Origin of the sequence: Mycobacterium sp. 141 (assembly GCF_000382405.1) — a bacterium.
Classification (GTDB): Bacteria; Actinomycetota; Actinomycetes; order Mycobacteriales; family Mycobacteriaceae; genus Mycobacterium.
On the sequence record NZ_KB908256.1, the window covers coordinates 345,223 to 460,565 of the forward strand.

At 65.5% G+C, this 115,343-nt stretch carries 98 protein-coding genes, 1 tRNA gene and 5 pseudogenes (2 of these 104 only partly in view); 65 read left to right on the forward strand and 39 right to left on the reverse strand.

Annotation, left to right across the window (positions count from 1 at the left end):
- Positions 1-774: the 3' portion of an alpha/beta fold hydrolase gene (locus H276_RS0104395; RefSeq protein WP_051111385.1), read on the forward strand. It extends 591 nt beyond the left edge of the window; 774 of the gene's 1,365 nt are visible here — the last part of the coding sequence; the start codon falls outside the window, past its left edge; the stop codon is at positions 772-774.
- Positions 775-810: 36 nt separating this feature from the next.
- On the opposite strand, the gene H276_RS0104400 is transcribed toward H276_RS0104395, so the two are convergent.
- Positions 811-2,124 (reverse strand): NAD(P)/FAD-dependent oxidoreductase, encoded by a 1,314-nt coding sequence (locus H276_RS0104400; RefSeq protein WP_036460607.1) that lies wholly within the window; start codon positions 2,122-2,124, stop codon positions 811-813.
- Between the two features lie 128 nt (positions 2,125-2,252).
- On the opposite strand from H276_RS0104400, the gene H276_RS0104405 reads away from it, so the two are divergent.
- The 5 genes from H276_RS0104405 (at position 2,253) to H276_RS22545 (ending at position 13,376) form a co-directional block, all read left to right on the forward strand.
- Positions 2,253-4,085, forward strand: a complete 1,833-nt coding sequence (locus H276_RS0104405) for a molybdopterin-dependent oxidoreductase (protein ID WP_019970098.1) — start codon at positions 2,253-2,255, stop codon at positions 4,083-4,085.
- A gap of 333 nt (positions 4,086-4,418) precedes the next feature.
- Complete coding sequence (gene mgtA, locus H276_RS0104410; RefSeq protein WP_019970099.1) at positions 4,419-7,067, forward strand: magnesium-translocating P-type ATPase; 2,649 nt, start codon at positions 4,419-4,421, stop codon at positions 7,065-7,067.
- Positions 7,068-7,156: 89 nt separating this feature from the next.
- Positions 7,157-8,899 carry an ABC transporter permease subunit gene (locus H276_RS0104415; protein ID WP_019970100.1) on the forward strand — a complete coding sequence of 581 codons (1,743 nt, stop codon included), beginning with the start codon at positions 7,157-7,159 and terminating at the stop codon, positions 8,897-8,899.
- Positions 8,900-8,929: 30 nt separating this feature from the next.
- Complete coding sequence (locus H276_RS0104420) at positions 8,930-10,246, forward strand: nitrate/sulfonate/bicarbonate ABC transporter ATP-binding protein (RefSeq protein WP_019970101.1); 1,317 nt, start codon at positions 8,930-8,932, stop codon at positions 10,244-10,246.
- A gap of 844 nt (positions 10,247-11,090) precedes the next feature.
- Positions 11,091-13,376 (forward strand): LuxR C-terminal-related transcriptional regulator, encoded by a 2,286-nt coding sequence (locus tag H276_RS22545; protein WP_155942945.1) that lies wholly within the window; start codon positions 11,091-11,093, stop codon positions 13,374-13,376.
- A 10-nt stretch (positions 13,377-13,386) separates the two neighbouring features.
- On the opposite strand, the gene H276_RS0104430 is transcribed toward H276_RS22545, so the two are convergent.
- The 8 genes from H276_RS0104430 to H276_RS0104470 all read right to left on the reverse strand — a co-directional run bounded on the left by H276_RS0104430 (position 13,387) and on the right by H276_RS0104470 (position 21,662).
- Positions 13,387-14,727, reverse strand: coding sequence for a DUF1254 domain-containing protein (locus H276_RS0104430; protein ID WP_231376597.1), 1,341 nt, complete (start codon positions 14,725-14,727; stop codon positions 13,387-13,389).
- 43 nt (positions 14,728-14,770) lie between these two features.
- The gene (locus H276_RS0104435) at positions 14,771-16,177 is read right to left on the reverse strand and encodes a DUF1254 domain-containing protein (RefSeq protein WP_231376598.1); all 1,407 of its coding nucleotides are present in this window, start codon (positions 16,175-16,177) and stop codon (positions 14,771-14,773) included.
- 219 nt (positions 16,178-16,396) lie between these two features.
- Positions 16,397-17,623: a type II toxin-antitoxin system HipA family toxin gene (locus H276_RS0104440; RefSeq protein ID WP_019970105.1), complete on the reverse strand. Its 1,227-nt coding sequence runs from the start codon at positions 17,621-17,623 to the stop codon at positions 16,397-16,399.
- The gene (locus H276_RS0104445) at positions 17,620-17,829 is read right to left on the reverse strand and encodes a helix-turn-helix domain-containing protein (protein WP_026356579.1); all 210 of its coding nucleotides are present in this window, start codon (positions 17,827-17,829) and stop codon (positions 17,620-17,622) included. The genes H276_RS0104440 and H276_RS0104445 overlap by 4 nt, the downstream gene beginning before the upstream one ends.
- A 426-nt stretch (positions 17,830-18,255) precedes the next feature.
- Entirely contained in the window at positions 18,256-19,275 is a 1,020-nt protein-coding gene (dmpG, locus tag H276_RS0104455) for a 4-hydroxy-2-oxovalerate aldolase (protein WP_019970108.1), read from the reverse strand.
- Position 19,276: 1 nt separating this feature from the next.
- Positions 19,277-20,221, reverse strand: a complete 945-nt coding sequence (locus H276_RS0104460; protein ID WP_019970109.1) for an acetaldehyde dehydrogenase (acetylating) — start codon at positions 20,219-20,221, stop codon at positions 19,277-19,279.
- A gap of 23 nt (positions 20,222-20,244) precedes the next feature.
- Complete coding sequence (locus tag H276_RS0104465) at positions 20,245-21,033, reverse strand: 2-keto-4-pentenoate hydratase (RefSeq protein WP_019970110.1); 789 nt, start codon at positions 21,031-21,033, stop codon at positions 20,245-20,247.
- Positions 21,030-21,662: a TetR/AcrR family transcriptional regulator gene (locus H276_RS0104470; RefSeq protein ID WP_019970111.1), complete on the reverse strand. Its 633-nt coding sequence runs from the start codon at positions 21,660-21,662 to the stop codon at positions 21,030-21,032. The genes H276_RS0104465 and H276_RS0104470 overlap by 4 nt, the downstream gene beginning before the upstream one ends.
- A gap of 88 nt (positions 21,663-21,750) precedes the next feature.
- On the opposite strand from H276_RS0104470, the gene H276_RS0104475 reads away from it, so the two are divergent.
- Genes H276_RS0104475 through H276_RS0104490 form a run of 4 tightly spaced genes read left to right on the forward strand, consistent with a single transcriptional unit; the run spans position 21,751 to position 26,290 of the window.
- Positions 21,751-23,340 carry a bifunctional 3-(3-hydroxy-phenyl)propionate/3-hydroxycinnamic acid hydroxylase gene (locus tag H276_RS0104475; protein ID WP_019970112.1) on the forward strand — a complete coding sequence of 530 codons (1,590 nt, stop codon included), beginning with the start codon at positions 21,751-21,753 and terminating at the stop codon, positions 23,338-23,340.
- The gene (locus H276_RS0104480; RefSeq protein WP_019970113.1) at positions 23,337-24,221 is read left to right on the forward strand and encodes an alpha/beta fold hydrolase; all 885 of its coding nucleotides are present in this window, start codon (positions 23,337-23,339) and stop codon (positions 24,219-24,221) included. Before H276_RS0104475 ends, H276_RS0104480 begins: the two co-directional genes overlap by 4 nt.
- A complete protein-coding gene (locus H276_RS0104485; RefSeq protein ID WP_019970114.1) occupies positions 24,218-25,222 on the forward strand; it encodes a VOC family protein in 1,005 nt (334 codons plus the stop codon). The genes H276_RS0104480 and H276_RS0104485 overlap by 4 nt, the downstream gene beginning before the upstream one ends.
- Positions 25,223-25,258: 36 nt before the next feature.
- A complete protein-coding gene (locus H276_RS0104490) occupies positions 25,259-26,290 on the forward strand; it encodes an amidohydrolase family protein (RefSeq protein WP_019970115.1) in 1,032 nt (343 codons plus the stop codon).
- Between the two features lie 272 nt (positions 26,291-26,562).
- Here the strand turns inward: H276_RS0104490 and H276_RS0104495 are convergent, their stop codons facing one another.
- Entirely contained in the window at positions 26,563-27,174 is a 612-nt protein-coding gene (locus H276_RS0104495) for a TetR/AcrR family transcriptional regulator (RefSeq protein WP_026356580.1), read from the reverse strand.
- 219 nt (positions 27,175-27,393) lie between these two features.
- Here H276_RS0104495 and H276_RS22550 point away from each other — a divergent pair, with 219 nt between their 5' ends.
- Positions 27,394-29,025 carry an FAD-dependent monooxygenase gene (locus H276_RS22550; protein WP_081625391.1) on the forward strand — a complete coding sequence of 544 codons (1,632 nt, stop codon included), beginning with the start codon at positions 27,394-27,396 and terminating at the stop codon, positions 29,023-29,025.
- Between the two features lie 56 nt (positions 29,026-29,081).
- Positions 29,082-29,222 (forward strand): MmpS family transport accessory protein, encoded by a 141-nt coding sequence (locus H276_RS23850; protein ID WP_081625400.1) that lies wholly within the window; start codon positions 29,082-29,084, stop codon positions 29,220-29,222.
- Here the strand turns inward: H276_RS23850 and H276_RS25605 are convergent.
- Positions 29,211-29,882, reverse strand: a pseudogene (locus H276_RS25605) (transposase); the annotation flags it as partial. The gene H276_RS23850 and the pseudogene H276_RS25605 sit on opposite strands and share 12 nt — an antisense overlap.
- Here H276_RS25605 and H276_RS23855 point away from each other — a divergent pair.
- Both H276_RS23855 and H276_RS0104515 read left to right on the forward strand, forming a co-directional pair.
- A pseudogene (locus tag H276_RS23855) lies at positions 29,879-29,968 on the forward strand (MmpS family transport accessory protein); the annotation flags it as partial. The pseudogenes H276_RS25605 and H276_RS23855 sit on opposite strands and share 4 nt — an antisense overlap.
- A 314-nt stretch (positions 29,969-30,282) precedes the next feature.
- The gene (locus H276_RS0104515) at positions 30,283-33,807 is read left to right on the forward strand and encodes a hypothetical protein (RefSeq protein WP_019970120.1); all 3,525 of its coding nucleotides are present in this window, start codon (positions 30,283-30,285) and stop codon (positions 33,805-33,807) included.
- Positions 33,808-33,887: 80 nt separating this feature from the next.
- Here H276_RS0104515 and H276_RS0104520 read toward each other — a convergent pair.
- From H276_RS0104520 to H276_RS0104540, 5 genes and pseudogenes are all read right to left on the reverse strand, one after another.
- Positions 33,888-34,067, reverse strand: a pseudogene (locus H276_RS0104520) (ATP-binding protein); the annotation flags it as partial.
- Between the two features lie 308 nt (positions 34,068-34,375).
- Entirely contained in the window at positions 34,376-36,469 is a 2,094-nt protein-coding gene (locus tag H276_RS22560) for a TOTE conflict system archaeo-eukaryotic primase domain-containing protein (RefSeq protein ID WP_231376599.1), read from the reverse strand.
- 327 nt (positions 36,470-36,796) lie between these two features.
- Positions 36,797-37,648, reverse strand: coding sequence for a nucleotidyl transferase AbiEii/AbiGii toxin family protein (locus tag H276_RS22565; RefSeq protein ID WP_019970122.1), 852 nt, complete (start codon positions 37,646-37,648; stop codon positions 36,797-36,799).
- Complete coding sequence (locus H276_RS0104535; RefSeq protein WP_019970123.1) at positions 37,645-38,202, reverse strand: type IV toxin-antitoxin system AbiEi family antitoxin domain-containing protein; 558 nt, start codon at positions 38,200-38,202, stop codon at positions 37,645-37,647. Before H276_RS0104535 ends, H276_RS22565 begins: the two co-directional genes overlap by 4 nt.
- Before the next feature lie 347 nt (positions 38,203-38,549).
- A tRNA-Leu gene (locus tag H276_RS0104540) sits at positions 38,550-38,635 on the reverse strand.
- 138 nt (positions 38,636-38,773) lie between these two features.
- Between H276_RS0104540 and H276_RS0104545 the strand changes: the two genes are divergently transcribed.
- Complete coding sequence (locus tag H276_RS0104545) at positions 38,774-40,108, forward strand: M20/M25/M40 family metallo-hydrolase (protein ID WP_026356581.1); 1,335 nt, start codon at positions 38,774-38,776, stop codon at positions 40,106-40,108.
- A gap of 9 nt (positions 40,109-40,117) precedes the next feature.
- The gene (locus H276_RS0104550; RefSeq protein ID WP_019970125.1) at positions 40,118-40,642 is read left to right on the forward strand and encodes a YbhB/YbcL family Raf kinase inhibitor-like protein; all 525 of its coding nucleotides are present in this window, start codon (positions 40,118-40,120) and stop codon (positions 40,640-40,642) included.
- Positions 40,643-40,674: 32 nt separating this feature from the next.
- On the opposite strand, the gene H276_RS0104555 is transcribed toward H276_RS0104550, so the two are convergent.
- Genes H276_RS0104555 through H276_RS0104565 form a run of 3 tightly spaced genes read right to left on the reverse strand, consistent with a single transcriptional unit; the run spans position 40,675 to position 42,991 of the window.
- The gene (locus H276_RS0104555; protein WP_019970126.1) at positions 40,675-41,748 is read right to left on the reverse strand and encodes a quinone-dependent dihydroorotate dehydrogenase; all 1,074 of its coding nucleotides are present in this window, start codon (positions 41,746-41,748) and stop codon (positions 40,675-40,677) included.
- Complete coding sequence (locus tag H276_RS0104560; RefSeq protein WP_018599580.1) at positions 41,748-41,984, reverse strand: DUF5703 family protein; 237 nt, start codon at positions 41,982-41,984, stop codon at positions 41,748-41,750. Before H276_RS0104560 ends, H276_RS0104555 begins: the two co-directional genes overlap by 1 nt.
- A gap of 20 nt (positions 41,985-42,004) precedes the next feature.
- Complete coding sequence (locus H276_RS0104565) at positions 42,005-42,991, reverse strand: hypothetical protein (protein ID WP_019970128.1); 987 nt, start codon at positions 42,989-42,991, stop codon at positions 42,005-42,007.
- A 152-nt stretch (positions 42,992-43,143) separates the two neighbouring features.
- Here H276_RS0104565 and H276_RS0104570 point away from each other — a divergent pair, with 152 nt between their 5' ends.
- Genes H276_RS0104570 through H276_RS0104590 form a run of 5 tightly spaced genes read left to right on the forward strand, consistent with a single transcriptional unit; the run spans position 43,144 to position 46,451 of the window.
- On the forward strand, positions 43,144-43,455 hold the full coding sequence (locus tag H276_RS0104570; RefSeq protein WP_026356583.1) for a hypothetical protein: 312 nt from the start codon (positions 43,144-43,146) through the stop codon (positions 43,453-43,455).
- A 45-nt stretch (positions 43,456-43,500) separates the two neighbouring features.
- Positions 43,501-44,331 (forward strand): undecaprenyl-diphosphate phosphatase, encoded by an 831-nt coding sequence (locus H276_RS0104575; RefSeq protein ID WP_026356584.1) that lies wholly within the window; start codon positions 43,501-43,503, stop codon positions 44,329-44,331.
- A gap of 14 nt (positions 44,332-44,345) precedes the next feature.
- A complete protein-coding gene (locus H276_RS0104580; RefSeq protein ID WP_019970131.1) occupies positions 44,346-45,017 on the forward strand; it encodes a histidine phosphatase family protein in 672 nt (223 codons plus the stop codon).
- A gap of 35 nt (positions 45,018-45,052) precedes the next feature.
- Positions 45,053-45,640 carry a DUF3090 domain-containing protein gene (locus H276_RS0104585; protein ID WP_019970132.1) on the forward strand — a complete coding sequence of 196 codons (588 nt, stop codon included), beginning with the start codon at positions 45,053-45,055 and terminating at the stop codon, positions 45,638-45,640.
- Positions 45,624-46,451 (forward strand): SCO1664 family protein, encoded by an 828-nt coding sequence (locus H276_RS0104590; protein WP_019970133.1) that lies wholly within the window; start codon positions 45,624-45,626, stop codon positions 46,449-46,451. Before H276_RS0104585 ends, H276_RS0104590 begins: the two co-directional genes overlap by 17 nt.
- 46 nt (positions 46,452-46,497) lie before the next feature.
- Here H276_RS0104590 and H276_RS0104595 read toward each other — a convergent pair whose 3' ends face one another.
- Entirely contained in the window at positions 46,498-46,893 is a 396-nt protein-coding gene (locus H276_RS0104595; RefSeq protein ID WP_036460615.1) for a DUF2628 domain-containing protein, read from the reverse strand.
- A gap of 106 nt (positions 46,894-46,999) precedes the next feature.
- On the opposite strand from H276_RS0104595, the gene H276_RS0104600 reads away from it, so the two are divergent.
- Both H276_RS0104600 and mshC read left to right on the forward strand, forming a co-directional pair.
- Complete coding sequence (locus tag H276_RS0104600; RefSeq protein ID WP_019970135.1) at positions 47,000-47,758, forward strand: 3'(2'),5'-bisphosphate nucleotidase CysQ; 759 nt, start codon at positions 47,000-47,002, stop codon at positions 47,756-47,758.
- Between the two features lie 119 nt (positions 47,759-47,877).
- Positions 47,878-49,116 carry a cysteine--1-D-myo-inosityl 2-amino-2-deoxy-alpha-D-glucopyranoside ligase gene (gene mshC, locus H276_RS0104605; RefSeq protein ID WP_026356586.1) on the forward strand — a complete coding sequence of 413 codons (1,239 nt, stop codon included), beginning with the start codon at positions 47,878-47,880 and terminating at the stop codon, positions 49,114-49,116.
- Positions 49,117-49,184: 68 nt separating this feature from the next.
- Here the strand turns inward: mshC and H276_RS0104610 are convergent, their stop codons facing one another.
- Entirely contained in the window at positions 49,185-50,063 is an 879-nt protein-coding gene (locus H276_RS0104610; protein WP_019970137.1) for a PAC2 family protein, read from the reverse strand.
- 460 nt (positions 50,064-50,523) lie between these two features.
- Between H276_RS0104610 and metH the strand changes: the two genes are divergently transcribed.
- The 7 genes and pseudogenes from metH (at position 50,524) to H276_RS22570 (ending at position 59,517) form a co-directional block, all read left to right on the forward strand.
- Positions 50,524-54,288, forward strand: a complete 3,765-nt coding sequence (gene metH / locus H276_RS0104620; RefSeq protein WP_155942959.1) for a methionine synthase — start codon at positions 50,524-50,526, stop codon at positions 54,286-54,288.
- A 101-nt stretch (positions 54,289-54,389) separates the two neighbouring features.
- Entirely contained in the window at positions 54,390-55,073 is a 684-nt protein-coding gene (locus tag H276_RS0104625) for an HAD family phosphatase (RefSeq protein ID WP_019970140.1), read from the forward strand.
- Positions 55,074-55,165: 92 nt separating this feature from the next.
- Positions 55,166-56,632: a sugar porter family MFS transporter gene (locus tag H276_RS0104630; RefSeq protein WP_026356588.1), complete on the forward strand. Its 1,467-nt coding sequence runs from the start codon at positions 55,166-55,168 to the stop codon at positions 56,630-56,632.
- A 100-nt stretch (positions 56,633-56,732) separates the two neighbouring features.
- Positions 56,733-57,014 carry a phosphoribosyl-ATP diphosphatase gene (locus H276_RS0104635; protein WP_018599594.1) on the forward strand — a complete coding sequence of 94 codons (282 nt, stop codon included), beginning with the start codon at positions 56,733-56,735 and terminating at the stop codon, positions 57,012-57,014.
- A 2-nt stretch (positions 57,015-57,016) separates the two neighbouring features.
- Positions 57,017-57,868 (forward strand): ATP phosphoribosyltransferase, encoded by an 852-nt coding sequence (hisG, locus tag H276_RS0104640; protein ID WP_026356589.1) that lies wholly within the window; start codon positions 57,017-57,019, stop codon positions 57,866-57,868.
- A 39-nt stretch (positions 57,869-57,907) separates the two neighbouring features.
- On the forward strand, positions 57,908-58,390 hold the full coding sequence (locus tag H276_RS0104645) for a DUF4126 family protein (RefSeq protein ID WP_019970143.1): 483 nt from the start codon (positions 57,908-57,910) through the stop codon (positions 58,388-58,390).
- 3 nt (positions 58,391-58,393) lie between these two features.
- A pseudogene (locus H276_RS22570) lies at positions 58,394-59,517 on the forward strand (mercuric reductase).
- Here H276_RS22570 and H276_RS0104655 read toward each other — a convergent pair.
- Genes H276_RS0104655 through H276_RS0104665 form a run of 3 tightly spaced genes read right to left on the reverse strand, consistent with a single transcriptional unit; the run spans position 59,468 to position 60,944 of the window.
- A complete protein-coding gene (locus H276_RS0104655; protein WP_019970144.1) occupies positions 59,468-60,115 on the reverse strand; it encodes a flavodoxin family protein in 648 nt (215 codons plus the stop codon). The pseudogene H276_RS22570 and the gene H276_RS0104655 sit on opposite strands and share 50 nt — an antisense overlap.
- 2 nt (positions 60,116-60,117) lie before the next feature.
- Entirely contained in the window at positions 60,118-60,630 is a 513-nt protein-coding gene (locus H276_RS0104660) for an SRPBCC family protein (protein WP_019970145.1), read from the reverse strand.
- Entirely contained in the window at positions 60,627-60,944 is a 318-nt protein-coding gene (locus tag H276_RS0104665) for a helix-turn-helix transcriptional regulator (protein ID WP_019970146.1), read from the reverse strand. Before H276_RS0104665 ends, H276_RS0104660 begins: the two co-directional genes overlap by 4 nt.
- 450 nt (positions 60,945-61,394) lie before the next feature.
- Here H276_RS0104665 and H276_RS0104670 point away from each other — a divergent pair, with 450 nt between their 5' ends.
- Positions 61,395-63,650, forward strand: coding sequence for a family 16 glycoside hydrolase (locus H276_RS0104670; protein WP_231376600.1), 2,256 nt, complete (start codon positions 61,395-61,397; stop codon positions 63,648-63,650).
- A gap of 73 nt (positions 63,651-63,723) precedes the next feature.
- On the opposite strand, the gene H276_RS0104675 is transcribed toward H276_RS0104670, so the two are convergent.
- Entirely contained in the window at positions 63,724-64,581 is an 858-nt protein-coding gene (locus tag H276_RS0104675; RefSeq protein ID WP_019970148.1) for a RecB family exonuclease, read from the reverse strand.
- 84 nt (positions 64,582-64,665) lie between these two features.
- Between H276_RS0104675 and H276_RS0104680 the strand changes: the two genes are divergently transcribed.
- Positions 64,666-65,505, forward strand: a complete 840-nt coding sequence (locus H276_RS0104680; protein ID WP_026356590.1) for a tRNA (adenine-N1)-methyltransferase — start codon at positions 64,666-64,668, stop codon at positions 65,503-65,505.
- 15 nt (positions 65,506-65,520) lie between these two features.
- Here H276_RS0104680 and H276_RS0104685 read toward each other — a convergent pair whose 3' ends face one another.
- The 3 genes from H276_RS0104685 to H276_RS0104695 are packed head-to-tail and all read right to left on the reverse strand — an operon-like array spanning position 65,521 to position 66,899.
- Positions 65,521-65,814 (reverse strand): DUF503 domain-containing protein, encoded by a 294-nt coding sequence (locus H276_RS0104685; protein ID WP_019970150.1) that lies wholly within the window; start codon positions 65,812-65,814, stop codon positions 65,521-65,523.
- Positions 65,815-65,821: 7 nt separating this feature from the next.
- Positions 65,822-66,346: a hypothetical protein gene (locus H276_RS0104690; protein ID WP_026356591.1), complete on the reverse strand. Its 525-nt coding sequence runs from the start codon at positions 66,344-66,346 to the stop codon at positions 65,822-65,824.
- 49 nt (positions 66,347-66,395) lie between these two features.
- A complete protein-coding gene (locus H276_RS0104695) occupies positions 66,396-66,899 on the reverse strand; it encodes a hypothetical protein (protein ID WP_019970152.1) in 504 nt (167 codons plus the stop codon).
- A 146-nt stretch (positions 66,900-67,045) separates the two neighbouring features.
- Between H276_RS0104695 and arc the strand changes: the two genes are divergently transcribed.
- The 9 genes from arc to prcA all read left to right on the forward strand — a co-directional run bounded on the left by arc (position 67,046) and on the right by prcA (position 75,694).
- Positions 67,046-68,887, forward strand: a complete 1,842-nt coding sequence (arc, locus tag H276_RS0104700; protein ID WP_019970153.1) for a proteasome ATPase — start codon at positions 67,046-67,048, stop codon at positions 68,885-68,887.
- Between the two features lie 230 nt (positions 68,888-69,117).
- Positions 69,118-69,714, forward strand: coding sequence for a diaminobutyrate acetyltransferase (gene ectA, locus H276_RS0104705; protein ID WP_019970154.1), 597 nt, complete (start codon positions 69,118-69,120; stop codon positions 69,712-69,714).
- A 45-nt stretch (positions 69,715-69,759) separates the two neighbouring features.
- A complete protein-coding gene (gene ectB / locus H276_RS0104710) occupies positions 69,760-71,049 on the forward strand; it encodes a diaminobutyrate--2-oxoglutarate transaminase (protein ID WP_019970155.1) in 1,290 nt (429 codons plus the stop codon).
- A gap of 13 nt (positions 71,050-71,062) precedes the next feature.
- Positions 71,063-71,455, forward strand: a complete 393-nt coding sequence (locus H276_RS0104715; RefSeq protein ID WP_019970156.1) for an ectoine synthase — start codon at positions 71,063-71,065, stop codon at positions 71,453-71,455.
- Entirely contained in the window at positions 71,452-72,324 is an 873-nt protein-coding gene (gene thpD, locus H276_RS0104720; protein ID WP_019970157.1) for an ectoine hydroxylase, read from the forward strand. The genes H276_RS0104715 and thpD overlap by 4 nt, the downstream gene beginning before the upstream one ends.
- A 9-nt stretch (positions 72,325-72,333) precedes the next feature.
- Positions 72,334-73,830, forward strand: coding sequence for a depupylase/deamidase Dop (gene dop, locus H276_RS0104725; protein ID WP_019970158.1), 1,497 nt, complete (start codon positions 72,334-72,336; stop codon positions 73,828-73,830).
- Positions 73,831-73,926: 96 nt separating this feature from the next.
- Positions 73,927-74,121, forward strand: coding sequence for a ubiquitin-like protein Pup (locus H276_RS0104730; RefSeq protein WP_019970159.1), 195 nt, complete (start codon positions 73,927-73,929; stop codon positions 74,119-74,121).
- Positions 74,118-74,966, forward strand: coding sequence for a proteasome subunit beta (gene prcB, locus H276_RS0104735; RefSeq protein ID WP_081625392.1), 849 nt, complete (start codon positions 74,118-74,120; stop codon positions 74,964-74,966). Before H276_RS0104730 ends, prcB begins: the two co-directional genes overlap by 4 nt.
- The gene (gene prcA, locus H276_RS0104740; protein ID WP_019970161.1) at positions 74,966-75,694 is read left to right on the forward strand and encodes a proteasome subunit alpha; all 729 of its coding nucleotides are present in this window, start codon (positions 74,966-74,968) and stop codon (positions 75,692-75,694) included. Before prcB ends, prcA begins: the two co-directional genes overlap by 1 nt.
- Positions 75,695-75,722: 28 nt before the next feature.
- Here the strand turns inward: prcA and H276_RS0104745 are convergent, their stop codons facing one another.
- Positions 75,723-76,592 (reverse strand): alpha/beta fold hydrolase, encoded by an 870-nt coding sequence (locus tag H276_RS0104745; protein ID WP_019970162.1) that lies wholly within the window; start codon positions 76,590-76,592, stop codon positions 75,723-75,725.
- A 59-nt stretch (positions 76,593-76,651) separates the two neighbouring features.
- Entirely contained in the window at positions 76,652-77,029 is a 378-nt protein-coding gene (locus tag H276_RS22575) for a hypothetical protein (RefSeq protein WP_019970163.1), read from the reverse strand.
- Between H276_RS22575 and H276_RS0104755 the strand changes: the two genes are divergently transcribed.
- The 8 genes from H276_RS0104755 (at position 77,001) to H276_RS0104790 (ending at position 85,842) form a co-directional block, all read left to right on the forward strand.
- On the forward strand, positions 77,001-77,444 hold the full coding sequence (locus tag H276_RS0104755; protein WP_231376601.1) for a hypothetical protein: 444 nt from the start codon (positions 77,001-77,003) through the stop codon (positions 77,442-77,444). The two genes, H276_RS22575 and H276_RS0104755, sit on opposite strands and share 29 nt — an antisense overlap.
- Positions 77,445-77,593: 149 nt before the next feature.
- On the forward strand, positions 77,594-78,952 hold the full coding sequence (pafA, locus tag H276_RS0104760) for a Pup--protein ligase (protein ID WP_026356594.1): 1,359 nt from the start codon (positions 77,594-77,596) through the stop codon (positions 78,950-78,952).
- A 43-nt stretch (positions 78,953-78,995) separates the two neighbouring features.
- On the forward strand, positions 78,996-79,985 hold the full coding sequence (locus H276_RS0104765; protein WP_019970166.1) for a YafY family protein: 990 nt from the start codon (positions 78,996-78,998) through the stop codon (positions 79,983-79,985).
- Entirely contained in the window at positions 79,982-80,938 is a 957-nt protein-coding gene (locus H276_RS0104770; protein WP_019970167.1) for a YafY family protein, read from the forward strand. Before H276_RS0104765 ends, H276_RS0104770 begins: the two co-directional genes overlap by 4 nt.
- Before the next feature lie 30 nt (positions 80,939-80,968).
- Positions 80,969-81,238 carry a Sec-independent protein translocase subunit TatA gene (tatA, locus tag H276_RS0104775; protein WP_019970168.1) on the forward strand — a complete coding sequence of 90 codons (270 nt, stop codon included), beginning with the start codon at positions 80,969-80,971 and terminating at the stop codon, positions 81,236-81,238.
- 70 nt (positions 81,239-81,308) lie between these two features.
- Entirely contained in the window at positions 81,309-82,295 is a 987-nt protein-coding gene (gene tatC, locus H276_RS0104780) for a twin-arginine translocase subunit TatC (RefSeq protein WP_019970169.1), read from the forward strand.
- A complete protein-coding gene (locus H276_RS0104785) occupies positions 82,279-85,023 on the forward strand; it encodes an RNA helicase (protein ID WP_019970170.1) in 2,745 nt (914 codons plus the stop codon). The genes tatC and H276_RS0104785 overlap by 17 nt, the downstream gene beginning before the upstream one ends.
- A gap of 36 nt (positions 85,024-85,059) precedes the next feature.
- Entirely contained in the window at positions 85,060-85,842 is a 783-nt protein-coding gene (locus H276_RS0104790) for a DUF4333 domain-containing protein (RefSeq protein WP_019970171.1), read from the forward strand.
- A 12-nt stretch (positions 85,843-85,854) separates the two neighbouring features.
- Here the strand turns inward: H276_RS0104790 and H276_RS0104795 are convergent, their stop codons facing one another.
- Positions 85,855-86,814, reverse strand: coding sequence for a 5'-3' exonuclease (locus H276_RS0104795; protein ID WP_019970172.1), 960 nt, complete (start codon positions 86,812-86,814; stop codon positions 85,855-85,857).
- Positions 86,815-86,900: 86 nt separating this feature from the next.
- On the opposite strand from H276_RS0104795, the gene H276_RS0104800 reads away from it, so the two are divergent.
- Positions 86,901-88,022, forward strand: coding sequence for a Xaa-Pro peptidase family protein (locus tag H276_RS0104800; protein WP_019970173.1), 1,122 nt, complete (start codon positions 86,901-86,903; stop codon positions 88,020-88,022).
- Between the two features lie 14 nt (positions 88,023-88,036).
- On the opposite strand, the gene H276_RS0104805 is transcribed toward H276_RS0104800, so the two are convergent.
- Positions 88,037-88,462: a F420-dependent biliverdin reductase gene (locus tag H276_RS0104805; RefSeq protein WP_018599625.1), complete on the reverse strand. Its 426-nt coding sequence runs from the start codon at positions 88,460-88,462 to the stop codon at positions 88,037-88,039.
- Positions 88,463-88,497: 35 nt separating this feature from the next.
- Between H276_RS0104805 and H276_RS0104810 the strand changes: the two genes are divergently transcribed.
- Genes H276_RS0104810 through H276_RS0104825 form a run of 4 tightly spaced genes read left to right on the forward strand, consistent with a single transcriptional unit; the run spans position 88,498 to position 91,990 of the window.
- Positions 88,498-89,256 (forward strand): SDR family NAD(P)-dependent oxidoreductase, encoded by a 759-nt coding sequence (locus tag H276_RS0104810; RefSeq protein WP_019970174.1) that lies wholly within the window; start codon positions 88,498-88,500, stop codon positions 89,254-89,256.
- 60 nt (positions 89,257-89,316) lie between these two features.
- Positions 89,317-90,504, forward strand: a complete 1,188-nt coding sequence (locus H276_RS0104815) for a bifunctional cobalt-precorrin-7 (C(5))-methyltransferase/cobalt-precorrin-6B (C(15))-methyltransferase (protein WP_019970175.1) — start codon at positions 89,317-89,319, stop codon at positions 90,502-90,504.
- The gene (cobM, locus tag H276_RS0104820) at positions 90,501-91,256 is read left to right on the forward strand and encodes a precorrin-4 C(11)-methyltransferase (RefSeq protein ID WP_019970176.1); all 756 of its coding nucleotides are present in this window, start codon (positions 90,501-90,503) and stop codon (positions 91,254-91,256) included. The genes H276_RS0104815 and cobM overlap by 4 nt, the downstream gene beginning before the upstream one ends.
- A complete protein-coding gene (locus tag H276_RS0104825) occupies positions 91,256-91,990 on the forward strand; it encodes a cobalt-precorrin-6A reductase (protein WP_019970177.1) in 735 nt (244 codons plus the stop codon). The genes cobM and H276_RS0104825 overlap by 1 nt, the downstream gene beginning before the upstream one ends.
- A 6-nt stretch (positions 91,991-91,996) precedes the next feature.
- Here H276_RS0104825 and H276_RS0104830 read toward each other — a convergent pair whose 3' ends face one another.
- Genes H276_RS0104830 through cobG form a run of 4 tightly spaced genes read right to left on the reverse strand, consistent with a single transcriptional unit; the run spans position 91,997 to position 97,203 of the window.
- Positions 91,997-93,871: a hypothetical protein gene (locus tag H276_RS0104830; RefSeq protein WP_019970178.1), complete on the reverse strand. Its 1,875-nt coding sequence runs from the start codon at positions 93,869-93,871 to the stop codon at positions 91,997-91,999.
- Between the two features lie 39 nt (positions 93,872-93,910).
- Entirely contained in the window at positions 93,911-95,398 is a 1,488-nt protein-coding gene (locus H276_RS0104835) for a precorrin-2 C(20)-methyltransferase (RefSeq protein ID WP_019970179.1), read from the reverse strand.
- Positions 95,395-96,021: a precorrin-8X methylmutase gene (locus tag H276_RS0104840; protein WP_019970180.1), complete on the reverse strand. Its 627-nt coding sequence runs from the start codon at positions 96,019-96,021 to the stop codon at positions 95,395-95,397. The genes H276_RS0104835 and H276_RS0104840 overlap by 4 nt, the downstream gene beginning before the upstream one ends.
- 9 nt (positions 96,022-96,030) lie before the next feature.
- On the reverse strand, positions 96,031-97,203 hold the full coding sequence (gene cobG / locus H276_RS0104845) for a precorrin-3B synthase (RefSeq protein ID WP_051111386.1): 1,173 nt from the start codon (positions 97,201-97,203) through the stop codon (positions 96,031-96,033).
- Positions 97,204-97,610: 407 nt separating this feature from the next.
- Between cobG and cobN the strand changes: the two genes are divergently transcribed.
- The 6 genes and pseudogenes from cobN to H276_RS0104875 form a co-directional block, all read left to right on the forward strand.
- Positions 97,611-101,225 carry a cobaltochelatase subunit CobN gene (gene cobN, locus H276_RS0104850; protein ID WP_196807840.1) on the forward strand — a complete coding sequence of 1,205 codons (3,615 nt, stop codon included), beginning with the start codon at positions 97,611-97,613 and terminating at the stop codon, positions 101,223-101,225.
- Between the two features lie 12 nt (positions 101,226-101,237).
- A complete protein-coding gene (locus tag H276_RS0104855) occupies positions 101,238-101,621 on the forward strand; it encodes a PPOX class F420-dependent oxidoreductase (RefSeq protein ID WP_019970183.1) in 384 nt (127 codons plus the stop codon).
- A gap of 40 nt (positions 101,622-101,661) precedes the next feature.
- Positions 101,662-102,189, forward strand: coding sequence for an FxsA family protein (locus H276_RS0104860; RefSeq protein WP_019970184.1), 528 nt, complete (start codon positions 101,662-101,664; stop codon positions 102,187-102,189).
- A gap of 6 nt (positions 102,190-102,195) precedes the next feature.
- On the forward strand, positions 102,196-103,803 hold the full coding sequence (locus H276_RS0104865) for an amidohydrolase (protein ID WP_019970185.1): 1,608 nt from the start codon (positions 102,196-102,198) through the stop codon (positions 103,801-103,803).
- Entirely contained in the window at positions 103,796-105,619 is a 1,824-nt protein-coding gene (lnt, locus tag H276_RS0104870) for an apolipoprotein N-acyltransferase (protein WP_019970186.1), read from the forward strand. Before H276_RS0104865 ends, lnt begins: the two co-directional genes overlap by 8 nt.
- Positions 105,620-105,675: 56 nt before the next feature.
- A pseudogene (locus H276_RS0104875) lies at positions 105,676-106,398 on the forward strand (polyprenol monophosphomannose synthase); the annotation flags it as partial.
- A gap of 75 nt (positions 106,399-106,473) precedes the next feature.
- Here H276_RS0104875 and rbpA read toward each other — a convergent pair.
- Complete coding sequence (gene rbpA, locus H276_RS0104880) at positions 106,474-106,812, reverse strand: RNA polymerase-binding protein RbpA (RefSeq protein ID WP_026356597.1); 339 nt, start codon at positions 106,810-106,812, stop codon at positions 106,474-106,476.
- A gap of 137 nt (positions 106,813-106,949) precedes the next feature.
- Here rbpA and H276_RS0104885 point away from each other — a divergent pair, with 137 nt between their 5' ends.
- On the forward strand, positions 106,950-107,279 hold the full coding sequence (locus tag H276_RS0104885) for a hypothetical protein (protein ID WP_026356598.1): 330 nt from the start codon (positions 106,950-106,952) through the stop codon (positions 107,277-107,279).
- Here H276_RS0104885 and H276_RS0104890 read toward each other — a convergent pair.
- Positions 107,276-107,974, reverse strand: coding sequence for a hypothetical protein (locus tag H276_RS0104890; protein ID WP_036460579.1), 699 nt, complete (start codon positions 107,972-107,974; stop codon positions 107,276-107,278). The genes H276_RS0104885 and H276_RS0104890 overlap by 4 nt on opposite strands.
- Before the next feature lie 319 nt (positions 107,975-108,293).
- Between H276_RS0104890 and polA the strand changes: the two genes are divergently transcribed.
- The 4 genes from polA to coaE all read left to right on the forward strand — a co-directional run bounded on the left by polA (position 108,294) and on the right by coaE (position 115,189).
- Positions 108,294-110,954, forward strand: a complete 2,661-nt coding sequence (gene polA, locus H276_RS0104895) for a DNA polymerase I (protein ID WP_196807841.1) — start codon at positions 108,294-108,296, stop codon at positions 110,952-110,954.
- Between the two features lie 8 nt (positions 110,955-110,962).
- Positions 110,963-112,249, forward strand: coding sequence for a threonine/serine exporter ThrE family protein (locus tag H276_RS22580; protein WP_019970193.1), 1,287 nt, complete (start codon positions 110,963-110,965; stop codon positions 112,247-112,249).
- 233 nt (positions 112,250-112,482) lie between these two features.
- Positions 112,483-113,922 (forward strand): 30S ribosomal protein S1, encoded by a 1,440-nt coding sequence (gene rpsA / locus H276_RS0104905; protein ID WP_019970194.1) that lies wholly within the window; start codon positions 112,483-112,485, stop codon positions 113,920-113,922.
- 82 nt (positions 113,923-114,004) lie between these two features.
- Entirely contained in the window at positions 114,005-115,189 is a 1,185-nt protein-coding gene (coaE, locus tag H276_RS0104910) for a dephospho-CoA kinase (protein ID WP_019970195.1), read from the forward strand.
- On the opposite strand, the gene H276_RS0104915 is transcribed toward coaE, so the two are convergent.
- Positions 115,186-115,343 carry the 3' end of a hypothetical protein gene (locus H276_RS0104915; protein ID WP_051111375.1) on the reverse strand. 382 nt of this gene lie beyond the right edge of the window, so 158 of the gene's 540 nt are visible here — the last part of the coding sequence; the start codon falls outside the window, past its right edge — the gene reads right to left on this strand; the stop codon is at positions 115,186-115,188. The genes coaE and H276_RS0104915 overlap by 4 nt on opposite strands.

The following is a 115,343-nucleotide window of genomic DNA, read 5'->3' on the forward strand; positions in this document are numbered from 1 at the left end:
GACCCCCAGCGCAATCCCGTCGACGTGTTCACCAAGTTCGGTGACCGGCTGGCTGACGCCGGAGCCACGTTCGGCGGTACCGGCGGCGGCGCGGCCGGCATCGGAGATCTCGGCCAGAAGGTGTGGCACGGCGCGAAGGAGGCACTACGGCAGCTCAGCTACTGGCAGATGAAGAACCGCGCCGGCGTGATCGGCCGCAACGGACTGGGCCCGGCCATCGACCGGTTGGCCGACGGGTATCCCGCGCTGCGGTTCCATCTCGTCGGCCACAGCTTCGGCGGCCGGCTGGTGTCCTACGCGCTGGCCGGATTGCGGGAGCGCAAGCCGTCACCGGTGAAGGCAGTGACGCTGCTGGAGGCGGCGTACTCACGGTTTGCCTTCGCCGACCGGCTGCCGTTCCGCCAGGCCTCCGGCGCGCTTGCCGGGTGCCAGAATCGCGTCGACGGGCCGGTGACGGTCTGCTTCTCCCGCTACGACCGTGCGTTGAGCACCTTCTACCCGCTGGCCTCGGCAGCCGCGGGTGACGATGCGGCCGAGCTCGACGACCCGCTGTTCCGGTGGCGGGCGATGGGCTCGCTGGGTGCCTATCGTGCGGTGACCCAGCCGCTCAACGACGAGGGTGTGCCGTACAAGTTCCAGCCGCGCCAGCTGTTCAACCTTGACGCGGCGGCAGTGGTGAAAGCCGACGTGGGCCCGTCGGGCGCGCACAGCGACATCTTCCACCCGGAACTGAGCTGGGTGACCGCATACGCGGGTGGCTTGAGCAAGCCGTGAGCCGTGATCGTTTGCGGGCCGCCCGCGGTCACCGGATCAATCGGTTTGCTGTGCTCGGTCGAGCGATATGTGGGGGCGCTCGCTTTCGTCGTGTGCCCAGACGATCCGCCGGGGCGCGGAGTAGAACTCCAGCATCGCCGAGTGGTCACGCTCGAAGTAATCCCACGCCCAGGTCAGGAAGGTATCGATCTTGGAGTGCACGCCGCTCACCAGCATCGCGTGTACCCCCAACCACGCGGCGAACGCAGCCGGACCCTCGACCTGGTGGCGGTGCTTGCCGACCTCGGCGATGGCAGCGTTGCGGCCGATCATCGCCATGATGCCCTTGTCCACATACCGGAAGGGCTTTCGTTGTTTGCCCTGTCGGTCGAGCACGATGTTGCGTGCCGCCCACGTCCCCGACTGCTGCGCTACCGAACCGAGCTGGGGCAGTGCGGCTCCGGTCGTACCGTCTCCGTCCGGCACGTTGGCGACATCCCCGACGGCGTACACACCGGTGAATCCTTCGACGGTCAGGTCCGGGCGGACGTCGATGCGACCGCCCCGCCCGGTGGCGGATCCGGCGTCGCTCGCGATCGATGCGGCGGACTCCCCGCCGGCCCAGATCACCGTCCGCGCGACGATGGCTGTCCCGTCGTTGAGGTCGACCCCGTCCTCCCGCACGCGGGTTACCCCTGTGCCGGAGTGGACGACGACGTTCTCTGCGGTCAGCTTCTTGCGGGCGTACTCATGCGCCTTGTCCGAGAACGGTGCAAGAAGAGCGGGGCCATGATCAACGATGTGCACGGACCCCCTGTCGGGCAACTGACCGGTCACCCGCAGGGCACGCCCGAGTTCGGCCAGCGCTCCGGCTGTCTCGACGCCGGTCGGCCCGCCGCCCACCACCACGATGTCGAGCGCCCCGTCCTCGTCGGGACGGTTGAACAGGGCTTGGGTGTGCAGCCGCAACCGCTCGGCGTCAGCTACCGAGTAGAGCGGGAACGAGTGCTCGGCGGCCCCGGGTACGCCGAAGAAATTCGGGCGGGCTCCAGCAGCGATCACCAGGTGATCGCCGGACATCGTTCGCCCGTCGCGCAGCGTCAGGGTTCGATCGGACAGGTTGGCGGACTCGACATCCGCCACGACGACATCGACGTTGGGCAGGTCAGCTGTGATCGCGCGCAGCGGCCGCGCGATGTCCTCTGCGGGCAGTTGTGAGGTCGCCACCTGGTACAGCAGCGGCTGAAACTGGTTGTAGTCGTTGCGGTCGACAAGTGTGACCGCAAGGCCCTGCTGGCCAAGGTGGCGCGCGCAGGCGACACCCGCAAGTCCGCCGCCGAGGATCAGTACGTCCGGCTCTTCTGCGGCCATATGGGTGATTCCTCCCTTGATGCGGTCGTCGGTGAGCAAGCTCAGGGCAACGCGGGCAATCCGATTGAGAGTAGAGGTTTGATCGATATACAGCCACCGGTGGGTGTGCACAGCAACATTTCCGTGAAATGGTCGAAGGCAAGTGTCAGGGGCAGGCGCCCGGCAAGATGACAGCTATGGAGTTTGACGGTCACGAAGGCACTGGCGTGTCAGATCGTGAACCGGTGTCTCGACGACCGAGTGTTGTCGATGAACGGGTTCGCCTTGGTGAATGGGCCGGCGGGATCGCCGACGAACCCGCCCGTATTCCGTCGATTCGGATTGGTCACCGCTGGATCAGCACGCTATGGCTGATTCCGTTCGGGGTGGCCGGGGTGCTCGTCGGTGTGGTCATCGCTCAGCAACTCCGGCAGTTCGACTGGATGCAGGAGTTCATCCAGCGCTATCCGGGGACTGCGGCCGCCCGCGGCCACATCGAGCCCGGAATTCCGGCGTGGCTGCGCTGGAGTCACCTGTTCAACATCGTGTTCATGATGTTCATCATCCGGGCGGGCCTGCAGATCCTGGCCGACCATCCTCGTTTGTATCTCAACGCGGGCAGCACACCGGGCACCGCCTGGCTCAGGTTGCGTGGGCCAATCCCGCCCGATCGACTGAGCCCTACTGAAGCCAGGCAAGTGTGGACCGCCAAGGACGACTCGGTGTCGCTGCCCACCTGGCTGGGCATCCCCGGTGTTCGCCACACCATCGGGCTTGCGCGGTGGTGGCACTTCACCTTCGACGCGCTCTGGCTGCTCAACGGGGCGATCTTTTACATTCTGTTGTTCGCTACCGGGCAGTGGCGCCGCATCGTTCCGCAGTCATGGGACGTGATCCCGAACGCTGCGTCCACGGCCGTGCAGTACCTGTCCCTGGACTTTCCGGCCAACGAAGGATTCGTCGCCTACAACGGACTGCAGTTGATCGCCTACTTCTTGACGGTGTGGGTGTTCGCGCCACTGGCGTTCATCACCGGGCTACTACAGGCCCCGGCGATTGCGGCGCGCTTCGGATTGGGCAAGGGGCCGACCAACCGGCAGATCGCACGGTCCATCCACTTCCTGATCCTGCTATGGATGGTGTTCTTCATCGCCATCCACACCGCGATGGTCTTCGTCACCGGGCTGGTGGGAAATCTGAACCACATTGTGTTCGGCACCAACACCGATTCCTACTGGGCGTTGGTCATCTACCTGGCGGCCATGGCCGTGATCGTCGTCTTGTGGCTTTTCGCGTCTCCCATCACGCTGCGACACCCACGGACGGTGCAGAAGGTCGGCCAGTCCTCGATCGGCTGGATCAAGGGACTCATGGAGTGGTTCCATCCCCGTGCTGACTACTCCGAAAAGGACATCTCGCCCTATTTCTGGTCCAACGGCACCCTGCCGACGTCGGGCGCGTATCGGCAGCTCCAGGCCGGGGACTGGTCGGAGTACACCCTGCACGTGGGGGGATTGGTCGAGAATCCGACCGATTTCAGCTATGCGGAGCTGTTGGCGATGGACAAGCACGAGCAGATCACCCAGCACTACTGCATTCAGGGATGGTCGGGCATCGCGAAATGGGGCGGTGTCCGGATGCCGGACGTCATGCGCATCGTTCGTCCCATGTCGTCGGCGCGGTGGGTGGTGTTCCGGTCGATGGCCGACGGTTCCGAACCCGGCGAAGGCCGCTACTACGACTGTCACAAGATCGATCACATGCGGGATCCGATGGCATTGCTGGCCTACGAGATGAACGGTGAACCGCTCACCGAATCTCACGGCGCTCCTTTACGACTGCGTAACGAGCGTGAGCTGGGCTTCAAACAGGTCAAGTGGATCGAGTCCATCGAGTTCGTCGACAGCTTCGACCACATCGGCAAGGGCCAGGGCGGTTACAACGAGGACCACGAGTACTTCGGGTACCGAATGCCGATCTGACTCATTGGCTGGGGCACACACGTTTCGCCGATGACGCTTTCCAGGCTGTCTCATTCTGAACACTTGTGCAATCGTTTGACTGTTTGGGCTGTTTCGGGTCTACTGGTGAGCGGACCCGGTGTGAGCTACGTCGCGTAGTGAACGCCTGCGGCGCGTGATGACGTGATGGGAGGAGGTGACCCGCCATGGCGGAGGGAAGTAGTAGCTGCCTCCACATCGCTGTGCGCGGCCGCCGATCCCGAGGGAGTCTGGACTAGCTGCAACAGTCGGGTGGAGGTCATCGCTTCAGAGATTCTCGACGATGCATGATTTCTCCGCGAGAAGGGCCCGACCATGACCCACCCCACGCCGCGGCTGAGGACCCGGCCGGATCTCGTTGTCGGCCAGGACTATCCGCTGACCGAGTTGGCCGACGCGCCCGTGTTCACCGTGTTTCAGCGAGTGGCGAGCTCCCCGCGCGGGTTGACCGAACAGCAAGCTGACGAACGGCTGCATCACTTCGGCGAAAACAAGTCAGCGCCGGCTACCGACGGCGGGCCAGTCACACGGGCGCTGGCTGCGGCCCGCAGCCCTTTCGTGGCATTGCTGGTGGGGTTGGGCGGGGTGTTCGTCGTGGTCGGTGACCTGCGCGGCGCGGTGACGGTCACGGTCATGGTGGCGCTGGCCGTCATCCTTCGATACTGGCAGCAGACCCGTTCGGTGCGGGCTATTCGCGCGTTGGGCGAGTTGGTGTCGACGACGGTGACGGTACGCCGGCGAGCCACCGACGACTGCGAACCGATGGAACGTGAACTGCCCCAGCAGGATCTGGTTCCGGGGGACATCGTGATACTGCGGGCCGGCGACGTGGTGGCCGCTGATCTGCGGCTGCTCTCGGCGACCGATCTGGTCGTCGATCAAGCGGTGCTCAGCGGTGAAGCGTTACCGGTGCCCAAGGCCGTCACCGCACCTGCAGGTAGACCGGATCGCGGGCTCTGCGAACCGGTCGCGGATACCACGACGTTGTGTTTCGCCGGGACCGCGGTGGTCGCGGGTACGGCGACCGGTGTCGTGGTTGCCACCGGCGCGAATACCTACGGTGGGTCGCTGGCCCGCACCGCCGCTGCGGCACGTCCGGAATCGAGTTTCGACCGCGGTGTACGCACCGTGGGCTGGACACTGGTTCGGTTCATGCTGGTGATGGCACCCATCGTTTTCGTCGTCAACGGTCTGGTCAACGGTGTGTGGGCACAAGCAGGGATGTTCGCGGTGGCGGTCGCGGTCGGACTCACCCCCGAAATGCTGCCGGTGATCGTGACCACCAATCTGGTGCGCGGCGCGACCCGACTTGCCCGCGAGCGGGTCGTGGTGCGCCGACTGGACGCGATTCAAGATCTCGGCGCCATGACTGTCTTGTGTGTCGACAAAACCGGTACCTTGACCGAAGATCGGATCGTTTACGCGCACAGCATCGACATCACCGGGCGCCCTGACGACAACACGGCCGAATTCGCCTATCTGGCAGTGTATTTCCTCGACGGTGTGCACACCCAACTCGACGACGCCATCATCGAACTCCTCGCCGACGACCGACATCTCGATGTCCTGGCGGAGGCCGCCTTCACCAAAATCGACGAGATCGGTTTCGACCACACTCGCCGGCGCAGCAGCGTGGTGATATCCCGCCAACGCGACGAGCACATCCTGATCTGCAAGGGCGATCCGGACCAGATTCTGCCTCGGTGCAGCCGGGTCCGCCTGGACGGCGCCATCACCGAGCTAGGCGATGACCTCGCCGTCGAAGCCGACGACCTTGTCGACGCCTATCGGCGCCAGGGCATGCGGGTGCTCGCCGTGGCAGTCGATTACCTGCCTGCCCGGTGGGATCCCTACGCAGATAGCGATGAAAACGGGCTAATCCTGGCCGGTTTCATCGGATTCGTCGACCCGGTGCGCGAGAGCGCAGGCACCGCGGCGGCCATGCTGGCCGACCACGGCGTCACGGTGAAAATGCTGACCGGCGACAGCAAGGTCGTCGCACGCCAAGTTGCCGGTCAGGTCGGACTTGATGTCGGCACGCCGATCGTCGGCAGGCACATCGACAGACTCGATGATCATCAACTCCAAATTTTGGCCGCCCGCGCGAGCGTGTTCGCCGAACTCAGCCCCACCCACAAGATGCGGATTGTGGCGGCGCTGCGGGCCGGCGGCCAAGCGGTCGGATTCCTCGGTGACGGCGTCAACGACGTCGCGGCGCTGCGCTTGGCTGATGCCGGAATCGCCACTGACACCGCGACCGACGCCGCCAAGCAGGCCGCCGACCTGGTACTGCTGGACAAGGATCTCGCCGTGGTCGCGCGCGGCGTGGTGGAGGGCCGTCGCACGCTGGCCAACACCATGAAGTATGTCAAGATCACCGCCAGCTCCAACTTCGGCAACGTGCTCTCGGTGCTGGCTGCAAGCGTGTTACTGCCTTTCCTGCCCATCCTGCCTATCCAGTTGATGGTGCAAAACCTGCTCTATGACACCGCACAGCTGGCCATCGCCTGGGACCGCGTCGACCGCGGCGATCTGCGGACCCCGCGCGGCTGGCAGTCCGAAGGGCTGGTCAGGTTCATGGTGGTCTTCGGCATGTTGAGCTCGATGTTCGACCTCGCCACATTCGCGTTGCTGTGGTGGGTATTTGACGCGGCCACCGCACCGACGACGTTTCAGACCGGCTGGTTCACCGAAGGACTCTGCACCCAGCTGCTGGTGGTGCTGATCTTGCGCACATCGGCGCTTCCCTGGCGCGCCAAACCGGCGCGAGCGGTGTCGGCCACAGCGATCGGCGCCGCCGCGATCGGATTGCTCCTACCGGTCAGCGCATTGGCGGGACCGCTGCGGTTGACTGCTCTGCCCGTTCCGATACTGGCCTGCCTTGCCGTCGTGATCGCGGCGTATGCAGTGACAGCGCAGCTCGTCAAGCAACGCTACCTGCGTCATCACCCGACCTGGCTCTGAACAACCGCCGCGACATACCGGCCACTGTGTTGCCGGCGTAGCCGGCATCCGCACTCACCGTCACGACGACACCTAAGACAGGTGAAACTATGTCTGCCCCAGGTACTTTCCCGACCCGCGGCGCGCTGGTGCGCCCGACCCGCGGCGTCGCGGCCGATGTGGTCGTCTTCCTCGCCGCGGCGGCGTTGCTATGGCTGATCGTGCGGGTTGCCCACGGCACCACTGTGGCGTGGACACCGCAGACCGCGCCGGCCAGAGTTTCCACCGATCCTGCCGAACTGCCGTATTACGCCGCCCGATCGCTACTGCGTATGTTCGCCGCACTGGCCCTGTCGCTGATCTTCACTTTCGTCTACGCCACCGCCGCCGCCCGACTGCGCCGTGCAGAGAAAGTGTTGATCCCGCTACTCGACGTCTTGCAATCGGTGCCGATCCTGGGCTTTCTGTCGGTGACCGTCACGGGATTCATCGCGTTGTTCCCCGGCTCGGAGCTGGGATTGGAGTGCGCGTCGATCTTCGCCATCTTCACCTCCCAAGCCTGGAATATGACCTTCGCGTTCTACCACTCACTGGTGTCACAGCCGCGGGAACTCGATGAAGCCTCCAGGTTGCTCAGATTGTCACGCTGGCAACGGTTTTGGCGTCTCGACGTGCCTAGCGGCATGATCCCGCTGGTCTGGAACGGCATGATGAGCTTCGGCGGCGGATGGTTTTTTCTCACCGCCTCGGAAGCACTCAGTGTCAACAACCAGCACTTCGCCCTGCCCGGCATCGGTGCCTACGTCGCCGCGGCCAGCGACGCCGGCGAACTCAACAAAGTACTGCTGGCGATCGTGGTCATGATCGCCATGGTCATCGGAGTCAACGTGCTGTTCTGGCGGCCCCTGACCGCATGGGCCGAACGCTTCCGTGTCGAAGACTCCGAGACAGCCGACCTACCCCGCAGCCTCACCCTGAACCTGCTGCGCTACTCGCACGCCTCCCGGATCATCGGCGGGCCCCTCGGGCGCCTCGTCCACCCGCTCGATCGGGTGATGGCAACCTTCGGTGTCGCCGAGCATCCCCTGCGCACCTCACCGACACGACGCCGCCTCGGCGACACGGTGTTCACCCTGACCGTAGCCGTGATCATGGCCTACGGCGGCTACCGGGTTATCGATTACATCGCCACCACCGCGGGCTTCAGCGAAATCGGCCACGCCCTTCTGCTCGGGTTGGTGACTTTCGGCCGGGTCATCGTGCTCGTGATCGCCGCCACTGTGATCTGGGTGCCGATCGGAGTGTGGATCGGGTTGAACCCCAAGGTCGCTCGCCTCGCTCAACCCGTCGTGCAAGTGCTCGCATCCTTCCCCGCCAACTTCCTCTTCCCGCTCATTGCCGCATTCCTGGTCGCAACCGGCATCAGCCTCGACATCGGCGGCATCCTGCTGATGGGCCTCGGAGCCCAGTGGTACATCCTGTTCAACGTCATCGCCGGAGCCAGCGCCATCCCCAACGATCTGCGTGAAGCCGCCACCAACCTACAGCTGCCCCGAAAGCTATTGTGGCGCAAGTTGATCCTTCCCGCCATCTTCCCCAGCTACGTCACCGGCGGCATCACCGCCGCCGGCGGCGCCTGGAACGCCTCCATCGTCGCCGAAGTCGTCAGCTACAACGGCACCACCCTGACCGCGACCGGGCTCGGGGCCTATATCACCGATGCCACCGCCACCGGCGACTCCAGCCACATCCTCATCGGCGTCATCGTCATGAGCTTCTACGTCGTGGCCACCAACCGGCTGTTCTGGCGACGCCTCTACGCGCTGTCGGAACGACGCTTCTCCCTGACCTAACACGTCACCACTACCCGACGGAGGTTCACCGTGACCGGCACCAACAACGTTCTCATCCACCTCGAACACGTCAGCAAGAGCTTCACCGGCGCCGCCGGTGACACCCTGCACGTCCTCGACGACATCACCCTCGACATCCGCGCCGGCGAAATCGTTGCTCTGCTCGGTCGATCCGGGTCCGGCAAATCCACCCTGCTGCGTACGATCGCCGGCCTCATCAGCCCCACCTGCGGTTCAGTGCAGTATCGCGGCACCGAACTCAACGGTGCCAACCCCGGCACGGCCATGGTGTTCCAAACCTTCGCCCTCATGCCCTGGCTCACCGTGCAAGACAACGTCGAACTCGGTCTCGTCGCCCGCGGCATCCACCCGGACCAACGACATGCGCAAGCACTCAAGGCCATCGACCTCATCGGTCTCGACGGATTCGAATCCGCCTATCCCAAGGAACTTTCCGGCGGTATGCGCCAACGTGTCGGATTCGCCCGCGCGCTGGTCCTCGAACCCGACCTGCTACTCATGGACGAACCCTTCTCTGCCCTCGACGTCCTCACCGCCGAAAACCTGCGCACAGAACTCATGTCTTTGTGGACGGGCCAAAACTTTCCCACCCAAGCCATCTGCCTGGTCACCCACAACATCGAAGAAGCTGTCCTGCTGGCCGACCGGGTGGTCGTTCTCGGCGCCAACCCCGGCCATATCCGCACCGAGATCCGCGTCGACCTGCCGCGGCCGCGGGACCGGCGCGCATCGGCTTTCACAGCGTTGGTCGACAGACTGTACGTGGTGCTCACCGGGACCGAACCCGGCATCAGCATTCCCGAACCCACCGCCGCCTCACCGACTGCCCGACCACTGCCCGACGCCACCGTCGGTGGTCTGGCCGGCCTGGTCGAAATCGTCTATGCCCGCGGCGGCCGCGCCGACCTTCCTGACATCGCCACCGAACTCAACTTTGAAATCGACGATCTGCTACCCATCGTCGATGCCGCAGCGCTACTCGACTTCCTGCACGTCACCGGTGGAGATCTCGAAATGACCCACACCGGAAAAGAATTCACCACGGCCAACATCCAAACCAGCAAACAGATCTTCGCCCATCAAGCACGTACCCGAGCACCGCTGGTACGCACCATCTGCAAGGCGCTGTCGGCCAGTGTCGACGGCAACCTCCGCGCAGGATTCTTTCTCGACCTGGTTAAACGCGGCTTCAGCATCGAAGACGCTCAGCACCAGCTAGATACCGCCATCGACTGGGGCCGATATGCGGAACTCTTCGACTATGACACCGACACCGACCAGATCACCGCAGATCCTGCCGCCGGAATCTTCGCGGCTCTCTCCTAGAGTGGGCGATTTCCGTTGCGGGGGAGCGCCAGCCCCTGGTCACGGGCATGGGCGATGAGGCCGAGCCCCATGGCCCTACCGAGCTGGCTCAGCGCCTGGGCGGCCCGTTCGTCGAGGTGCCAAGCGGGAACGGGAAGCGCGGCGGCGGTACTCGTCGTTGAACACGGAGCCTTGAGGAACCCAGGGGGACACCAGGATTGGCGGGACCCGGTAGCCGGATCGGTCGAACTTGACGCCCATTTCGCCGGCCGGAGCATTGGGGTCGGGCGGAAGGGCCGGGCCCGGCGAACTCTTCACCCGAGTCCGGGTTCGGCGCATCCATGTCGGTTGCGACCGTATAGGGCACCGCCTTGCGGTCGGCGCCGTGCTCCGCCCATTGCGGGATGGGGTTACTCAGGTCCTTTCCTCGACGGCGTCGGCGGACGGTAACCGTACCTCCGACACAACTGCGAGCCTTTGCCTTCGAGGATGAGTTTGCCAAATCTCCGCGAAGTAGGCTCAGCCCGTGGTGGGAGCAGATCGGTCGCGTAGGCCATCTTTGGTGTGGTTTCACGTTGATCGGCCGGAGATCGGCTCACAGATGGTTGCGCGTCCAGCAGTCGCAAAGGCTTTGGATGACACCGTTGCTGCGGTACCACTGACAGTGATAAGTGCGCCCACCGGTTTCGGTAAAACAGTCGCGGTCGCACAATGGGTTGAGAGTCGCCAGCTCAAGCGGCCAGGATCGGTCTCGTGGTTGGCATTTACTCATGCGGTCGCTGACCGATCAGACGTCCTTCAGGCGCTGCTGATAGCTGTTCAGCGGGCGGCGTATGCCCGCCACGACCAACAACTTACGGACGCCGTGGCTGAGGTGTTTGAATCGGCATCACTATCGGCGGCGTGGACAGGTCTGGCGGGCTTGCATTCCGCCGAGCCTCTCACGATCGTCATCGACGATTTCCAGTTCGCCCGTGGCGCGCTGGGTGATTCGGCACTCGAGTTGTTCGTCGACCACGCCATGCCCTGGTTGAAGGTCGTGGTGATCCTGACCGAAGCTGTTCCCCCGGCCTGGGCTCGGGCACGCGTGCACGGGCAATTGGCGGTGATCGACGCCTCTCTGCTGGCTTTCGATGCCGAGGAAGTACACGATGCGGCCACCCGGCTCGGTTGTGATCTCGATGACGATCAGGTGGCCCAGATCATGACCCGCACGGGTGGGTGGCCGAGTGCGGTCCGTTTGTCGATCGTGGGCGGCGCCGGGTCGGCACTCGTCGGCGACGATGCAGATCTGACCGACTACATCCGGTCGGCGGTGCTGGACCGACTGCCGCGCAGGCTGGCCGAATTCGTCTCCGCTGCCACTGTGGTCGACCGACTCGACGACGAGTTGGCCTGCGCATTGTCCAACTGTCCTGACGGCTCGAAATTGATCGCCGATTGCGTTGCGCACGCGTTGTTCATCACCCGCTTCGGTGACGGTGAACAGCTGTCGTACCGGTGGCATTCGCTGTTCGCCGAACACTGTCGACGCATCGTGCGCCAGGAAGACCCCGCCCGGTGGCGACATCTCAATGCCCTCGCAGCAACCCACTTGCGTACCCGGTACCCGCTGGAGGCCATCCGCCATGCCATCGAAGCTGTCGACGGCAGCCTGGCCGTGGACATCCTCGCGGACTATTGGCTCGAGCTGTTGCTGCAGTCCCGCGCCGGTGCTCTCGACAACGCTTGTCTGGCGGTGATCCAGTCGAGCGGCGAAAGCGCCGAATTACTGGCCATCAGAGCGGCATGCCGCGATCTTGCCGGTGATGCGGTCGACGCGCATCTGTTGTTCGCCCGCTCGCAAGACCTCTGCAAGACTGAAAATAATTCCGCACGAGCACTTTTCATCAGCGATTTGGTACGGATCCTGCTTTCCGCAGATCGCTTCGACATTCTTGCCGCGGCCGCCCGGGCGGAAGCGACCCTCAGCGACCACGATGTCGTGACTCCTTCGGCGTACGCATGCTCGCTGTTCCTGTTGGGCTGGGCGCATTCTCGGCTGCGCGAGGCGCAGCACGGAGCTGACCTGCTTCGCGCCGCGGTCTACGAGTGTCGGGCGCTGGGACTGAATGAACTCGCCGAACGCGCCCGACGCTCATTGGCTTTCACCATTGCGCAAACGGGCGACTTCACCGCAACGATGCGGGTGGTGGACGACGCAAGGAAAGACACGTCGGCTCTGCCCGAACTGTGGTTGTGGCACGACGGCGACGGTGCCGATGAACTTGCGCGCGGCTGGGTCAGGTTCTGGCAGGGTGAACCAGCGTCGGCGCTGGCCGACTTCCAGGCCGTGAGTACCGCCGCCGGAACGGGATATCCGGATGTCGCCAAACTGATGTTCGCCTACGCGGCGGCGACGCTGAACGACGCATCCTCACTGGGGCTGGCCGAGACGATGTTGGAACGGATACCCGATGTCGACAGCCACGGAGTGCCATGGACCGATTTCAAACTTGGCGGGCAGGCCCGATTGGCCGAGATCCGTGGCGAACCGGCCCTGGCCCTGGAACTGGCCGCCCAGATCACCGCCGGTCCGCACCTGCCCACCGTCACGGTGATCACCGCTGGCCTGTGCCGACGGCTCGGCGACGTCGACATGGCGCGCCGCTTCGGTGAGGTGGGCCGTGCCGTGGTCACCCAGCCCTACAGTCAGGCCTACGCGTTGTTGGTGCTGGCGTTGCTCGAGTGGGCCGACGGTGACAAGCCGGCCGCCCACCGCCTCCTGGAGCAGGCGCTGTCCCTGTGCGCCCCGCAGCGCGTGCTACTGCCCTTCCTGGACAACGCCGACGTGCAGTGCCGGGAGTTGCTGGCCGCCCACCTGGGGTTGACGGCCCATCACGCATTCCTTGCACAGTGCCGGGCAGTGACCGAGCGGGTAGCGGCTCGGCATGTTTCGAGCGCCGAACGGCTCACCCCTCGCGAAATCGAGGTGCTGGCGTGTCTGCGCACGCCGATGACGTTTGCCGAAATCGCCGAGCAGCTCGGCATTTCGGTCAACACCTTCAAGACCCATCAGCGCGCGATCTACCGCAAACTCGGCGCCGCCAACCGCCGCGACGCAATCCGGTTGGCGAATCTTCCTGCGCCGGAACGCGACACCGACGGCTGAGTGGCTTTACTTACGCAATCCTGATCTCGGGCGGCTGCCAGGTGCCGTCGAGAACGGATTCGTCGGGCCAGTATGCGCGAATGTAGAGGGAGAACGGGGCCACCGGCGCCGGCAACCAGTTCGATTCATGCTCTGCGCCAGGCGAATTGACACCCACGTAGATGGTCAACGAACCGTCGGGATTTCGGCTCAAGTTTTTGTTCTTGGTTCCCAGCGAGTAGCGCTTGAGATCGTTGGGGTGAAAGAAGTGGTGTTCGTTGTAGAGCGTCACCGACCAGAATCCGCGGACCGGAGGTTCCTGGCCGGCCGCAAATGTGACCCGATAGGAGCGGGCACCCTCCAGCGGCGCTCCGGCCGAATCGTTGTCGGTATAGAAATACTGCGTTTCGGTGGGGCGGTTTTCGAAAATGTTCGACTTGGCTGTACCGGTCCGATTGAAATAGTCGTAGCCCCACTGCGCACTGTTAATGGATCGGTTCCACCCGTTACCCGCCGGACGACCGTTGTGCACCCACCGCAGGAATGGGGTGATGACCGAGTTCTCGGTAGCCACCGCGGTGTCGAGCACGACTTTTTTGGTGTCGACGTTACGTTCGGCGGTGTCGAGTAGCACGCGGAACTGCCCGTACAGCGCCTCTTCGCCCGGGAGCGGGCCGACGGTGTCGAGAACCTCGCCGAACTGATCGATGAACCTTTCCGGCACCACCCATTTCGTTTCGCCTTGGCCTTCGGCGACCGGGCCTTCCAGCGTCGGCAACTTCGCCCATTCGGCGGTCTTGACCGTGCCGTCGAATTCGCGCAGCGGGTAGATGTTGACTCCATTGATCACCGGCTGAATTGCCGTGCGATCGGCGGCCGTGTCATCCATGAAAATGCGTGGGACCGCGTTGGCCAGAGCTGTCGGAGAGGTGATGACGGCCTCCACCCCGGCGGGCTTCTCGCCGCGCCAATTGGGGCCGACGATCAGATAGAATCCCGGCTTGGTGCCGTAGGGTTTGCCCAGCTCACCGAATTGGTCGGTGCGATTGTCGTAGAGCGCATATATCCAGAACCGATCCCCGAAGTCGGGTACCTGCGCGATCACCGGTTCCTCATCGAGGGAGAAGTTGGCCAGCCCGTACACCACATCCTGGTTGGGGCACGCGACAAAGGTCTGGCCGGGATCGACGTAATCCGACAGCATCGCCAGACGACCACGCGGTGCCACCGGCAGCACGCCATTGAGCAGGGCCTGTTTGGGTGCCTGGGTCATCGCGGCGCGGCGGTTGATCATGTTGATCATCGGCCAACCCCACGTGTAAGCCATCGACGCGATGGTCTGGGCATATCCGGGTTGCATGTTGAGCGGCAAGATGACTCTTTCGGTGGTTTGGCGGGCGCAGTGGTCGGCTCGATCAGGGGACTCTGACCACGGCCGGAGGTTTCCAGGTGCCGTCCAGGATGGCCTTTTCCGGGCCGTAGGTGCGAAGGACCACCCAGAACGGACCATCCGGCGCCGGAAGCCAGTTGGCACTACGCTCGCCGCCCGGATCGTCCTTGGCAAAGGTGATCGTCAGAGAGCCGTCGGGATTCTCGCGCAGCCCCGGAGTTCGATTCCCAATTGAATAGCGGTCGATGGAGTTGTTCACCAGGAAGCGACTCGGGAGGCTGTACATCGTCATCGACCAGAAGTACTTGGCCGGAGGCCGCTGACCGGCGGAGAATGTCAGCGTATAGCTGGCGTCGCTGCCGTCGAGTGGCTTGCCCTTATCGTCGGAGACCAGACTGAAGTACATCGCTTGTTCGGCGACGTTGCCGAAAATTCCTGCGTAGACCCCCAGCGCGCGGTTCAGGTAGTCGGTGCCCAACTGGGCCCGCGTACCGAACACGCCCACTGCGTTCTTCATGACTTCGCTGGCATGCTTGAGCGCGGCTTGACCGTCGGTGATGCCCTCGGTCAGCGCCGTGCGAACTTCGGGTGCCAGACTCCACGGATCCCAGGGCTGATCGGTTCCGAGCCCCAGCTTCGCGAGGGCGTCATACATGGGCTGGTCCACGGGATTGCGCGTGACGAACTGAAGCATGAACGCGACGTAGTCCCAGAATTCGAGTTTTTGCTCTGCTCCCTCTTTCCAGCTGGGCCAGTCGATCTGGGGCGCAGCGGGTGGTGCGCTGGTACCGAGGTAGGCGCTGAGCGGCTCGAGCCGGTATTCGTGCTGGATCTCTTCGACCCGGGGCATTCCACCCTGGGCAGCCAGGAACTGGGTACGGGTCAGCGTGCCCAGGATGTCGCTCTCACCTTTGACCACGCGGTCCAGTCCGGCCGGCAGGTCGCCGGTCCAGCCGGGGCCGGCCAGCAGCACCGAGACCCCACCGTTCCCGTCGAGCACCGAGCCAGGGTTGTCCAGGACATAGCCCCACAGATCGTCCCACTGGGAGGTGTAGTACCGGTCCGCCTCGATGAGGGGCATGGTCAGCACCCAGGGCTCGGCCCGCAGGTCTACCCAGGCATAGGAGTACGGAGTGTCGTTGTTGGGCGTGACGATGTCGGCGTCTTGCGGTGTGGCCAACCCCAGATTCAGCCACTTGCCGAATTCCGCGCCACCGGCAATCGCCTGGCGGTACATCGTGCGGTAATTCATCACCAGCGGATAGCTGAAAATGTATGCGTCGCGGGCCATTTCACGCAGTGAAGCCTCGTCAGCACGCGAACCGGAATTGCGACTCGAATGGGACCCGCCGGAGTTGCACGCCGTCAGCGTCAGCACTCCCACCACAGAGGCGAACCGCCACACACGTCGACGCCACACTTTGATCGGCAAGTTCCGCACCTTCGCATTCGAAAAGGGTCATTGGCCGCCGCCGACAAGCAGTCGCGCTCTGCGGTGGACCGACCATAGCGAATGCCAGGTGGCCAGGGACATCGCCCGATTCGGGCGAGCTCGCCACAGTTAGGAGCGCACCACAGTCGAACGACACCGCCGAAGGTTGGATCGGCGGGTGTACTGATTCGTGTCCCTTGATCGGTATGTGCTGTCAGATCACCTCAAACTGTCCAGCCTGGTGTTCAACATTTGCGCAAGGCGCTCTGTTTGCCGGTCGTCAAAACCTATCTCGCCACATCTATCCGGCCATGCAGTTGCCACGTCGATCATGGTGTCGATCATGTTTTTCGTAGCCCGTTCGCGTATTCCAAGTCGTTCGCCCGCCTCGATGAAGTTAGTGCGCGTGAGGAGGTTCGCTCGTCCGTACAGGTTGAGTGCCATAGGGTCGTTCCACCCGGCGTACGGCTGCGTGCAGAGCAGGTCGTAGGCGGGGGTGGGCTGCCACAATCCATCTGGGTTATAGATCGACATGTTCTTTCCGTGCAGGTCCCCGTTCCCGATCAGCCAGCTGAATACAACAACTTTCAGCAGTTCGGCGAGCGCTATCACTCGCGACCCGCCTCCGCGTCCGCAGGCCTCGGCGAGTTTTGTCAAAGCGGTTTCCGTCTTGATGCGGTACTTCGACGCCGGATACAGGCCGGCCACCTGGCACGCATCTTCTTGCGGAATCCGTTTTGGCCCAACCCGATCAAATCGATTTACCAATAGGGCGCTGCGCCCCTGCCCATCGTGTAGCAACGTTGTCTGAGCGGCTCGCAGTCCGCATGCTGATGCCATCCGCATGAAGAAGTGCTCGTTTTCGACGAGGAGCGGGAAGCCGGCAGGGTTCAGCTTGAGTATTGCGGGGCCTGCACGGGTTTGAGTCGGAGTCGACATCCTGCCAGCACTGACTTTGGGTTGGACCCCCGCCAAACCGACAGGGTCGGCCTCGACAGAACCCGTCAGCTTCGCAAAGACTGCGTGAAAGTCGTTGTCTCGCTCGGGTTCGAATAATGGCAGCGGCAGGAGGGGAGCTGCGCCGGCGGGGAACACTCGAATGTTGCCGACAGTGTCGGCGCCGATCGCGAGCAGCAATGTCAGATGGTCATCTGCCGAGGTCTTTGTTGATGAGGTGACGACGCCGAGTCGAATACCCTCTGGCAAGAGTCCGGCGAAAAAGGGCGGAACAACCCCTCCCGCGGTGATTACCGGATACTCGCCAGACCGCAGTAATGACCAGGAAACCGATCGATCTCGTACACGGCCTTCGCCAGGTTCTTCGGCCACATAATCGAAGCTGACGGTATCTCCACGTTCGCGGGTCAGGTGGGCGGCGAGTACCTCGTCGATGTATACGTCGGCTCTGGTGACCTCGCGAAGGTCGAGGTCAATTCGGTCCGTCATTCCGGCGCCGAACCCACATCGAGGCGCAGGCCAAGGATGTTGGCGATCTCGAGGACCGAACCGATCTTGGTTGCACCGGTCCCCGCTTCTAAGGTTTGGACGCTGTAGCGCGACACCCCGGCCAGGTCAGCCAGCGTCTCCTGGGTGAGCTGCAGTGCCAATCTTCGCTCGATGAAGGCTTGGCTTATGCCTGCTAATTCAGGCATTAAGCCCTCGCGTTGCGGATTTGTGCGCCTTGGGCGTGCCATGACCCTCCTTATGCCTGATAAATCATGCATAAGACAGAATGGCCCTTCAGCGGGGTGGCGTCAAGCTGTTATGCCTGATTTTTCATGCATAAGGGCTGCTCCTCACTCAAACTTCAGGGATCACCTACGTGTTCCGGTGGGAGGGTCGGCCCGCCCGTAGACCCACGCAAAGGTCAAATGTCGGGGTGCGGGGCCTATCGGCGTAGCTGCATTCGTTCGACGCTCGGATGAAGGGGTATCCGATGACCGAGTGGTGCAGCCGGCCGCTGGAGTCGGTGTATCCGGTGGTGTTCATCGACGCGATCCCTAGACCCCACCGGCCGCGCCCGCACTGAACGCGTTCGCAATCATCTTCAACGGCCGGATCAGGTTGGTCGATGTCGGTCACGATGGCGCCTGGGCCTGGGTGAGGTCGAGGGCGATGTCGACGAGCATGTCTTCCTGCCCGCCGACCATGCCGCGGCGTCCGGCCTCTTCGAGCAAGGTGCGGGCGTCGACGTCATAGCGGGCGGCGGTGGTCTCGGCGTGGCGCAGGAAACTGGAGTACACACCGGCGTAGCCGAGGGTCAGCGTTTCGCGGTCGACGCGCACGGGTCGATCCTGCAGCGGGCGCACCAGGTCGTCCGCAGCGTCCTCGAGTGCGTGCAGGTTGCAGCCATGACGCCAGCCGAGTTTGGTGGCCGCGGCGATGAAAACCTCCAGCGGCGCGTTGCCGGCACCGGCGCCCATTCCGGTCAGCGAGGCGTCGACGCGAGTGGCGCCGTGTTCGACCGCGATGATCGAGTTGGCCACCCCCAGCGTCAGGTTGTGGTGGGCGTGGATGCCGACTTCGGTTGCCGGATCGAGGGTTTGGCGTAGGGCGTCGACGCGTTTGGCGATATCGTTCATGGTCATCGCGCCGCCGGAGTCGACCACGTAAACGCAGGTGGCGCCGTAGCCTTCCATCAGCTGGGCCTGCTCGGACAGCGACATCGGGTCAGTCATGTGGCTCATCATGAGAAAGCCCACGGTGTCCATGCCGAGTTCACGTGCGGCGGCGATGTGTTGGGCGGAGATGTCGGCTTCGGTGCAGTGGGTGGCTACGCGCACGACCGTGGCGCCTGCGCGGTGGGCGTCCTTGAGGTTGTGCACGCTGCCGATGCCGGGTAGCAGCAGGGTGGCGACCTTGGCGTGGGTCACGGCTGCGGCGACGGCTTCGATCCATTCCAGGTCGGTATGGGCGCCGAAGCCGTAGCTGCAGCTCGACCCGGCCAGGCCGTCGCCGTGGGCGACTTCGATGGAGTCGACACCGGCGTCGTCAAGAGCGGCGGCGATGGCCACGGCCTGGGCGACGCTGTACTGGTGGCGGATGGCATGCATGCCGTCGCGCAGGGTGACGTCGCTGACGTAGAGGTCGTGGGTCATCTCATAGTCCTGTTGTGGCCGTGCTGGCGTGGGTGGCGATGCGTTCCGCGGTGGCCTTGGCCGCCGAGGTCATGATGTCGAGGTTTCCGGCGTAGGCGGGCAGGTAGTCCGCGGCGCCGGTGACTTCGAGCATCGCGGTGACGCGAGTGCCACTGAACTTGCCGGTTTCGGGGATGTGGAGCGGATTCTCGGCGGTGAACGTCTCGAATTGCACGCGTTGTTTGAGCCGGTAGCCGGGCACGTAGACGTTGACCTTGGCGACCATCTCGGTGACGGCGGATTCGATGGCGTCGTGGTCGGTGTCTCCGTCGACCAGGCAGTAGACGGTGTTACGCATCAGCATGGGCGGGTCGGCCGGGTTGAGGATCATCACGGCCTTGCCGCGTTGGGCGCCGCCGACGAACTGTATTGCCGCTGATGTCGTTTCGATGAAATCGTCGATGTTCGCACGGGTACCGGGTCCGGCGGACTTGGAGCTGATGGAGGAGACGATCTCGGCGTAGGACACAGCGCCTACTTCCGAGCCCACCGCGGAGCCTACCGCCGAGACGATGGGGACGGTGGCTTGTCCGCCGCAGGTCACCATGTTGAGGTTGGGGGCGTCGAGGTGGTCGTCGAGGTTGACCACCGGCACGCAGTAGGGGCCGATCGCTGCGGGGGTGAGGTCGAGCATCCGTACGCCGGCGGGTTCCAGGTGCTGCCAGTTGGCGCGGTGCGCTCCGGCTGACGTCGCGTCGAAGACGAGCTTGATGTCCTGGAAGTGGGGCATGTCCAGCAGTCCGTCGACGCCGTTGGCGGTGGTGGGTACCCCCAGGCTTTCGGCGCGGGCCAGGCCGTCGGAGTGCGGGTCGATGCCGACCATTGCCGCGGCGCGCAGCGGTCCGTTGCTGCGCAGGATCTTGATCATCAGGTCGGTGCCGATGTTGCCCGAGCCGATGATGGCCACGGGCCAATCATGTTCTGCCATGGTTAGTTTCCTCGTGTGGTGAAGGCCAGCGACACGGCACCCAGGCCGCTGATGGTGGCGGCGGCGACATCACCGGCATGGACGAACGCCGCGGTGGTGTAGGAGCCGGACATGACGAACTGTCCGGCGTGCAGTTCGGTTCGGTGCTCGGACAGGGCGTTGGCCAGCCAGGCGACGGCGGCTGCCGGGTCGCCCATCACCCCAGCGCCGGTGCCGGAGTCGATGTGCACGTCGTTGAGATACAGCGCTGCGGTGGTCCGGGGCAGCGCGAGGGCGTCGCTATAGGGCAGCCAGTCGCCGAGGATCACGGCACCGGAACTGGCGTTGTCGGCCACGGTGTCGGGCAAGGTGATTTTCCAGTCGGCGATGCGGCTGTCGACGATCTCCAGTGCTACGGCGACGGCCTCGGTGGCGTCGCGGACGTCGGCGGCGGTGACGCCAGGCCCACGCAGACCCGACCGCAGCAGGAATGCGACCTCGGGTTCGACTCGGGGAGCACAGAACTGGCTGATGTCCACGGCGTCGCCCTGGATCACCATGTCGTCGAGGATGTAGCCGTAGTCGGGCTCGTCCACACCGAGTAACTGCTGCATGGGCGTCGAGGTGAGCCCGATCTTGCGGCCCACCAGCGTGGCCCCGGCCGCTTGTCGGCGACGCTGGTTGATCTGCTGCACGGCGTACGCCTGGCCCACCGTCAGTCCTGGATGGCTGGCGGTCACCGGGGCGATGGGTGTGCGGTCGCGGTGCGCGGCCCACAGGTCGGCGGCGGCGTCGGTGATTACGTCGTTCACGAGGCGTTGTCCTCAAGCATCACAATCGCGGTGGCGTAGACCGCGCGGAGGTGCATTTCGAACAGTTCGACGAGGTCGATCGCGTCTCCGCCGATCTCCTTGGTGATGAACAGTCCGTCGGCGCCGGCGAGAGTGTAGGTGGCCAGTTGATGGATCTGGGCTTCGGTCAAACCCGGTGTCAGATCGCGGATTCCGGATCTCAACGCCTGGTAGGCCTGTGTGCGTACGTCGATGAACATGGCTCGCGCTCGCGGCTCGACGGGGCGTCGCTCCAGCGCGAGCATCAAGCCCAGGCGGATGAAATCCGGTGAATCCAGCAGCGCCTTGGCGGCCTGGGCGGCCACGGCCTCGATGCGTTCCGCCACCGAACCGTCGGCGGGTAGCTGCCATGCGGACAGCCAATTGCCGAAGCTCCGTTCGATGACCGCGGCCAGCAGGTCGTCCTTGTCTTTGAAGTGCCAGTAGATCGAACTGGCCGGCAAGCCGCACTTGGCGCTGACGGCGCCGATGCTGGTGCCCTCATAGCCGCGCTCCGAGGCGATTTCTGTTGCGGCGTCCAGGATTCGGGCGCGAGAGAGTTCACCGTCGGCGCGCCGCCGCCGCTTTCCGGGGGATTGTTTGTCAGCCACCGTCCGGCCTTCCTGTCGTTCTTGACTCTGTAGTGATCGCTACATTAGCGTAGCGATCACTACAGAACAAGTGGTGCGGGAGGCAGCAGTGAGTGAACTGACATATGACGTCGCGGTGATCGGCTACGGCCCCACCGGTGCCACGGCCGCGAACCTGCTCGGGCAGCTCGGCCTCAGCGTGGTCGTCATCGAACGCGATCCCGACATCTATTCCCGCGCACGTGCCATCTCCACCGACGAAGAGGTGCTGCGGGTATGGCAGTCGATCGGCCTGGCCGAGCGACTTCAACAGGACATGCTGCCCGATCGCCCGGTGGCCTTCGTCGACGCCGACGGCGTGCCGTTCATTGAGACGACCATCGCCGGCCGCGGCTGCGGCCACCCGCCGCAGCAGTTCATCTACCAGCCCGCCATCGATCAGGTGCTGCGGGAAGGTGTCGCCCGTTTCGCCAACGTGGAGGTGATCCTCGAAGCCGAATGCCTGCGCGCACTCAACAAGGGTGACCACGTCGAACTGCTGATCGGCGACCTGCGCGCCGACGCCCTTCGCCGGATCCGCGCGTCCTACGTCATCGCCGCCGACGGCGGGTCCTCACCGACACGGAGCCTGCTCGGCGTCGGCTATAGCGGGCGAACCTACGGGGAACGCTGGGTGGTCATCGACACCAAGGTGCTCAAGGAGTGGGACGCCCATGACCGGTTGCGCTTTCACTGCAACCCCGCCCGGCCCACGGTCGACTGCCCCACCCCGCTGGGACACCACCGCTGGGAGTATCCCGCCACCGCCGGTGAAGACGAGAAGAAGCTCGTCAGCGACGAATACGTGTGGCAGGTCCTGGGTGATCAGGGGATCACCGACGAGCACGTCGAGATCCTGCGCGCGGTGGTCTACTGCCACCACGTCCGCGTCGCCGACCGCTGGCGCGTCGGCCGAGTCTTCCTCGCCGGTGATGCCGCCCACGCCATGCCACCGTGGATCGGGCAGGGCATGTCCGCCGGCGTGCGCGACGCTGCCAACCTGTGCTGGAAGATCGCAGCGGTCTTGCGTGGGCAGGCCCCCGAGGCTCTGCTCGACTCGTACGAGACCGAACGCAAACCCCACGTCACCGAGGTCACCAAACGCGCCGTCTTCGTCGGCAAGGTCATCACCGAACGGCGCAAACACATGTGCGCACTGCGCAATCACGCTCTGCGCGCGGTCACCAAACTGCCCGGCGTGCTCACCGGCGGACAGAAGTTGTACTGGATCCCCAACGCCCGGTACGACGACGGGTTCTTCGCCACCGACCGGCATCCGGCGTCGGGATGGCAGCTTCCTCAGCCCTGGGTCACCGACCACACCGGCGCAACGGTGCGCCTCGACGACGTACTCGGCGGCCAGTGGGCTGTCCTGCACACCGGACCCGCCCCGGTCGGCGCAGCCGCCTGGGCGGCGATCGGTGCCCAGGTGATCGGCCTGGCCAGTGCCCTGGCGGCGCCGTCACCGGGAATCGTCATCGACCGCGATGACGAACTGCGTGCCTGGCTGGCCGCGAAGAACGCGACCACCGTCGTCGTTCGGCCCGACGGATTCGTCTACGCCGCAACGCGATCCGGGCAGCCAGTGGAACCGCCACCGGCCATCCTGACCGCTTCCTGCCACTTAGCCACCACCATCCAGGATGGAGTCACCGCATGACCACCGCCAACCTCACCGAACACACCGTCACCGTCAACATCGACGGCAAAGGCAAACCGATCTTCTACGCCGAGACCGGCACCGGGCCGGCAGTGGTCATGCTGCACGGCGGCGGCCCCGGCGCCTCGGGGGTGTCGAACTACTCCCGCAATATCGATGCTCTCGCTGCGCACTACCGCGTCATCGTGCCCGATATGCCCGGCTACGGCCGCTCGGTCAAGGGAGTCGACCAGTCCGACCCCTTCGGCTATCTCGCCGACATGATCCGCGGCCTGCTCGATCACCTCGGCATCGAAACCGCGCACCTCATCGGCAACTCCTACGGCGGTGCGGCCGCCCTGCGCCTGGCCCTGGACACCCCGCACCGGGTGGAGAAGCTGGTGCTGATGGGTCCCGGTGGTATCGGCACCACAAAAGGGCTTCCCACCGCCGGGCTGAACAGTCTGCTGGGGTATTACGGCGGCGACGGCCCCAGCCGCGACAAACTCGACGCATTCATCCGCACCTACCTCGTCTACGACGGCACCTCGGTGCCCGACGAGTTGATCGACCTGCGCTATGAAGCCTCCATCGACCCCGACGTGGTGGCCAACCCGCCGCTGCGCCGCCCGTCCGGGCCGTTCGCGCTGCGGACCTTGTGGCGCATGGATCTGACCCGTGACCCCCGGCTCAGGACGCTGCAAACCCCCACACTGGTGCTGTGGGGCCGCGACGACAAGGTCAACAAGCCTGCCGGTGGACCCATGCTTCTCGACGCGATGCCCCACGCCGAACTGGTCATGACCTCCGAAACCGGGCACTGGATGCAGTGGGAACGCGCCGAACTGTTCAACCAGATTGTCACCGACTTCCTCGCCTCGGCAAGGGTTTTCGCGCCATGATCGACCACAGCGTCTTCGGCAACGTGCACCTCGGCTACATCGTCGTGGAGACCGACCGCTTCGCCGACTGGCGCCGTTTCGGCCGCGACGCGATCGGCATGCACCTCGACGACACCGTGGGCGACGTCATGCGATTCCGACTCGACGATCACCAGTGCCGGTTCCTGCTGCAGCGCGGACCCGCCGAAGACGTCATCACCCTGGGCTGGCAACTCGACGACCACGACACCTTCGATGAGATCCTGCGCCGCGTCACCTGCCACGGCGTTCCGGTCACCGACGGCACCGCCGAGGAAGCTGCCCTGCGCGGGGTGCAACGCCTGGTGCGCATCCCCGGCCCCAACGGCCTGGCCCAGGAACTGTTCACCCGCGCCCACACCACCAACGACCCGCTGAACATGATCAGCCGCGGCTTCGTCACGGGTGACTCCGGCATGGGCCACGTTGCGGTCACGTCGAAGAAGCCTCACCAGATGCGCGGCTATTACGACACTCTGTTGGACGCGCGGCTCACCGACTACATCGATGAGACCATCAGCGGCGTCAAACTCAAGATCCGGTTCCTACGGGTCAACGAACGCCACCACTCCATCGCGATCGCCGCAGTGAACCGGTTGCCGCTCAACCCGATTCGCACCCGTGTACAGCACCTCAACATCCAAGCCGCCGACCTCGACGATGTGACCGCTGCCTATCAGCGCGTCAAGGACCTCGGCTTCGACATGGCGCTGTCGATGGGCCAGCACACCAACGACAGGGAACTGTCCTTCTACGCCACAACCCCGTCGGGATTCGAATGGGAAGTGGGGTGGAACCCGATCGTCATCGACGAAAATACCTTCGAACCCACCACCTACCAAGGCATCAGCATCTGGGGCCACACCCCCGAAGGCCAAACCATCATCGACAAACTGCACCAGTTCAAGACCGGCGCCCAGTCGCTGCTGCACCGCGAAGACACCGTGCCCGCCCTCGCCGGCGCCGGCATCGCCGACAACTAATCAAGCCGACAACTAATCAAAAAGGACACGCCCGCCATGACCCGCATCGACACCCACCACCACGCCATCCCGCCGTTCTACCGAGACGCACTGCGCAAGAAGGGTATCGACGACGCCGGCGGCCGAGCCCTGCCCGAATGGAGCCCTGAAGCATCCCTGCACACGATGGACGAACTCAACGTCGCCACCGCGATCCTATCGGTGTCCACGCCGGGCACCACCTTCCTGCCCAATCCCAGCGACGCCGCCGCACTCGCACGCGACCTCAACGACTACGGTGCTCAACTCGTCGCCGACAACCCCGCACGATTCGGTTTCTTCGCCACCATCCCCATGCCGAACATCGGCGAAGCCGTCACCGAAGCCACCCGCGCTCTGGATACCTTGCACGCGGACGGACTGGTGCTACTGGCCAACAACGCGGGCACCTACCTCGGCCAGGAAGGACAAGACGACCTGTGGACCGTCCTCAACGACCGGTCCGCCGTCGTGTTCATCCACCCCGCGGACCTGCCCGGACCGACCATCCCCGGTGTCCTGCCCTTCGCCGCCGACTTCCTGCTCGACACCACTCGCGCGGCATATCTACTGGTCCGCAACGGAATACGACGAAAGTATCCGAACATCAAGTTCATCCTCAGCCATGCCGGCGGATTCGTGCCCTATGCCAGCCACCGCATGGCCCTCGCCATCACCGGCGACACCGGCGCCAGCCCGACCGACAGCCTCGACGATTTCGCGAGCTTCTACTTCGACACCGCGCTGTCCTCGAGCGCCGCAGCGCTACCTACCCTGCTGGCTTTCGCCAAACCCGGCCACATCACCTTCGGCTCCGACTGGCCCTTCGCGCCGCTGGCCGCAAGCAAGCTCTTCGCGGCAGGGCTCGAAACCTACCCCGCGATCGACACTCCGACACGACGAGCCATCGAACGGGACAACGCGCTCGCGCTGTTCCCCAGGCTCGGAACCGTTCCAGCGCCAGCGCCACCGGCACCACTCGAGCGCATCCGACATGCGGCCAGTCGAACGGTCATGCGGGGAGTCGCCAGACTCATCGACACTCGGTAACGTCCCGGAGCCCAACTCCTTTGGTTATCGCCGCCGTGAACCGTTCCTTAGCACAGTACTGCGGCGGGGTGGTGGGGCCCGCTCAGAGATGACGCTCGAACGGCATCACGACTGAGGGAATGATTCCTCTATTTACCTGTAGTGCAACGGATTATCTCACCGTCGCTGACGATTTAGGAGATCGGCTAGCGGACGATTGCAGATCACCGGAGACTGGGCGCACCAGGGACTGAAATGGGTCGGTCCGCAGCATTTTCTCCGTGGGCTTGGGGTCAAGGGCGTGCCGTCGTGTGTTCGCATGGCAGGAGTGCGCACAGGCCGCTGGCGAAGGTGTCGGCGCTGATGTCATCGAGCAGAGCGCGTTGGGACAAGAATGCTGGCGCTAAGGCCGTGAGGACTTGAGCTAGGTGCGGTGCATCGGCCTCGGAGTCGATGGCGCCTAGGTCTTGGTGGTGTTTTACAAGGGTAGTGAATCGTTCGCGCATCTGACGGTAGTAGCCGGCCAGGCGGTCCTTGAGTTCCGGTGTTCGACCGGCTTCGGCCCAGACCTGGACGGCGAGGCTTGCCAGTTCGCGGCCGTTGGTGGGGCGGTCTAGAACGTGGATTACGTGGGCCACGGTTTGACAGATGGGTACTGGGGACGTGGTTTCGTCGAATGCATCGAGTGTCGCCCCAATTTCGGACAGCACCTCTTCGATGATGGCGCTCGCGAGGTCGTCTTTTCCTTTGAAGTAGCCATAGACGGCGCCCGCTGACAGGCCGGATTCGCGGAAGACGTCCTGCATAGACGTGGCGTGGAATCCGGCCCGAGCAAAGCAGCGCCGTGCCGCATCGATGATTTGTCGACGGCGGACATCGCGGTGGCGCTCAGACACTGGCGGCATCTCGATCACCTAACCCGAACGAAGATTCTCTATTGACATCCCCAGGCTATCCGATGCAGACTCCAAACAGAATATCTATTCTTTTTGAAGTGCGGAAGGGTTTCAACCCAATTCGACCACCGGGTCGGAGCTAAGCAGTCGACCCGGCATCCATGACCGCCGTGACGTCGCTGGCCTCGGCCAGGGACCACGAATCCCTAACCGAAAGTGAGACGTTCGATGACTGACGTCCTTGTTGTGGGGGCTGGGCCGACAGGGTTGGTGTTGGCTGCCGAGCTGGCTCGCCGTGGTGTTGTTCCGCGTGTGATCGACGCCGGTCCGGCGGAGGTGAAGGAAAGCCGGGCGGTGGCCGTGGTAGCGCGGTCCCTGGAGTTGCTGGATGATCTCGGGGTTGCCGACGCCGTGATCGAACGGGGAATTCCGCTGCGCGCGTTGAACTTTTATCATGGTTCGACTCGCCTGGCTGAGTTCGACATCACATCCGTCGACTCGCCGTTTCAGATGGACCTCTGCATTGCCCAGTGGAAAACCTGCGAGCTTCTGCGCGAAAAGGTCGAAAGTCTAGGGGTGCAGGTCGAGTGGAACACTCGTCTGACCTCCTGCCGATCTGACGAGGCGGGTGTCAGCGCGGACATCGTTCATGGTGATGGTCGTACCGAAACATGCAGCGCGACATGGTTAGTCGGGTGCGACGGTGCTCACAGCACCGTCCGTGAAGGGGCTGGGATCGATCGGGAGCTGGCCGATCTGGGTCGTGGCTTCATCCTCGGTGACGTCGCAGCGCCCTGGGGCATCGAGCGGGATCGCTTCCACGTCTGGTTCGCTAAGGGTGGGCTGGTCGCGGTGTTTCCGATGTCGGGAGGCTACTGGCGGATCATCAGCGACACCGGAGACGACAACCCGCCCAGTCATCCCGGACTATCCGCGTTCGCTACGCAGATCGCCGATCGCACCCCGCTTGAGGCCGATTTGAGCGACCTACAGTGGAGCTCGGCATTCGTCGCCCGCGAGGGACTGGTCAAGCGGTTCCGACGCGGCCAAGTGTTCCTGGCTGGCGACGCCGCCCACAATCACAGTCCGGTCGGTGGCCAAGGGATGAACACCGGCATGCAGGACGCCTATAATCTCGGCTGGAAATTGGCTCAGGTCGTCGGTGGCTGTTCCCCGCTCCTCCTGGACAGCTACCAGGCCGAACGGCGACCGGTCGCTGTGTCCGTCGTCAACGCCACCTCGACCGCGACGCGGGTGGCGACCGAGAACAAGTTTGTCGCCCGGCGAGCGCGCCGTCATGCACTCAGGCTGTTCAGCCAGCTCAGCGCCGCGCAGCAGAAGTTCGCGAATGCGCTTGGCGAGCACGCGGTCAATTACCGCAGTAGTGCACTAGTTTTCGAGCATTGGTCCGACGCGAAGGCTGAGCCGTGGAGTAACGCCGAGGACGGCGGTCCCGAGGCGGGCGAGGTGTTCCGTGATGCCTACGTCGAAACCTGCGAGGGGCCGGTCGCGTTGCGGCGCCTCTATCGGGGTCTCGGCCATCACTTGGTGCTGTTTGCCGCCGAGGAATCCAACCCGGATATCGTCAACGGATGGAAGCGTGATGCTGAGGAAGTCATGGCCGGGCGTGGGCAGGTCCATCTCATCACCCGATGCCATTTGGCCATCATTCCCGCCGACGGAGTGTTCGCCGACGTGCGCAGCGACGCGCACGACCGCTACGGCGTTCAGCGCCCGAGCCTATACCTCATCCGTCCAGATAAGTACGTCGGATATCGCAGTGACACAATGAATTTCGATCCGATAGCCGATTATTTCGGCCTGATCGAGACTGGCCGCGTCACCCGTGCGCGTGCTTGAATTCGGTTCCTGGAAGCCAGAGTTTGTCGACCAACCCAGCGACGAAGGTGATTTCGATGATCCGAGTATTGCGTCGAGCGTGGATTCCGATAGTCCTCATAGTTGTGATCGCTACCGCGGGGTTTGGTGTATGGCGACTACATGGACGGTTTGGCGCTACAGAACAAGCCTCACCGAGCTACGTGTCAAGGGGTTGAGGGCAGCGGATATGCTGCGGCCAGGGTGCGGTAGAGCTGTCGGGTGATGTACCGCTTGAGCGAGCGCATGATCTCTTTGGTGGTGCGGCCTTCGGCGCTGCGGCGGGCAACGTATGCGCGGGTCGGGGCGTGGGTGCGCATCCGAACGATGACGACCGTGGTCAATGCGCGGTTGAGGCTGCGGTATCCGCCGCTATTTAGTCTGTGCCGCAAGGTATTTCCCGACAATGCTGGTATTGGGCAGGTGCCGGCGAGGGCGGCGAACGCCGCCTCGGACCGGACACGCCACGGATGCGACCACGCCGTCAGAACGCATGCGGCGACGACCGACCCCACCCCGGGCAGCTAGCAGAGTTCGGGAGCGACATCCTCGACCAGGGAATCGAGACTTTTGCGGTTGTCGACCAGCTCACCGTCGAGGGCGACGATGCGCTTGGTCAACCAGACCGCTTCCTGCCTGCAGGTGGCGATGACCGGGTCTTCCTTGCGGTCACGCCATGCTGCGATGGCCTTGAATTGACTGTGTGGCGATGCTTTACGAACATCAAGCCCGAGGTCCACGGTGCGCAGCAATGCGGTGAGGGCGTTGATCGCCCGAGTGCGTTCGGCGACCATCTCTTCACGGGCCACCGTCAGAACGCGCAGCGCCACCCGGCTGCCGCGTCACCGTCGATGATGTGATCAAAGTGGAGCGGTCAGATACCGGAGTGAATGCAGCGACGTTCTGTTTGGTGAAGTCGGCGTGAGAACTCCTCAAATAAATCCGAAACTTGTTGGACGACCGTCGATTCCGCGTACAATCCGCAGGCTCGCCATCCCAGTCGTCCTAGCGTGGGTGGCGCTTGCCGCCGTGTTGCTTTTAGTCCGCATACCTTCAACGCACCATTCGGGCCTAGTGGCTTGTCGATCAGGAACCGCCCGACACTTGGTGGCGGATTGGGTCGGCAGCGATGTCTGAGGTCTTCCTAACTGGTGACGTCGGAGTGCGCGGGACGCATGAATGGCCACTCGGTGAGTGTGGTGAACCCCCGCTGTCGGAGAAGCTCGTTACTCTGCCGTCATGTCGGAAAATTCAGCGGCATCAGGCGGTCGCCTTGACCTGATTGCGCGGATAGTTGGCCTGCAGCTCATTCGCGGCAACGTGCACCATCTCGAATCGCTCACGAAACTAAGCGCTTTCGCGGCAACGGTGCCCGACGCTGTGACAGTTGACAGTGGAACGTTCGCCGAATTTGTTCAACGGTTTGAGCAGGACACAGGCGAGGCTTTCGCGGATGACGGCCGATTCGAATACTTTGTCACCGCGGAGGTGCCGTTCTACTCACGAAGCTACCTAGCGCTGCAGGGCTACGACCCGACAAGCGGAATCGACGTCGGCCATCTGTTACTGGCGGTCTTCGGCGCGCACGACTTCGACTTTCCGGCCGAGTACCAGCGGAATATCCGAGCCCTTACACATGTACTGCTGACGCCAGCCGACTATCTAGCGAGGCAGTTCGGTTACCGGCGCCAGCAGTTGGCACCGCCTAAGACTGAGGAGGTGACAGTCCCCGGAGATCAGCACTGGGTCAGCTTGTCTGACGCGCTGCAGTTCAATTTCACGTCGGCCTTCGCGGGCATGCCTACCGGCGCGGTTGCATACGTTCAGAGGGAGTTGTTCACGCCGATCGATGAACTCCATACGATGGACCCAGTTGTGGTACCAAACCTGTTGCTTAGCAAGCCATTTGTATTCACGCCCGCTGGCCAGGTCGTCATTGCCGCTCCACGCGACCTCACCACAACTCTTCGCCATAAGATAATCGCAGAAGCATCAAGGCATGGCTGCTTAGATTCTCTGCACGCTGCGACGAGGGAAATTGCGACCAAATTGACCCGTCGGCTCACCCTGCCGCTGTTCGATCCGCCAGGCGCCACTGTTGATGAACTCGACACTCACACCGTCCGACTACGAGGTGCGATCGACTCGGACAAGCGATTGGTCGTGAACATACGAGTGCCGCCGCTCGAAACGAGTAATGACGACGTCTTTCCAGGACCGGTGATCGGTGCCTTCCCGCTGAATACCGAAGACGTGGCTGCAGGGGAGCGGACGCTGACGCTGGACATAGTGTGGCCGATGGGACGCGATCTGATACTGATGTCAGGTGATGAAGAACGCCACCTCATCGGATCGTTCGACGAGTTCGAGTTGATCTTGTTCACGCCAGGAACCGATCAGCTCACGCTGTGGTATTTCGCAGAGGCGTGGGACCGCCTTGGCGAGTCGACACGGCTCCTGCACCCGGGAATCAGCGCTGTCTATGGGCTATACAACGGTAGACACGATTCGTTCTACATCGACGATGACTCGCCGCCGCCACACTTGCTCGTAGTCGAGTCGGACTATTCCGAGGAACTTCGCCGCAGCTTTGCGACTCGAATCGGCAGAGCACAGGTGCACATCGCCAACCGGATATACGAATCGCACCTGAAACACGGGCCCGCGACTACTGTTCGTGAGGTCTTGGCACCGCCCCGCCACATCTTCTCCGCAGAGCTGGATGATGTCGTGATCTGGGCCGAGATAATCTCCGATTCTGAGGATGACGCCTACGGCCTCCACAGTTTCCCCGAGGCCATCTGCTACTGGGCAGAGGTCTTAAACCAATACGATCCAACAGTATTTGAAGCGTACGACCGCGACATTCATGTACTGATCAAGTACATCGGCGAGGCCGACGAAACCGACCAACCCTGGATATTCGAGGGCGATCCAGTCCACAATAAAAACTTCGTATTCCAGCTTCGTGCACCGCAACGTCCGCCAGCTGATGCGCCGCCGAATCACTTAGATCGCGAGGTGTTGGCGGAACTCGCCCGCGCCCTTCTCTCCGATCGACTATCAGGACACGGGCTGACTCAAGAGACCGAAAGCATCGTCGAAGCTCTGGCGCCGCCAGGGGAACGACGGATGGTGCACATCGTGCAATCTCACGTCGATCTAATCGCATGGCCGGGAAAGTTGCCGTCGGCCCGACGAGTGCAGCCCGCCGTCCTCGCACGGCTACTCGACGAACTCGGCTGTGAGCTGCGCGAGCACCGAGGCCGAGGTGTCGGAGAGATCACGGAAGCCGATCGCAGAGCCGTCCTGAATAAGGAAGTAGTTCCATTTTTCGGGGGTCGTCTCGAGTCCCGTATCAAGGGTTTCAAAGGCATGGACCTGCTCCGATCGCTGATTCTGCAGAACGAAGCACTCATCCATGAGGAGTACACCGAACGGACCCGCTACGCATCTCGATTGGCCTGCTTTGGACGCGGTCCCGACGAGGCGGAACGACTCGCAAAGCACCTGACGGCAACGAACACAGCATCCGTGTGTTCCCGATTCCTCATTGAGTACACCGCCGCGCTCCACCCGCAAGGTGCCGACGGCATGACTGATGAAGCCTATGACTTGATCTTGGCGCTCGCATCTGAGGTAGTGAACAAGGGGTTCATTTCCGACGCGCTGCACGCGGGTATCTCACAGGCCGAATTGTCGATCCTGCCGTCCGGACGACTGGGCATCTCGCGTGATACCGACCGCTATACCCAGGGATTGCAAGGCCTGATGAGTGCAACTGCTCAATCCACCATCGATGAAGCCGTCGCGGCCGCTACTCAGCGGGAAGAAGGCGATGCCAGCCAAAAGGATGCGTTCGCCGTCGCCGAACAGCTGGCGACTCGAGAGTTCGGCTTCAACTTCACTGAACTCTCGCTGTTCACAAGCGAACTTGTGAACCTGTCGCACGAAGAGAACCAAGGCGACGTAGGCATCTTGTCTGTTCCCCAAATTCAGGAGCGCATGGTTGAGAAATTCAATTGGGAAGTTGACTTCATTAATCCTATGCTGAGTCAGCTGTGCCTTCGCGAAGTCGAGGAGTTTTGGGCGCTCGGCGCGGAAGTCCTGCCCTGGAGATTTAATCGATCGCGCTCATATTTGAGAAAACCCTTGATCTGCTGGAACGTCCGCGGAACCGAGACCGTTATTTTCGGCCATCGCAATACGATCCGCACCTCGTTCGAGCTCCATGGTCAATATCTATCTGGTCGATTGCAGGCAAGAACGAAGGAGATGAAAGAAGCACTGAGCCGCGCACGCGAGGAGAAAGGCGAGAACTTCGAACGTCGAATTGAGTCTACGCTCACTGGGGTCTGCGATCCGATCCTGCGTCGCGTGCACAAATTTGGTGATCTCGACCTCCACGATGCTCAAGGCGTTGATCTCGGCGACATCGATATCCTCGCTTTCGACCCGTCTTCACAATCGCTGTATGTCATCGAGGCGAAGTCCCTCATCGTTGCGCGCACGCCACGTGAACTGCAAAACGAAGTGTCGAACATCCACGAGGGCGAACACAGTGCAGTTGAAAGACTGCGCGGAAGATACGACTGGGTTCTCCAGAACTACCAGGACGTGCTCAAGACGTTGGATCTCACGGCAGCGGATGTCACCGTAGTTCCGCTGATCGTCATAGATGCCGATCTGGTATCGGCCAGATTCGAGTCTCCGTTCGACATCGTGACACTGGACAATCTGTTGACGTACATGAAGGGCGACTAGGTGTTGTTGACGACGGTCCAAACCTAGGCCAAGGGCGACGGTCGAAAATCAGGCCAGATGGTCGTGGTTATTGTGCCGTGTTATCCGCTCTGGCCGGAGGGCAAGGTGTCGATTCCGGTGTCTTTGAGGCGGTAACTGGAGCCTTTGAGGGGCAAGATGTCGGCGTGGTGCACGATGCGGTCGATCATCGCGGCAGCCACCACTTGGTCACCAAACACATCACCCCAACGGGCGAAGGGCAGGTTCGAGGTCAGGATCAGCGAGGTGGAGCCCGCACGTCGACGGCTCGAACGTCATGCTGTCAACAGAACTTCCAGAACCCAGAGAAGTGTGGCCGAGGACGACTTGGCCACCTACGACACGGGTTGAGGTCTTTGAATTAGGTCGTTGAACAGCAGTTTTCCTACGACTGGCGACGGAACGCACTAGACAGCCAGGTGGTAGTCATGTCGTGGCGAAGGTTGTCGCGAGAATCGTCGACACGACGCAACGGACATGGGCAAGCGCAGAAGAACGGGTTCCGTCGGGGATCGCAGCGGTGCTCACCCCCTCTGCAACCGTCGGTCAGCTACGCGTCCGCGGGTCTGGAAATCCCATCGTGATGTAGCCGGGCGCTCGTTTCTTCAGTGATGAGGCGATGACCGGGGTGAGTTCGTCGTGGTAATCGTGCACGGTCGCAGTGGTCTTGCCGGGGTACGGCCGTGTCACGCGGCCGACGTACTGGACGAGACGATTCTTGAAGGTGATCGGCGCTGCCAGAAACAGCGTGTCGAGGGTGGGACAGTCGAAGCCCTTCGCCGATGAATGAACTGGTGCCGACGATCAGGAGTGGTTCCGCATCGGGTGTCCTGGTGGCAAGCATTTCGGTGATGCGGCGCCGTTCGGCAGCTTTCATGCCTCCGCTCAACACGGTGACTGATCGTCCCGCCGCGGTCAGCCGTTCGGTGATGGCGTTGAGGTGGTCGACCCAGGTGGTGAGGACGAGGATGTTGGCGCCTTCATCGGCAGCGGTCAGGACGTGGCCGACGATTTGGTCGAGCCGTTGCTCATCGGCGACCAATGCCCGGTAGATATGGGCTATGCCGCCTGGTTCGTGTGGATCGGCGTCGCCCATGTACCGGAACTGCGTCGGGTGGAGGTGCAGTACAGGGTGCGGTGTCAGCAGTTCCGAACTGTCGAGCGGGAGTTGGCCGGCGGTGGGGCGTTTAATTTCCACGCGGTGTGAGCCGAGCTGACGGAAAATCAGGTCTTCGAGACCGTCGCGTCGTTCCGGGGTTGCGGTCAGGCCCAGCCAGTGGCGTGCGGGTATCTGGCCGAGGACGTTGAAGAAGGCGCTGGCGGCGACGTGGTGGCATTCGTCGACGATGATGAAGCCGTATCCGGCTGTTAATTCGGAGATGTTGTTGCGGCGCGCGAGAGTTGGCAGCAACGCGATATCGAGGACTCCGGTCGTCTTGGATCGTCCGCCGCCGATCTGGCCGCATTTGAAACCCAGGTGTTGGTCAATCCGGTCTCGCCATTGGTCGGCAAGTGCTTTGCGGTCGACAAGAACGAGCGTTGAGGTGGCACGGGCTACTGTTGTCGCGCAGGCGATGACCGTCTTTCCGGTTCCTGGCGGTGCGATCAGTACGCCCGCGTCGTGGTTGAGGAGCTGGTTCAGGGCATCTGACTGGGTGTCGTGCAGTGTTGCGGCACAGGTGAACTCGTGGTGTTCACCGATGACCCGGTGGTCCTCGATCTTGAGAGTGCTGTCAGCTGAGCTGACGAGGTCGCTGAGCAGTTGGTGCAAGCCGCGTGGCAGGGTGAGGTTGCCGTCGGCGGTTTCGTCGTAGCTGTAGAGGTATCGCGGGGTATCCCAGGTGCTTCGCCGTGCCCGCTGCCGTACGTCGAATTCGGGGTTACGGATGGAGGCGGCGTGTTTGACCGCCGAAATCATGGCTGGGCCGAGGTCGGTGGACGTCAGGGTGATTCGTGAATCGAATGCGGCTCGCACTATCGCCGCCGGGCGGGGGACGATTTTCGATGAGGTGGGCAGTTGCAGCCGCCGAACGTTGTGCCCGATCTGAGGGCTGGGTAGCTGGCGGGCAAGGGAAGCAGTTTCTTTGGCGGACAGCCGCGCGATGCTCGACAGATATGCCCACTGGTCCTCGTACGGTTCGAGGGTTGCAGGATCGAGGAACACGGTGGTGCCGTGCTGGCGGCGTTTGCCGTTGAGTGGTGCTGCGATGAGGTTGCCGACTCCGCGGCCGGTGTGCACGTCCTGGGAGGGAAACAAGCGGTCGTAGCTGCCCAGGTGCATGCTGCCGCGCAGCCGGAAGGCTTCGCCGAGAAGGCTGGTGGCGATCCCGCGCGCGACGGAGGCTGAGGTCGCGTGCGCGAAGAAGACCCACGCGTGGGCGCCGCGGCCGGACTGGGACACTCCCAACGCTGCCGGAATGTGATGGGAGCGAGCGGCTTTCATGTATGCGAGGGCGTCGAGCATCGCCGCTTCTTTGTCGAAGTCTGCCGCGACCCACCAGCATGTGTCGTCGTCGCCCAGCGGATATAGACCGATGTGGACGTCACCGCGGAGATGCGAGCTCACTACCTCAGGGGTCAATGTCAGGTACGGGGCATCGGCACGGTTCATGCCTTTGCGCCAATGGCCTTCTATCGCCGGCATCCACCCTGATCGGCCGTCTTTGCGGTTTTCCCATCGCTGAACGTAAACATCGGTTCGGCAACGGAATAGGTCGAAATAGAACCTGACCTTGTCGGCGGGGCTGGACTCCATACAGACAGGTGGCGTCGGGGCGCCAGTTAGGGTGGCCTGGTCGCCGTGCGCGGCGCGGGACTGGTCCTCGGTCAATTCAAGTAAGTGCCGCAGGCGCGCATTGTCAGCCCGCAGTTCATCCAACTCGCCGGGAAATCGCTCACAGCCGCCAGTGATCTTCATTGATATCCCTCCGTCAGGTATGGATCCTGTCTCGCGCCGGTAGATGCCGGTGTTTCACTCGGGTCCGTGGCGAAAGACCGGATCGAGGTGGGCGACAACGAGAGTGATTTGGTCGTCGAGGTTTGGTTCGCAAGCTGATTCGAGGTGTTCCTTGCGTCGCCATGCCGCCCATTTCGCTTGTGCGGCAGCGCCGTAACCGGCTAGCCGCGGTGCGACGGGCTCGAGGTTTACTCCGCGATGGACAGCGACCGCCCGCGCTGAGCGGAGCAGTTCGTCCGAATCGATGCCGGCGCGAGCGAGTTGCACGATGTCGACGTAATCACGCCAGCGGGTACTGGTGATTCCGCGTTCGAGGATGGTCACGCCCTTTTCGGCGATCGTCGTTTCCGGTGCATACCCCAGGAGGGTGATCGGGTCGCCGATGATCCGATCGATCGTCACGTGCCGTGGTGGCGGGACAATCGGATCACCGGTGGACACGTCCCACGCTGCGACGCCGTTCCACGGCCCCACGGAGACAGCGATTCGTAGGCGCAGACCGGGATACTCGGACTGTTCACGGATCTCCTGGACGCCGATCGTGGCGAGATCGAACTGCACCCCGTCGTCAACGGTGACTGCGGCAATGTCACGGACCACCTGAACCAGGTGCCCGGCATCGACATCGGCGCTGATCGCATTGACATCGGCGTCTTTGGTGGGACGGCGAACATCATAGGCGGCCAACAAGATTCCGCCTTTGAGGACAAAATCATCCGCATGGGGTGTGTGGGTGAGGCGGTCCAGAAACGATTCGAGTACGTGCCGGATCAGGTATTCCTGAGTCGGTGCACCGGCTCCGCTGCGCGCTGTGGCCGCACGTGCGGCCGTCTGGAGCTGGCGGAACACCTCATCGCCGCGGCTCATGACAACATCTCTAGTGCTTGCCGGACAGGGGTTTTCGCGCGAGGCAGGCGCGTGGCGATGTCCATGAGCAGTGCCGGTTTGCCGCCGGTGCGGAGCCACTGCCGCAGCGCATCACGAGCGAGCTCGTAGCCGACCGCGCCGCGCAGACGGAATGCATCGGCGATAGATCGTTCAGGGGAGTAGATCCCGATCGTTTGATTCGAGCCGGGGATCGTCAACTGGTCGCGTCCGATCTCGAAGGTGGCCGCATCGAAGTGATGCCAGGTGATCGCGGCGCGTCCTGCTGGGGTGCGGGATCCCCGCGGGATCGCGACATCCAAAGCAGCGGGGATCTCGTCGGTGAGGTCGTAATAGGCCAGCGCGGAAGTCAAACAGATGGTCGCGTCCGCTCGGCGCGTTGAGGCCTCGATCAGATCCCAATCCATCGCCGGGGCCTCGGCGGGAAGGTAAATGCCTCGTGCGATGCGGTCGAGACGGCCTTCGCGTGCGTCCCGGTAGAAGGCGCTGCGCGACAATCCGACCTTCTGTGCCGCGCGCGGGGTTAATGCTTCCATGGCTGTCGGCATCTCCGATCACAAACAAAACGCTTACAGTTAATAGTATCTGTATACGGATTGTATCGCTTGCGACCGGGCGTCATCGCCGGTGAAAGTGGGTTTCGATCTACAGTCAGGTCAGCACCCAGCGTCAACGAGGCGCCCATGATGACGTCGCGCGGGTAACGGGTCGCGGCGACCGCTGACTTCAGCCGTGTCGCCGGACGTGTCCGAGGGGGTGTCCAAAAAGGCCACTTGGCCATCCGCGACATGAATTCGAGGCCATTCGTCGCAAACGTTAATTATATAGCAAACGCTTAAAGCGAGTTTTACTGCGTATTTGCTGTGCATAGCTAAGAAGATTGTGTCCGAGGGGGGACTTGAACCCCCACGCCCGTTAATAGGGCACTAGCACCTCAAGCTAGCGCGTCTGCCATTCCGCCACTCGGACTCGCCAACCTCACGGGTTGGGCGCCTAAGGCTAACGGATTGAGGGCCCAGGCCCCAAACCCGGGCGGTCAGACCCAACGTGTCGGCTCGCCGTGCGTCGGTCGGCGCAGTGATCCGAATCGGTGGTACGAATGGTCAGGTGACTGTCCCCGTGGGCAGCGTTGACGAGGTGGTCGATATCGTCAGCGCTCTGATCAGGTTCGATACCTCCAATACCGGCGATCTTGCCACGACCAAGTGCGAGGCCGACTGCGCCGAATGGGTCGCCGACCGGCTTCGCGAGGTGGGCTACACCACCGAATACGTCGAAGCCGGCGCGCCCGGCCGAGGCAACGTGTTCGCGCGGCTGCCCGGTGCCGACCCGCAGCGCGGGGCACTCATGATTCACGGGCACCTCGACGTGGTGCCCGCCGAACCGGCGGACTGGAGCGTGCACCCGTTCTCCGGTGCGATCAAAGACGGCTACGTGTGGGGCCGCGGTGCGGTCGACATGAAAGACATGGTCGGGATGATGATCGCCGTGGCCAGGCACTTCAAGCGGGCCGGCATCGTGCCGCCACGCGACCTGGTGTTCGCGTTCGTCTCCGATGAGGAGCACGGCGGCACTTACGGTGCGAACTGGCTGGTGGACAACCGGCCGGACCTGTTCGCCGGCGTGACCGAGGCGATCGGCGAGGTCGGCGGATTCTCGCTGACAGTTCCCCGCAAGGACGGCGGTGAGCGGCGGCTCTATCTCATCGAGACGGCCGAGAAGGGCCTGTCCTGGATGCGGCTGACCGCGCGAGGCCGGGCCGGCCACGGGTCGATGGTGCACGACGACAACGCCGTGACGGCAATTGCGGGCGCAGTCGACCGGCTCGGACGGCACCGCTTCCCGCTGGTTCTCAACGATGCCGTGGAGCAGTTCCTGACCGCGGTGTCCGAGGAGACCGGATACGAATTCGACGTCAACTCCCCGGATCTCGACATGGCGATCGAGAAGCTCGGCGGGGTGGCTCGCATTGTCTCGGCGACCCTGCGTGACACTGCCAACCCGACGATGCTCAAGGCCGGGTACAAGGCCAACGTCATACCGGCCACGGCCGAGGCGGTCGTGGACTGCCGCGTGCTGCCCGGTCGTAAGGCGGCGTTCGAGCGCGAGATCGACGAACTGATCGGCCCGGACGTCACCCGCAGCTGGGAGCGCGACCTACCCTCCTACGAGACCACGTTCGACGGTGACCTGGTCGACGCGATGAACGCAGCGCTGCTCGCGGTGGATCCCGGGGCCCGTATCGTGCCCTACATGCTCTCCGGTGGTACCGACGCAAAGTCGTTCCAGCGGTTGGGAATTCGCTGCTTCGGGTTCACCCCGTTACGGCTGCCGCCGGAGTTGGACTTCGCCGCGCTGTTCCACGGGGTAGATGAGCGGGTGCCGATCGACGCACTACAGTTCGGCGCGAAGGTCCTCGAACATTTCTTGACGCACTGCTGAAAGGGCATCATGAGTGATTCGCCGTACGACAAACTGCCGCAGCTGCCGACGTTCACGCTGACCTCCGAATCGGTCATCGACGGGCAGCCGCTGGCCAACGACCAGCTCAGTGGCATCTTCGGGGCGGGCGGCAACGATGTGTCGCCGCAGCTGAGCTGGTCGGGATTCCCCGAAGAGACCAAGAGTTTCGCGGTGACGGTGTACGACCCGGATGCGCCCACACTGTCGGGCTTTTGGCACTGGGCGGTCGCGGACCTGCCGGCCAGCGTCACCTCTCTGCCCGCCGATGCCGGCAACGGCGACGCGTTGCCGGGCGGTGCGGTCACGCTCACCAACGACGCCGGCCTCAAGCGGTTCCTGGGTGCGGCCCCGCCGGCCGGACACGGCCCGCACCGCTACTACATCGCCGTGCACGCATTGCCCGTCGAGTCGCTTGAACTACCCGACGGCGCTACGCCGGCGTTCCTCGGCTTCAACCTGTTTGGCCAAGCCATCGCCCGCGCCGTCATCCACGGCACCTGCGAGCAGACGTGAAAGTCTCCGACACGCCGGGCGAACAGGGCCTTTCACGTCTGCTCGCGAGGGATGGCCGAGCCCACCGCGTCGGTGAGTGACGCGAACCCGCCGGCGTGCAGACGCGCGGCGATGCCGTCGTGAATGTGCTTGGCCCATAGGCCGCCGCCGTAGATGAATCCGGTGTAGCCCTGCAACAGCGTGGCCCCTGAGACGATCCGGTCCCAGGCGTCGTCGGCGGTCTCGATACCGCCCACGCTGATCAACACCAGCTTGTCGCCCACGCGTCGGTACAGCCGGCGCAGCACCTCGGCCGAACGCCGGGCCACCGGCGGTCCGGAGATGCCGCCTGCTCCGAGTTCGGCCACACCCGGGGTCATCAACCCGTCCCGCGATATCGTGGTGTTGGTCGCCACGATCCCGGCCAGCCCCAATTCGACTGCCAGATCGGCGATTTCGTCGATATCGGCGTCGGAGAGGTCGGGCGCTATCTTGACCAGCACCGGTCTCGTGGTCTCCGCCTTGACCGCGGCCAGGATCGGTCGCAGCGAGGCCACCGCCTGTAGGTCGCGCAGTCCGGGGGTGTTGGGTGAGCTGACGTTGACCACCACGTAGGCGGCCAGGCTGCCCAGCAGTCGCGCGCTCTGCGCGTAGTCCTCGACAGCGGCCTCGGCCGGCGTGACCTTGGTCTTGCCGATGTTCACTCCGATCGGCGCATCGGCGGTGTGCCGGGCCAGCCGTATCGCCAGCGCGCCCGCACCGTCGTTGTTGAAGCCCATCCGGTTGAGCAGCCCGCGGTCCTCGGGCAGGCGGAACAACCGTGGCTGCGGGTTGCCGGGCTGTGCCGCCGCGGTCACAGTGCCCACTTCGGCGTACCCGAAGCCCAGCGCACCCCAGGTCGTCAGTCCGCGGCCGTCCTTGTCGAACCCCGCCGCCAGGCCCAGCGGGCCGGGGAAGCGCACTCCGAACACCGTGCTGGCCAGCACCGGGTCGCTCGGTGCCAGCCGGCGGCGCAGTGCTCGTCGCAACACCGCCGAACCGGTGGCGATGCGCAGCAGCGCGAACACCCAGACATGGATCCGTTCCGGCGGCACCAGGAACAGTGCTCGCCGCAGCGCGCCGTACATCACGGGGTCGGCTGATCCGGGGTGCCCGGCATGGTGGCGGCGGTTTTCTTGCGGCGCAACAGCACCCGTCGGCTCCCGTCCGTGTAGGCCCGCACCCGGGTCAGTTCCCAGCCGCGGTATTCCGCTTCGATGGACAGCCGAATGGAGGCGCTCACCCTGGTCACATCGGGTGGCAGCCGCAACGGCACCCAGTCGTATTCGTCGGAGAGTCCTTCGGCATCCCACCCCGGTGGCATCCGGCCGCGTTGAATCGAGGTCACGATGCCCCCGCGTGGGGGATCACCTGCACACCAGCTCCTGACCCGGACACCACATACAGTGTGCCGGATTTGTCGTCGTAGGACAGGGAGTTGGGTTGCTGCACGGTTCGATAACGCACCTTTTCGACGGGAATGCCGGTGTCAAGATCGTAACCAATCACCGTGTTGTCCGCTGTCTGCGACACCCAGGCCAGGCGCGCGGAGGCCGCCAGCCCGTACGGGGCGGCCCGCACGGGGTAACGCTGACGCATGATCAGCGGGTCGGTGCCGAACACCAGCAGTTCGTCGCCGCGGGTGTCGGCGACGAGGACCCGGCCGTGCGGATCGGCGACCATGGTGGTGGCGCCGTCGCCGGCGCGCAGCGCCTGCTCGGCCTTGGTTCCGGTGTCGTCGACCTCGGTGACCGAGGTCTGCCCACGGTCCAGCACCACTGCGGTGTTGCCTTGCGTGACAAGGGCATCCACGCGTGCGAAGATCTTCAGCCGGGCTTTGACCGTATCCGGTGAGCTCAATGTGTAGACCGCGCCGTCAGCGCTGCCGAGTACGGCATTACCGTCCGCGCGCAACGCGATCGCAGTGAATTCGGTGTCCTGCTGGCCGCCGACGGTGACCTTGGTGGCTTTGCCCGTCGCGATGTCTACCCGGAAGTAGCCACCACGGGTGGTCAGCAGCAGCTCGCCGTGGCCGTCGCTCGTCAGCGCTGAAGCCGTCGTGGGTAGCAGGACGGTGCGCGGCGGCTGGGGCCCGGCCACCAACGTCACTATCGACTGCCCTTGCGGGCCCGGTCCGAGCAGGGCCAGAGTGGCCGTTGCTGAATCGAACGTCGCGGACTGGGCGTGACCGCCGACAGGAAGGACTTCGCCGTCGGGCGTGCCGGTGGCCGGGGGAGACACTGCGGCCTGAGCGGGTTCGATGGTCGGTGGCGGGGTGTCGGCCGGGTTCGACGAACAACCGGACGCAAGCAGCAATGCCAGCGCTGCCACGGCAGCGCAAATAGGCTGACCTGCAGGGATTAGGCGCAACGGACGGCTCTCGATCGGGGTGGATGGTCGACCGCCAAGTCTAGGCAAGGCCGTCGCCGGCAATTGGACGCGTCTGCGCACGTGGTTGCATAGGCAAGAGTATGGTGCCAACCATGACCCTCGCCGCAGACCGGGAATCGGGGCACCAGGAGTTTGCTATCGAGGACATTTCCACGGGTGTCCACGCCAGTGGATTTGGCCAGGTGGGTGACGGCCGGACCTTCTCCTTCCATATAGAACACGGGCAGCTGATCATCGAGGTGTACCGACCGCGGCTGTCGGGTCCGGTGCCCTCCGAAGAAGATGTAGTGGCGCTCGCCAGCCGCAAGCTGACCGATATCGACCTGACCGACGAGCGCAGCTTGTCGGCGACCGTACGTGACGCGGTTGCCGACGCACAGCCGGTACCGCGACTCCTACGCTGACCGAACCCCCACGGTACGGTCTTCGTCGTGATTGACGTGCCGGCGATGTCGTGGCTGCAAGTGATCGTGTTGTCGGTTGCCCAGGGACTCACCGAGTTTCTCCCGGTCTCTTCCTCCGGGCACCTCGCGATCACCTCACGGTTGTTCTTCCATGACGACGCAGGCGCCTCCTTCACCGCGGTCACTCAGCTCGGCACCGAACTGGCGGTGCTGATCTATTTTGCTCGCGACATCTGGCGGATCGTCAAGGCCTGGCTCAACGGGCTGTTCGTCGCGGCGCACCGCAATGCCGACTACCGGCTCGGCTGGTTCGTCATCATCGGCAGCATTCCCATCGGGTTCTTCGGGCTGCTGTTCAAGGACGAGATCCGCACCGGTGCACGTAATCTCTGGCTCGTCGCCTCGGCGCTCATCGTGTTCTCGGCGGTGATCGCCGCGGCTGAGTATTTCGGCAGACAGACCCGCCATGTGGAGCAGCTCACCTGGCGGGACAGCGTCGTGGTCGGCCTGGCGCAGTGCCTTGCGCTGGTGCCGGGGGTGTCGCGCTCCGGTGCCACGATCAGCGCCGGTTTGTTCCTGGGGTTGGACCGCGAACTGGCGGCCCGCTTCGGTTTCCTGCTGGCGATCCCAGCGGTGTTCGCCTCGGGGCTGTTCTCACTGCCCGACGCGTTCCATCCGGTCGGGGAGGGCATGAGCGCGAGCGGTCCGCAGCTCTTGGTGGCGACGGTGATCGCGTTCGTCGTCGGATTCGCCGCGATTGCCTGGTTCCTGCAATTCCTGGTGTCCCACAGCATGTACTGGTTTGTCGGCTACCGCGTGGTGGCCGGTGTGACAGTGCTGGCGCTGCTCGGCACCGGAGTACTGACCGCGTACTGACCGAGGGAGCCGATATGACTGTCATCCTGCTGCGGCACGCCCGCTCGATGTCGAACACCGCCCATACGCTGGCGGGCCGCTCGGAAGGAGTCGACCTCGACGAGCGTGGCATCGAGCAGGCCGCGGCTGTGATCGGCCGGATAGGAGACCTGCCGGTGCGTGCGATCGTGCGATCGCCGCTGCTGCGCTGCGAACGGACCGTGGAGCCGCTGGCCGCTGCTCTCGGGGTACAACCGATCGTCGACGACCGGTTGACCGAGGTCGACTACGGTGCCTGGACCGGCCGCAAGATCGGTGAGCTGGTGAAGGAACCGCTGTGGGGTGTGGTGCAGCAGCAGCCCAGCGCGGCGGCGTTCCCCGACGGGGAGGCGTTGGCGCAGGTCCAGGCCCGTGCGGTGGCCGCGGTGCGGGCGCGGGATCGGGCGCTGGCCGAGGAGCTCGGCGGCGACGCATTGTGGGTCGCATGTTCCCACGGCGACGTGATCAAAGCGGTGCTCGCCGACGCGCTCGGTGTGCATCTGGACGGCTTTCAGCGGATCACTGTCGACCCGGCGTCGATGAGTGTGATCCAGTACACCGACATGCGCCCGTTTGTCGTGCACGTCAACCACACCGGTCCACAGCTCAGCGCCGGCCTGGCCGCCAAACCCGCCACCGACGCGGTGGTCGGCGGGTCCACCGACTGACCGTTAGTGCTGATACCGGTATTTTGGAAGGTGCCATGGCCCGCGCAATACACGTCTTCCGCACTCCCGACCGCTTCGTGGCCGGGACCGTCGGCCAACCCGGAAACCGGACTTTTTACCTGCAGGCGGTCCACGACAACCGGGTGATCTCGGTGGTACTGGAGAAGCAGCAAGTGGCGGTGTTGGCCGAACGCATCGGGGCGCTGTTGCTCGAGGTCAACCGCCGGTTCGGCACGCCCATCCCGCCGGACACCGGCGAGGTGGTCGATCTACAGCCGCTCATCACGCCGGTGGACGCGGAGTTCCGGGTCGGCACGATGGGCCTGGGCTGGGACTCCGAAGCACAGACGGTGGTGGTGGAGTTACTGGCCGTCTCGGATGCCGAGTTCGATGCGTCGGTGGTGCTCGACGACGCGGAGGAAGGCCCCGATGCAGTGCGGGTGTTCCTGACGCCCGAGTCGGCCCGGGAGTTCGCGACCCGATCGAACCGGGTCATCTCCGCAGGGCGGCCGCCCTGCCCGCTGTGCGACGAGCCGCTGGATCCCGAGGGGCATATCTGTGTGCGCACCAACGGCTACCGGCGCGGTGCGATCGCCGGAGCCGAAGATGACGCGGACAGCTGACGGAGGCCCCGACGACAGCGAGGTGCTGGTCGACGGCGAGCTCACGGTAGTCGGTCGGATCCGTTCGGCCAGCAACGCCACCTTCCTGTGCGAGGCGCACCTGCGGGAGCGCCAGGTGCACTGCGTGTACAAGCCGGTGCGCGGCGAGGCCCCGCTGTGGGATTTTCCTGACGGTTCGCTGGCGGGCCGCGAGGTCAGTGCTTACCTGGTATCGGTCGCCCTGGGCTGGAACATCGTGCCCTACACCATCATTCGGGAGGGGCCTGTCGGCCCGGGAATGGTGCAACGCTGGGTCGATCAGCCGGGTGATGACGACGCCGGGCCAACGGCTTCCGGCCCTGATCTGGTGGATCTGCTGCCGGCGGGGCACATTCCGCCGGGCTTCCTGCCGATCCTGCAGGCCTACGACTACGCCGGGGACGAAGTGACGTTGGTGCACGCCGACGACCCGCGGCTGTACCGCATGGCGGTGTTCGACGTGCTGATCAACAACGCCGACCGCAAGGGTGGCCACATCCTGGCCGGGGTCGACGGGCAGGTGTACGGCGTCGACCACGGCGTCAGCCTGCACGTCGAGGACAAGCTGCGCACCGTGCTGTGGGGCTGGGCGGGTAAGCCCGTGGACGATGACACCCTGGTGGCCGTGGCGGCCCTCCGCGAGCGGCTGGCCGACGATCTGGCCGCGCAGTTGTACGACCACATCACGCACCGGGAGGTCGCCGCCTTGCAGGCCAGAGTCGTTGGGCTACTGGATGATCCGGTGCTTCCGACCGCCGATCGGCACCGGCCCATCCCGTGGCCGCCGTTCTGAGCGGATCGTCGGCGGTAGCGGTGTTGGTGTGGCAGGTGACGATTCGCTAGCGCCTCCGGCCGAATCCCTCGAACAGATTCCAGGATTCGCTGCGCCTGACCACGTGCAGGTAGTACGCGTAGTTGGCGGTACTCATCGCAAGCGAGGCCACGGCTATTCCGGCGCCGCGGGCGACACCATCGGACGCATCGAGCATGACCATCACCACCGACACGGCCAGTGCGATGCCGAAGAGGGTCAGTCCCTTGCGCCACATGCCTTTGACGAAGAAATAGATGGGGCCGAACAGGAAAGCCAGGATGTTCGAGCCGATGCGGAGTTTGGTGCCGAACGGCAGCACCCGGTAGGCCGCCTTTGACTCCGGTGTCGAGCTGGGCAGGCCGTAGGCACTGAAGAAATCGAACCGCTTCTGCCAGGCAGGGGACAGGGAGACGTTCGGCATTCGATCGGTCACCCGGTGGATAGTAGCGGTGACGAGAATGTGTCTCTGCCCTGTGATCGGCAGACCCCGATCCGGCGCGGGTTTGGCCACCACCGATACTGGCTGAATGCACTCGACCGATGCCGACCTGGCCGCCGCGGTGGCCCAGGAGGCCGGCGAGTTGTTGCTGACAGTCCGTGAAGAGGTCGGTTTCTACGATCCTTACCACCTCGGCGATGAGGGCGATCGACGCTCCAACGAACTGATCCTGGCCCGGCTCGCCGAAGCCCGCCCGCAGGATTCGGTGCTCAGCGAAGAGGCTGTCGATGACCTGTCCCGAGTCGACGCTGACCGCGTCTGGATCGTCGACCCCGTCGACGGCACGCATGAGTATTCGCTGCCGGGGCGCGAGGATTGGGCCGTGCACATCGCGCTGTGGCAGCGCAACCGCACCGGCGGGCCCGGACTGACCGACGCGGTAGTGGCGCTGCCGGCGCGGGGCGAGGTGTACCGCAGCGACACCGTGGAGCCGCCGCCGGCGCGCCGTGACGGCCCGATCCGCGTCACCGCCAGCTCCAATCGCCCGCCGCCCGTGCTGTGGCGGATGCGGGACCGGCTCGACTTCGAACTGGTGCGGATCGGTTCGGCCGGGGCCAAGGCGATGGCCGTGGTCCGCGGCGACGTCGACGCCTACATCCACGCCGGCGGGCAGTGGGAATGGGATTCGGCCGCGCCGGCCGGCGTGGTGCTGGCTGCGGGTTTGCACGCTTCCCGACTGGACGGGTCGCGGCTGGTGTACAACCGGGCCGACCCCTACCTGCCGGATTTCGTGATGTGCCGTCAGGACCTGGCCCCGATCCTGCTCGCCGCGGTCGGCGCCGCCTGATGTTCGACGGGAATGGATCGGCTTTCGTCGTTGTCGGTGTTCGGTGAACCGAATCTGTCTTCGGTGATCCGACCGACCGGGAGAGGCCCGTGCTGACCGAGCACCCTAAAGTCGAAGCCATGCAGTCGTGGCCCGCGCCGAACATTCCCACTCTGCCGGGGCAGGGTCCCCAGCTGCGCCTGTATGACAGCGCCGACCGGCAGATCCGCCCGGTCGGTGCGGGGCCGACAGCGACCATGTACGTCTGCGGCATCACGCCTTATGACGCAACGCACCTCGGCCACGCGGCGACCTACCTGGCATTCGACCTGGTGTACCGGCTGTGGCTGGACGCCGGGCACACCGTGCACTATGTGCAGAACATCACCGACGTCGACGATCCGCTGTTCGAACGGGCCGAGCGCGACGGCCTGGACTGGCGTGCGCTCGGGAACCGCGAGACCCAACTGTTCCGCGACGACATGACCGCGCTGCGGGTGCTGCCGCCTCACGATTACGTGGCGGCCACCGATGCGATCGCCGAAGTGGTCGAGGTGGTCGAGAAGATGCTGGCTTCCGGCGCGGCATACGTCGTCGATGATCCGCAGTATCCCGACGTGTACTACCGGGCCGACGCCAACGTGCAGTTCGGGTACGAGTCCGGGTACGACCGCGAGACCATGCTCCGGCTGTTCGGCGAACGTGGCGGCGATCCCGACCGCGCAGGCAAGGCTGACAAGCTCGATGCGCTGCTGTGGCGCGTGCACCGGCCCGGGGAACCGAGCTGGCCGTCTCCGTTCGGACCGGGTCGGCCCGGCTGGCACGTGGAGTGTTCGGCAATCGCCTTGAGCCGCATCGGGACCGGGCTGGACATCCAGGGTGGTGGCAGCGACCTGATCTTCCCGCATCACGAGTTCTCTGCCGCGCATGCCGAATCCGTAACGGGGGAGCGCAGATTCGCGCGGCACTATGTGCACGCCGGCATGATCGGCTGGGACGGGCACAAGATGAGCAAGAGCCGGGGCAACCTGGTGTTGGTATCCCGGTTGCTCGCCGACAGGGTCGATCCGGGCGCAATCCGGCTCGGCTTGCTGGCCGGGCACTACCGTTCCGACCGGTCCTGGAGCCCACAGGTGCTCGACGAGGCCGATGCCCGGTTGGAGCGTTGGCGCGCGGCGACCACAATGCCTGCCGGACCGGATGCCACTGACGTGATCGCACGAGTCCGGCAGTATCTCGCAGACGATCTGGATACTCCGAAAGCACTTGCTGCACTTGATGGTTGGGCCGCCGATGCGATCGCCTACGGCGGGCACGACACCGCAGCACCGCAGGCGGTCGCCAGCGCTGTCGACGCACTGCTGGGTGTGGAACTGTAACCCGCGCGACGTATGTTCAGCGGCTCCGGCTCAACTGGCCGCTCAGCGGCTCCGGCTCAACTGGCCGCTCAGCGGCCGCGCCGCCGGAGGTAGCGCTCGAACTCCGCCGCCAACGCGTCACCGTCGATCTTGCCCAGCGCCTCGTTCATGTCGACCTCGGCATCACCGCGCTGTTCCAGTGACTGGACGTACTCGGCGATCTCCTCGTCCTCTGCGGTCATCTCGGTGACGGCCTGCTCCCACTCCTCGGCCGCCGCGGGCAGATCGGCCAGCGGTACCTCGATGTCCAGCACGTCCTCGACACGGCGCAGCAAGGCCACGGTGGCCTTTGGGTTGGGCGGTTGGGACACATAGTGCGGCACGGCTGCCCAGAACGTCACGGCCGGGATGCCTGCTTGCACGCACGCGTCCTGGAACACCCCGGCGATACCGGTCGGCCCTTCGTAGCGGGTTTCCTCCAGCCCGAAGAACTTGGCCGACTCCGAGGAGTACGCAGCACCCGACACCGGGACCGGCCGGGTGTGGGGCGTATCGGCGAGCAACGCCCCGAGGATCACCACGGTCTGCACGTTGAGCTTGTCGGCGATGGCCAGCAACTCAGCGCAGAAGGTCCGCCACCGCATGTTGGGCTCGACGCCGTGCATCAGCACCACGTCACGCTCACTACCTGGCGGACGGCAGTGCGAGATCCGCATCGACGGCCAGACCAGCTCTCGCGTCACGCCGTCGACCTGCCGGATCACCGGGCGGTTGACCTGGTAATCGTAGTAGGCCTCGTCGTCGATCTCGACGATCGGTTCGGCTTCCCAGATGGCGTCGAGGTGGTCCAGCGCATCGCTGGCCGCGTCACCGGCGTCGTTCCATCCTTCGAACGCCGCCACGACGATGGCGTTCTGCAATTCGGGTAGGTCGGACGGCCTGCCTCCGCTCGGATACGACGGTGTCACACTGCCAGCGTAAGCCCTGCGTGGGGGCGATCGGCGCCTTGTCGCCGCGGGTCATTCCGCGTCGATGAGCCGCCTGCGCAAACAAGCAGTTTTCCTAGACCGACTATCCTGTTGATGTGAATGATGCTGACCGGCCCGCCTACGACACCGATCGGCTCGACACCTTGTCGCCGCGCGTGGTGGGCAGCGGCGTCGATACGAAATACGTGTGACTGCAATCTGGTTGGCCCTGGTGACGACATTGCCCACGAGGTCCCGGGAGCTGTCGCCCAGCGGCGCGTATCGCGAAGTGGGTCGGGTCGATCGTGGCGACGAGTTGGGTGTCCATGCGTCTGTCGGATGACGACGTAGACTCTTCTGGTCGAGAGGCGTTGCAACGGTTCCGGGTTTCTGCCCGTTTCCGCCACGCTCGGCAGAGTCAAGGACGCCTTCCGTTGCGGAAGGAGAGTATGTGAACGCCTTGAACATCGCTGAGTCGACGATCTTTGAGCCAAGTGTCTTCGAGCCGCACATCCGCCCCGACTGCACCGACGAACTGACGGCAACTCTGCGCCGCCGGATCATGGTGATCGACGGCGCGATGGGCACCGCGATCCAACGGGACCGCCCGGACGAGGCCGGCTACCGCGGTGAGCGGTTCAAGGACTGGCCCAGCCCGGTTCAGGGCAACAACGACCTGCTCAACCTGACGCAGCCGCAGATCATCGAGGGCATCCATCGTGAGTACCTCGAGGCGGGCGCCGATATCCTGGAGACCAACACGTTCAACGCGAACGCGGTTTCGCTCTCCGACTACGACATGCAGGAGCTCGGCTACGAGCTGAACTACGCCGGCGCGGCCCTGGCCCGCAAAGCCTGCGACGAGTTCAGCACGCAGGACAAGCCCCGCTACGTCGCAGGTGCCCTGGGGCCCACGACGCGCACCGCGTCGATCTCACCGGACGTCAACGATCCGGGCGCCCGCAACGTCTCCTACGACCAACTGGTCGCCGCCTACCTCGAAGCCGCCAACGGACTGGTCGACGGTGGTTCCGACATCCTCATCATCGAGACGATCTTCGACACGCTTAACGCCAAGGCCGCGGTGTTCGCCGTCGAGACGCTGTTCGAGCAGCGCGGACGCCGCTGGCCGGTGATCATCTCGGGCACCATCACCGACGCTTCCGGGCGAACGTTGTCCGGTCAGGTCACCGAGGCGTTCTGGAATTCGATCCGACACGCCAGGCCGATCGCGGTGGGCCTCAACTGCGCGCTGGGCGCGCCGGAGATGCGGCCGTATATCGCCGAAGTGGCGCGGATTGCCGACACCTTCGTCTCCTGCTACCCCAACGCCGGCCTGCCCAACGCCTTCGGCGAGTACGACGAGTCCCCGGAGCGTCAGGCCGGCTACATCGCCGAGTTCGCCGAGGCCGGCCTGGTCAACCTGGTCGGTGGCTGCTGCGGAACGGCGCCCCCGCACATCGCCGAGATCGCCAAGGTCGTCGAGGGCAAACCGCCGCGCGAGCTGCCGCAGATCGAGGTGGCGACCCGGCTCTCGGGCCTGGAACCGCTCAACATCACCGACGACTCGCTGTTCGTGAACATCGGTGAGCGCACCAACATCACCGGCTCCGCCCGGTTCCGCAACCTGATCAAGGCCGAGGACTACGACACCGCGCTGTCGGTCGCCCTGCAGCAGGTTGATGTCGGTGCGCAGGTCATCGACATCAACATGGACGAGGGCATGATCGACGGCGTCGCCGCGATGGACCGATTCACCAAGCTGATCGCGGCCGAGCCGGATATCAGCCGTGTGCCGGTGATGATCGACTCCTCCAAATGGGAGGTCATCGAGGCGGGCCTGAAGAACGTGCAGGGCAAGCCGATCGTCAACTCGATCTCCATGAAGGAGGGCGAGGAGAAGTTCATCCGCGAGGCACGGCTGTGCCGCAAGTACGGCGCCGCCGTCGTCGTGATGGCCTTCGACGAGCAGGGGCAGGCCGACAACCTGGAGCGCCGTAAGGAGATCTGCGGGCGCGCCTACCGGATCCTGACCGAGGAGGTCGGCTTCCCAGCTGAGGACATCATCTTCGACCCGAACTGCTTCGCGCTGGCCACCGGTATCGAGGAGCACGCCACGTACGGGATCGACTTCATCGAGGCCTGCGCCTGGATCAAGGAGAACCTGCCCGGCGTGCACATCTCCGGCGGTATCTCGAACGTGTCGTTCTCGTTCCGGGGCAACAACCCGGTCCGCGAGGCGATCCACGCGGTGTTCCTGTACCACGCCATCAAGGCCGGCCTGGACATGGGCATCGTCAACGCCGGTGCGCTGGTGCCCTACGACTCCATCGACCCCGAGCTGCGGGACCGCATCGAGGACGTCGTGCTGAACCGTCGCGAGGATGCGGCCGAACGGCTGTTGGAGATCGCAGAGCGGTTCAGCAACGCAGGGAAGGCCTCGGGGGATGGGGCTCCGGTCGCGGCCGAGTGGCGCAGCCTGCCGGTCCGCGAGCGGATCACGCACGCCCTCGTCAAAGGCATCGACGCCCACGTCGATGACGACACCGAGGAACTGCGGGCCGAGATCTCCGCCGCGGGTGGTCGGCCGATCGAGGTGATCGAGGGCCCGCTGATGGACGGCATGAACGTCGTCGGCGATCTTTTCGGCTCGGGCAAGATGTTCCTGCCGCAGGTCGTGAAGTCGGCCCGGGTGATGAAGAAGGCCGTTGCGTACCTGCTGCCGTACATCGAGGCGGAGAAACGGCCGGGTGACGCCGAGACCAGCAACGGCATCATCGTGATGGCGACCGTGAAGGGCGACGTCCACGACATCGGGAAGAACATCGTCGGGGTCGTCCTGCAGTGCAACAACTACACCGTGATCGACCTCGGTGTGATGGTGCCTGCCCAGAAGATCCTGGACGCGGCGAGGGAGCACAACGCCGACATCATCGGGCTGTCCGGCCTGATCACCCCGTCCTTGGACGAGATGGCCAACTTCGCCGTCGAGATGGAACGCGAGGGGCTGAAGATCCCGCTGCTGATCGGCGGTGCGACCACCTCGCGCGCCCACACGGCGGTGAAGATATCGCCGCGTCGCAGCGGTCCCGTGGTCTGGGTCAAGGACGCCTCCCGGTCGGTGCCGGTCGCTGCCGCACTGCTTGATGACAAGCAGCGCCCCGCCCTGCTGGAGGCGACCGAGAAGGATTACGCATCCCTGCGCGAACGGCACGCCCAGAAGAACGAGCGGCCGATGCTGACGCTGGAAAAGGCCCGCGCGAACCGGACGCCGATCGACTGGGAAGGCTACACGCCGCCGGTGCCCGCACAGGGCCTCGGCGTGCGGGATTTTCATGAGTACGACCTCGCCGAGCTGCGCGAGTACATCGACTGGCAGCCGTTTTTCAATGCCTGGGAGATGAAGGGCCGCTTCCCCGACATTCTCAACAACCCGGCGACGGGCGAGACTGCCCGCAAACTGTATGACGACGCCCAGGAGATGCTCGACACCCTGATCAAGGAGAAGTGGCTGCGTGCCAACGGGGTCATCGGGTTCTTCCCGGCGAACGCCGTCGGTGACGACATCGAGGTGTACACCGACGAGACCCGTTCCGAGGTGCTCACCACGCTGCACAACCTGCGCCAGCAGGGTGAGCATCGCGAAGGCATCCCGAACCGTTCGCTGGGTGACTTCGTCGCGCCGAAGGACACCGGTCTGGCCGACTACGTCGGCGCCTTCGCCGTCACGGCCGGGCTCGGCAGCCAGGACAAGATCATGGAGTTCAAGGCAGCCCTCGACGACTACAGCGCGATTCTTCTGGAGTCGCTCGCCGACCGGCTGGCCGAGGCGTTCGCCGAACGGATGCACGAACGGGTCCGCAAGGAGTTCTGGGGATACCAGCCCGATGAGCAGTTGGACAACGATGCACTCATCGGCGAGAAGTACGTGGGAATCCGCCCAGCCCCCGGTTACCCGGCCTGCCCGGAGCACACCGAGAAGGCCACGCTCTGGAAGTTGATGGACGTCCATGAGCGGTCCGGCATCGAGCTGACCGAGTCGATGGCGATGTGGCCGGGTGCCGCCGTCAGCGGCTGGTACTTCTCGCATCCGCAGTCGCAGTATTTCGTGGTCGGTAGGTTGGCCCAGGATCAGGTCGCCGACTACGCGAAGCGCAAGGGCTGGACACTGGCCGAAGCTGAGCGCTGGCTCTCCTCCAACCTCGGCTACAACCCGGAGGACTGAGCTCTAACCTGCTGGTTGAGCAGCCACGCACGGGTGACCACGCGGCGTGCATTCAGTCACACGATTTCGCCCTGCCCAAGGCGCGATGGGACAATGGCACCATGGATGCGGTGCTGTGGGACATGGACGGCACTCTCGTCGATTCCGAAAAACTCTGGGACATCTCGATGCACGCGCTCTATGCACGCATGGGTGGGGTGCTCAGCGCGGAGGTACGTGAGTCGACCGTCGGCGGTTCGTCGGAGTTGGTGATGCGGATCGTCTACGACGATCTGGGGCTGGACCCAGACCCCGCGGCGATGGCTGAATCGGCGGACTGGCTGCACGGCTACACCGGTGACCTGTTCGAGCAGGGGCTGCCATGGCGGCCCGGTGCCCAGGATCTGTTGGAGCGGTTGACGGCTGCGGGCATCCCGCTGGCACTGGTCACCAACACCCACCGGGAACTTGCCGAGCGGGCACTGAAAAGCATTGGCCGGCACTATTTTTCGGTGACCGTCTGCGGTGACGAAGTGCCCAACGGCAAACCGTCCCCGGATCCGTATCTACGTGCTGCCGCTCTGCTCGGGTTCGACACCGCGCAATGCCTGGCGGTGGAGGATTCGGTGACCGGCACCGCTTCGGCGGAGGCGGCCGGCTGCCCGGTGCTGGTGGTGCCCAATGATGTCGAGGTACCCCGGGGGCCGCGGCGCAGGCAGGTCGAGTCACTCAGTGTGCTCGGTGTCGAGGATTTGCGGGCGATTCACGCCGAACTGGACCGCGAGCCCGCTCAGCGCAGCGCTTGAGTTAATTACCGGCACGGATATCGCCCTATCCGCAGGTTAACTGTGCGATTGTGATTTGGCACAGATCACGCAACGCTGCGAGAGGACGTGTCATGACGCACGGACCGGTAGGTGATTCCACGTCGGGCGTGGACTACGAGGAATCCGAACACAGCGGCAAGGTGGTGCGCATCGCCTCGGTGGCCGCGCTGGGCGGCCTGCTGTTCGGCTACGACAGTGCCGTGATCAACGGTGCCGTCGCCGCACTGCGGGACGAGTTCGGCATCGGCGATTACACCCTGGGCGTTGCGGTCGCCTCGGCACTGCTCGGCGCCGCGGCTGGCGCGATGACGGCAGGGCGGCTGGCCGACCGCATCGGGCGCCTGTCGGTGATGAAACTAGCCGCTGTCCTGTTCTTCATCAGTGCCATCGGCACCGCTCTGGCGCCCAACATCTGGCTGGTGGTCATCTTCCGCGTCATCGGCGGCCTCGGCGTCGGCGTGGCTTCGGTGATTGCACCGGCCTACATCGCCGAGACTTCACCGCCGCGCATCCGGGGCCGGCTGGGCTCACTGCAACAGCTGGCGATCGTCAGCGGCATTTTCATATCGCTGGCCGTGGATGCGCTCCTGGCGCATCTGGCCGGAGGGTCCCGCGAGGAACTGTGGCTCGGGCTGGCCGCGTGGCGCTGGATGTTCCTCGCGATGACGTTGCCCGCCATTCTCTACGGAGTGCTCGCGTACACCATCCCAGAGTCGCCGCGCTATCTCGTTGCGAAATACCGCATTCCGGAAGCACGCAAGGTGCTCGCCATGCTGCTCGGCGAGAAGAACCTCGAAATCACCATCAGGCGCATCCAGGATTCGCTGAAGTCCGACAAGCCGCCGTCATGGCGGGATCTGCGCAAGCCGACCGGCGGTGTCTACGGCATCGTCTGGGTGGGGCTCGGGCTGTCGATCTTCCAGCAGTTCGTCGGCATCAACGTCATCTTCTACTACTCCAATGTGCTCTGGGAGGCCGTCGGATTCGGCGAGAGCCAGGCGTTCGTCATCACCGTGATCACGTCGATCACCAACATCGTCACCACGCTCATCGCGATTGCGCTCATCGATCGGATCGGCCGCAAACCGCTGCTGTTGACGGGCTCGGCCGGTATGGCAGTGACGTTGGGCACCATGGCGATCATCTTCGGCACCGCAAGTCAGGTCGGCGGCAAGCCCGTGCTCGGCGATATCGCCGGACCGATCGCGTTGGTCGCCGCCAACCTGTTCGTGGTGGCATTCGGCATGTCGTGGGGTCCGGTCGTCTGGGTGCTGCTCGGTGAGATGTTCCCGAACCGTATCCGCGCTGCGGCGCTGGGGCTGGCCGCAGCCGGGCAGTGGGTGGCGAACTGGTTGATCACCGTGACGTTCCCGACGCTGAGCAGCATGCTCGGTGTTGCCTATGGCTTCTATGCCTTGTGTGCGGTGCTGTCGTTCATGTTCGTGTCGCGGTGGGTGCAGGAGACCAAGGGCAAGCATCTCGAGGACATGCAGAGCGAGATCGCGCACCATGAGCAGAACCCCGCGGTGAATACCTGAGCGACGTGGCGTGGTTTCGGCGCACCGGCGGATGATCGGTTCGGCGGCGTAGGCCCGCGACAGCGTGAATCGTGGCCTGGTGCGGTGCTATAGGCAGGCCATGAAACAATCCATGCCCGTGAAGACTTTCGACGGCCTGTTCGCTGAACTCAGTGAGAAAGCGCGGACCCGGCCGGCCGGCAGTGGCACCGTCGCGGCGTTGGACACCGGTGTGCACGGGCTCGGCAAGAAAATCCTGGAGGAAGCCGGCGAAGTGTGGCTGGCCGCCGAGCATGAGAGCGACGAGGCGCTGGCCGAGGAAGTCAGCCAGTTGCTGTACTGGACCCAGGTGATGATGCTCGCCCGCGGCCTGACCCTCGACGACGTCTACCGGAAGCTGTGAGCATGCTGCGGGTTGCTGTTCCCAACAAGGGGGCCCTGAGCGAATCGGCCGCCGAGATCCTCGCCGAGGCCGGTTACCGTCGGCGGCGCGATCCCAAGGATCTGACGGTCGTCGATCCCAACAACAACGTGGAGTTCTTCTTCCTGCGGCCGAAGGACATCGCCGTCTACGTCGGGTCCGGTGAGCTCGATCTCGGTATCACCGGGCGTGACTTGGCCGCGGATTCGGACGCACCGGTGCGTGAGCGTTTGTCGCTGGGCTTCGGCAACTCGACCTTCCGCTACGCCGCCCCGGCCGGCCGGGAATGGACCACGTCAGACTTGGCGGGCAAGCGGATTGCCACCTCGTTCCCGAACCTGGTGCGCAAAGACCTGGAGGCACGGGGGACCGAGGCCACCGTGATCCGGCTCGACGGAGCGGTGGAGATCTCCATCCAGCTCGGCGTCGCCGATGTCATCGCCGATGTCGTCGGATCGGGCCGCACCCTCGGCCTGCACGACCTGGTCGCCTTCGGTGCGCCGCTGTGTGAATCGGAGGCGGTACTGATCGAACGCGTCGGCGCCTCGCAGGAGAACGCGGCCGCACGCGACCAGCTGACGGCCCGAGTGCAGGGCGTGGTATTCGGTCAGCAGTACCTGATGCTCGACTATGACTGCCCCCGTGCAGCTTTGGACGATGCCATTGCGGTCACCCCGGGACTGGAATCGCCGACGATCGCGCCGCTGGCCGATCCGGACTGGGCAGCGGTGCGGGCCCTGGTTCCGCGTCGCGATGTGAACAGCATCATGGACGAGCTGGCGGCCATCGGGGCCAAGGCGATCCTCGCCTCGGACATCAGGTTCTGCCGCTTCTGATCGGCGGATGCCACGGCGCTGTGCGTGTTAGCGTCCGGCATGACCCATTTCCTCGTTCTGCTGCTGGCGCTGCTCATCGGGGTGGTGGCCGGGCTGCGGGCGCTGACCCCTCCCGCCGTGGTGGCGTGGGCGGCCGCGCTGCACTGGATCAACCTGGACGGCACCTGGGTGCAGTGGCTGGCACACCCGATCACCGTCACCGTGCTCACCATTCTTGCTGTGGCGGAACTGATTACCGACCAGCTGCCGAAAACCCCGAGCCGTAAGACCGCGGTTCAGTTCGTCGCCCGGTTGGTCACCGGGGCGTTCGCGGGCGCCGTGATCGGTACCGCGTGGGGCTACACGTTCGGCGGGCTCGGGTCCGGAATGATCGGCGCCGTGCTGGGCACTCTGGGCGGTTATGAAGTCCGCACCCGCCTGGTCGCCGTCACCGGAGGGCGCGACCTGCCGGTGGCCTTGGTGGAGGACGCCGTCGCCGTGCTGGGTGGCTTCGCCGTCGCGGCGCTGACCGCGGTGATGTAGCCCATGGGCGAGCCAGAGCAGTTCGACACCATCATCGTTGGTGCCGGACAGGCCGGCCCCCCGCTGGCCGGGCGGCTCACCGCAGCAGGCAACACCGTTGCCGTGGTCGAACGCAAACTGGTGGGCGGTACCTGCGTGAACACCGGCTGTATTCCCACCAAGACATTGGTGGCCAGCGCCTATGCCGCGCACGTTGGCCGGCGCGGCGCTGAATACGGTGTCCACACAGGCGAAGTCACCGTGGACCTGGCCGAGGTCAAGGCCCGCAAGGACGGCATCATGCTGGCCGACCGGCACGGCGTCGAAACCTGGCTTGAGGGAATGGACGGGGCGTCGCTCATCCGGGGCCATGCCCGGTTCGTCGATCCGCACACCTTGGATGTCGACGGTCGGTTGCTATGCGCGGACCGGATCTTCCTCAACGTGGGTGGTCGCGCGGTGGCTCCGGATTTTCCCGGCCTGGCCGATATCGACTATCTGACCAACGTCGGGATCCTCGAACTGGATTCGCTGCCCGAGCACCTCGTCATCATCGGTGGCAGCTACATTGCACTCGAGTTCGCCCAGATGTACCGCCGCTTCGGGGCCAAGGTCACGGTCGTCGAGCGGGGCCCACGGCTGACCTCACGGGAGGACGAGGACGTCTCGGCCGCGATCAAGGATATCCTCGAAGCCGAGGGTATCGGCATCGTGCTCAACGCCACCGACATCCGGTTTACCAAGCAGGACAACGGCTTCGAGGTTGTCCCCGCCGCCGGGTCAGCGATCGCGTCCCCACCTATGCGTTGTTCATCGATCCACCGCTGGGCCGGGTTGGGCTGACCGTCGACCAGGTCCGAGCCTCGGGCCGAAAAGCCTTGGTGTCCAAGCGTCCGATGACTCGTGTGGGCCGCGCGGTGGAGAAGGGCGAGTCACAGGGATTCATGAAAGTGGTGGTCGACGCCGAGACCGAGGAGATCCTCGGTGCGGCCATCCTCGGCGTCGGTGGCGACGAGGTTATCCACTGCATCGTCGACGTGATGACCGCCAAACTGCCCTACACCGCCATATCCCGCACCATGCACATCCACCCCACGGTCAGTGAGCTGGTGCCGACACTGCTGCAGGACCTGCGGCCGCTGGACTGAGGCTGCGGCCGATGTTCAATTGGCGGGTCACCAGCGCCACGCGCGCGCCGAGGTGCCGGCAGGTGGCGACGTCGGCGGGGTGCACCTGGTCGGAGCCGGCATCCACATCGGTGGCGGCGCCGGCCCCGAGCCAGAAGCCCAGTCGGTTGAGATCGTCGGCACCACCGGTCGAGCTGTTCCAGCCGGGAGCCAAACCCAGGTTCACCCAATGCATGTGGTGCTGGGCAGCGAAGATCGACAAGGAGCTCAGGGTGCCGAGCTTGTCGCCGCTCTTGCAGCCGGAGTTGGTGAAACCGCCCGCGACCTTGTCCCGCCAGGTGCCCTCGACGCAGCGTCGACCGGTCTTCTCCGCGAAGGCCTGGAAGGCGGCCGACACGTTGCCCATATAGGTGGCGCTTCCGAAGATCATCGCGTCGACGTTGTCGAGGAGATCCCACTGGACCTCGGTGATGGTGTCGACCGGGACGAGGCTGACGTCGGCACCGGCCGCGGCCGCCCCGGCGGCCACCGCCTCGGCCAGGGTCGCGGTGTGCCCGAATCCGGAGTGGTAGACCACTGCGACGGTAGGCGCTGCGATATCGGATCCGTTGTGGGACATGGCTATACCCCTTCCCATTGTTGTCCTAACGATGCTGCGACTTCTTGGTACCGCTGTCCCCAGTCGGGCAGTGCTTTTCCCGCAAGATGGGCTTCGAGCCGGTCCAGGAATGCATGCGTGCCGGGATGGAAACCCTGCGCGTCGCGGACGGTGAGCCCGCGGTGGCTGAATCGCAGCAGGGTGCCGTCGCCGTCGGGTGTGAGTTCGTAGCGCACCACGCCGGTGTCCTTGAGGATCGGCTGGTTCCATTCGTGCTCGAAGACCCGCGGCGGATCCCACACCCGGATCCGACCGGTCATCTTCATCTGATCGGGCTGCAGGGGTGGACCGTTGGGCACCATCTCGATGGTCCCGCCCTCACGGGCGTCGAGCACGGTCTCACCCATCCACTGATTACGCTGCACGGGGTCGGTGATCGCTGACCACACCGTATCCACGGAATAGGGCAGGTGGCGTTCGAAGGTGAGGGCCGCCCGATCACCGTCGATCGTGAGTTTCCCTTCACGCGCGGTCATTTGGTCTCCTTGCGGGTCGATTCGAGGTGACGTTCCAGGGCGTCGAGGTGGTTGGTCCAGTAGCGGCGGTAGCGGTCGATCCATGCGTCGATCTGCACCAGGCCGTCGGCCCGCAGCGCGTAGATGCGACGTTGGGCATCGGGCCGTACCTCGACGAGGCCGACCTCGCGAAGAACCTTCAGATGCCGCGACACGGTCGGCTGGGTCAGCCCGGGCAAAGTAGCGACGAGTTCACCGGCGGTGCGCTCACCGTTGGTAAGCGCGTCGAGCAGTGCTCGTCTGCTCGGTTCGGCGACGGCCTCGAAGACATCCATGCCTTGAGTATTGCATTATATCTATATAGATGCAAGAGAATATAATAACCCGATCTGACGTCAGTGCCGCCGCGCCAGCAGGGCTTTTCAGCAGACCCAAACCGCTGCGGTGCCGTCCCTGCCACGACATACTCAGATGCGCGCACGCACAGGGTCAAGATCGGCCGTAGTCGCTGTGCCCGGAGAGGAATTCGTGACGTGCTGACACAACTTGCCGACTCCGGTCGCGGCTTCGACGGACACGAGGACGTGCAGGAGACCACCTTCGCGCTGGATGCCTTCTCCCGGTTCGTGTGCAACACGATCGACGAGGTAGCCGATGCGCAACGGCAGGGCGGTTTCGAGTTCGACGTGATCGTGATCGGGTCCGGGATGTATGGCGCGTTCACCGCAGCCAAGATCTACGAGCGTGCACGACGCCGTCCGCTGGAGCGCAGGCCCAGAGTACTGGTGCTCGAGGCGGGCCCGTTCCTGATTTCGGAGCACTTCCAGAATCTGACGCGGGTCGGACCGTTCTTCGAGCTCGTCAACAGGCCTGCCGTTGACGAGAACCAGTCGTTTCTGAGTCAGATCAACTACGCGGGAGGGCCGCTTCAAGGGATCGTCCCCCACCACCGATGCGTCGGAGGCAAGTCCCTCTTCTGGGGCGGTTGGGCGCCGCCGCTGATGAACGACGACCAGCAGGACGACCTGGCGCAATGGCCTCGGGAGGTCCGGGAGTTCCTACTCTCGCCCGAGGGCTATGACGAAGTTGCGCGGCAGATCGGAACCGACGTCACCATCGACTACATTCACGGGCCGCTGATGGACCATCTGCTGTCGGTGACGCAGCGTGTCGTCGGCGACGGGGTGGTTCCGCACCTGACGGGGGTAGTCGAGGCACCGATAGCGGTCCACGCCGAGGGATTCGAATCGGGGTTGCTGTCCATGGGCAAGTTCAGCAGCCTCCCGCTGCTGCTCGACTCTATCCGCGAAGACGCGGAGAGCTCGGGCGGGTCCAACGCCAACCGCTTCCTCTTCCTGGTCCCCAACACAGAAGTCTTGCGCATCGACACCGCGGAAGGTCGCGCGACGACGCTGGTGTTGGCCGTCCGCGAACCGTCGAGGGATGCGAATAACCCCGGTATGGTGCGGCGCATCGTACGGTTCGGCCTCTCCGGAGGCGCGATGGTGTGCCTTGCCGGCAACGCCATCAACTCGACACGTCTTGCGCTGAACTCCTTTCCGAAGCCCCGCGAGCTTGGGCCGGATCTGACGGGCAAGAACTTGATGGTTCACGTCCGCGGAAACTATTCGTGGCGGGTCCGCAAGAGCGCCCTGCAGTTGCCGTCGACCTCGGTTCTTGGCACCAGCGCGCTGCATGTCGGGGGTCGATTGCCGATCGGTCCACCTGTTAATCGATTGGGCCGCTTCCATTTCCAGTTATATGCCGTGCGCAGCAACAACGACAGCCGAAACTACGAGGAGTTTCTGTACCGCCTGATTCCCAACGTTGAGGACCTCAACGAGGTCGAGCAGGCGATCTCGAGCACGGATATGGATGACTGGATTGTCGTCGGCATCAGAACCTGCGGTGAGACGTTCGGTGACCGGAATGCCGATTTCAGTCAGCGGGATTCGAGTTTCATCTCGGTGAATCCGCACGGTGGCGCGGGTGACGATGTCTACTACGACGAACGCGGCGACGAGATCCGCGTCCCGAAGGTTTTCGTGACAATTATCGAACGAGAAACGGATGCGGCCGTGCGGGCGGCTCAGACGGAGGCCGCGTTCGCGTTTGCCGCCGCGATGGTGAACAAGCCTGCTGCGGCGGCCCGGTCTACAACCGACAACGACTTACAGTTCATCGGCGGCCACGAGGACGGAGTAGGGACGACCTACCACGAGAGCGGCACGCTGTGGCTTGGCGAACATCCCGACAGTTCGGTAACCGACGTGCACGGACACTTACACCATGTGAGCAACGTATTCTGCGTCGACCAGGCGATCTTTCCGACCGTCGGTTCTGCGAACCCCGTTCCTACCGGACTCGCATTCGGCAATCTGGTTGCAACGCATATCCTTTCGAGATTCACGTCGGCCCCGACCGCGCCGCTCGAAGACGGCTTTGTGTCGATCTTCGACGGAACCCTCGATCAATGGGATCACTTCGGCGAGGGCACCATTCAGGCTCTTCCGGGTCTGGGCATCGTCGAATGTGGCACTGTCGGAGCGGAAAGCAGGCTCGGGTTCGTCCGCACGCGCCGAACCTTCCGCAATTTCGTCCTTCGGCTGGACTGGAAGGCTTTCGACATCAGGGCCAATGGCGGAATATTCCTGCGGATGCCGGAAGTCGCTGACGGAAACCTGAGCCAGGTCTACACCAACAGCATCGAGATACAGATCGACGAGACGGGCAAAGACTTCGACGCCACTCGCGAGCCCCGGGTGGTCTACGGCAGTAGCCTGCACAAGACGGGTGCGGTATACGGAATCGCGCCCGCAACTCGTTGGGCGTCGAAGGCCGTCAGCCCGAGGTTCGCGGAAGGATATTGGAACGCCTTCGAGATTGCGGTCAACGGAGACCGTATCAACGTGTGGTTGAACGGTGAGCAAGTGGTGCGGCAGGCGCATCTGCCTGCCCGCCTGGTCGGCGCAGGCGCCATCGGCCTTCAGTGCCATACCGACGTTGTTCAGTTCCGCAACATCCGCATTCGCGAGATCTAACCCGACGCGATGGTGCTTGTGTCATGCCCACCGGGGAACCCTCGGGCACGAAGCCGACGATAGTGGCAACCGATCACGCCGCCGGCTCCGTCGGCGCCGGCAAGGGCTCGGGCCAGCCCGGGTAAGGGGGCGGTGTACCACCGAACGAGGGACACAGTGCCTGATGTGGACACCGCGAGCAGAGTCGTGACGGGCTGGGCCGGAAATCTCCTGTGGCGCCTGCGGTTTGGATGGCCCGCCAGATCGCCATCAGGGTCCGCTCGAAGCGGAGCAGTTCGTCGGCGTCGGGAGAATAGTCGAGTACCTGGCCGTCGGCGAGGTACACCAGCCGCAGCCGAGCCGGCATCACGTTGCGTGACCGCAGCAACGCGACTGCATAGAACTTCATCTGGAACATCGCCTTGAACTCGGCCATGGTCCGTGTCTCCGGTGGGGCCCTACCGGTCTTGTAGTCCACCACGCGTAGCTCACCGGTCGGCGCGATGTCGACACGGTCGACGAACCCGCGCAGCAGCGTGCCGTCGGTCAGCTCGACCTCGATGCGCAGCTCGCAGCTGTCCGGGTCGAAGTGGGTCGGATCCTCCAGCCGGTAGTAACCCGACAGCAACGCGCGGGCTTCCTCGAACAGGGCCGGGGACGCCATGTCGGCCAGTTCCGGCTCAGTGGCCACCACCTGTGCCCACGCCGGTTCGACGAGCGCGAGCGCGGTGTCCTGTACCCGCTCGGCCGCGGGTAGGCCGTAGAGCTGCTCCAGGGCCGCGTGGACGAGCGATCCGCGCAGTTGGGCGGGTGAGTGGGGCTCCGGTAGCCGGTCGATGGCCCGGAAGCGGTACAGCAGCGGACAGCGCTTGAAATCGCCCGCTCGTGATGGTGAGAGTGCCGGCCTGCGCACCGGCCCGGCAAGCGTTGTTGCCGCCGTCCCTTCACCCATATCGACAGCCTATGACCGGGTACCGACAACTTTGCGGTAACCCGCGCACCCGGCGCGGCGGCCGTGCTGGCAGGCTGAGTGACCGTGCCAAGGACCGGACCGTTCGCCGTGGGTGACCGTGTGCAGCTCACCGATGCCAAGGGAAGGCACTACACGATGGTGCTGACGCCGGGTGGTGAATTCCACACCCACCGCGGGATCATCGCGCTCGACGGGGTGATCGGCCTGCCGGAGGGCAGTGTCGTCAAATCCACCAACGGCGACCAGTTCCTGGTCCTGCGCCCGCTCCTGGTCGACTACGTGATGTCGATGCCACGGGGTGCTCAGGTGATCTATCCCAAGGACGCCGCCCAGATCGTGCACGAGGGCGACATCTTCCCGGGCGCGCGGGTGTTGGAGGCGGGTGCCGGTTCGGGCGCGCTGACGTGTTCTCTACTGCGGGCCGTCGGGCCTGAAGGCGCGGTGATCTCCTACGAGGTCCGCGACGACCATGCCGTGCATGCCGAACGCAATGTCATCACGTTCTTCGGCGAGCGGCCGGGAAACTGGGACCTGGTCATCGCCGATCTCTCGGACTACAGCGGGCCAGAGGTGGACCGCGTGGTGCTGGACATGCTGGCTCCGTGGGAAGTGCTGCCCACCGTCTCGCAGGCGCTGGTGGCCGGCGGAGTCTTGATGATCTACGTCGCGACCGTCACCCAGCTCTCCCGCATCGTAGAGGCGTTGCGCGAGCAGCAATGCTGGACCGAGCCGCGCGCGTGGGAGAGCATGCAGCGGGGCTGGCACGTGGTGGGCCTGGCGGTGCGTCCGCAGCACACCATGCGGGGGCATACGGCGTTTCTGGTCAGCGTGCGCAAATTGGCGCCGGGCGCGGTGGCGCCGATGCCGCTGCGGCGTAAGCGTCAGCTCGGCGGCAGCGTCTAACCGGAAGTCCGACGGTCAGTCGTCGCTGTTGCCCAAACCCCGACGGGCGGACAACAACTCCACTTCCGGACGGGCCGCGACGAGCCGCTCTGCGGCGTCGAGCACCTCGACCACGTGCGCACGGTCCCCGGCGACCACCGCGATACCGATCCCGGCGCGGCGGTGCAGCTCGTGGGCACCGGTCTCGGCGACCGACACGGCGAACCTGCGACGCAACTCGGCGACGATGGGCCGGATCACCGACCGCTTCTGCTTGAGCGAATGGACGTCACCGAGCAGCAGATCGAATTCCAGCCAGCCGATCCACATACGCGGTTCACGGGGTCGGGGTCGGAACCGGACTGGCGCTGCGGCCCAGGTCCAGCAGCATGTCGGCGGTGCGTCTGGTCAGCAGCCAGTCGGTGCCGTGCGGAGTGAACTCCATCGGGAAACTGAACTGCTTGCCGGGGTCTTTGGACAACGGTGCGGTGACCGTGATGGTGGCGACAACGTTGCCCGGCTCGGACTGTGACCAGGCGAGATCCTTGGCCTCGAAGTTCAACGGGGTGAAGCCGTCATCGGCCAGGGCCCGGCCGAACTTGTCCAGTGCGGCTGCGTCGTCGGCCGTCGAATACTCCACGAGGCCGACCTTGTTGGCGCCCGGGACGTTGACATCGGCCAGCCGGTACAGCACCCCGGTGAGGGCGTCCGGCGCCGGCAGGGGCGCAGCTGGCGGGGCAGCCGCGGTGGTCAGCGAAGTGGTCACCGGGGTGGTGGCCGGCGTAGCCGTCTGCCGTTCGTCGTGACTGCACCCAGACAGCCCAAGTGCCGCCACACACGTGGCGGCACTCAGGACCGCGATGCGGGTGCCCGCACGCGAGGAGGACCAACGGGTTCGGAACAACTAACCGCTAGTTGACCGACGACAGCAGGTTCAAGGCCGAGGCCTTGGAGATTTGCCAGCCGGTGGGGCTCGGGCCTGCCACGAACTGGATGTTCTGGGTGGCGGTGCCCCCGAGGTTCGACGTCGCGGTGACGTCGGCGGTGGCAACACCGCCTTCGTCGTCGATGTTGGCAACGCTGAACGTCAGCGGGAACTTGCCTTCGGCAGCGGCCCGGCTGTAAGCCCGGTCGGCCGCGATGCTCTCGACCCGGCCGATGCCGCCCTGGATGTAGGGGGCCTTGCCGCTGAACGAACCACCGGTAGCCAGCGCCTGCAGGGTCTGGGTCAGCGCGCTCTGCAACTCGGGCGCCGGCGCCTGCGGCAGCGGTGCATCGAATACGACCGGCTGTACGGCCGGCGCGGACGAGAGGGTGCTGGATGCAATGGAAGTCACACCTGCCGCGGCACCGCCCACGACAGCGGCCGCTCCTGCAGCTGCGACAAAGCCGGTAACGAGGGTCTTCAGGGTCACGACATTCCTTTCGATCGGACCAACTCAGTGATAGAGGCTAACAGTGGTGATGGTGTGTCGAGTTCCTAGACCACACACAAAGGCTGAATCGCCGGTAGCGTTGAAGTTGTTACTGCACCAACTTCCGGTGCGGGAGGGAGCGCAAGATGAGCGAGTCAGAGCGTTCGGACGGTTACACCGAGGGTTTCCCGGGTAGTCACTCGGGGCCCCGGTCCAGCGAAGAAGCCGCCGAGCTGGAATCGTTGCGCCGGGAGGCCGCAGTGTTGCGCGAGCAACTGGAAAACGCGGTGGGTCCCCAGAGCGGTTTGCGCAGTGCCCGTGACGTGCATCAGCTCGAGGCACGGATCGATTCGCTGGCCGCACGCAACGCCAAGTTGATGGACACTCTCAAAGAAGCTCGTCAGCAGCTACTTGCACTCCGCGAGGAGGTCGACCGACTCGGCCAGCCGCCCAGCGGGTACGGAGTGCTGTTGTCCACCCACGAGGACGACACCGTCGACGTGTTCACCTCCGGTCGCAAGATGCGGCTGACGTGCTCGCCCAACATCGAGACGGCCACGCTCAAGCAAGGTCAGACGGTTCGGCTCAACGAGGCTCTGACGGTCGTCGAGGCCGGCAGCTTCGAGGCGGTCGGTGAGATCAGCATGCTGCGCGAGATCCTGGCCGACGGACACCGCGCCCTGGTGGTCGGTCACGCCGACGAGGAGCGCATCGTGTGGCTCGCCGAGCCGCTGGTGGCCGCCAGTGAGCTGCCCGAAGACTCGGGTGTACTGCTCGACGACAGCCGGCCGCGCAAGTTGCGTCCGGGCGACTCGCTGCTGGTCGACACGAAGGCCGGCTATGCGTTCGAACGCATCCCCAAGGCCGAGGTCGAGGATCTGGTGCTGGAGGAGGTGCCTGATGTCAGCTACCTCGACATCGGTGGCCTGAGTAGGCAGATCGAGCAGATCCGTGACGCCGTCGAGCTGCCGTTCCTGCACAAGGAGCTCTACAAGGAGTACGCGCTGCGTCCGCCGAAGGGTGTGCTGCTCTACGGTCCGCCCGGCTGCGGCAAGACACTGATCGCCAAGGCCGTTGCCAACTCACTGGCCAAGAAGATGGCGGAGGTGCGAGGCGACGACGCCCGCGAGGCGAAGAGCTATTTCCTCAACATCAAGGGCCCCGAGCTGCTGAACAAGTTCGTCGGTGAGACCGAACGGCACATCCGGATGATCTTCCAGCGGGCCCGCGAGAAGGCCTCCGAAGGCACCCCGGTGATCGTGTTCTTCGACGAGATGGACTCGATCTTCCGCACCCGTGGCACCGGCGTCAGCTCGGATGTCGAGACAACCGTTGTGCCCCAGCTCCTTTCCGAGATCGACGGTGTCGAGGGTCTGGAGAATGTCATCGTTATCGGCGCCTCCAACCGTGAGGACATGATCGACCCGGCGATCCTGCGGCCAGGCCGTCTGGACGTCAAGATCAAGATCGAGCGGCCGGATGCAGAGTCGGCACAGGACATTTTCAGCAAGTACCTCACCGAGGACTTGCCGGTTCACGCCGACGATCTGACCGAGTTCGGTGGCGATCGCGCCGCCTGCATCAAAGCCATGATCGAGAAGGTCGTCGACCGGATGTACGCCGAGATCGACGACAACCGGTTCCTGGAGGTCACCTACGCCAACGGTGACAAAGAAGTCATGTACTTCAAGGACTTCAACTCCGGAGCGATGATTCAGAACGTGGTGGATCGGGCGAAGAAGAACGCGATCAAGGCGGTGCTGGAGACCGGTCAACCCGGCCTGCGTATCCAGCATCTGCTCGACTCGATCGTGGACGAATTCGCCGAGAACGAGGATCTGCCCAACACCACCAATCCCGATGACTGGGCCCGGATCTCGGGCAAGAAGGGTGAGCGGATCGTGTACATCCGCACGCTGGTCACCGGGAAGAGCAGCAGCGCGAGCCGGGCGATCGACACCGAGTCGAACCTGGGGCAGTACCTGTAGCCGTCCCTCGCGCAAGCAGACTGCCCCAAATCCGTTGATTTGGGGCAGTTTTGCGTCCACTCGGCGATTGGCGTTACCGCAGGTCGTTGGGTATGAACCGGAAGGCGGTGGGATGCCCCCGAGTCCGTGTGCGGGTTGATTCGGATACCTGGGTGTGTCTAACGTAGAAAGCACCGATGCTTTGAACTGATGATGATTGCTGAACTTTCGGTGGTGAATTTCTACACGCTATGCACGTATTCGAAGGCGCTCCAGGGCGCACATGCGGTGCCGGTGCCCGCGATTCCCGAGACCGGCTGTTTTCCGAACAGTCGTTTCAGGCCCGGGTGCTGCGCGCCCCGGTCGGCACCGACGCGATCGGCATCCGCGAACTTGCCGCTGCCACAGGTGTTCTCGACCTGAACTCCACGTACGCCTATCTGCTTCTTGCGACCGACTTCGCGGCCACCTCGATCGTGGCCGAAACCGATGACGTGCTGTGCGGATTCATCACCGGATACCAGCCGCCCACACGGCCCGGCGTGTTGTTCGTGTGGCAGGTGGCCGTCGCCCCGGCGGTGCAGGGTGGCGGCGTGGCCAGCGCGATGATCGACACGCTCGTGCGCCGTGTTCATTCGGCGCAGGGCGGACGACCACTCACCGTCGAGGCCACGGTCGCACCCGGCAACCTGGCGTCGCGCGCGTTCTTCGGCGCCTTCGCGCGCCGCCACGGTGTGTCGCTCACCGAGCACCCGCGTTTCACCAGCGAACTTCTCGATTCAGCAAACGGGCATGACGACGAACCGGTCCTTCGCATCGGGCCGATCGATGTTCCACCATCGCGCTGAACCTGTTCGTACCGCAGTTAATTCGTACTGATCGGAGGATTTTCCATGTCGCTTGCCGCGACAGCACCACCGCTGACCGAGTCTGACCTGCCTGAGGTTTTCGACTCGGTCGAGTCCGAGGTTCGTAGCTACTGCCGGGGCTGGCCCACCGTGATGCACCGCGCCACCGACTCACGGGTGACCGATACCACGGGCCGCTGCTACATCGACTTCTTCGCCGGCGCAGGTGCATTGAACTACGGGCACAACAACCCCGCGCTCAAGGCGCCGCTGCTGGACTACCTGGCTTCCGACGGCATCGTGCACTCGCTCGACATGGCCACCACCGCCAAACAGCGTTTCTTGGAGACGTTCGACCGGATGATCCTGCAGCCGCGGGGGCTGGATTTCAAGGTTCAGTTCCCGGGCCCCACCGGCGCCAACTCGGTCGAATCGGCCCTCAAACTCGCCCGCAAGGTGACGGGGCGGGAATCAATTGTGAGCTTCACCAACGCGTTTCACGGGATGACCCTCGGCGCGCTCTCGGTGACCGGCAACTCGATGAAACGTGCGGGTGCCGGAATTCCGCTGGTTCACGCCACCCCGATGCCGTACGACAACTACTTCGGCGGTGTCACCGAGGACTTCCACTGGTTCGAACGCGTCCTCGATGATTCGGGCAGCGGACTCAACCGGCCGGCCGCAGTGATCGTCGAAACTGTCCAGGGCGAAGGTGGATTGAACGTCGCCCGCGTCGAGTGGCTGCAGGCGCTGGCCGATCTGTGCCGGACCCGCGACATCCTGCTGATCGTGGACGACGTACAGATGGGCTGCGGACGCACGGGGCCGTTCTTCAGCTTCGAGGCCGCGGGCATCGTGCCGGACATCGTCACACTGTCGAAGTCGGTCAGCGGTTACGGCCTGCCGATGGCGCTGACCCTGTTTCGTCGTGAACTCGACGTCTGGGCCCCGGGTGAACACAACGGCACCTTTCGCGGTCACAACCCGGCCTTCACCACCGCCACCGCAGCCCTCGAAAAGTACTGGAAAAACGATGAGTTCAGCCTCGCCACCGCGGCAAAGGGGGAGATGGTCCGGGCCCGGCTGGAAGAGATCGCGGCACGCCACGACGGAGTGTCGGCCCGCGGCCGAGGCATGGCGCAGGGCCTGAAGTTCGAGGACGCCGAGCGCGCGTCGCAGGTGTGCCGCGCGGCGTTCGACCGGGGCGCGCTCATGGAGACCAGCGGCCCGTCCGATGAGGTTGTCAAGCTGCTGCCGCCACTCACCACGTCACACAGCGATCTGGAAGCCGGCCTGGACATCCTGGCCGAGTCGGTCGCGATCACCTTGAACTGAAGGAGAATTCGACATGATCGTGCGCACCACTGCGGAGATCACCGGGACTGACCGTGATGTCTCCGACGGCACTTGGCGGTCCAAGCGCATCATTCTGGCCGGCGACGGGGTCGGGTTCTCGTTCCACGAGACCACGATCGACGCCGGGTCGGTCAACGAGTTCCACTACCAGCACCACGTTGAGGCGGTCTGGGTGGTCGAGGGTGCGGGCACGCTGACCAACCTGGAGACCGGTGAACGCCACCCGCTGAGGCCGGGCAGCATGTACCTGCTCAACGGACATGAGCGCCACCGGGTGACCTGCGACGAACAGCTGCGAATGCTGTGCGTCTTCAATCCGCCGGTCACCGGGCGGGAGGTTCACGACGAGGCCGGCGCCTATCCGCCGCCGGAGTCCGTCGCATGAGCGACCCGTATCCCACCAGGCTCGATCACGCCATCACGCCCATTCCACGCCGGGAACCCGCGGTGTGGGGCACCGAATCCGACGGGCCGCTCTCCCAGCAGCACCTGGACTGGTTCGCGGCTCAGGGGTATCTGGTGCGGCCGGACACCGTCGCCGACGACATGCTGCCGGCGCTCCGTCATGAACTGGACCGTGTCGCAGCCGATCTGGGCGACGACGACCCGCGGGTGATTCGGGAGCCGGGCGGATCCATCCGGTCGATCTTCGAACCGCATCTCCTCAGTGAGCTTGTCGCGCAAGTGGTTCGCCTCGACACGGTGCTGCCGGTGGCGCGTCAGGTGCTCGGCAGTGACGTCTACATCCACCAGGCCAGGATCAATCTCATGCCGGGTTTCACCGGCACCGGCTTCTACTGGCACTCCGACTTCGAGACCTGGCACGCCGAGGACGGGATGCCCTCGATGCGGGCGGTGTCGTGTTCGATCGCGCTGACGCACAATTATCCGTACAACGGGTCGCTCATGGTCGTGCCCGGATCGCACCAGACGTTCTATCCATGTGTCGGCGCGACCCCGGACAACAATCACGACACCTCGCTCGTGCTGCAGAACATCGGTGTTCCCGACGAGACGACCCTGACAAAGGCTGTCGACCACCACGGGATCGACCAGTTCACCGGCCCGCCGGGGTCGGCGCTGTGGTTCGACGCGAACCTGCTGCACGGTTCCGGTTCCAACATCACACCGCTACCGCGGTCAAACATCTTCCTGGTGTTCAACTCGACGGAGAACCAACTGGGGGAGCCGTTCGCCGCACCCCGGCGGCGGCCGGAATACCTGGCGGCCCGGTGCGCAGCCCGCGTCACCTAGGCTGGTTGCATGCACCGGATTATCGGAACTGAGGTCGAGTACGGCATATCCTCACCCTCCGATCCGACCGCCAACCCGATCCTGACATCGACGCAGGCGGTGCTGGCGTATGCCGCGGCTGCCGGTATCCAACGGGCCAAGCGCACGCGGTGGGACTACGAGGTCGAATCTCCGCTGCGCGACGCTCGTGGGTTCGACCTCTCCCGCCCGTCCGGGCCGCCGCCGATCGTCGACGCCGACGAGGTCGGTGCGGCCAACATGATCCTCACCAACGGCGCGCGGCTCTACGTCGACCACGCCCACCCGGAGTACTCCGCGCCCGAGGTCACCGACCCGATGGATGCGGTGATCTGGGACAAGGCCGGTGAGCGGGTCATGGAAGCTGCCGCGCGCCACGTCGCCAGCGTTCCCGGTGCCGCCAAGCTGCAGCTCTACAAGAACAACGTGGACGGCAAGGGTGCGTCGTACGGCTCGCACGAAAACTACTTGATGAGCCGCCATACCCCGTTTTCCGCGGTGATTGCGGGATTCACCCCGTTCCTGGTGTCGCGCCAGGTGGTGACCGGTTCCGGTCGTGTCGGTATCGGGTCCTCGGGCGACGAGCCGGGCTTTCAGCTGTCCCAGCGGGCTGACTACATCGAGGTCGAGGTCGGCCTGGAGACGACGCTCAAGCGCGGCATCATCAACACCCGCGACGAGCCGCACGCCGACGCCGACAAGTACCGCAGGCTGCACGTCATCATCGGCGATGCCAACCTCGCGGAGACCTCCACCTACCTCAAGGTCGGCACCAGCTCGCTGGTGCTGGACCTCATCGAAGAGGGGATCGACCTCTCCGACCTGGCGTTGGCCCGCCCGGTGCACGCGGTCCATGTGATCAGCCGCGACCCGTCGCTGCGAGCCACCGTCGCGCTCGCCGACGGCCGCGAGGTCACCGCGCTCGCGCTGCAGCGCATGTACTTGGACCGGGTGGCCAAACTGGTGGACAGCCGCGACCCCGATCCGCGGGCCAGCCACGTCGTTGAGACCTGGGCGGAGGTGCTCGACCTGCTTGAGCGTGACCCCATGGAATGCGCCGAAATCCTCGACTGGCCGGCCAAGCTACGGCTGCTGGAAGGCTTCCGCCGCCGGGAGAACCTGAGCTGGTCGGCACCGCGGTTGCACCTGGTGGATCTGCAGTACTCCGACGTCCGGTTGGAGAAGGGTCTCTACAACCGACTGGTGGCGCGAGGCTCCATGAAGCGGCTCGTTACCGAGCAGCAGGTCATCGAAGCGGTCGACAACCCACCGACCGACACCCGTGCCTACTTCCGCGGGGAGTGCCTGCGCCGCTTCGGCGCCGACATCGCTGCGGCGAGTTGGGATTCGGTGATCTTCGATCTCGGCGGTGATTCGCTCGTGCGGATTCCAACCCTGGAACCGCTGCGCGGCAGCAGAGCGCACGTCGGGGCGTTGCTGGATTCGGTGGACAGCGCCGCGGAGTTGGTCGAACAGCTCACAACCTGACGGGTCGCCATCCCGGGCAATCCGGGTGTTGACCGGTAGTGTGGAAAGTACCGGCAGGCGGTATTGCGTCAGTCGATGACAATTCAGGAGGCAGCGATGGCTCAGGAGCAGACCAAGCGTGGCGGTGGCGGCGGTGACGACGATGATGTCCCCGGCACAACGGCCGCAGGCCAGGAGCGTCGCGAGAAGCTGACCGAGGAAACCGACGACCTGCTGGACGAGATCGACGATGTGCTGGAGGAGAACGCCGAGGACTTCGTGCGCGCGTACGTCCAAAAGGGCGGCCAGTGATCTGGCGCGAAAACCTGTCCTCATCCCTTCCCGGAACACCAGCTATAACAGCGGACCTCTCGTCCTTCTCGGATCTGTTGCGTCGTCAGAGTCCTGATCTGCTACCGGTTCACCACGTCGCCGGTGGCCCCGTTCCGACCAGCGCTGTGCCGCACGGCACGACCATCGTCGCGATCAAGTATCCCGGCGGTGTCGTCATCGCCGGTGATCGGCGGGCCACGCAGGGCAACATGATCGCCAGCCGTGATGTGGAGAAGGTGCACATCGCGGACGATTACACCGCCACGGGCATCGCGGGTACCGCCGCTATCGCCGTCGAGTTCGCCAGGCTCTACGCCGTCGAGCTGGAGCACTACGAGAAGGTCGAGGGTGTGCCGCTGACCTTCCGCGGCAAGGTGAACCGCTTGGCGACCATGGTGCGCGGCAATCTCGGTGCGGCCCTTCAGGGTTTCGTGGCGTTGCCGTTGCTCGTCGGCTATGACGTCAACGACACCGATCCGGTCAATGCCGGCCGCATCGTGTCGTTCGACGCCGCCGGTGGCTGGAACATCGAGGAAGAGGGCTACCAGTCGGTGGGCTCGGGTTCGTTGTTCGCCAAGTCTTCGATCAAGAAGCTCTATCCCACGGTCACCGACGCCGATTCGGCGCTCAAGGTGGCTATCGAGGCGCTGTACGACGCCGCCGACGACGACTCGGCCACCGGCGGGCCGGATCTCGTGCGTGGTATCTACCCGACCGCGGTGACCATCGGAGCCGAGGGCGCTGAAGAGATCGCCGAGGCGCGCATCGCCGAACTGGCCCGCGAGGTGATCGAAAGTCGCACCGCAACGAGAGGTGACGGCTGATGAGCTTCCCGTACTTCATCTCGCCTGAGCAGGCGATGCGTGAGCGATCCGAGCTGGCCCGCAAGGGGATTGCCCGCGGCCGCAGCGTGGTCGTGCTCGCCTATGACAGCGGGGTGCTGTTCGTCGCGGAGAACCCGTCACGCTCCCTGCAGAAGGTCAGCGAACTGTACGACCGGGTCGGCTTCGCCGCTGTGGGCCGATTCAGCGAATTCGACAAGTTACGGGTGGGCGGCATCCAATACGCCGACACCCGTGGCTACGCCTACGACCGGCGCGACGTCACCGGCCGCCAACTGGCCAACGTGTATGCCCAAACTCTCGGCACCATCTTCACCGAGCAGCCCAAGCCGTTCGAGGTCGAGTTATGTGTGGCCGAGGTCGCCCACTATGGCGAGACGAAAGCGCCTGAGCTCTACCGGATCACCTACGACGGGTCGATCGCCGACGAACCGCACTATGTGGTGATGGGTGGTACCACCGAGCCGATCGTGAACAAGCTCAGTGAGTCCTACACCGAGAACGCCGATCTGGCGGCCGCCGTGAAGATCGCCGTCGAGGCGCTCAGTGCCGGTGCCGAGGGATCTGAGCCACGCAAACTGGGCCCGTCCACGCTCGAGGTGGCGGTCCTCGATGCCAAGCGGCCTCGTCGTTGTTTCCGGAGGATCGTCGGACCCGCTTTGGAAAGCCTGCTGCCCGAACCGGATCCGGACCCCGCGCCGGCCACGTAACCGACTTCAGCGCCGGAGCCGATCTCGCTCAGCTGATGATGTCGCGGATCAGTTCGGCGAACTTCTCAGGGCACTCCAGCGGTGTGAAATGCCCTACGCCGTCGGCCGTGTGCAACTGCACGTCGAGGAAGTAGTCGTCGAGACGGTCGGCCCAGGCTGTCGGGAACAGTGGATCGTGCTCGGGCCACAGCACATCGGTGTGGGCGTGGATCTTGACGGCCCGGTCCGGCGGCAGTTCAGTCAACGACTGGGCGACGGTGCCGGCTCCGGCGCGGTACCAGCCCAGCGAGGCGACGAATGCTCCGGGCAGTGCGTAGTCGGCGACGAGTCGGTCCAGATCGTCGTCGGTGACCGTGAATCCCGGCCCTGACCAATGGTTCCAGAAGTGGCGCAGATACTCCCGGACAATCTCGGGGTTCCCGTCGATCAGCCGCTCGGCGATCGGCAACTGGTGAAACGCCTGATACCAGAACTCGTGCTGGGCGTGCGGGCTGAGCACCCGGTCACCCGCTCCGGGCAGCGGAGGGGAGAGGACGAGCGCCTTCGCGAGGTGGGGGTGCATGCGGGCCACACTCTGTGCCACCCGGCTGCCGACGTCGTAGCCGGCCAGCACAACGTCGCTGAGACCTAATTCATGGATCAGGCCGACCACGCTGGCGGCCTGGGCGGTGGCACTGTAAAAGTGCTGCACGGCCGCCGCGTGTTTGTCGGAGCCGCCGAATCCGCGCAGGTCAGGCACGATCACGTCGGCCACGTCGGTCAGCAGCGGCACCACTTTGCGATAGTCCCGCCGGTTGCCCGGCCAGCCGTGCAGCAGCACCACGGGCGGCCCGCCCGCGATGCCGCGCCGATCGAACGCCAATCGGAATCCGTCCACCGGAGCGCTGCGCGAGGACATCAGTTAATTCTGATCCGATGCCACGGCCTTGTGGGCCAGGTTGGGAAAGGTTTGGGGTATCAGTGCTCGGCGGTCTCCGGACGCCAGCCCACATAGGTGAACCACAGGCCCATCGCTGTCAGCAGCAGGAAGAAGATCCTCGCCGCGATCAGCAGGCCCGAACTGCCCAGCGTGGTGTCGGCGCCGGTCCGGATCGCCGACGGGAAGGCCATCATCGTTACGCCGCGCAACGCCACGAACCATCCGAACAGCGAGATGAGCACGGCCGTCACGCTGTACCAGTACTGATGGAAGGCAATCACGATCAAGCCCAGCATCAGCATCGCCGCTCCCAGGATGCAGGGCAGGGTGCCGCTGGTGAACAGGTCGGACAGCAGATCGCCCAGCTGCGACAGCCGGATCGCGATGATGACGGTGGCTACGCTGCTGGAAGGCATCGTCGAGCAGATGGGGGAGAGCGCCACCGCCGGCCTGCGCCGCATCGTCGACGCTCCCGACATCACAGCATTGGAGAAACTCCACGCGTACTTCGCGGCGTCGTACGCATGGAAATCGGAGAACGTGACTGCTGTTGCCACCCTGATCCAGCTGTGGCATGACGAGAACAACGCGCTGTTGCGGCAGAAGATGACGCAGGGCTCGGTGCGCACCACGGCGCCCTTCCTGGAGGCGATCATCAGGCAGGGCCGCGCCGAAGGCGTCTTCGACACCGACTTCCCGCACGAGGCGGCCGGAATCATCGCCGCGATGGGCCTGCATATGGCCGATGCGTTCATCGACGCCATCCAGGCCGATGGTGCGGTTGCCCGACGGCTCTCTCGCCGACGAACTCTGAATACGATCGCCATCTGACCGATCCCGACCCGCGGGAGAAGTACCGCGTGCTGCCGCGTACGCGTACCTGCGGATCATCGGGTGGAAGCCTTGGCGATAGTCGGCATCTGCCGACGGGACCGCACGTTGCCCACCGATACTGAGAGCTACCCCGTAAGCTCGATAGTGTGCAGCGACGAATCATGGGCATCGAGACAGAATTCGGTGTGACCTGCACGTTCCATGGCCATCGCCGGCTCAGCCCCGACGAGGTTGCTCGCTATCTGTTCCGGCGAGTCGTGTCGTGGGGCCGCAGTTCCAACGTCTTCCTACGCAACGGTGCTCGCCTATATCTGGATGTGGGCAGTCACCCCGAGTACGCGACCGCCGAATGCGACAACCTCGTTCAGCTGGTCACCCACGACCGTGCCGGTGAGCGCGTACTGGAGGACTTGCTGATCGACGCCGAGCAGCGGCTCACCGACGAGGGCATCGGCGGTGACATCTACCTGTTCAAGAACAACACCGACTCGGCGGGCAACTCGTACGGCTGCCACGAGAACTACCTCATCGTGCGCGCCGGGGAGTTCTCCCGGATCGCCGATGTGCTGTTGCCGTTCCTGGTGACCCGGCAGCTGATCTGCGGCGCCGGCAAGGTGCTGCAAACGCCGAAGGCCGCCACCTTCTGCCTATCGCAGCGGGCCGAGCACATCTGGGAAGGTGTCTCGAGCGCTACCACCCGGTCGCGGCCGATCATCAACACTCGCGACGAGCCGCACGCCGACGCCGAGAAGTACCGGCGGCTGCACGTCATCGTCGGTGACTCCAACATGTGCGAGGCCACCACCATGCTCAAGGTGGGCACCGCATCGCTGGTGCTGGAGATGATCGAGGCCGGCGTGCCGTTCCGAGATTTCTCTCTGGACAACCCGATCCGGGCGATCCGCGAGGTCAGTCATGATCTGACCGGCAAGCGTCCGGTGCGGCTGGCAGGCGGCCGGCAGGCCAGTGCACTGGACATTCAGCGCGAGTACTACAGCCGCGCGGTGGAGTATCTGCAGACGCGCGAAACCAACACGCAGATCGAACAGGTGGTGGACTTGTGGGGCCGGCAGCTCGACGCGGTCGAGAGCCAGGACTTCGCCAAGGTCGACACCGAGATCGACTGGGTGATCAAGCGCAAGCTGTTTCAGCGCTACCAAGATCGCTACAACATGGAGCTGTCCGACCCGAAGATCAGCCAGCTCGACCTCGCCTACCACGACATCAAGCGTGGGCGTGGCGTGTTCGACCTGCTGCAGCGCAAGGGTCTGGTCGCCCGGATCACCACCGACGAGGAGATCGACGCAGCGGTGAACACGCCGCCGCAGACGACGCGGGCCAAGCTGCGCGGTGAGTTCATCAGCGCTGCGCAGGAAGCCGGGCGAGACTTCACCGTCGATTGGGTGCACCTCAAGCTCAACGATCAGGCGCAGCGCACCGTGCTGTGCAAGGATCCGTTCCGGTCGGTCGACGAGCGGGTCAAGCGGCTCATCGCCAGCATGTGATCGGCCCGCGGATCCCTCCCAGTTGCCCCTTAAACTCCTTGCTGTGGCGACATCCAAGGTCGAGCGGTTGATGAACCTCGTCATCGCACTGCTGTCCACTCGAACATTCCTGCCCGCGGAGAAGATTCGTGCAAGCGTGGCCGGGTACGCCGACAGCCCCAGTGACGAAGCGTTCTCCCGGATGTTCGAGCGCGACAAGAACGAGTTGCGTGATCTCGGCATCCCGCTGGAGACCGGCCGGGTGTCGAAATTCGACCCGACCGAGGGCTATCGGATCAACCGCGATGCTTATGCGTTGCCTCCCGTGCAACTGACCGGCGACGAGGCCACTGCCGTCGCTGTCGCCACGCAGCTGTGGCAGTCACCGGAGCTGGTCACCGCGACCCAGGGGGCGCTGCTGAAACTGCGTGCTGCCGGGGTGGAGGTCGATGCCGACGGCGCCGGTGCCGCGATCACCTCGACCGCGGTATTGCCCGGCCTGCGCGGGTCCGAGCAGGTGCTGCGGATCCTGTTGTCCGCCATCGACTCCGGACACGTCGTGCAATTCGAACACCGGCCGTCGCGCACCGCGGGCTACACCACCCGCACGGTCGAACCGTGGGGTGTCGTCACCCACCGCGGCCGTTGGTATCTCGTCGGGCACGACCGCGACCGTGATGACACCCGTACGTTCCGCCTGTCGAGGATCGGTTGCGACGTCACCCTGATCGGAGAGGCCGGTGCGGTGCACAGACCCGAAGGTGTCAACGTGCGGGAGATCGTGCGGCGCGTCGTTGCCGACGTGCCCACCGGGGAACGGGCCCGCGTGTGGGTAGCCGGGGGGCGGGCGACCGCGTTGCGCCGGCAGGCCGTCACGACCACGCCGCGTGCTCTGGGCGGCCGTGCGGGGGAAGAGATCACCGTCGAACTCGGCATGCATGACCGGCTCGCCCGTGAGATCGCGAGCTACGGCGCCGACGCCGTGGCGCTGGAGCCGTCGGCGTTGCGCGACGACGTGGTGGAGAGGCTGCGGGCGCAGGCGGATCGCGCATGAGCCAGGTATCGGCCCGCTTGGTTCGGCTGCTCAACATGGTTCCGTATTTCCAGGCGAACCCCAAGGTCACGCGGGCGGAAGCGGCCGAAGCCCTCGGCGTCAGCCGCAAGCAACTCGACTCCGACCTCGAGCAACTGTGGATGTGCGGGTTGCCCGGTTACAGCCCCGGTGACCTGATCGATTTCGACTTCACCGACGACACCATCGAGGTGACGTTCTCTGCCGGCGTGGATCAGCCGCTGCGGCTGACCTCCACAGAGGCCACGGTGATCCTGGTGGCGCTGCGGGCACTCGTCGATGTCCCGGGCATGGTCGACCCGGAGGCCGCGCGCAGTGCGATCGCCAAGATCGAGTCGGCTGCCGGTGCTCAGCTGGCTGCCATCGAGGACCCTGTACCGATCGAGAGCGAGGCCGCCGCGACAGTGCGGGCCGCGGTCCGCGACGGCCGCGCGGTGACGCTGGAGTACTACTCGGCGTCACGTGATTCGCTGACCACCCGCACGGTGGATCCCATCCGGGTGGCCCTGGTCGGGGACAACAGCTACCTGGAGGCGTGGTGCCGCAGTGCCGAGGCGGTACGGCTGTTCCGCTTGGATCGCATCGTCGACGCGCAGCTGCTCGCGGAGGCCTCGACGCCGCCTCCCCCGGCCGTGCACGCGGGCCCGGATACATCGCTGTTCGACGCCGATCCGGCGCTGCCGTCAGCCACGCTGCTCATCGCCCCCTCGGCGTCGTGGATGTTCGACTACTACCCGTTGCGGGTGGTGACCGAGCTGCCCGACGGCGCGGTCGAGGCGGCCATGACCTTCGCGTCCGAGGACTGGATGGCCAGGTTCGTGCTGGGCTTCGGTTCCGCGGTGCGGGTGCTGGCGCCCGAGTCGTTGGCGCAGCAGGTGCGGGCTGCGGCCACGGCAGCGCTGCACGCCTACGGTGCGGTCGAGGTTGACGGGTAGACTCGGCGAAGACGTCTGGAGGTAACCAAATTGGGCGGACTACAACCCTGGCACTGGATCATCGTGATCGCTGTGTTTGTGCTGCTGTTCGGTGCGAAGAAGCTTCCGGACGCGGCGCGTTCACTGGGTAAGTCGATGCGGATCTTCAAGTCGGAGATCAAGGAGATGCAGTCTGAGTCCAGGTCGGAGGACGCTCCGCCGGCCAGGCCGATTGCATCCGAACGCGCCGATGTGGCGGCGCCGCGGCCCGATGTCGCCGCGCCCGCACCCGAACAGTCCCCGGACCGACACACGGCCTGACGCGGCTCGACCCTGATCGCGGTTTACGACCGCGTCGGTAGGTCGTGTCTCCGACCCCCACTTCACATCTGTGCAGAGCTCCGGCATCTTCAGAAAATTCGATCCCCGCCGTCGCCGTTCGCGGGTCAATCCCGACGGCACCATGTCGCTGGTCGACCATCTCACCGAGTTGCGGTCACGGCTGCTGATTTCTGTCGCGGCCGTCATCGTCACGATGATCTTCGGGTTCTTCTGGTACACCCACGGCATTTTCGGGCTGCACAGCCTGGGCGAATGGCTGCGCGGTCCGTACTGTGCGCTGCCGGCCTCGTCCCGTGCGGCCATTGCGCCCAACGGCGAATGCCGACTGCTCGCCACCGCGCCTTTTGACCAGTTCATGCTGCGTCTGAAGGTCGCGCTCGCGGCCGGTGTGGTGATCGCGTGCCCGGTGTGGCTCTACCAGGTGTGGGCGTTCATCACGCCCGGGCTGTACAAGAAGGAACGCCGGTTCGCGATGGCCTTCGTCGGCTTCGGCGCTGCGCTGTTCGTCACCGGTGCGGTGCTGGCCTACGTCGTGCTGGCGAAGGCGTTGGGCTTCCTGCTGACCGTCGGCAGCGACGTTCAGGTGACCGCACTGTCCGGCGACCAGTACTTCGGTTTCCTGATCAATCTGCTGCTCGTGTTCGGCATCAGCTTCGAGTTCCCGTTGCTGATCATCATGCTCAACCTCGTCGGAGTGCTCAGCTACGCAAAGCTCAAGGCATGGCGGCGCGGGCTCATCTTCGGCCTGTTCGTCTTTGCCGCCTTCGCCACACCCGGATCGGATCCTTTCACGATGTTGGCACTGGCCTGTGCGCTGACGTTGCTGCTGGAGCTGGCCATCCAGATCGCCCGGGTCCACGACCGGCGCAAGGCGCGGTTGGCCGAAGCCGAGGTGGACGACGACGAGGCCGCACCTATCGGCACCACCGAACCGATCGAGCCACCGGCTCCGGTGTCTGCGCCGACGTCTGCGGCTCCGAAGACGCCACCGGCGTCACGACCAACGAGGCTCAGCATCGATGACGACGCGACCTGAGCCGGGCGGCGAAACTCTTGACGAGCTGGCCGCATTCACCGCGCAACTCCCGTTCGTTCTCGATGACTTCCAGGTGCGCGCCTGCAGCGCATTGGAGAGCGGTCACGGAGTCCTCGTCTGCGCGCCCACCGGTGCCGGCAAGACGGTCGTCGGCGAGTTCGCCGTGCACCTGGCCCTGGCGGCCGGCGGAAAGTGCTTCTACACGACCCCGATCAAGGCGCTGAGCAATCAGAAGCACAACGATCTGGTCGCCCGGTACGGCGCGGAGAAGATCGGGTTGCTCACCGGTGATCAGTCCATCAACGGTGATGCCGACGTGGTGGTGATGACCACCGAAGTACTACGTAACATGTTGTACGCGAATTCGTCTGCGCTGCATGGGCTTTCCTATGTCGTGATGGACGAGGTGCACTTCCTGGCCGACCGGATGCGCGGCGCGGTGTGGGAAGAGGTGATACTGCACCTGCCGGAGGAGGTGTTGCTGGTCAGTCTCTCGGCCACGGTGAGCAACGCCGAGGAGTTCGGCGGGTGGATCCAGACCGTCCGCGGCGACACCACCGTCGTCGTCGACGAGCACCGACCGGTGCCGCTGTCGCAGCACATGATGGTGGGCAAGCGGCTGTTCGACCTGTTCGACGGCTCCGACCGCACGCTGGTGGACCCAGAACTGGTGCGGCACATCGCCCATCGCCGCGAGGCCGAACGGCTCGCGGACTGGCAGCCGCGGGGGCGAGGCCGGCCGCCGCAGCTGTACCGGCCGCCGAGCCGACCGGACGTGATCGACGTCCTCGACGCCGAGGGGTTGTTGCCCGCGATCACGTTCGTGTTCTCCCGCGCGGGTTGTGATGCGGCGGTCAAACAGTGCCTGCGGTCGCGGCTGCGGCTGACCACCGATGAGGAACGCGCCCGCATCGCCGAGGTGGTGGACCGGCGCTGCGCGGACCTGGCCGAGTCCGATCTGGTCGTGCTCGGCTATCACGAATGGCGGGAAGGTCTGTTGCGCGGACTGGCCGCCCACCACGCAGGCATGCTGCCGACGTTCCGTCACACTGTGGAGGAGCTGTTCACCGCGGGCCTGGTCAAGGCGGTATTCGCCACCGAGACACTGGCTTTGGGGATCAACATGCCGGCCCGCACCGTGGTGCTGGAGCGGCTGGTGAAGTACAACGGCGAACAGCACCTACCGTTGACACCGGGGGAGTACACCCAGCTCACGGGGCGCGCGGGGCGGCGCGGCATCGACGTCGAGGGCCACGCTGTGGTGCTGTGGCGCCCGGACGACACCACCGCCGACCCCGCCGAGGTCGCCGGCCTCGCGTCCACCCGAACCTTCCCGTTGCGCAGTTCCTTTGCGCCGTCGTACAACATGACCATCAACCTGGTTCAGCACATGGGGCCCGAGCAGGCGCACAAGCTGCTGGAGCGATCTTTTGCGCAGTACCAGGCCGACCGCTCGGTGGTGGGCCTGGTCCGCGGCGTCGCCCGCGGCGAGCGGATGCTGGGCGAGCTGGCCACCGAACTGGACGGGCACGAGTCGGAGGTGCTCGACTACGCGCGGTTGCGCGCGAAAATCGGTGAGCGGGAACGTGCCCAGTCCCGCGCCTCGCGGCTGCAGCGCCGGCAGGCAGCCACCGAGGCGCTGGCCGGGCTGCGCCGTGGGGACATCATCACCATCACCCACGGGCGGCGCGGTGGTCTGGCGGTGGTGCTCGAACCCGACCGCGACAGTGACGACCCCAGGCCGCTGGTACTCACCGAACATCACTGGGCAGGTCGTATTTCGTCGTCGGACTACTCGGGTGCCTCGGCGCCGCTCGGCACGATGGCGCTCCCCAAACGCGTCGAGCACCGCCAGCCCCGGGTGCGCCGCGACCTGGCGTCGGCGCTGCGGTCGGCGGCGGCCGGGTTGGCGGTGCCGTCGGACAAGCCGAAACGCTCCGGCAGCGCACTCGACCGGGACGTGGATCCAGAGTTGGCCGGCCTCCGCGAGCAGCTGCGCCGGCATCCAGCGAATCAGCTTCCGGACCGCGAAGCCATGATGCGCATCGCCGAGCGGTATCTGCGCATCGAACGTGACAACGCCCAGATCCAGCAGAAGGTTGCGGCGGCGACGAACTCCCTGGCACGCACCTTCGACCGGATCGTCGCGCTGCTCAGCGAGCGCGGGTTCATCGAGAACGATTCCGGTGAACCGAAGGTGACCGATACCGGCCGGTTGCTGGCACGCATCTACAGCGAAAGCGACCTGCTGGTGGCCGAATGTCTGCGGAGTGGTCTGTGGGAGGGTTTGCAGCCCGCCGAGTTGGCGGGAGTGCTGTCGGCCGTGCTCTACGAATCGCGCGGTGATACTCCCGGAGTGCCCGCCGGGTTCGACATCCCGACCTCCGGTCTTCGGCGTGCGCTGGCCCAAACCCGGCGGCTCTCGGCCGATCTGCGTGCCGACGAGCGGCGGCACCGCATCGCGCCGAGCCGCGAACCCGACGAAGGGTTCGTCACCGCGGTCTACCGCTGGGCCACCACCGGCGACCTGGCATCCGCGCTGGCTGCCTCCGACGTCACCGGTTCGGGTTCACCGCTTTCGGCAGGCGATTTCGTACGGTGGTGCCGGCAGGTGCTCGATCTGCTCGACCAGGTGCGAAACGCCGCACCCGCACCGGCACTGCGCAATACCGCGAAACGCGCCATCACCGATGTTCGGCGCGGCGTCGTGGCTGTTGATGCGGGGTAGGGTGTGGACGTCAGCGAATAGGGATCAAGGAGAGTCATGAGCGGACCGCAGGGATCTGACCCGGCGCAGCAGTGGCCCGGTCAGCAGCCCGAGCCCGGTAATGATCAGCCGTCAGGCTCGGACGCGTGGCAGCCGCCGGCCAGCTCCGACGAATCGACCACGCACGCTCAGACCTGGCAGCCGCCCGCCTATCCGCAACAGCCCGAGCAGCCGCAGCAACAGCAGCCGGACTACTCGGCCTATCAGCAGTCCCAGTCGGCATACGCGCAGCCGCAGTACCCGTCAACCAACCAGTATGGCCAGCAGCCCTACGCCATGCCGGGCCAATTTGGTCAGCCGGGCCAGCCTGGTCAGCCGGGTCAGTTCGGCCAACCCGGTCAGTACGGCCAGTACGGGCAACCCGGCCAATACGGTCAGCCGCAGTTCGGGCAACCGGGTCAGTTCGGCCAGTACACCCCGCCCGGTGCGGAAGAAGGGTCCAAGCGCTCGCTCGGTGTGGTCCTCGGTGTCGTCGGCGCCCTTGTCGTGCTCGTGCTCGTTGTTGTCGGCGTGCTGGGCTTCTGGAAGCCGGGATGGTTCGTCACCACCGAACTCGACGTCAACAAGGCCCAGCAGGGCGTGACCAAGATCCTCACCGACGAGGAGAACGGTTACGGCAACAAGAGCGTTTCCGACGTCAACTGCAACGACGGCAAGAACCCCAAGGTCAAGAAGGGTGACACCTTCACCTGCGAGGTCAGTGTCGACGGCACCAAGCGCAAGGTCACGGTGACCTTCCAGAACAACGACGGCACCTACGAGGTCGGCCGGCCCAAGTAGTTCGTCCGCAGCTCAGCCGGGCAGACGGTCCAGTGCCGTCTGCAACCGGCTGATCGACGAGGTCACCCCGTACGCGGCCGCCAGATCGGCAACTTTGGCCGGCTCCTTGGCGGCCAGTGGCAGCGCATCCGTCGGGGTGGACATCGTGACAGGGGCATCGGTCGCAACGCGCACCACGGGCTCGGCTGCGGCGATGTAGTCGGCGGCGGCCAGCAGTTTGGCGCGGTGCGACTTGGACATCGGCACCGCGCTGTCGTGTGCGGCTGTCTGGATCGCTGCCAGCGAGCCGTGCCGAGCCAGCAGGGTCGCGGCGGTCTTCTCACCGATCCCGGCCACACCGGGCAGACCGTCGGACGGATCGCCACGCAGCAACGCCAGCTCGGCATACGCCGCGCCGGCGCGGTCGGCCGGCACCCCGTACTGCTCGGCAACCTCGACGGGCCCGAACTTCGTGGCCTTGGCGAGCCCGCGCCCGATGTAGAGCACCCGCACCGGCGGAGTCGGTTCGTCGCGCACCAACTGCAGCAGATCGCGATCCCCACTGACCACGACCACCGGATCACGCTGCTCGCGGGTGGCCAGCGTGCCCAGCACATCGTCGGCCTCGTAGCCCGCCGCTCCGGCGGTGGCGATCCCGAACGCGTCCAGCAACTCCATGATCATGGCGACCTGCGGGGTCAGCTCATCGGGCACTTCCTCGATGTCCGGTATCCCGTCCGGCTCGGCTTCGGCCACCCGGTGGGCCTTGTACGAGGGCACCAGGTCGACGCGCCACTGCGGCCGCCAGTCGTCGTCACGGCACACCACCAGGCGTGACGGTCGCTCGTTTGTCACCAGCGTGGCGATGGAGTCCAAAAAGCCGCGTACCGCGTTCACCGGTCGACCGTCGGGTGCTGTGATCGACGACGGGACACCGAAGAACGAGCGGAACCACATGCTGGCGCCATCGAGCAGCAGGACAGGTGCGGTCATGACATCCTCCGGAGCAACATTCCAGCGACACTAGCCTGAGGTACTGCCGTCGCCAGTCATCAAGCGTCCCACTAGCCTCGAGCACCATGACCCTGAGCCGATTCAGCACCGACGTCTACGCCCACCGGCTTTCCGCTGCGGCCGCCGCTGCGGCGGAGGCGGGTTTGGCCGGGCTGGTCATCACACCTGGTTACGATCTGCGTTACCTGGTCGGCTCGCGGGCACAGACCTTCGAACGGTTGACCGCGCTGGTGCTGCCGGCCGCAGGGGAACCGACCATCGTGGTGCCGCGCATGGAGCTGGCCTCGCTCAAGGAGTCGGCCATTCCCGAACTGGCTGTGGCGGTACGGGATTGGGTCGACGGCGAGAATCCTTACCGGATGGTCGTCGATGCGCTCGGCGGTCCGGCCGCCGCGGTCACCGATGCCATGCCGGCGCTGCACCTGCTACCGCTGACCGAATTGCTCGGCGTGGTGCCGGTGCTGGCCACCGACGTGCTGCGTCGGTTGCGAATGATCAAGGACGCCGCCGAGATCGACGCGCTGCGCAAGGCCGGCGCGGCCATCGACCGGGTGCACGCGCGGGTGCCGGAATTCCTGGTGCCCGGCCGCACCGAGGCTGACGTCGCCGCTGACATCGCCGAAGCCATTGTTGCCGAGGGACATTCGGAGGTGGCCTTCATCATCGTCGGCTCCGGGCCCAATGGCGCCGATCCGCATCACGAATGCTCGGACCGCGAACTGCGGGCCGGTGACATCGTCGTCGTCGACATCGGCGGCCCGTACCAGCCGGGCTACAACTCCGACTCCACCCGCACCTACAGCATCGGCGAACCGGATCCGGAGGTGGCGCGCCGCTACGGAGTGTTGCAGCGCGCGCAGCAGGCCGCCGTCGACGCGGCGCGGCCCGGCGTCACCGCCGAGCAGGTCGACGCGGCCGCACGCGGCGTGCTCGCCGCCGAGGGCCTGGCCGAGGCCTTCGTGCACCGCACCGGGCACGGCATCGGGTTGTCGGTGCACGAAGAGCCTTACATCGTGGCCGGCAACGACCTCCCGCTCGAGCCCGGCATGGCGTTCAGCGTCGAACCGGGCGTGTACTTCCCGGGACAGTGGGGCGCTCGGATCGAGGACATCGTGGTCGTCACGGCCGACGGGGTGGAATCGGTCAACAACCGACCGCACGAGTTGATCGTGGTGCCGGCCGGCTGAGCTCCGGTGGGGTTTTACTCGCCGCTACGGTCCAGCAGATCCGAGGAGCCGAGCACGCGCTCGACGCGGACCTCGATCACAACACGGCGGGGGTTGACCCGTGGGGTCCGGTAACGCTGCGCGTACCGCAGCTCGGCGTCACGTACGGCGTCGGTCTCGGTGCTGACGGTGGACTTGCCCTCCAAGGACAGCCAGCGGGCCCCGTCGACCTGGCTGAGCACTGCGACGCCGCGCTCGTGGGCGTTGATCGCCTTCTGCGAACCACCAGTGGTGATGACGCGCGCGATGTGCGTCTTGGGATCGAAGGTGAAACCGACGGCCACCACGTGGGGTGAATTGTCCGACCGCAGCGTGGTCAGCATGGCCAGATGACGCTCGGTGAGAAACGCCAGCGCGTCGTCGGTGAGCTTGGTGGTTGCCTTGCCACGTGATGTAGCCATCGGCGTCCACGCTAGCGCAGGAGATAATCGCTGCCGTGAACGACACGGCAGATCCCGGCCCGCGCGTTGTGGTCATCTTCGGAGGCCGTAGCGAGATCGGTGTGGAACTGGCCGCTCGGCTCGCTCCGGCCGCAACGGTGGTGCTCGCGGCCCGCGGCGCCGACCGGCTCGGCGACCAGGTCGCGGCAGTGCGGGCCGCCGGCGCCGCGGCGGTGCACACGTGCGAGTTCGACGCCGACGACGTGGCCGGACACGCAGGGCTGATCGATGCCATCGAAGCCCGGCACGGGTTGATCGACACCGCGGTACTGGCCTTCGGCGTGCTGGGTGACCAGGCCCGCGCAGAGGCCGATACCGCACACGCGGTGGCCGTCGTGCACACCGACTACGTCGCCCAGGTGAGCCTGCTGACCGAGCTCGCGCGGCGCATGCGAGCCGCAGGTAGGGGCCGGTTGGTGGTGTTCTCCTCGATCGCCGGGGCGCGGGTGCGCCGAGCCAACTACGTCTACGGATCGGCCAAGGCCGGCCTGGACGGTTTTGCCTGCGGCCTCAGCGATGCTCTACACGGCACCGGGGTGCAGCTGCTCATCGTGCGACCCGGCTTCGTGATCGGGCGGATGACCGAGGGCATGGACCCGGCACCGTTCTCCAGCACCCCGGCACAGGTGGCCGAGGCAACCGCGGCGGCGCTGGCCGACGGCAAGCGAGCGGTGTGGGTGCCCTGGGTGATCCGGCCCATGATCTTCGTGACGCGGTTCGTGCCTGGCCCGATCTGGCGCAGGATGCCGCGATGAGCGCTTGCGCGAAGAGCAGAGGACACAGATGAGCGCTTGCGCGAAGAGCAGAGGACACAGATGACATCGAGGATCATCGTGGTGGGCATCGGGGCCGACGGCATGGCCGGACTGGCGCCCACGGCCCGCGCCGAATTGGCCAGGGCCACAGTCATCCACGGATCGAAGCGTCAACTCGACCTGCTCGATGACACCGTCTGCGCGGCCCGGCGCGGGTGGCCGTCGCCGATGCTGCCCGCGTTGCGCACCCTGCTCGACGGTGCGGACGGCGACGTGCACGTGGTCGCCAGCGGGGACCCGCTGCTGCACGGGGTGGGCAGTGTGTTGATCCGGATGTACGGCGCCGATACGGTCACCGTGTTACCGCATGTGTCGTCAGTGACGCTGGCGTGCTCGCGGGTCGGCTGGTCGGTGCAGGACACCGAGATCATCAGCCTGGTCACCGCCGAGCCGCATACGGCCGTGCGCCGCGGTGGCCAGGCCGTGGTGTTGTCTCGCGACAGCTCGAGCCCGGCCGCGTTGGCGAAACTGCTGACCGACACCGGCCGTGGGGATTCGGAGCTGACGGTGCTGGAGCAACTCGGCGGCCCGAGGGAACTGCGTCGCTCGGCGACGGCGCGAGAATGGGCGTCGCGCCCGCCGGCCGATGTCGATGCGCTCAACGTCATGGCCGTGCGGTACCTGCCCGACGAGCGGCGTGAGCACGCGCTGCCCGACGACGATTTCGACCACGACGGGCAGTTGACCAAGCAGTCCATCCGGGCCGTCACGCTCGCCGCGCTCGGACCGCGGCCGGGGGAGCTGTTGTGGGATGTCGGTTCGGGATCGGGCAGTATCGCGATCGAATGGTGCCGCAGCGGGCCCGGCTGCACGGCAGTGGCGTTCGAACGTGATCCCCAGCGCCGCAACCGTATTGGTGGCAATGTCATCGCCTATGGCGCGCGGGTCGAGGTGCGTGGGGCCGCACCGGAGGCGTTCGACGGCGCGCCCGAGCCGTCCGCGGTGTTCATCGGCGGTGGCGTCACCCAGCCGGGCGTGCTGAAGGCCTGCCTCGACCGGTTGCCGGCCGGCGGGCGGCTGGTGGTCAACGCCGTCACAGTGGAATCAGAAGCGGTTGTGGCGCAGTGGTATTCGAAAGAAGGCGGCGAGCTGCGGCGCTATCAGCACTATCAGGGCGGCGCGGTCGGCGGGTTCACCGGCTGGCGCCCTGCGCTGCCGGTCACGCAGTGGTCGGTGGTCAAATCATGACGGTCTATTTTATCGGAGCCGGTCCCGGTGCGGCCGACCTAATCACGGTGCGCGGCCAGCGATTGTTGAGCAATTGTCCGGTATGCCTGTACGCCGGGTCGATCATGCCCGACGACCTGCTCGCGCTGTGTCCACCGGACGCCCGTGTCGTCGACACCGGTCCGCTGAACCTGGACCAGATCGTCGACGAGTTGGTGGCCGCCGACCGTGCCGGCCTGGATGTGGCTCGGCTGCACTCCGGCGACCCGTCGCTCTACAGCGCGCTGGCCGAGCAGTGTCGCAGGCTCGACACGCTCGGCGTGAGCTATGAAATCGTGCCTGGGGTACCGGCATTCGCCGCTGCCGCCGCGGCGTTGGGCCGCGAGCTCACGGTCCCCGGGGTGGCGCAGACGGTCACGCTGAGCCGGGTGGCGACGCTGTCGACGGCGATGCCCGCCGGCGAGGATTTGCGTACCCTGTCCGCGCCGGGCGCGACGCTGGTGCTGCACCTGGCTGCCGCGCAGATCGACCACATGGTTCCGCAACTCCTCGACGGTGGGTATGGTCCGCAAACCCCTTGCGCTGTAGTGGCATTCGCCAGCTGGCCGGAGGAGATCGTGTTGCGCGGCACGCTGGCCGACATCGCCGAGAAGATGCATGTCGCAGAGGTCACCCGCACCGCGGTGATCGTGGTCGGCGATGTCCTTGCCGCCGAAGGGTTCTCCGACAGTTACCTCTACTCGTCGGACCGTCGCCGGGGGAGCAGGCACTAGTGAGGCTTCTGCTCCTTGGCGGCACCGGTGAGGCCCGTGCGCTGGCCGCGGCCCTGCACCCTGATGTCGAGCTGATCAGTTCACTGGCCGGGCGAGTGCCCGACCCCGCGCTACCGGTGGGCCCGGTCAGGATCGGCGGCTTCGGTGGCATCGACGGGCTGCGGAACTGGCTGCGCGACGAGCGGATCGACGCCGTCGTCGACGCGACACATCCGTTCGCCGCCACCATCACTGCGCACGCCGCGAAGGTCTGCGCCGAACTCGGGTTGCCGCATCTGGTGCTGGCACGTCCCGCCTGGAAAGCCGGTGATGCAATCGTGGTGGCCTCTGACGCCGAAGCTGCGAAAACCGTTGCGGACAACGGCTATTCACGCGTCTTTCTGACCACCGGCCGGTCGGGAACCGCGGCCTTCCGTGGGGTAAACGCCTGGTTCCTGATCCGGGCCGTCACCGAACCGAAGCCTGCGAGCCTGCCGGAACATCGTCAGTTGTTGTTGTCACGCGGCCCGTATCACTATGAGGGGGAGCTGGCACTCCTTACCGAATACCGCATCGATGCGCTGGTCACAAAGAACAGTGGCGGTGCCATGACCGAGCCGAAGCTGCGCGCCGCAGCCGATGCCGGGGTGGCGGTGATCATGGTGGACCGACCGCCCTTGCCGGCCGGGGTCCACGCCGTGGCGACCGTGGAGGAGGCCTCGAGCTGGGTCAGAGCCTGGGTCGGGGCGCGCTGAACGCCGTCAATCGACAGACGCCGCATTCTGGCCGATCAACCGCCGCAATTCGGCGGAGGCAGCCTTGCGCGCGGCGTCGGCGTCCTCGCGCAGTCCGCGGATCTGCGTGTCGAGCGCGTTGAGTCGATCCTGCAGTTGTTCGAGTTGGTCGACCTGGCGACGCCGCAGGTCCCCTTCCGGACCCTCGGACCCGAGCACTTTGAGCTGTTCGGCAATCCGGCTCTGCGCGGCATAGTCCTCCGTACGGCCGGTTTCGAGGCGTTGGCGCTCGGCGTCGAGCCGGTCGGCGTGTTCCCAGCGTCCCAGCACACCGGACAGTTCATCGATGGTCGAGGCGTCCAGCGACCGTCCGGCCAGCCATTGCTCCAATTGGCGCGGTGAAAGTTCCCGGTAGTCGATCTCGGTGAAGATCGGCCATGTCTCGAGGACTGTGGCTTCGACGCTCTGATGCCCGGGCACCACAACCCGGACCCGGTGAAATCGTCCATCGTCGTCGATATCGGTGACACCGTCCAGCGCCTCGATACGGTGCCCGCGGATCCGGGGCAGCTCGAATGTGACATCGACGGCATCGTCGTGGTCGTTCTCGGCGCGCAGCGTGTAGCTTTTCTCGACGCGCTGCTCCTCGACCACGGCGTCGGCGGCCAGCTGCACCCGGGCCGTCACGGTGTCGGTGCTGCTGGTGCTACGGCAACGCACGGCCAGATCCTTGGCGAACGCCAGCCGCACCTTCGCGTCGCGAGCGGTGAACGGCACCATGGCCTCTCCGGCGTAACTGTCCTGCTCGTAGATGACGGCGGGCCCCTCTTCCAACACCACGCCGGTGCTGTTGGTGAAGGCCAACACGACGTCGGGCGCAGGTGCGCCGTCTCGCCACACCAGTTCGCGGCGGACCCCGTCGACGGGCGTCACCGCCAACGGGACCATGGCCGCCCCGCCGCGCTTCAGCGACACCGGTGTGGTCAACCGGTATTCGAAATATTCACCGCTGTCGGATGTTTCGACCTCGGCGGCGGCATCCGTATAGGCGTCGAACGGCGCGGCCATCGGCATCGCGGCGAGCACCGGCATATCGCTCGCGGCTCGTGTGGTCTTGGCCAGCGCCACGCGTTCGGCTTCCTCAACGATTGCCCGCCGCACCGTCCTGCCGTGGTACAGGTCGATATCGAACGAAATCGGTTGTCCGGTGGTCAAAGTCAGTGATACGTCAGTGAGGTCCTCGTCGATCGGATTGTGCACGATTCCCATGGCGGCAAGCACCAACGCGTCACCGTCACGAACCAATCGATACGACACCCGCCACATGGGCGCCGGAACGATGTAGGACACCCGCGTCTGCTCGGCGCTGCCCCGGATCTGCACGGCAACCCGGCAGTCCTGGCCCGCGGTCGCGGCGCGCGAACGATCGATCAGATACGCCAGGTCGGTGCGGGATGGATCCTCGATCAGATCGATCCGGTCGGCCTCGGCAAGGTCGAGCAGGCCCACCGCGCCGGATTCGGTACGCAGCACCAACAGTCGGCGGTTCTCGCCGGACTCGTCGACACCGATGACCTCGCCGCGGTGACGTCGGTCCCCGCAGCGGACCTCGATAACGCGGCCGCGCAGCGCCTCGATGAGCCCGAGCAGTGCACCGCCCGGCTCCAACAGTAAGTTACGGCTTGCCAGTTCGGTACGGGGATCCGACGGGCTGTCGAACGCGACCGTGCCCACCGACGCCTGGCCGCCGGTGACGTCGACCGTCAGAGATTTCAACACGTCTTTCATGTCGTCGCGGCGAAACGTCAGCTCGAAATCGCCGTCGACCGGCCCGGTGCGGCTGACATAAGCCACGCCGTGCTTGTAGATGACGAGTCGGTCCACCGCCGGACGTGTGCTCATAGGGCGACCCTAACGCCAGCCCACGACCGGTGGATGCTGTCAGCTCGGGTAGCGCCGCGGGGTGAAGACACGGTCCCGGTTCTGGTCGCTGTACCACTGCGTCTGAGACGAGCCGATGATCAGCAGGCACCGCATGTCGACCTCGGCGGGGTCGAGGTCGACCAACCGCACCACCTGCACACTCTCGTCTGCACCCGGCTGTGCACCGGATACCGCCCGGCCGATGATCACCGGTGTGCTCGGGTCGCGGTGCTGCAGCAACAGCTCGCGCATCGCGCCGACCTGCCACGTCCGCGTCTTGGATGCGGGGTTGTAGATCGCCAGCACCAGATCGGCTTCGGCCGCCGCGGTCAACCGCTGCGCGATGACGTCCCACGGCTTGAGTCGGTCGGACAGCGAGATCACCGCATAGTCGTGGCCGAGCGGTGCGCCGGCCCGGCTGGCGACAGCCTGGGCTGCGGTCATCGCGGGGATGACCCGAACCTCGACACCCGGCCACTGCTTGGCCTCTTCGAGCACCGCGGTGGCCATCGCGAACACCCCGGGATCCCCGGACGAGACCACCGCCACGGTGCGGCCCTGCTGAGCCAGGTTGCATGCCAGCTGAGCACGGGCGGGTTCGTCGGTGTTGTCGCTCGGGTGGTGGCGCTGCCCGGCCCGAAGGCCGACCCGTTCTAAATACGGGAAGTACCCGATGAGGTCGGTGGCCGCGGCGAGCTCGCGTCGGCTTTGTGGCGTCATCCAGTCCGAGTCGCCCGGCCCGAGGCCGACCACCACGACGCTGCCCGCAGCCGGGGGCGCCACGCGGCCTCCGCCGGGGATCATGGCCAGCGAGAAGTACGGCACCTTGCCGGGGTCGATGTCGCCGGCCGGTGCCACCCGCTGCCGGTCGGTGCTGGCCCGCTCCACGTAGTACGCCTCATCCAGTCGGCCGGTCGACGAAAGTGCCTCGCGCACAACGGTATACGAACGTCCGAGTTTGAGGACCACGGCGGCGTCGGTGTCGGACAGTCGGCGTTTGAGCTCCTCGGCGGGCATGGTGCCGGGCAGGATGGTCAGCACCTCGTCGCCCTGCACCAGGGGGGTTCCGGTGGCGGCCGACGCTGCGCTGACTGACGTCACGCCCGGCACGATGACGGCGTCGAACCGCTCGGTGAGCCGGGTGTGCAGGTGCATGTACGAGCTGTAGAAGAGCGGATCGCCCTCGGCCAGCAGCGCAACGTTGCGACCGGCGTCCAGGTGCGTCGCGATGAGCTCGGCGGACTCGGCGTAGAAGTCCTCCATCGCACCCGCGTATCCGCCGGGATGGTCGGTGGTCTCGGTGGTCACCGGGTACACGAGGTGCTCTTCGACCTGGCCCGGACGCAGATAACGTGCGGCGATTCCCCTGGCGATGCTGTGACCGTGGCGGGCGCTGTGATACGCGACGACGTCGGCCTCGCCGATCAATCGTGCGGCCTTGACCGTCACCAGTTCCGGGTCGCCGGGGCCCAACCCGACGCCGTAGAGGGTTCCCCTCGTTGTCATTCGCGTTCGCTCGCAATCGCATTGACGGCGGCGGCGGCCATCGCACTGCCACCGCGCCGACCGGTCACCACGAGGTAGGACATCCCCCGTGGACGGTCGATCAGTTCCTGCTTGGACTGGGCGGATCCGACGAAGCCGACCGGACCACCGAGCACCGCGGCGGGTGTCGGCGCCCCCTCGTCGAGCAGTTCGAGCAGCCGGAACAGCGCAGTCGGCGCATTGCCGATCGCCACCACCGCGCCACCCAGGCGGTCGGCCCACAGGTCGACGGCGGCCGCGGAGCGGGTACTGCCCAGCCGGATCGCCAGTTCGGGCGCACGTGGGTCCGCCACCAGCGACACCACCTCGTTGTCGGCAGGCAGTCGCGACCGGGTGATGCCCGCTGCCACCATCGACGAATCGCAGAGCACAGGCGCGCCCGCAGCCAACGCGGCATGGGTACGGGTGACCACATCTGCGGTGAACGCGACATGCTCGGCGACGTCGACCTGGCCACAGGTGTGGATCAGCCGGACCACGACACGCGAGACATCGGCGGGAAAACGAGCCAGATCGGCCTCATCCCGGATTGTCGCGAACGACTGCCGATAGATCTCGGCGGCATCGCGGATGTAGTCGAGCACCCGAATACCCTACGGGGGGCCGGAATCTGTGTGCTCCTCGCGTGCGCGGGAATCTATCTGCTCCTCGCGTGCGCGGGAACGCGGGTGGTACCCGTCCTCGCCCGCCACCAGCACTTCACCGACGGGCGGGCTGCCGCACGCGCGCTCACATCCCACGAAATGCCGGTGGGTGGTGCCGGGGGTGTTGGCGGCCTCGGCGGCGTCGGCCCGCACATCGGCACGGGATTTGGCGCACCCCGGGCTTCCGGTGCAGGCGCTGACGTCCAGCCACGGGGAATTCTCGTCGAAGATCAACCCCATCGGCGCCAGCACGCGCAGCGATACATCCGCCGTGCCTTCGTCGAGGTCACCCACGAGTACCGAGCGCCACGGGGTGATCACCAGCGGCGCCTCGATGGCGGCCAGGAACTGCGCAGTGCGCGCCTGCAACACCCCGAGCGGCACGCCCGCGCCGAGAGCGATGCGGCCGTCACGCTGATCGATCCAACCGACCGGCGGCCGAACCGTCGGTGACCACCGCATTCCTGCCGGTGCGCTGATCTCGAGACCGGCCAGCAGCGCCGCGGTGTCATCCAGTTCGGTTATCCGCCAGGATGTTCCGCGGATCTCGGCGAATCGGGTCGCCACGTCGACCAGGGTGGGCACCACGTCGGTGATCGCCATTCGGACGCCGGTGTCGATGCCCGCCAACAGCAGGGCTGCGACCTCGGGGTCGAGCACGTGCGCTCCCACGTCAGCGGCCAGTCCGGACACGTCGCCGCGGCCGTCGTCGAGGCTGAACCAGAACCGGCCCGGGAGCTCGGCCAGCACCGGATCGGCCTGGATCGCGAGGTCCAACTCTCCGACGAGGTCGCGGATATCGGCCACGCCGCCGGACCGTCCGGACAACGGGGAGGCAACGATGTTGCGCACGCGCTCGTGGGTCGGCGAGGGCAGCAGGCCGGCGTCAGTCAGCGCGGCCGCCACCGCGCCGGTGTCGGTGAGGGCGCGCAGCTGAATATTGCCGCGCGAGGTGAGTTCCATTGCGGGGGAGCCGAACTGCTGGGCCACCTCGGCCAGGGTGGTGAGCTGGGCTGCGGTGATCATGCCGCCGGCCAGCCGGATCCGCACCAAGGCGCCGTCAGCGGCCCGGTGCACCGTCAGTGCGCCGGGGCAGGCGTCGTTGTCGCGGGTTCGGGCCATCTCCGGCTCCATTCTAAGAACTCCCCGGTCGCAACCCGAATTCGCGACGATTGTGCGGGCGATGCTCGGTATCGACCCGATCCGCATGGAATGCACGACGCCGGATGTGACCTGGGTCACCACCTGGTAAAGCAGTTCTGTCCCTTACATGTTGACGATTTTTGCGGTAATCGGACGTACCGTCGAAACCAGTACCCGAGACCGTCGGTATCGGGTTCATGCCGGAACTACGAGAGGAACGACCATGTTTGCTTTTGGCGCATTCGCAGTGTTCGTCCTGGTGCTCGTCGCCGCGGCCGGCCGGCCGTACAGGCAGTCCTGGCACGCTCGCTTCGGCGAAACCCGCCCCTGACCCGGGCCGCCGTGTGCGGTACGAATGACGGGTGTCGTCCGCCTCTGACTCCACCCTGAATCCCATCGTCCTACTGCTGTCGACGTCGGACACCGACCTGATTGCAGCGCGCGCCAGCGGCGCGAGATATCGGTGGGCCAACCCGTCACGGCTGGTTCCCGGTGAGCTCGACGAGTTGCTCGCCGGGGCCGACGTGGCTGTGGTGCGCATCCTCGGCGGTTACCGGGCCTGGCAGGACGGCATCGACGCGGTTGTCGCCAGTGGGGTGCCGACCGTCGTGGTCAGTGGCGAACAATCCCCGGATGCCGAGCTGATGGGGCATTCGTCTGTGCCACAGGGCGCCGCTCTGCAGACCCACGTCTACCTGGCCCAAGGTGGTCTGGCCAACCTGGCGAACTTGCATTCGTTCCTGTGCGACACGCTGCTGATGACCGGGTTCGGGTTCGCACCGCCGGTCACCACGCCGACTTGGGGCCGGCTGGACCGGGAAACGTCTGCCGTCGACGGGCCGACCATCGCGGTGCTCTACTACCGCGCCCAACAACTGGCCGGCAACACCGGCTACGTCGAGGCGCTGTGTGCGGCCATCGAGAACGCCGGTGGCCGGCCACTGCCTGTGTTCTGCGCCTCGTTGCGCACCGCCGAACCCGAACTGCTTGAGCTGCTGGGCACCGCCAACGCCCTGATCACCACGGTGCTGGCCGCCGGTGGTGCATTGCCCGCTGCGGTGGGGGCCGGCGGCAGCGACGACTCCTGGAACGTGGCACACCTTGCCGCGCTGGATATTCCGATTCTGCAAGGGCTGTGCCTGACCAGCTCGCGCGAACAGTGGGCCGTCAGTGACGACGGGTTGACCCCGTTGGATGTGGCCAGCCAGGTCGCGGTGCCCGAGTTCGACGGTCGCATCATCACGGTGCCGTTCTCGTTCAAAGAGATCGACAAGGAGGGGCTGATCTCCTATGTCGCCGACCCGGAACGCTGCGCTCGGGTGGCTGGTCTGGCCGTGCGGCACGCCCGGCTGCATTCTATTCCCGCCGCGGAAAAGCGCGTGGCCCTGGTGTTCTCGGCCTACCCGACCAAACACGCCCGTATCGGCAATGCCGTTGGTCTGGACACGCCGGCCAGCGCGGTGGCGCTGCTGCGGGCCATGCGCGCGGCCGGCTACGACCTCGGCGACGTCGATGGGATCCCCGGTGTGGATTCCGGCGATGGGGACGCGCTGATCCACGCCCTGATCGAACGCGGCGGGCAGGACCCCGACTGGCTCACCGACGGGCAGTTGGCCGGCAACCCGATCCGCGTGCCGGCCAAGGACTACCGCGACTGGTTCGCCACCTTGCCCCCGGAGCTGGCCGATGCGGTGGTCGAGCACTGGGGCCCGCCGCCCGGAGAATTGTTCGTCGACCGCAGTCGCGATCCGGACGGTGAGATCGTCATCGCCGCAATGCAATCCGGCAACGTTGTGCTGATGGTGCAGCCGCCGCGCGGGTTCGGCGAGAACCCGGTGGCGATCTACCACGACCCCGACCTGCCGCCGAGTCACCACTACCTGGCTGCGTACCGATGGCTCGACTCGGCGTTCCCGGGTTCCTTCGGTGCCGATGTCGTGGTGCACCTGGGCAAGCACGGCAACCTGGAATGGCTGCCCGGCAAGACCCTGGGCATGAGCGCGGCGTGTGGCACCGACGCGGCACTGGGCGATCTGCCGCTGGTCTACCCGTTCCTGGTCAACGACCCGGGGGAGGGGACCCAGGCCAAACGCCGGGCCCACGCCACGCTCGTCGATCATCTGATCCCGCCGATGGCCCGGGCCGAAAGCTATGGCGACATCGCCCGGCTCGAACAGCTCCTCGACGAGCACGCGACCATCTCCGCGCTCGACCCGGGCAAGCTCCCGGCGATCCGTCAGCAGATCTGGACGCTGATGCGGGCGGCCAAGATGGACCACGATCTGGGCCTCGCGGACCGTCCTGACGAGGACAGCTTCGACGACATGTTGCTGCACGTCGACGGCTGGCTGTGTGAGATCAAGGATGTGCAGATCCGCGACGGCCTGCACATCCTCGGTGAAAAGCCCACAGGGCAAAGCGAACTCGATCTGGTATTGGCTATCCTGCGGGCCAGGCAACTGTTCGGCGGTGAGCAGACGGTGCCCGGGCTGCGACAGGCCCTCGGTCTGGCCGAAGACGGCAATGACGAGCGTGCCGCCGTCGACACCGCCGAGGCCAAGGCGCGGGAACTGGTCGCGGCCCTGCAGGGAAGCGGTTGGGACGCTTCTGCGGTGGACCGCATATGCGCCGAAGCAGTCGACACCTTCACCGACAACGCCGAGGTTGCGGCCATCCTGCGGTTCGCCGCAACCGAAGTGGTGCCGCGACTGGCGGCCACGGCCGGTGAGGTCGACCAGGTGCTGCGGGCACTGGCCGGCGGTTTCATCGAATCCGGGCCATCCGGCTCGCCGCTGCGTGGTCTGGTCAACGTGCTGCCCACCGGGCGTAACTTCTACTCGGTGGACCCCAAGGCGGTGCCGTCGCGGCTGGCCTGGGAAACCGGTGTGGCGATGGCAGATTCGTTGCTGGCCCGGTATCACGAAGACCACGGTCGCTGGCCGGTGTCGGTGGGTCTGTCGGTGTGGGGCACCTCGGCGATGCGCACCGCAGGTGACGACATCGCCGAAGTCCTTGCCCTGCTGGGTGTTCGGCCGGTGTGGGACGACGCGTCGCGCCGCGTGGTCAGCTTGGAACCGATCGAGTTGACCGAATTGGGCCGGCCCCGCATCGACGTCACGGTCCGCATCTCGGGGTTCTTCCGCGACGCGTTCCCGCACGTGGTCACCATGCTCGACGACGCGGTCGCACTGGTGGCCGGCCTCGATGAACCGGCGCAGGACAACTACGTCCGCGCCCACACTCAGGCCGACTTCGCTCAGCACGGTGACCGACGACGGGCCACCACACGGATTTTCGGCTCCAAGCCCGGTACCTACGGCGCCGGCCTGCTGCAGTTGATCGACAGCCGCAACTGGCGTGACGACGCCGATCTGGCCGAGGTGTACACGGCGTGGGGCGGATTCGCCTACGGACGTGGGCTCGACGGCGCGCCCGCCGCGGACGACATGAACCGCGCCTACCGTCGTATCGCCGTGGCGGCCAAGAACACCGACACCCGCGAACACGACATCGCTGACTCCGACGACTATTTCCAGTACCACGGCGGCATGGTGGCGACCGTTCGCGCGCTGACGGGCAAGGCTCCGGCCGCCTACATCGGTGACAACACCCGACCCGACGCAGTCCGTACTCGCACCCTCAACGAGGAGACCACCAGGGTGTTCCGGGCCCGGGTGGTCAATCCGCGCTGGATCACCGCGATGCGGCGGCACGGCTACAAGGGTGCGTTCGAGATGGCCGCCACGGTCGACTACCTGTTCGGCTACGACGCCACCGCGCACGTCATGGCCGACTGGATGTACGAGCGGCTCTCCGCCGAGTACGTGCTCGATGACGAGAACCGCAAATTCATGGCCGAATCTAACCCGTGGGCGCTGCACGGCATCGCCGAGCGACTGCTGGAGGCGGCGGGCCGTGGCATGTGGGAAAGTCCCGAACCGGCCACGCTCGACGGGCTGCGTCAAGTGCTTCTGGAGACTGAGGGCGAGCTCGAGGGCTAGTAGTTTGATGCCATGCCTGTCACCTTCGCCGACGTCGCCAAGGCCAAGTACGTGCTGCTGACCACGTTCACCAAGGACGGCCGGCCCAAGCCGACACCCATCTGGGCCGCCCCCAGCGGAGACCGGCTGTTGGTCATCACCCAAGCGGATTCCTGGAAAGTCAAACGCATCCGCAACACGCCGCGCGTCACCCTTGCGGCCTGCGACATGCGGGGCAACCCCGAGAGTGAGCCGGTCGAGGCGCAGGCCGTCATCCTCGACCAGGCCCGCAACGGCGAGGTGTACGACGCCATCGGCAAGCGCTACGGCCTGATCGGCAAGGCCTTCAACCTGTTCAGCAAACTGCGTGGCGGTATGCAGCGCAACGTCGGACTGGAGTTGCGCGCGGCCGACTGACCGCGCGGAACCCTGCGGCGTGCCGAACCGTTGAACAGGTATGGCAAAGCGGCTGTTCGGCATCTACGCATTGGTCGAGATGGCGGTGATCATCGCCCTGGTTGCAACCATCGGCTTCGGCTGGACCGTGCTGTTGCTGCTGGCCTCGTTCGTCGTTGGGCTGGTGCTGGCGGGTTCGCAGCTGAACCGGCACCTTCGCCGGCTGCGCTCGGGGCTCTCGGCCACCAGCGCGCAGGGTGCCGTCACCGACAGTCTGCTGGTGGCGCTGGGCACCGTGCTGGTGGTGATCCCCGGTCTGGCCAGCTCGGTACTCGGGGTGCTGTTGCTGTTGCCGCCGACGCGGGCCGCGGCACGCCCGGTGCTGACGGCGATGGCGGCCAAGCGGATACCGATCATCACGGCGAGCGCACCCGGTTTTGTCTGGGCCGCAGAGGCCGGCACACCTCGCGGCAGACGTGGCGACTACATCGACGGGGAAATCATCGAGGGAGAAATCATCGACGTGCCCGCACGCGAGGACCATCAGGGCACCGAACCCGAACTGCATCGCCTGCCACCGACGGCCTAGCCACATATGGCTGACCAACCTTTGACCGAGCTCTTGATCAACGGGCGGATCCACAGTCCCGCCAACCCCGACGCCACGGCGTTCGCCGTGCGCGACGGCATCATCGCCTGGTTGGGCAGCGATGCCGTCGGCCGTTCGGAGTTCCCCGAGGCTCGCATCGTCGATCTCGACGGCGGCTTCGTCGCCCCGGCGTTCGTCGACAGCCATGTCCATCTCACCGCGACCGGGCTCAATCTGGGCGGTCTGGATCTGCATGCGGCGACCTCCCGAGCGGACTGCCTGCGGCTGATCACCGAGTACGCGCGCCGCCACCCCGCGGGTCCGGTGTGGGGTCACGGTTGGGACGAGTCCGGCTGGCCCGAGCGCACCCCGCCGAGCACCGCGGACCTCGACGCCGTGGTGGGGAACCGGCCTGCCTACCTGGCCCGGGTCGACGTGCATTCGGCGGCGGCCAGCAGCGCGTTGCGCACTTCGGTGCCTGGGCTGAGCAACACTGCGGGGTACGCACCGCAACAGCCGCTCAGCGCCGAGGCCCACCATCTGGTCCGTGCCGCGGCACGAGACCGCCTCACGCCGGATCAGCGGCATGCCGCACAGATCGCGGCACTCGACCATGCGGCCGGCCACGGCATCGTCGCGGTCCACGAGTGCGCGGGCCCGGACATCGGCGGCCTTGACGATTGGCGCGAGCTGCGCGGGCTCCACCACGGCGTCGAGATCATCGGCTACTGGGGTGAAGCCGTCGCCGACCCCGACCAAGCCAGGACACTGATCGCCGAGACCGGCGCCCGCGGGCTGGCCGGTGACCTGTTCGTCGACGGGGCACTCGGTTCGCGCACCGCACACCTGCACGAGCCCTACACCGACGCACCCGACACCTGCGGCAACTCCTACCTCGACCCCGACACCATCACCGCACACCTGCGGTCGTGCACCGAGGCGGGAATCGCCGCCGGGTTCCACGTCATCGGTGATGCCGCGGTCACCGCTGTCGTCGCCGCGCTGGCGACCGTCGTCGAGGCGTTGGGCGCACCCGCGGTGGCGCGCTGCGGGCACCGGCTCGAGCATCTGGAGATGGTCAGCCCCGCCCAAGCCGCCCAGCTCGGCTCGTGGGGCGTGATCGCCAGCATGCAACCGAACTTCGACGCGCTGTGGGGCGGCGACCACGGCATGTACGCCCAGCGCCTCGGGCCTGACCGAGTCCATCGGCTCAACCAGCTTGCGCTGTTAGCATCCGAAGGCGTGCCCCTCGCGTTCGGCTCCGACACCCCAGTCACCAGCATGAACCCGTGGCAGACCGTGCGCGCGGCGATCGAGCACCACACCCCCCGCAGTGCCCTGTCCGCCCGTGCCGCGTTCGCCGCGGCCACCCGTGGTGGCTGGCGCGCGGGCGGCGTGCGCGACGGTGTCACCGGCACGCTGGTGCCGGGTGCTGCGGCCAGCTACGCGATCTGGGAGACCGATCAGCTGGAGGTCAGCACGCCGGCGAACGCCGTGCAGCGCTGGTCGACCGATCCACGGTCGCGGGTGCCCGCATTGCCGCGGCTGGCGGCGGGGTCCGAGCTGCCGCAGTGCCGGCAGACCGTTCACCGGGGCGTTGTCATCCATGGCTAGTGACGATCTCGAACGCCTGCGTGCTCACCCGCATGACGCCACCGAGGTGCTGTCGGCGGTCGACAACGGGGACGATGCCGGGTTCGAGGAAGACGTCGAGATCGACGATTCCGAGGCGAGCACCGACTCGACCAAACCACCGCCGGACCGCCTCGCCGCGCTGACCTCATGGGGGCGCCGGTTCGGCCGCGCGACCCTCGACCGTTGGGCCCAGCTCGGTGCCGCAGTCGGAGGCGGACTGTTGCTGTGGGCGAGTTTCCCGCCCGTGGGCTGGTGGGCCACGGCGTTCGCGGCGCTGGCGCTGCTGGGCTGGGTGCTGACGCTGCCATCCACCACCCGGGCCGGCGGTTTCGGCTACGGATTCTTGTTCGGGTTGGCGTTTTACCTCCCGCTGTTGCCGTGGATCAGCGGTTTGGTCGGTCCGGTGCCGTGGCTGGCGCTGGCGGCGCTGCAGGCGGTGTTCTGCGGGGTGTTCGGGCTGTTGGCTGTCCTGGTCCGGCAGTTACCGGGCTGGCCTCTGTGGTTCGCCGGGTTGTGGGTCGCTGCGGAATGGCTCAAGTCGACCGTGCCGTTCGGTGGATTCCCATGGGGTGTGGTCGGGTTCGGTCAGTCGGACGGCCCGCTACTGTCGATTGCGCGGGTGGGCGGGGCGCCGCTGGTGTCGTTCGCCGTCGCGCTGGTCGCGTTCAGCCTGACCTTGGTGGCCTTGGAGATCGTCCAGTGGTGGCACCACGGCCACAAGCCCGGCGTGCCGCCCCCGGCGGTCGTGCTACCCGGCGTTTGTGTCTCGGTGGTGCTGTTGGGCACCGCGTTGCTGTGGCCGCAGGTGCGGCACTCCGCCGTCGGCGTCGCCGACGAACCATCGGTGACCGTCGCCGCGGTGCAGGGCAACGTCCCCCGGCTCGGCTTGGAGTTCAATGCGCAACGACGCGCAGTGCTCGACAATCACGTCCGCGAGACCGGGCTGCTGGCCGACGACGTGCGAGCGGGCCGCGCCCCGCAGCCGATGTTCGTCATCTGGCCCGAGAACTCCTCCGACATCGACCCACTGGCAAACGCCGACGCCGCCGCGCAGATCAATGCCGCAGCCGCCGCGATCAAGGCGCCGATCCTCGTCGGTGGCGTGGTCAAAGCCGATGGCTACACGCCCGACGATCCCGTCGCCAACAACACGGTGATCGTGTGGGATCCGGTCACGGGCCCCGGCGAACGGCACGACAAGCAGATCATCCAACCGTTCGGCGAATACCTGCCGTGGCGCGGTTTCTTCCGTCACCTGTCGTCCTATGCCGATCGTGCGGGCTACTTCGTCCCCGGTACCGGCGACGGCGTCGTACATGCTGCGGGCGTACCCATCGGGGTCACCACGTGCTGGGAAGTGATCTTCGACCGGGCTGCCCGTGAATCTGTGCTCAACGGGGCCCAGCTGCTGGCAGTGCCCACCAACAACGCGACGTTCGACGCGACGATGAGCTCCCAGCAGCTGGCATTCGCCCAGCTGCGGGCCGTCGAACACGACCGGTACGTGGTGGTCGCGGGGACCACCGGCATCAGCGCCGTGATCGCTCCGGATGGCCGTGAGCTGGCGCGCACCGAGTGGTTTCAGCCGGCCTACCTGGACAGTCAGATCCGGCTCAAGTCCGATCTGACACCGGCCACCGAGTGGGGTCCGCTGGTACAAGCGGTGCTGGTGGTCATCGGCTTCGGGGCCGCTCTTGCGGCGTTGGCCGTTGCGATACGGCAAAATGGAGGGTTCGTGCCAAGAGTTTTCCGGCGCCGGAAGGCGAACGCCGGCGACGATGAAGGAGTCACATGACAGTCCCCGGTGACGGAGCGAGCCCGGGGGAGACCCCTCGCCAGGACGATGGCAAACCCAGCGGGCGCACGCTGGTCATCATCCCGACCTACAACGAGCTGGAGAACCTGCCGCTGATCGTCGGCCGCGTACACCGCGCACGCCCCGACGTCCACGTGCTGATCGTCGATGACGGCAGTCCGGACGGTACCGGTGAACTGGCCGATGAGCTGGCCCTGGCCGACCCGGACCGGGTGCACGTCATGCACCGCACGACCAAGGCCGGTTTGGGTGCGGCTTACCTGGCCGGATTCGCCTGGGGTCTGGGCCGGGGCTACTCGGTGCTGGTGGAGATGGACGCCGACGGCAGCCACGCTCCCGAGGAGCTGTACCGGCTGCTCGACGCCGTGGACGCGGGTGCCGATCTAGCCATCGGCTCGCGGTACGTCTCGGGTGGCACGGTGCGCAACTGGCCGTGGCGGCGCCTGGCGCTGTCCAAGACCGCCAACACCTACTCACGGTTACTGCTGGGTGTGGGCATCCACGACATCACCGCCGGATACCGTGCCTACCGGCGTGAGGTGCTGGAGAAGATCGACCTGTCCGCGGTGGACTCGATGGGTTACTGCTTCCAGATCGACCTGACCTGGCGAGCCATCACCAACGGCTTCAGCGTCGTCGAGGTACCGATCACGTTCACCGAACGTGAACTGGGCGTCTCGAAGATGAGCGGATCCAACATCCGTGAGGCGATGTTCAAAGTCGCCGAGTGGGGCGTCCGGGGACGCCTGGACCGGGCGCGCGGAGTGCCGAGCTGACCCAGAAATAGCCGCGAGGGTGCACCGAAGTGCACCCTCGCGGCTTTTGTCAGCGGTTCAGCTACCGCGACGCTTGGTCTTGATCAGGTCGAGACGTTCCTTGAGCAGCTCTTCGAGCTCCTCCACCGAGCGGCGCTCCAGCAGCATGTCCCAGTGGGTACGGGGCGGCTTGACCTTCTTCGGCTCGGGCACGTCACCCTCGATGAGGGTGCCCTCCATGCCGTTACGGCACAGCCAGGTGCCGGGAATCTCGGCGTCGTCGGCGAACGGCACATCGAACTCTTCGCCGTTGTCCGTCCGGTAGCGAGCAACCTGACGCGGCGCCAGGTCATGGTTACGGTCGGTCTCGTAGCTCACGGCTCCGAGGCGACTGCCTCTCAGGACGCGATCAGCCATCGTCAACACTCCTCAGTTACACGAAATTATCCGGATGTATCAACGCTTGACGGCGTTGCCAGGTTCCCGACTCAGCCGTCCATGATACGCCGATCGCGACCTGCGGCCGTCTACAGTCGGGGACCATGGCCACCGGAATTGCCAGACGTCATCGGCCGCAACCGTGCCGGTGGTGCGGGCGTGAGGTAGCCGACACGGGTATGGGGCGCCGACGGCAGTACTGCAGACAGTCGTGTCGTCAGCGGGCATACGAGCAGCGTGCCCTGGTGAAGGGCACCTCACTGGCCCCGGATTCGGTGGTGCTCACCGCCGAGGAAGCCGCCCAACTGTCTGACCGGGTCTATCAGGTTCGGTGCGCGGCTGAGGATCTCGCCACCGCCGTCGATGAGGGTGCCGCCTCCGACGAGCTTCGGCAGTTGTGCGACGCGCTGATGCATGCCGCCAAGGCGGCCGACGGCTGGCGTTAGTCCGGGCAGGTGAACTGTCGGCCGATGCCGACCGCCGGCGGCGTCGGCTTCAGGCAGCCGAGCGGCTCCACGCCCGCCTGACTCACCCGCATCCCGGACTGGTGTGCGTAGTTGACGCAGATCAGTGCAGCGGCGTCGGCGCGGCAGCGGTAGTCTCCGAACGCGATCGATTCTCCGGTGGGCAGTTCGGTTCCGTCGCCGTAGGTGAACCGGCCCGGATCACCGTGCAGCGAGCCGATCTCCAGCGTCGGCCCCGGGAAATCCACCCACCCCGAGATCCATTCGCCCTCCACGTCGGACGGTTTCGGCGGCAGGCCGTCAGTCTTGACCAGGCAGGCCAGCTCTCCGTTGACCAGCTTGTCGGTTGCGCACCTGCCTGCGGTCGTGACGAACGCGACGTCGTCACCGAGGTTGGTGGCCTCGCCGGCACGGGTGGCGGTGTGGAAACCGGCGGGATCGGCCTGCGCGCCTGCCTCGACCCATCGAATGACCTGGGACATCGGCGTTCCGGTGGCGGGTGCAGTGGTGGGTACCGGTGGGGTGGTCGTCGTCGGCGCCGGTTTGGCGCCGGATGGTTGCGCCGAGCTGGTAGGCGCCGACACTTGGGCCTGCGACGTCGACTGAGTCTCCCCGCCGCCCCCGGTCGAGCATCCTGCCAGTAGCGCAGACACCGCGATGATCACAGCAAACCGCATCCAGCCAGGCTAGCGGTACGTATCGCCGACCGTGCGGGTCTGCTGCCCGGCACGCCGTGTTCGGGCAGCACTCTGCGCACGCTCGTCGCGCGTCAGCGCGCCCGAAAACGCTTGAGGCGCGCAGCAGCACCCGAGACAAGACTCACCCGTTTCACTCACGTCTTCGATCGTCGCGTGAGCGTGCCCAAAATATTGCTGCTCAGCGGTGTGTCGACCAGCAGACCCGCACGGTCACGGAGAGACCGATCCAAGCTCGTCGGGGGCGGTGCATAGAGTTAGGTGCGTGACGGACGCCCAGCCCACCAGCAAGCCCACCCTCATGCTCCTTGACGGCAACTCGCTGGCGTTCCGCGCTTTTTACGCGCTGCCCGCGGAGAACTTCAAGACACAGGGCGGGCTCACCACCAACGCGGTGTACGGCTTCACCGCAATGCTGATCAATCTGCTGCGCGATGAGCAGCCCAGTCACGTTGCCGCTGCGTTCGACGTGTCCCGCAAGACATTCCGCAAGGACAAGTATCCGGAATACAAGGAGGGGCGCTCGGCCACGCCCGACGAATTCCGGGGCCAGATCGACATCACCAAAGAGGTGCTGAACGCGCTCGGCATCACGGTGCTCTCCGAGGAGGGCTTCGAGGCCGACGACATCATCGCCACCCTTGCCACGCAGGCGCAGGATGCCGGATATCGGGTACTGGTCGTCACCGGCGACCGGGACTCGCTGCAGTTGGTCAGCGACGACGTCACGGTGCTGTATCCGGTCAGGGGCGTCAGCGAGCTGACCCGGTTCACTCCCGACGCCGTCGTCGCCAAATATGGGCTCACGCCCACCCAATACCCCGACTTTGCCGCGCTGCGCGGTGACCCGAGCGACAACCTGCCCGGTATACCGGGCGTGGGGGAGAAGACGGCCACCAAGTGGATCCTCGAGCACGGCTCGCTGCAGAGCCTCGTCGACAACGTCGACATGATCAAGGGCAAGGTCGGGGATGCGTTGCGCGCCAATCTCTCCAGCGTCGTTCTCAACCGTGAGCTGACCGAGCTGGTCAAGAATGTGCCGTTGGCGCAGACGCCCGACACGCTGCGGATGCTGCCGTGGGACCGCGACCACATCCACCGGCTGTTCGACGACCTGGAGTTCCGGGTGTTGCGCGACAGGCTGTTCGACACCCTCAGCTCCGCTGACCCTGAGGTCGAGGCCGGCTTCGAGGTACGCGGCGGCGTGCTCGCGCCCGGTGAGTTGGCGCCCTGGTTGGCCGAGCACAGCAATGGCCGTCGTTTCGGGTTGGCGGTGGTCGGCACCCACCGAGCTTTCGACTCCGATGCCACTGCGTTGGCCATCGCCGCGGCCGACGGCGAGGGCTGTTACCTCGACACCACGACACTGACTCCTGACGACGAGGCGGCACTTGCGTCGTGGCTGGCCGATCCGGGACCGCCGAAGGCGCTGCACGAGGCCAAGCTCGCCATGCACGACCTGGCCGGGCGTAGCTGGAACCTGGCGGGGGTGACTTCCGACACCGCGCTTGCGGCCTACCTGGTGCGGCCCGGGCAGCGTAGCTTTGCCCTCGACGACCTGTCCCTGCGTTATCTCAAACGCGAATTGCGCGCCGAAGACACCGGACAGCAACAGCTTTCGCTGCTCGACGACACCGAGGGAGTCGACGAGCAAGCCGTGCAGACGCTGCTCTTGCGGGCCTCGGCGGTCGGTGACCTCGCCGACGCGCTCGACGAGGAGCTCGCGCGGATCGACTCGTCGTCACTGCTGGGGCGTATGGAGCTGCCCGTGCAACGAGTGCTCGCCGAGATGGAACACACGGGGATCGCGGTCGACAGTGAGCGCCTCAAGGAATTGCAGAGCGACTTCGCCGACCAGATCCGCGATGCCGCCGAGGCCGCGTACGCCGTGATCGGCAAGCAGATCAACCTCGGCTCGCCCAAACAGCTGCAGGTCGTGCTGTTCGACGAGCTGGAGATGCCGAAGACCAAACGCACCAAGACCGGCTACACCACCGACGCCGACGCGTTGCAGTCGTTGTTCGACAAGACCGGGCACCCGTTCCTGCAGCACATGCTCACCCACCGTGACGCCACCCGGCTCAAGGTGACCGTCGACGGCCTGCTGAACTCGGTGGCCTCCGACGGGCGCATTCACACCACGTTCAACCAGACCATCGCCGCGACGGGCCGGCTCTCGTCGACCGAGCCCAACCTGCAGAACATCCCGATCCGCACCGAGGCGGGTCGGCGCATCCGAGACGCGTTTGTGGTAGGCGACGGTTACGCCGAGCTCATGACGGCCGACTACAGCCAGATCGAGATGCGCATCATGGCCCACCTCTCCGGCGACGAGGGCCTGATCGAAGCGTTCAACACCGGGGAAGACCTGCATTCGTTCGTGGCGTCCCGTGCGTTCGAGGTACCGATCGACGAGGTGACACCCGAGCTGCGGCGACGGGTCAAGGCGATGTCCTACGGGCTGGCCTACGGTTTGAGCGCCTACGGCCTGGCCAGCCAACTCAAGATCTCCACCGAAGAGGCGAAGGTGCAGATGGAGCAGTACTTCGCCCGGTTCGGCGGCATCCGCGACTATCTCCGCGACGTCGTCGACCAGGCCCGCAAGGACGGCTACACCTCGACGGTGTTCGGGCGCCGGCGCTATCTGCCCGAGCTGGACAGCAGCAACCGCAATGTCCGCGAGGCCGCCGAGCGGGCCGCGCTTAACGCACCGATCCAGGGCAGTGCGGCCGACATCATCAAGGTCGCGATGATCAACGTCGACGAGGCCATCACATCGGCCGGCCTGACATCACGCATGCTGCTGCAGGTGCACGACGAACTACTGTTCGAGGTCGCCGAAGGGGAGCGGGACACTCTCGAGGCGCTGGTGCGTGAGCACATGGGTAACGCCTACTCCCTGGACGTTCCGTTGGAGGTGTCGGTCGGATATGGCCGCACCTGGGATGCGGCAGCCCACTAGTCCGCGCCATGACAGAGTCGCTCGCCAACGATCAGGTCAGTTTCGTCGCTCGGCTGGGCGCGGCGATGGGCGCCGCGAACTATCCGGTCACCCTGGTCCGACAGATGGTGCAGCGCTCGTCCGCCGCATACGGCGTGCCCAACGACTTCGTCGCCTTTCCCAACTATGTCCAGGTGGTGGGGCCGGCGACCGAGTCCGGAACGGTGGTCAAATCGGCGTACCTCACCAGTGAGCTGCGATTCGACCAGATTTTCCCGCTGGCACGATTGGTGTCCGACGCGATGGCGGGCCGCGTCCGGCCCGCGGACGGTGAGAGCCGCCTCGACCGCATCCTGGCGATGCAGAGCCGGTATCCCGGCTGGGTCTCGGTGCTGGGATACAGCGTGCAGAGCGCCGGGCTTGCTCTGGTGCTGGAGCCGACGCTGGTGAACCTTGCCGCGGCGGCGGTGCTCGGCTTGATGGTCGGCCTGTTCTGCGCGGCGGGGCGACGTGTCGCGATGTTGCAGCACCTGGTCCCCACCATCAGCGCGTTCGCGGTGTCGGTGATCTGCATGTCCGGCGCCCACTACCTGGGATACGACCATGTGAGCCTGCGGGCGCTGATCCCACCGTTGGCGATGTTCCTGCCGGGTGCCGCGATCACCATGGCAGTCGTCGAGTTGACGGCCCGCGACGTCATCTCCGGGTCGAGCCGACTGATAGCGGGCTTCATGCAGATCGCGCAATTGGCGTTCGGGATCCTGATCGCCACCCAAGTGCTCGGTGCGGACGGCAGCCAGCTCAGCCCCGACCCCATCAACAAGATCGGCGCGTGGGCGCCGTGGGCTGGCGTCGCGGTGTACGCCGTCGGCGTGATGCTGTTCTTGGCACCCCCATTGTGGTTTTTGCCGTGGCTGGCCGTGATCGTCTATACGGCGTTCGCCGCCCAGTTCATCGGGGATCTGGTGTTGGGCAGTTACGCCAGCGGCTTCTGCGGTGGTCTCGTGCTGACCGTGTCAGCGCTCGTCATCTCCCGGCGCCGGAGCGCACCACCCGCGATCACCCTCATCCTGCCCGGGTTTTGGCTGCTGGTACCGGGTTCGATGGGCCTGATCGGGGTGACCGAGTTGTTCGGAGCGGAAGGCGACTCGGCGTTCCCCGCCACCGTGATCTCGATGATTTCGGTTTCGCTCGGTCTGCAGGCGGGGCTGGTGATCTGGGAACTGGCCAAGCACAACACCTCGCGGCGCTCGTCCAGGCCCAGCCCGCCCGACCCGACGGACTCTGCTGCGGGGGCAACATCCGGCGCGTGGTAGTTGAGGCGCGTGGTAGTTGATGTGCCAGCCCAGGATCGGCGCCGCCGAGCGTGCACTGCGGGCCCAGGATCGACGCGGACCGGGTTTGTCCAGCGTGTCCTTGGTCGAGTACGCTCTAGAAGTACCTGTGTGTTGACTCAGGTGCACCTGCATGATCTCGGCGTCCGCGCCGAACCAAAAATACGCAAGTTTCCATGTCCCTACGATTCAACCTGTCCGGAGCAACCCACCACATGCCAAGTCCCTCCGTCACCTCGCCGCAAGTAGCCGTCAACGACATCGGCTCGGCCGAGGACTTTCTCGCCGCCATCGACAAGACCATCAAATACTTCAACGATGGCGACATCGTCGAAGGGACCATCGTCAAGGTGGACCGTGACGAGGTCCTGCTCGACATCGGCTACAAGACCGAAGGTGTCATTCCTTCCCGCGAACTCTCCATCAAGCACGACGTCGACCCCAACGAGGTCGTTTCCGTGGGCGATGAGGTCGAGGCACTCGTCCTCACCAAGGAGGACAAGGAAGGTCGCCTGATCCTGTCCAAGAAGCGCGCTCAGTACGAGCGTGCCTGGGGCACCATCGAGGAGCTCAAGGACAAGGACGAGGCCGTCAAGGGCACCGTCATCGAGGTCGTCAAGGGTGGCCTGATCCTCGACATCGGCCTGCGCGGCTTCCTGCCCGCATCGCTGGTCGAGATGCGTCGGGTCCGCGATCTGCAGCCGTACATCGGCAAGGAGATCGAGGCCAAGATCATCGAGCTGGACAAGAACCGCAACAACGTGGTGCTGAGCCGCCGCGCCTGGCTGGAGCAGACCCAGTCCGAGGTGCGCAGCGAATTCCTCAACCAGCTCACCAAGGGCGCCATCCGCAAGGGTGTCGTGTCCTCGATCGTCAACTTCGGCGCGTTCGTCGATCTCGGCGGTGTCGACGGCCTGGTGCACGTCTCCGAGCTGTCCTGGAAGCACATCGACCACCCGTCCGAGGTGGTTCAGGTGGGCGACGAGGTCACCGTCGAGGTGCTCGACGTCGACATGGACCGCGAGCGGGTTTCGTTGTCGCTCAAGGCGACTCAGGAAGACCCGTGGCGTCACTTCGCCCGTACCCATGCGATCGGGCAGATCGTGCCGGGCAAGGTCACCAAGCTGGTGCCGTTCGGTGCGTTCGTCCGCGTCGAGGAGGGCATCGAGGGTCTGGTGCACATCTCGGAGCTGTCCGAGCGCCACGTCGAGGTCCCCGATCAGGTGGTCGCCGTCGGCGACGACGCGATGGTCAAGGTCATCGACATCGACCTGGAGCGGCGCCGCATTTCGTTGAGCCTCAAGCAGGCCAACGAGGACTACACCGAGGAGTTCGACCCGTCGAAGTACGGCATGGCCGACAGCTACGACGATCAGGGCAACTACATCTTCCCCGAGGGCTTCGACGCCGAGAGCAACGAATGGCTCGAGGGCTTCGAGAAGCAGCGTGACGAATGGGAGGCCCGGTACGCCGAGGCCGAGCGTCGCCACAAGATGCACACCACCCAGATGGAGAAGTTCGCGGCTGCGGAGGCCGAGGCCGCCAGTGCCCCGCCGTCCAACAGTTCTTCGCGTTCGGAGGAGCCGACCGGTGGAACGTTGGCCAGCGATGCCCAGCTCGCCGCGCTGCGCGAGAAGCTCGCGGGCAACGCCTGAGGCGAAGCCATAGCATGAAGAACTCCCCGGCTCAGTACGAGCCGGGGAGTTCTTCATTCGGGGCCACTGAGACACTGTTGCCGTGCTTCGCATCGGGTTGACCGGCGGGATCGGCGCCGGGAAGTCAACGGTCTCGGCTACATTCGCAGACCTCGGCGGCATCCTCGTCGACGGCGATGTCATCGCCCGAGAGGTGGTTGAGCCCGGGACCGAGGGGCTGGCCAAGCTGGTTGACGCGTTCGGTGCCGGCATCCTGCTGCCGGACGGTGCGCTGAACCGCCCCGCGTTGGCGGCGGTGGCCTTCAGTGACGACGAGAAGCGCGCAACGCTGAACGGAATCGTGCATCCGCTGGTGGCGCACCGGCGTTCGGAGCTCATCGCACGTGCAATCGAGGCCGAGAAAAACCCAGTGATCGTCGAGGACATCCCGCTGCTGGTGGAGTCCCAGATGGCGCCGTTGTTCCCGCTGGTGGTGATCGTCAACGCCGACGTCGAAACACGGGTCAAGCGGCTCATCGCCTACCGCGGTTTCAGCGAAGAGGATGCACGCGCCCGCGTCGCTGCGCAGGCCACCGAGGCGCAGCGCCGTGCGGTGGCCGACGTCTGGCTGGACAACTCCGGTTCCGCCGGCGCGCTGGTCGAGCAGGCCCGTGACCTCTGGCACGAGCGCATCCTGCCGTTCGCGCACAATCTGCAGGTCCGCGAACCCGTGCGGGTACCGCCCAAGGTCGTACCCTACGACGCGTCATGGCCCGATCAGGCCCGGCGCATCATCGCCCGGCTGAACGCGGCCTGCGGGCACCGTGCGGTGCGGATCGATCACATCGGTTCGACGGCGGTGCCTGGTATGGACGCCAAAGACGTCATCGACATCCAGATCACCGTGGCGTCCCTAGATGTCGCCGTCGAATTCGATGGGCCACTGTTGAACGCCGGTTATCCGCTGGTCCCGACGATCACGTACGACAACCCGCACGCGGGGCCGCATTCGGGTGATCCGGCGTTGTGGCATAAGCGTTTTCACGCATCGGCTGATCCAGGTCGGCCGACGAACGTGCACGTGCGGGTGGACGGAAGGCCGAATCAACAGTTCGCGTTGCTGTTCCGGGACTGGCTGGCCGCCAACCCTGGCGTACAGCCTGAGTACCGCGAGATCAAGCGAGCAGCCCTGGCCGCACCGGACTACGCCGACGCCAAGGAACCGTGGTTCCTGGATGCCTACCGGCGAGCCTGGCTCTGGGCTGACAGCACCGGCTGGCGGCCTTAGCTCGCAGGCGGTGGTTCGACGGGCGGGTTGTCCGGAGAGGGGACCGCGGCGTCGACGGGTCCGGCGCCGGTCGACAGGGGTGCGCCGCACGCCAGGCTGCCGTAGGTCGGATCGTCGTGCGGGCGCGTCAGCCGCGGCCCGACCCAGGTGTCGG

What these genes read in the sequence shown, in the direction of transcription:
- H276_RS0104400 (WP_036460607.1), bottom strand. Translation starts at nt 2,124, where the DNA reads ATGGCCGCAGAAGAGCCGGACGTACTGATCCTCGGCGGCGGACTTGCG.
- H276_RS0104405 (WP_019970098.1), top strand. Translation starts at nt 2,253, where the DNA reads ATGGTCGAAGGCAAGTGTCAGGGGCAGGCGCCCGGCAAGATGACAGCT.
- mgtA (WP_019970099.1), top strand. Translation starts at nt 4,419, where the DNA reads ATGACCCACCCCACGCCGCGGCTGAGGACCCGGCCGGATCTCGTTGTC.
- H276_RS0104415 (WP_019970100.1), top strand. Translation starts at nt 7,157, where the DNA reads ATGTCTGCCCCAGGTACTTTCCCGACCCGCGGCGCGCTGGTGCGCCCG.
- H276_RS0104440 (WP_019970105.1), bottom strand. Translation starts at nt 17,623, where the DNA reads ATGACGGACCGAATTGACCTCGACCTTCGCGAGGTCACCAGAGCCGAC.
- H276_RS0104445 (WP_026356579.1), bottom strand. Translation starts at nt 17,829, where the DNA reads ATGCCTGAATTAGCAGGCATAAGCCAAGCCTTCATCGAGCGAAGATTG.
- dmpG (WP_019970108.1), bottom strand. Translation starts at nt 19,275, where the DNA reads ATGACCCACGACCTCTACGTCAGCGACGTCACCCTGCGCGACGGCATG.
- H276_RS0104480 (WP_019970113.1), top strand. Translation starts at nt 23,337, where the DNA reads ATGACCACCGCCAACCTCACCGAACACACCGTCACCGTCAACATCGAC.
- H276_RS0104485 (WP_019970114.1), top strand. Translation starts at nt 24,218, where the DNA reads ATGATCGACCACAGCGTCTTCGGCAACGTGCACCTCGGCTACATCGTC.
- H276_RS0104490 (WP_019970115.1), top strand. Translation starts at nt 25,259, where the DNA reads ATGACCCGCATCGACACCCACCACCACGCCATCCCGCCGTTCTACCGA.
- H276_RS0104495 (WP_026356580.1), bottom strand. Translation starts at nt 27,174, where the DNA reads ATGCCGCCAGTGTCTGAGCGCCACCGCGATGTCCGCCGTCGACAAATC.
- H276_RS22550 (WP_081625391.1), top strand. Translation starts at nt 27,394, where the DNA reads ATGACTGACGTCCTTGTTGTGGGGGCTGGGCCGACAGGGTTGGTGTTG.
- H276_RS23850 (WP_081625400.1), top strand. Translation starts at nt 29,082, where the DNA reads ATGATCCGAGTATTGCGTCGAGCGTGGATTCCGATAGTCCTCATAGTT.
- H276_RS0104515 (WP_019970120.1), top strand. Translation starts at nt 30,283, where the DNA reads ATGTCGGAAAATTCAGCGGCATCAGGCGGTCGCCTTGACCTGATTGCG.
- H276_RS22560 (WP_231376599.1), bottom strand. Translation starts at nt 36,469, where the DNA reads ATGCCGGCGATAGAAGGCCATTGGCGCAAAGGCATGAACCGTGCCGAT.
- H276_RS22565 (WP_019970122.1), bottom strand. Translation starts at nt 37,648, where the DNA reads ATGAGCCGCGGCGATGAGGTGTTCCGCCAGCTCCAGACGGCCGCACGT.
- H276_RS0104535 (WP_019970123.1), bottom strand. Translation starts at nt 38,202, where the DNA reads ATGGAAGCATTAACCCCGCGCGCGGCACAGAAGGTCGGATTGTCGCGC.
- H276_RS0104550 (WP_019970125.1), top strand. Translation starts at nt 40,118, where the DNA reads ATGAGTGATTCGCCGTACGACAAACTGCCGCAGCTGCCGACGTTCACG.
- H276_RS0104555 (WP_019970126.1), bottom strand. Translation starts at nt 41,748, where the DNA reads ATGTACGGCGCGCTGCGGCGAGCACTGTTCCTGGTGCCGCCGGAACGG.
- H276_RS0104560 (WP_018599580.1), bottom strand. Translation starts at nt 41,984, where the DNA reads ATGCCACCGGGGTGGGATGCCGAAGGACTCTCCGACGAATACGACTGG.
- H276_RS0104570 (WP_026356583.1), top strand. Translation starts at nt 43,144, where the DNA reads ATGACCCTCGCCGCAGACCGGGAATCGGGGCACCAGGAGTTTGCTATC.
- H276_RS0104575 (WP_026356584.1), top strand. Translation starts at nt 43,501, where the DNA reads ATGTCGTGGCTGCAAGTGATCGTGTTGTCGGTTGCCCAGGGACTCACC.
- H276_RS0104580 (WP_019970131.1), top strand. Translation starts at nt 44,346, where the DNA reads ATGACTGTCATCCTGCTGCGGCACGCCCGCTCGATGTCGAACACCGCC.
- H276_RS0104585 (WP_019970132.1), top strand. Translation starts at nt 45,053, where the DNA reads ATGGCCCGCGCAATACACGTCTTCCGCACTCCCGACCGCTTCGTGGCC.
- H276_RS0104590 (WP_019970133.1), top strand. Translation starts at nt 45,624, where the DNA reads ATGACGCGGACAGCTGACGGAGGCCCCGACGACAGCGAGGTGCTGGTC.
- H276_RS0104595 (WP_036460615.1), bottom strand. Translation starts at nt 46,893, where the DNA reads ATGCCGAACGTCTCCCTGTCCCCTGCCTGGCAGAAGCGGTTCGATTTC.
- H276_RS0104600 (WP_019970135.1), top strand. Translation starts at nt 47,000, where the DNA reads ATGCACTCGACCGATGCCGACCTGGCCGCCGCGGTGGCCCAGGAGGCC.
- mshC (WP_026356586.1), top strand. Translation starts at nt 47,878, where the DNA reads ATGCAGTCGTGGCCCGCGCCGAACATTCCCACTCTGCCGGGGCAGGGT.
- H276_RS0104625 (WP_019970140.1), top strand. Translation starts at nt 54,390, where the DNA reads ATGGATGCGGTGCTGTGGGACATGGACGGCACTCTCGTCGATTCCGAA.
- H276_RS0104630 (WP_026356588.1), top strand. Translation starts at nt 55,166, where the DNA reads ATGACGCACGGACCGGTAGGTGATTCCACGTCGGGCGTGGACTACGAG.
- H276_RS0104635 (WP_018599594.1), top strand. Translation starts at nt 56,733, where the DNA reads ATGAAACAATCCATGCCCGTGAAGACTTTCGACGGCCTGTTCGCTGAA.
- hisG (WP_026356589.1), top strand. Translation starts at nt 57,017, where the DNA reads ATGCTGCGGGTTGCTGTTCCCAACAAGGGGGCCCTGAGCGAATCGGCC.
- H276_RS0104645 (WP_019970143.1), top strand. Translation starts at nt 57,908, where the DNA reads ATGACCCATTTCCTCGTTCTGCTGCTGGCGCTGCTCATCGGGGTGGTG.
- H276_RS0104655 (WP_019970144.1), bottom strand. Translation starts at nt 60,115, where the DNA reads ATGTCCCACAACGGATCCGATATCGCAGCGCCTACCGTCGCAGTGGTC.
- H276_RS0104660 (WP_019970145.1), bottom strand. Translation starts at nt 60,630, where the DNA reads ATGACCGCGCGTGAAGGGAAACTCACGATCGACGGTGATCGGGCGGCC.
- H276_RS0104665 (WP_019970146.1), bottom strand. Translation starts at nt 60,944, where the DNA reads ATGGATGTCTTCGAGGCCGTCGCCGAACCGAGCAGACGAGCACTGCTC.
- H276_RS0104675 (WP_019970148.1), bottom strand. Translation starts at nt 64,581, where the DNA reads ATGGGTGAAGGGACGGCGGCAACAACGCTTGCCGGGCCGGTGCGCAGG.
- H276_RS0104685 (WP_019970150.1), bottom strand. Translation starts at nt 65,814, where the DNA reads ATGTGGATCGGCTGGCTGGAATTCGATCTGCTGCTCGGTGACGTCCAT.
- arc (WP_019970153.1), top strand. Translation starts at nt 67,046, where the DNA reads ATGAGCGAGTCAGAGCGTTCGGACGGTTACACCGAGGGTTTCCCGGGT.
- ectA (WP_019970154.1), top strand. Translation starts at nt 69,118, where the DNA reads ATGCACGTATTCGAAGGCGCTCCAGGGCGCACATGCGGTGCCGGTGCC.
- ectB (WP_019970155.1), top strand. Translation starts at nt 69,760, where the DNA reads ATGTCGCTTGCCGCGACAGCACCACCGCTGACCGAGTCTGACCTGCCT.
- H276_RS0104715 (WP_019970156.1), top strand. Translation starts at nt 71,063, where the DNA reads ATGATCGTGCGCACCACTGCGGAGATCACCGGGACTGACCGTGATGTC.
- thpD (WP_019970157.1), top strand. Translation starts at nt 71,452, where the DNA reads ATGAGCGACCCGTATCCCACCAGGCTCGATCACGCCATCACGCCCATT.
- dop (WP_019970158.1), top strand. Translation starts at nt 72,334, where the DNA reads ATGCACCGGATTATCGGAACTGAGGTCGAGTACGGCATATCCTCACCC.
- H276_RS0104730 (WP_019970159.1), top strand. Translation starts at nt 73,927, where the DNA reads ATGGCTCAGGAGCAGACCAAGCGTGGCGGTGGCGGCGGTGACGACGAT.
- prcA (WP_019970161.1), top strand. Translation starts at nt 74,966, where the DNA reads ATGAGCTTCCCGTACTTCATCTCGCCTGAGCAGGCGATGCGTGAGCGA.
- H276_RS0104745 (WP_019970162.1), bottom strand. Translation starts at nt 76,592, where the DNA reads ATGTCCTCGCGCAGCGCTCCGGTGGACGGATTCCGATTGGCGTTCGAT.
- H276_RS0104755 (WP_231376601.1), top strand. Translation starts at nt 77,001, where the DNA reads ATGACGGTGGCTACGCTGCTGGAAGGCATCGTCGAGCAGATGGGGGAG.
- H276_RS22575 (WP_019970163.1), bottom strand. Translation starts at nt 77,029, where the DNA reads ATGCCTTCCAGCAGCGTAGCCACCGTCATCATCGCGATCCGGCTGTCG.
- H276_RS0104770 (WP_019970167.1), top strand. Translation starts at nt 79,982, where the DNA reads ATGAGCCAGGTATCGGCCCGCTTGGTTCGGCTGCTCAACATGGTTCCG.
- H276_RS0104785 (WP_019970170.1), top strand. Translation starts at nt 82,279, where the DNA reads ATGACGACGCGACCTGAGCCGGGCGGCGAAACTCTTGACGAGCTGGCC.
- H276_RS0104790 (WP_019970171.1), top strand. Translation starts at nt 85,060, where the DNA reads ATGAGCGGACCGCAGGGATCTGACCCGGCGCAGCAGTGGCCCGGTCAG.
- H276_RS0104795 (WP_019970172.1), bottom strand. Translation starts at nt 86,814, where the DNA reads ATGACCGCACCTGTCCTGCTGCTCGATGGCGCCAGCATGTGGTTCCGC.
- H276_RS0104800 (WP_019970173.1), top strand. Translation starts at nt 86,901, where the DNA reads ATGACCCTGAGCCGATTCAGCACCGACGTCTACGCCCACCGGCTTTCC.
- H276_RS0104805 (WP_018599625.1), bottom strand. Translation starts at nt 88,462, where the DNA reads ATGGCTACATCACGTGGCAAGGCAACCACCAAGCTCACCGACGACGCG.
- H276_RS0104815 (WP_019970175.1), top strand. Translation starts at nt 89,317, where the DNA reads ATGACATCGAGGATCATCGTGGTGGGCATCGGGGCCGACGGCATGGCC.
- cobM (WP_019970176.1), top strand. Translation starts at nt 90,501, where the DNA reads ATGACGGTCTATTTTATCGGAGCCGGTCCCGGTGCGGCCGACCTAATC.
- H276_RS0104830 (WP_019970178.1), bottom strand. Translation starts at nt 93,871, where the DNA reads ATGAGCACACGTCCGGCGGTGGACCGACTCGTCATCTACAAGCACGGC.
- H276_RS0104835 (WP_019970179.1), bottom strand. Translation starts at nt 95,398, where the DNA reads ATGACAACGAGGGGAACCCTCTACGGCGTCGGGTTGGGCCCCGGCGAC.
- cobG (WP_051111386.1), bottom strand. Translation starts at nt 97,203, where the DNA reads ATGGCCCGAACCCGCGACAACGACGCCTGCCCCGGCGCACTGACGGTG.
- H276_RS0104855 (WP_019970183.1), top strand. Translation starts at nt 101,238, where the DNA reads ATGCCTGTCACCTTCGCCGACGTCGCCAAGGCCAAGTACGTGCTGCTG.
- H276_RS0104860 (WP_019970184.1), top strand. Translation starts at nt 101,662, where the DNA reads ATGGCAAAGCGGCTGTTCGGCATCTACGCATTGGTCGAGATGGCGGTG.
- H276_RS0104865 (WP_019970185.1), top strand. Translation starts at nt 102,196, where the DNA reads ATGGCTGACCAACCTTTGACCGAGCTCTTGATCAACGGGCGGATCCAC.
- lnt (WP_019970186.1), top strand. Translation starts at nt 103,796, where the DNA reads ATGGCTAGTGACGATCTCGAACGCCTGCGTGCTCACCCGCATGACGCC.
- rbpA (WP_026356597.1), bottom strand. Translation starts at nt 106,812, where the DNA reads ATGGCTGATCGCGTCCTGAGAGGCAGTCGCCTCGGAGCCGTGAGCTAC.
- H276_RS0104890 (WP_036460579.1), bottom strand. Translation starts at nt 107,974, where the DNA reads ATGCGGTTTGCTGTGATCATCGCGGTGTCTGCGCTACTGGCAGGATGC.
- polA (WP_196807841.1), top strand. Translation starts at nt 108,294, where the DNA reads ATGCTCCTTGACGGCAACTCGCTGGCGTTCCGCGCTTTTTACGCGCTG.
- H276_RS22580 (WP_019970193.1), top strand. Translation starts at nt 110,963, where the DNA reads ATGACAGAGTCGCTCGCCAACGATCAGGTCAGTTTCGTCGCTCGGCTG.
- rpsA (WP_019970194.1), top strand. Translation starts at nt 112,483, where the DNA reads ATGCCAAGTCCCTCCGTCACCTCGCCGCAAGTAGCCGTCAACGACATC.